The sequence below is a fragment of the Bradyrhizobium sp. MI1.10 genome (assembly GCF_055811035.1).
This window is the reverse complement of sequence record NZ_JBVVPN010000025.1, coordinates 22,718-121,021: the sequence shown is the minus strand read 5'-3', so window position 1 is coordinate 121,021 and position 98,304 is coordinate 22,718. Positions and strand designations below refer to the sequence as shown.

General features: G+C 64.1%; 96 protein-coding genes. 77 read left to right on the top strand and 19 right to left on the bottom strand.

The window, feature by feature from the left end; all coding sequences use genetic code 11:
* Positions 1-175 precede the first annotated feature (175 nt).
* The 4 genes from AC0L3K_RS25360 to AC0L3K_RS25345 form a co-directional block, all read right to left on the bottom strand.
* Positions 176-811 (bottom strand): MarR family winged helix-turn-helix transcriptional regulator, encoded by a 636-nt coding sequence (locus AC0L3K_RS25360; protein ID WP_007595918.1) that lies wholly within the window; start codon positions 809-811, stop codon positions 176-178.
* Between the two features lie 840 nt (positions 812-1,651).
* Entirely contained in the window at positions 1,652-2,977 is a 1,326-nt protein-coding gene (fliI, locus tag AC0L3K_RS25355; RefSeq protein WP_007595917.1) for a flagellar protein export ATPase FliI, read from the bottom strand.
* A gap of 36 nt (positions 2,978-3,013) precedes the next feature.
* Positions 3,014-3,742, bottom strand: a complete 729-nt coding sequence (gene flgF, locus AC0L3K_RS25350; RefSeq protein WP_007595915.1) for a flagellar basal-body rod protein FlgF — start codon at positions 3,740-3,742, stop codon at positions 3,014-3,016.
* A gap of 3 nt (positions 3,743-3,745) precedes the next feature.
* Positions 3,746-4,534 carry a DUF1217 domain-containing protein gene (locus tag AC0L3K_RS25345; protein ID WP_007595912.1) on the bottom strand — a complete coding sequence of 263 codons (789 nt, stop codon included), beginning with the start codon at positions 4,532-4,534 and terminating at the stop codon, positions 3,746-3,748.
* A 142-nt stretch (positions 4,535-4,676) separates the two neighbouring features.
* Here AC0L3K_RS25345 and motA point away from each other — a divergent pair, with 142 nt between their 5' ends.
* From motA to AC0L3K_RS25160, 37 genes are all read left to right on the top strand, one after another.
* Entirely contained in the window at positions 4,677-5,576 is a 900-nt protein-coding gene (gene motA, locus AC0L3K_RS25340; RefSeq protein WP_354160439.1) for a flagellar motor stator protein MotA, read from the top strand.
* Entirely contained in the window at positions 5,573-6,511 is a 939-nt protein-coding gene (locus AC0L3K_RS25335; protein WP_007595903.1) for a flagellar motor switch protein FliM, read from the top strand. The genes motA and AC0L3K_RS25335 overlap by 4 nt, the downstream gene beginning before the upstream one ends.
* Complete coding sequence (locus AC0L3K_RS25330) at positions 6,492-6,806, top strand: hypothetical protein (RefSeq protein WP_007595901.1); 315 nt, start codon at positions 6,492-6,494, stop codon at positions 6,804-6,806. The genes AC0L3K_RS25335 and AC0L3K_RS25330 overlap by 20 nt, the downstream gene beginning before the upstream one ends.
* A 76-nt stretch (positions 6,807-6,882) precedes the next feature.
* Positions 6,883-7,263: a flagellar motor switch protein FliN gene (gene fliN / locus AC0L3K_RS25325; RefSeq protein WP_007595899.1), complete on the top strand. Its 381-nt coding sequence runs from the start codon at positions 6,883-6,885 to the stop codon at positions 7,261-7,263.
* Positions 7,264-7,265: 2 nt separating this feature from the next.
* The gene (locus tag AC0L3K_RS25320) at positions 7,266-8,306 is read left to right on the top strand and encodes a flagellar motor switch protein FliG (protein ID WP_007595897.1); all 1,041 of its coding nucleotides are present in this window, start codon (positions 7,266-7,268) and stop codon (positions 8,304-8,306) included.
* Between the two features lie 13 nt (positions 8,307-8,319).
* A complete protein-coding gene (gene flhB / locus AC0L3K_RS25315) occupies positions 8,320-9,405 on the top strand; it encodes a flagellar biosynthesis protein FlhB (protein WP_473256298.1) in 1,086 nt (361 codons plus the stop codon).
* 85 nt (positions 9,406-9,490) lie between these two features.
* On the top strand, positions 9,491-9,871 hold the full coding sequence (gene flgB, locus AC0L3K_RS25310; protein ID WP_354160444.1) for a flagellar basal body rod protein FlgB: 381 nt from the start codon (positions 9,491-9,493) through the stop codon (positions 9,869-9,871).
* 11 nt (positions 9,872-9,882) lie between these two features.
* Positions 9,883-10,299 (top strand): flagellar basal body rod protein FlgC, encoded by a 417-nt coding sequence (gene flgC / locus AC0L3K_RS25305; RefSeq protein WP_007595894.1) that lies wholly within the window; start codon positions 9,883-9,885, stop codon positions 10,297-10,299.
* A 2-nt stretch (positions 10,300-10,301) separates the two neighbouring features.
* Complete coding sequence (gene fliE / locus AC0L3K_RS25300) at positions 10,302-10,631, top strand: flagellar hook-basal body complex protein FliE (RefSeq protein WP_007595893.1); 330 nt, start codon at positions 10,302-10,304, stop codon at positions 10,629-10,631.
* Between the two features lie 15 nt (positions 10,632-10,646).
* Positions 10,647-11,435 carry a flagellar basal-body rod protein FlgG gene (gene flgG, locus AC0L3K_RS25295; RefSeq protein WP_007595892.1) on the top strand — a complete coding sequence of 263 codons (789 nt, stop codon included), beginning with the start codon at positions 10,647-10,649 and terminating at the stop codon, positions 11,433-11,435.
* A gap of 13 nt (positions 11,436-11,448) precedes the next feature.
* Entirely contained in the window at positions 11,449-11,925 is a 477-nt protein-coding gene (flgA, locus tag AC0L3K_RS25290; protein ID WP_083869858.1) for a flagellar basal body P-ring formation chaperone FlgA, read from the top strand.
* On the top strand, positions 11,922-13,052 hold the full coding sequence (flgI, locus tag AC0L3K_RS25285; protein WP_007595884.1) for a flagellar basal body P-ring protein FlgI: 1,131 nt from the start codon (positions 11,922-11,924) through the stop codon (positions 13,050-13,052). Before flgA ends, flgI begins: the two co-directional genes overlap by 4 nt.
* A 64-nt stretch (positions 13,053-13,116) precedes the next feature.
* Positions 13,117-13,875, top strand: coding sequence for a MotE family protein (locus tag AC0L3K_RS25280; RefSeq protein WP_007595880.1), 759 nt, complete (start codon positions 13,117-13,119; stop codon positions 13,873-13,875).
* A complete protein-coding gene (gene flgH / locus AC0L3K_RS25275) occupies positions 13,876-14,571 on the top strand; it encodes a flagellar basal body L-ring protein FlgH (protein WP_219681280.1) in 696 nt (231 codons plus the stop codon).
* Positions 14,572-14,613: 42 nt separating this feature from the next.
* Complete coding sequence (locus AC0L3K_RS25270) at positions 14,614-15,057, top strand: flagellar basal body-associated FliL family protein (protein ID WP_007595878.1); 444 nt, start codon at positions 14,614-14,616, stop codon at positions 15,055-15,057.
* The gene (gene fliP / locus AC0L3K_RS25265) at positions 15,054-15,794 is read left to right on the top strand and encodes a flagellar type III secretion system pore protein FliP (protein WP_473367084.1); all 741 of its coding nucleotides are present in this window, start codon (positions 15,054-15,056) and stop codon (positions 15,792-15,794) included. Before AC0L3K_RS25270 ends, fliP begins: the two co-directional genes overlap by 4 nt.
* Before the next feature lie 264 nt (positions 15,795-16,058).
* Complete coding sequence (locus AC0L3K_RS25260; RefSeq protein WP_007595876.1) at positions 16,059-16,967, top strand: flagellin N-terminal helical domain-containing protein; 909 nt, start codon at positions 16,059-16,061, stop codon at positions 16,965-16,967.
* Positions 16,968-17,234: 267 nt separating this feature from the next.
* Positions 17,235-18,146, top strand: a complete 912-nt coding sequence (locus tag AC0L3K_RS25255; protein WP_007595875.1) for a flagellin N-terminal helical domain-containing protein — start codon at positions 17,235-17,237, stop codon at positions 18,144-18,146.
* 304 nt (positions 18,147-18,450) lie between these two features.
* The gene (gene fliF / locus AC0L3K_RS25250) at positions 18,451-20,082 is read left to right on the top strand and encodes a flagellar basal-body MS-ring/collar protein FliF (protein WP_007595874.1); all 1,632 of its coding nucleotides are present in this window, start codon (positions 18,451-18,453) and stop codon (positions 20,080-20,082) included.
* Positions 20,079-20,774 carry a hypothetical protein gene (locus tag AC0L3K_RS25245; protein ID WP_219681279.1) on the top strand — a complete coding sequence of 232 codons (696 nt, stop codon included), beginning with the start codon at positions 20,079-20,081 and terminating at the stop codon, positions 20,772-20,774. Before fliF ends, AC0L3K_RS25245 begins: the two co-directional genes overlap by 4 nt.
* A 6-nt stretch (positions 20,775-20,780) precedes the next feature.
* Entirely contained in the window at positions 20,781-22,130 is a 1,350-nt protein-coding gene (locus tag AC0L3K_RS25240) for a MotB family protein (protein WP_219681277.1), read from the top strand.
* A complete protein-coding gene (locus AC0L3K_RS25235) occupies positions 22,127-23,329 on the top strand; it encodes a chemotaxis protein (protein WP_473254997.1) in 1,203 nt (400 codons plus the stop codon). Before AC0L3K_RS25240 ends, AC0L3K_RS25235 begins: the two co-directional genes overlap by 4 nt.
* Positions 23,326-24,657: a flagellar hook-length control protein FliK gene (gene fliK, locus AC0L3K_RS25230; RefSeq protein ID WP_473254999.1), complete on the top strand. Its 1,332-nt coding sequence runs from the start codon at positions 23,326-23,328 to the stop codon at positions 24,655-24,657. Before AC0L3K_RS25235 ends, fliK begins: the two co-directional genes overlap by 4 nt.
* Entirely contained in the window at positions 24,608-25,189 is a 582-nt protein-coding gene (locus tag AC0L3K_RS25225) for a transglycosylase SLT domain-containing protein (protein WP_219681273.1), read from the top strand. The genes fliK and AC0L3K_RS25225 overlap by 50 nt, the downstream gene beginning before the upstream one ends.
* 95 nt (positions 25,190-25,284) lie before the next feature.
* The gene (locus tag AC0L3K_RS25220; protein ID WP_354201319.1) at positions 25,285-26,532 is read left to right on the top strand and encodes a flagellar hook protein FlgE; all 1,248 of its coding nucleotides are present in this window, start codon (positions 25,285-25,287) and stop codon (positions 26,530-26,532) included.
* Positions 26,533-26,566: 34 nt separating this feature from the next.
* On the top strand, positions 26,567-28,045 hold the full coding sequence (gene flgK, locus AC0L3K_RS25215) for a flagellar hook-associated protein FlgK (protein ID WP_473367083.1): 1,479 nt from the start codon (positions 26,567-26,569) through the stop codon (positions 28,043-28,045).
* Positions 28,046-28,048: 3 nt separating this feature from the next.
* Complete coding sequence (locus tag AC0L3K_RS25210) at positions 28,049-29,095, top strand: flagellar hook-associated family protein (RefSeq protein WP_473367082.1); 1,047 nt, start codon at positions 28,049-28,051, stop codon at positions 29,093-29,095.
* Between the two features lie 67 nt (positions 29,096-29,162).
* Positions 29,163-29,507: a flagellar biosynthesis regulator FlaF gene (gene flaF / locus AC0L3K_RS25205; protein WP_007595854.1), complete on the top strand. Its 345-nt coding sequence runs from the start codon at positions 29,163-29,165 to the stop codon at positions 29,505-29,507.
* Entirely contained in the window at positions 29,507-29,917 is a 411-nt protein-coding gene (gene flbT / locus AC0L3K_RS25200) for a flagellar biosynthesis repressor FlbT (RefSeq protein WP_007595853.1), read from the top strand. Before flaF ends, flbT begins: the two co-directional genes overlap by 1 nt.
* Before the next feature lie 12 nt (positions 29,918-29,929).
* Positions 29,930-30,352 carry a flagellar hook assembly protein FlgD gene (gene flgD, locus AC0L3K_RS25195; RefSeq protein ID WP_007595852.1) on the top strand — a complete coding sequence of 141 codons (423 nt, stop codon included), beginning with the start codon at positions 29,930-29,932 and terminating at the stop codon, positions 30,350-30,352.
* Positions 30,349-30,615 carry a flagellar biosynthesis protein FliQ gene (fliQ, locus tag AC0L3K_RS25190; RefSeq protein WP_473367081.1) on the top strand — a complete coding sequence of 89 codons (267 nt, stop codon included), beginning with the start codon at positions 30,349-30,351 and terminating at the stop codon, positions 30,613-30,615. The genes flgD and fliQ overlap by 4 nt, the downstream gene beginning before the upstream one ends.
* Positions 30,616-30,712: 97 nt before the next feature.
* Positions 30,713-32,794 (top strand): flagellar biosynthesis protein FlhA, encoded by a 2,082-nt coding sequence (gene flhA / locus AC0L3K_RS25185; RefSeq protein ID WP_007595850.1) that lies wholly within the window; start codon positions 30,713-30,715, stop codon positions 32,792-32,794.
* Positions 32,791-33,543, top strand: a complete 753-nt coding sequence (gene fliR, locus AC0L3K_RS25180) for a flagellar biosynthesis protein FliR (protein WP_219681265.1) — start codon at positions 32,791-32,793, stop codon at positions 33,541-33,543. Before flhA ends, fliR begins: the two co-directional genes overlap by 4 nt.
* A gap of 5 nt (positions 33,544-33,548) precedes the next feature.
* Positions 33,549-33,968, top strand: coding sequence for a hypothetical protein (locus AC0L3K_RS25175; RefSeq protein ID WP_473255004.1), 420 nt, complete (start codon positions 33,549-33,551; stop codon positions 33,966-33,968).
* Complete coding sequence (locus AC0L3K_RS25170; protein WP_219681263.1) at positions 33,965-34,444, top strand: rod-binding protein; 480 nt, start codon at positions 33,965-33,967, stop codon at positions 34,442-34,444. Before AC0L3K_RS25175 ends, AC0L3K_RS25170 begins: the two co-directional genes overlap by 4 nt.
* Before the next feature lie 42 nt (positions 34,445-34,486).
* Positions 34,487-34,999, top strand: coding sequence for a flagellar biosynthesis protein FlgN (locus tag AC0L3K_RS25165; RefSeq protein WP_088940978.1), 513 nt, complete (start codon positions 34,487-34,489; stop codon positions 34,997-34,999).
* Positions 34,996-35,454, top strand: a complete 459-nt coding sequence (locus AC0L3K_RS25160) for a hypothetical protein (protein ID WP_007595846.1) — start codon at positions 34,996-34,998, stop codon at positions 35,452-35,454. The genes AC0L3K_RS25165 and AC0L3K_RS25160 overlap by 4 nt, the downstream gene beginning before the upstream one ends.
* Positions 35,455-35,629: 175 nt before the next feature.
* Here the strand turns inward: AC0L3K_RS25160 and AC0L3K_RS25155 are convergent, their stop codons facing one another.
* Positions 35,630-36,400 carry a response regulator transcription factor gene (locus tag AC0L3K_RS25155; protein WP_007595845.1) on the bottom strand — a complete coding sequence of 257 codons (771 nt, stop codon included), beginning with the start codon at positions 36,398-36,400 and terminating at the stop codon, positions 35,630-35,632.
* 817 nt (positions 36,401-37,217) lie between these two features.
* Here AC0L3K_RS25155 and AC0L3K_RS25150 point away from each other — a divergent pair.
* On the top strand, positions 37,218-38,222 hold the full coding sequence (locus AC0L3K_RS25150; RefSeq protein ID WP_007595843.1) for a hypothetical protein: 1,005 nt from the start codon (positions 37,218-37,220) through the stop codon (positions 38,220-38,222).
* 14 nt (positions 38,223-38,236) lie between these two features.
* On the opposite strand, the gene AC0L3K_RS25145 is transcribed toward AC0L3K_RS25150, so the two are convergent.
* Positions 38,237-38,815, bottom strand: coding sequence for a MarR family winged helix-turn-helix transcriptional regulator (locus AC0L3K_RS25145; RefSeq protein ID WP_007595842.1), 579 nt, complete (start codon positions 38,813-38,815; stop codon positions 38,237-38,239).
* A gap of 426 nt (positions 38,816-39,241) precedes the next feature.
* On the opposite strand from AC0L3K_RS25145, the gene AC0L3K_RS25140 reads away from it, so the two are divergent.
* Positions 39,242-40,531 carry an MFS transporter gene (locus AC0L3K_RS25140; protein WP_473255019.1) on the top strand — a complete coding sequence of 430 codons (1,290 nt, stop codon included), beginning with the start codon at positions 39,242-39,244 and terminating at the stop codon, positions 40,529-40,531.
* A gap of 113 nt (positions 40,532-40,644) precedes the next feature.
* Positions 40,645-41,532 carry a dienelactone hydrolase family protein gene (locus tag AC0L3K_RS25135; protein ID WP_473255005.1) on the top strand — a complete coding sequence of 296 codons (888 nt, stop codon included), beginning with the start codon at positions 40,645-40,647 and terminating at the stop codon, positions 41,530-41,532.
* Positions 41,533-41,539: 7 nt separating this feature from the next.
* Here the strand turns inward: AC0L3K_RS25135 and AC0L3K_RS25130 are convergent, their stop codons facing one another.
* A complete protein-coding gene (locus tag AC0L3K_RS25130; protein WP_473255006.1) occupies positions 41,540-42,394 on the bottom strand; it encodes an SDR family oxidoreductase in 855 nt (284 codons plus the stop codon).
* Between the two features lie 145 nt (positions 42,395-42,539).
* Between AC0L3K_RS25130 and AC0L3K_RS25125 the strand changes: the two genes are divergently transcribed.
* Positions 42,540-43,256: an HAD family hydrolase gene (locus AC0L3K_RS25125; RefSeq protein ID WP_473255020.1), complete on the top strand. Its 717-nt coding sequence runs from the start codon at positions 42,540-42,542 to the stop codon at positions 43,254-43,256.
* A 66-nt stretch (positions 43,257-43,322) separates the two neighbouring features.
* On the opposite strand, the gene AC0L3K_RS25120 is transcribed toward AC0L3K_RS25125, so the two are convergent.
* Together AC0L3K_RS25120 and AC0L3K_RS25115 are read right to left on the bottom strand one after the other, a co-directional pair.
* Complete coding sequence (locus AC0L3K_RS25120) at positions 43,323-43,730, bottom strand: nuclear transport factor 2 family protein (protein WP_007595837.1); 408 nt, start codon at positions 43,728-43,730, stop codon at positions 43,323-43,325.
* 100 nt (positions 43,731-43,830) lie between these two features.
* Positions 43,831-45,315, bottom strand: coding sequence for a mannitol dehydrogenase family protein (locus AC0L3K_RS25115; protein ID WP_473255007.1), 1,485 nt, complete (start codon positions 45,313-45,315; stop codon positions 43,831-43,833).
* 145 nt (positions 45,316-45,460) lie between these two features.
* Between AC0L3K_RS25115 and AC0L3K_RS25110 the strand changes: the two genes are divergently transcribed.
* The 7 genes from AC0L3K_RS25110 to AC0L3K_RS25080 all read left to right on the top strand — a co-directional run bounded on the left by AC0L3K_RS25110 (position 45,461) and on the right by AC0L3K_RS25080 (position 52,886).
* Complete coding sequence (locus AC0L3K_RS25110; protein ID WP_007595834.1) at positions 45,461-46,270, top strand: FadR/GntR family transcriptional regulator; 810 nt, start codon at positions 45,461-45,463, stop codon at positions 46,268-46,270.
* A 104-nt stretch (positions 46,271-46,374) separates the two neighbouring features.
* On the top strand, positions 46,375-47,334 hold the full coding sequence (locus tag AC0L3K_RS25105) for a sialic acid TRAP transporter substrate-binding protein SiaP (RefSeq protein WP_035969018.1): 960 nt from the start codon (positions 46,375-46,377) through the stop codon (positions 47,332-47,334).
* Between the two features lie 136 nt (positions 47,335-47,470).
* Positions 47,471-48,049 (top strand): TRAP transporter small permease, encoded by a 579-nt coding sequence (locus AC0L3K_RS25100; RefSeq protein WP_007595831.1) that lies wholly within the window; start codon positions 47,471-47,473, stop codon positions 48,047-48,049.
* 4 nt (positions 48,050-48,053) lie between these two features.
* Positions 48,054-49,460: a TRAP transporter large permease gene (locus AC0L3K_RS25095; RefSeq protein ID WP_473255008.1), complete on the top strand. Its 1,407-nt coding sequence runs from the start codon at positions 48,054-48,056 to the stop codon at positions 49,458-49,460.
* Positions 49,457-50,506 (top strand): L-idonate 5-dehydrogenase, encoded by a 1,050-nt coding sequence (locus AC0L3K_RS25090; RefSeq protein ID WP_473255009.1) that lies wholly within the window; start codon positions 49,457-49,459, stop codon positions 50,504-50,506. Before AC0L3K_RS25095 ends, AC0L3K_RS25090 begins: the two co-directional genes overlap by 4 nt.
* Before the next feature lie 18 nt (positions 50,507-50,524).
* Positions 50,525-51,712, top strand: coding sequence for a mannonate dehydratase (gene uxuA / locus AC0L3K_RS25085; protein WP_473255022.1), 1,188 nt, complete (start codon positions 50,525-50,527; stop codon positions 51,710-51,712).
* Between the two features lie 262 nt (positions 51,713-51,974).
* Positions 51,975-52,886 (top strand): lipase family protein, encoded by a 912-nt coding sequence (locus AC0L3K_RS25080; protein WP_219681243.1) that lies wholly within the window; start codon positions 51,975-51,977, stop codon positions 52,884-52,886.
* Positions 52,887-52,947: 61 nt separating this feature from the next.
* Here AC0L3K_RS25080 and AC0L3K_RS25075 read toward each other — a convergent pair whose 3' ends face one another.
* Positions 52,948-53,886 (bottom strand): LysR family transcriptional regulator, encoded by a 939-nt coding sequence (locus tag AC0L3K_RS25075; protein ID WP_219681241.1) that lies wholly within the window; start codon positions 53,884-53,886, stop codon positions 52,948-52,950.
* 213 nt (positions 53,887-54,099) lie between these two features.
* Here AC0L3K_RS25075 and AC0L3K_RS25070 point away from each other — a divergent pair, with 213 nt between their 5' ends.
* The 12 genes from AC0L3K_RS25070 to AC0L3K_RS25015 all read left to right on the top strand — a co-directional run bounded on the left by AC0L3K_RS25070 (position 54,100) and on the right by AC0L3K_RS25015 (position 66,369).
* Positions 54,100-55,182: an ABC transporter ATP-binding protein gene (locus tag AC0L3K_RS25070; RefSeq protein ID WP_354160493.1), complete on the top strand. Its 1,083-nt coding sequence runs from the start codon at positions 54,100-54,102 to the stop codon at positions 55,180-55,182.
* 35 nt (positions 55,183-55,217) lie between these two features.
* On the top strand, positions 55,218-55,934 hold the full coding sequence (locus AC0L3K_RS25065; protein ID WP_473367080.1) for an HAD family hydrolase: 717 nt from the start codon (positions 55,218-55,220) through the stop codon (positions 55,932-55,934).
* A 16-nt stretch (positions 55,935-55,950) separates the two neighbouring features.
* Positions 55,951-57,258: an NAD(P)/FAD-dependent oxidoreductase gene (locus AC0L3K_RS25060; RefSeq protein WP_473367079.1), complete on the top strand. Its 1,308-nt coding sequence runs from the start codon at positions 55,951-55,953 to the stop codon at positions 57,256-57,258.
* Positions 57,259-57,286: 28 nt separating this feature from the next.
* Positions 57,287-58,345, top strand: coding sequence for an ABC transporter substrate-binding protein (locus tag AC0L3K_RS25055; protein ID WP_473367078.1), 1,059 nt, complete (start codon positions 57,287-57,289; stop codon positions 58,343-58,345).
* A 193-nt stretch (positions 58,346-58,538) separates the two neighbouring features.
* A complete protein-coding gene (locus AC0L3K_RS25050; RefSeq protein WP_354127247.1) occupies positions 58,539-59,411 on the top strand; it encodes an ABC transporter permease in 873 nt (290 codons plus the stop codon).
* Positions 59,408-60,193, top strand: coding sequence for an ABC transporter permease (locus AC0L3K_RS25045; RefSeq protein ID WP_219681238.1), 786 nt, complete (start codon positions 59,408-59,410; stop codon positions 60,191-60,193). The genes AC0L3K_RS25050 and AC0L3K_RS25045 overlap by 4 nt, the downstream gene beginning before the upstream one ends.
* Before the next feature lie 197 nt (positions 60,194-60,390).
* On the top strand, positions 60,391-62,052 hold the full coding sequence (locus AC0L3K_RS25040; RefSeq protein WP_354160509.1) for a thiamine pyrophosphate-binding protein: 1,662 nt from the start codon (positions 60,391-60,393) through the stop codon (positions 62,050-62,052).
* Positions 62,053-62,055: 3 nt separating this feature from the next.
* On the top strand, positions 62,056-63,321 hold the full coding sequence (locus AC0L3K_RS25035) for an NAD(P)/FAD-dependent oxidoreductase (protein ID WP_473367077.1): 1,266 nt from the start codon (positions 62,056-62,058) through the stop codon (positions 63,319-63,321).
* A 9-nt stretch (positions 63,322-63,330) separates the two neighbouring features.
* On the top strand, positions 63,331-64,074 hold the full coding sequence (locus AC0L3K_RS25030) for an aspartate/glutamate racemase family protein (RefSeq protein WP_219681232.1): 744 nt from the start codon (positions 63,331-63,333) through the stop codon (positions 64,072-64,074).
* 325 nt (positions 64,075-64,399) lie between these two features.
* Positions 64,400-64,939 carry a thiamine pyrophosphate-binding protein gene (locus tag AC0L3K_RS25025; protein WP_007595796.1) on the top strand — a complete coding sequence of 180 codons (540 nt, stop codon included), beginning with the start codon at positions 64,400-64,402 and terminating at the stop codon, positions 64,937-64,939.
* On the top strand, positions 64,939-65,529 hold the full coding sequence (locus AC0L3K_RS25020; protein WP_219681230.1) for a thiamine pyrophosphate-dependent enzyme: 591 nt from the start codon (positions 64,939-64,941) through the stop codon (positions 65,527-65,529). The genes AC0L3K_RS25025 and AC0L3K_RS25020 overlap by 1 nt, the downstream gene beginning before the upstream one ends.
* Before the next feature lie 57 nt (positions 65,530-65,586).
* Positions 65,587-66,369, top strand: a complete 783-nt coding sequence (locus AC0L3K_RS25015; protein ID WP_007595793.1) for an SDR family NAD(P)-dependent oxidoreductase — start codon at positions 65,587-65,589, stop codon at positions 66,367-66,369.
* A gap of 148 nt (positions 66,370-66,517) precedes the next feature.
* Here AC0L3K_RS25015 and AC0L3K_RS25010 read toward each other — a convergent pair whose 3' ends face one another.
* From AC0L3K_RS25010 to AC0L3K_RS25000, 3 genes are read right to left on the bottom strand one after another with little or no spacing between them, the layout of a single operon-like run.
* On the bottom strand, positions 66,518-67,312 hold the full coding sequence (locus tag AC0L3K_RS25010) for an IclR family transcriptional regulator (protein WP_473367076.1): 795 nt from the start codon (positions 67,310-67,312) through the stop codon (positions 66,518-66,520).
* Positions 67,313-67,329: 17 nt separating this feature from the next.
* Positions 67,330-69,063, bottom strand: a complete 1,734-nt coding sequence (locus AC0L3K_RS25005) for an FAD-dependent oxidoreductase (RefSeq protein WP_473254524.1) — start codon at positions 69,061-69,063, stop codon at positions 67,330-67,332.
* Between the two features lie 7 nt (positions 69,064-69,070).
* Positions 69,071-70,285 (bottom strand): ABC transporter substrate-binding protein, encoded by a 1,215-nt coding sequence (locus tag AC0L3K_RS25000; protein ID WP_354127254.1) that lies wholly within the window; start codon positions 70,283-70,285, stop codon positions 69,071-69,073.
* 367 nt (positions 70,286-70,652) lie between these two features.
* Here AC0L3K_RS25000 and AC0L3K_RS24995 point away from each other — a divergent pair, with 367 nt between their 5' ends.
* The 9 genes from AC0L3K_RS24995 (at position 70,653) to AC0L3K_RS24955 (ending at position 81,782) form a co-directional block, all read left to right on the top strand.
* Positions 70,653-71,954, top strand: a complete 1,302-nt coding sequence (locus tag AC0L3K_RS24995; RefSeq protein ID WP_473254525.1) for an MFS transporter — start codon at positions 70,653-70,655, stop codon at positions 71,952-71,954.
* Between the two features lie 263 nt (positions 71,955-72,217).
* Positions 72,218-73,567, top strand: a complete 1,350-nt coding sequence (locus AC0L3K_RS24990; protein ID WP_007595773.1) for an ABC transporter substrate-binding protein — start codon at positions 72,218-72,220, stop codon at positions 73,565-73,567.
* Between the two features lie 55 nt (positions 73,568-73,622).
* A complete protein-coding gene (locus AC0L3K_RS24985) occupies positions 73,623-74,552 on the top strand; it encodes an ABC transporter permease (RefSeq protein WP_473367075.1) in 930 nt (309 codons plus the stop codon).
* Positions 74,549-75,451: an ABC transporter permease gene (locus AC0L3K_RS24980; protein ID WP_473367074.1), complete on the top strand. Its 903-nt coding sequence runs from the start codon at positions 74,549-74,551 to the stop codon at positions 75,449-75,451. The genes AC0L3K_RS24985 and AC0L3K_RS24980 overlap by 4 nt, the downstream gene beginning before the upstream one ends.
* Positions 75,452-75,458: 7 nt before the next feature.
* Positions 75,459-76,565 (top strand): ABC transporter ATP-binding protein, encoded by a 1,107-nt coding sequence (locus AC0L3K_RS24975; protein WP_007595769.1) that lies wholly within the window; start codon positions 75,459-75,461, stop codon positions 76,563-76,565.
* A gap of 21 nt (positions 76,566-76,586) precedes the next feature.
* Positions 76,587-77,078: a (2Fe-2S)-binding protein gene (locus AC0L3K_RS24970; RefSeq protein ID WP_473367073.1), complete on the top strand. Its 492-nt coding sequence runs from the start codon at positions 76,587-76,589 to the stop codon at positions 77,076-77,078.
* Between the two features lie 2 nt (positions 77,079-77,080).
* The gene (locus AC0L3K_RS24965) at positions 77,081-79,468 is read left to right on the top strand and encodes a xanthine dehydrogenase family protein molybdopterin-binding subunit (RefSeq protein ID WP_219681212.1); all 2,388 of its coding nucleotides are present in this window, start codon (positions 77,081-77,083) and stop codon (positions 79,466-79,468) included.
* Between the two features lie 11 nt (positions 79,469-79,479).
* The gene (locus AC0L3K_RS24960; protein WP_473367072.1) at positions 79,480-80,277 is read left to right on the top strand and encodes an FAD binding domain-containing protein; all 798 of its coding nucleotides are present in this window, start codon (positions 79,480-79,482) and stop codon (positions 80,275-80,277) included.
* A gap of 17 nt (positions 80,278-80,294) precedes the next feature.
* Positions 80,295-81,782 carry an amidase gene (locus tag AC0L3K_RS24955; protein WP_473367071.1) on the top strand — a complete coding sequence of 496 codons (1,488 nt, stop codon included), beginning with the start codon at positions 80,295-80,297 and terminating at the stop codon, positions 81,780-81,782.
* 3 nt (positions 81,783-81,785) lie between these two features.
* Here AC0L3K_RS24955 and AC0L3K_RS24950 read toward each other — a convergent pair whose 3' ends face one another.
* On the bottom strand, positions 81,786-82,685 hold the full coding sequence (locus tag AC0L3K_RS24950) for a LysR substrate-binding domain-containing protein (protein ID WP_027519799.1): 900 nt from the start codon (positions 82,683-82,685) through the stop codon (positions 81,786-81,788).
* 202 nt (positions 82,686-82,887) lie between these two features.
* On the opposite strand from AC0L3K_RS24950, the gene AC0L3K_RS24945 reads away from it, so the two are divergent.
* Positions 82,888-83,685, top strand: coding sequence for a fumarylacetoacetate hydrolase family protein (locus AC0L3K_RS24945; protein WP_473367070.1), 798 nt, complete (start codon positions 82,888-82,890; stop codon positions 83,683-83,685).
* Between the two features lie 193 nt (positions 83,686-83,878).
* Here the strand turns inward: AC0L3K_RS24945 and AC0L3K_RS24940 are convergent, their stop codons facing one another.
* On the bottom strand, positions 83,879-84,730 hold the full coding sequence (locus tag AC0L3K_RS24940; RefSeq protein ID WP_473367069.1) for an HpcH/HpaI aldolase/citrate lyase family protein: 852 nt from the start codon (positions 84,728-84,730) through the stop codon (positions 83,879-83,881).
* On the bottom strand, positions 84,730-85,182 hold the full coding sequence (locus tag AC0L3K_RS24935; RefSeq protein WP_473367068.1) for a MaoC family dehydratase: 453 nt from the start codon (positions 85,180-85,182) through the stop codon (positions 84,730-84,732). Before AC0L3K_RS24935 ends, AC0L3K_RS24940 begins: the two co-directional genes overlap by 1 nt.
* Positions 85,183-85,411: 229 nt before the next feature.
* On the opposite strand from AC0L3K_RS24935, the gene AC0L3K_RS24930 reads away from it, so the two are divergent.
* A complete protein-coding gene (locus AC0L3K_RS24930; RefSeq protein ID WP_007595760.1) occupies positions 85,412-86,578 on the top strand; it encodes an acyl-CoA dehydrogenase family protein in 1,167 nt (388 codons plus the stop codon).
* Between the two features lie 61 nt (positions 86,579-86,639).
* Here the strand turns inward: AC0L3K_RS24930 and AC0L3K_RS24925 are convergent, their stop codons facing one another.
* The 3 genes from AC0L3K_RS24925 to AC0L3K_RS24915 all read right to left on the bottom strand — a co-directional run bounded on the left by AC0L3K_RS24925 (position 86,640) and on the right by AC0L3K_RS24915 (position 89,554).
* Complete coding sequence (locus tag AC0L3K_RS24925) at positions 86,640-88,226, bottom strand: AMP-binding protein (protein WP_473367067.1); 1,587 nt, start codon at positions 88,224-88,226, stop codon at positions 86,640-86,642.
* A gap of 33 nt (positions 88,227-88,259) precedes the next feature.
* Positions 88,260-88,895: a uracil phosphoribosyltransferase gene (gene upp / locus AC0L3K_RS24920; protein ID WP_354127265.1), complete on the bottom strand. Its 636-nt coding sequence runs from the start codon at positions 88,893-88,895 to the stop codon at positions 88,260-88,262.
* A 191-nt stretch (positions 88,896-89,086) separates the two neighbouring features.
* Entirely contained in the window at positions 89,087-89,554 is a 468-nt protein-coding gene (locus tag AC0L3K_RS24915) for a hypothetical protein (protein ID WP_473367066.1), read from the bottom strand.
* 484 nt (positions 89,555-90,038) lie between these two features.
* Here AC0L3K_RS24915 and AC0L3K_RS24910 point away from each other — a divergent pair, with 484 nt between their 5' ends.
* The 6 genes from AC0L3K_RS24910 to AC0L3K_RS24885 all read left to right on the top strand — a co-directional run bounded on the left by AC0L3K_RS24910 (position 90,039) and on the right by AC0L3K_RS24885 (position 98,183).
* A complete protein-coding gene (locus tag AC0L3K_RS24910) occupies positions 90,039-90,128 on the top strand; it encodes a K(+)-transporting ATPase subunit F (protein WP_007595755.1) in 90 nt (29 codons plus the stop codon).
* A 31-nt stretch (positions 90,129-90,159) separates the two neighbouring features.
* Positions 90,160-91,863, top strand: coding sequence for a potassium-transporting ATPase subunit KdpA (gene kdpA / locus AC0L3K_RS24905; RefSeq protein WP_473254533.1), 1,704 nt, complete (start codon positions 90,160-90,162; stop codon positions 91,861-91,863).
* Positions 91,864-91,912: 49 nt separating this feature from the next.
* Positions 91,913-94,027 carry a potassium-transporting ATPase subunit KdpB gene (gene kdpB, locus AC0L3K_RS24900; RefSeq protein ID WP_473367065.1) on the top strand — a complete coding sequence of 705 codons (2,115 nt, stop codon included), beginning with the start codon at positions 91,913-91,915 and terminating at the stop codon, positions 94,025-94,027.
* Between the two features lie 106 nt (positions 94,028-94,133).
* Positions 94,134-94,736: a K(+)-transporting ATPase subunit C gene (locus tag AC0L3K_RS24895; protein ID WP_473367064.1), complete on the top strand. Its 603-nt coding sequence runs from the start codon at positions 94,134-94,136 to the stop codon at positions 94,734-94,736.
* 37 nt (positions 94,737-94,773) lie between these two features.
* On the top strand, positions 94,774-97,497 hold the full coding sequence (locus tag AC0L3K_RS24890) for a DUF4118 domain-containing protein (RefSeq protein ID WP_473367063.1): 2,724 nt from the start codon (positions 94,774-94,776) through the stop codon (positions 97,495-97,497).
* The gene (locus AC0L3K_RS24885; RefSeq protein ID WP_219681184.1) at positions 97,494-98,183 is read left to right on the top strand and encodes a response regulator; all 690 of its coding nucleotides are present in this window, start codon (positions 97,494-97,496) and stop codon (positions 98,181-98,183) included. The genes AC0L3K_RS24890 and AC0L3K_RS24885 overlap by 4 nt, the downstream gene beginning before the upstream one ends.
* Positions 98,184-98,304: the final 121 nt, after the last annotated feature.

The window sequence follows — 98,304 nt, the reverse complement described above, 5'->3', positions numbered from 1 at the left end:
AGTCGGCCGCCGCGGAGGGATTCTGGATTGCTTCCGCCTTCGCTAAAGCTTCGGCGGACACGTCGCTGCGCTCGCAATGACGGTTTGACGGAGTGTGCGCCACATTTCGTTCTCGCCAACGCTGCGCAATCTTCCGCAAGTAGCGCAGAATCCGCGCGCGGAATTTACGCGTGCCTTACCCTTGGTTCGCGACGCGCGCGCGGTCGAGGTGCTCCTCGATCTTGGGACGGTCGCGGGTGCGCTCGAAACTGGTGCAGAGCAGTTCGGTCTCCTCCAGCGAAACCGGCGCGCGATACAGCCGGCACATGAATTCGGCCGTTGCGCGTCCCTTGCCGGTACCCGGCCCGCGTTCGGCGAGAAACATGCAGTCTCGGCAGATGCTGGCATCGAGCCGCTGATGCGCCGCGTCGAGGTGATTGAGGATCTCGCGCAGCGAATCGCGCAGCCTGACGCACTCGTCGGGTCCGAGCGCGGTGACCGCGTTCAGCACGTGATTGATCGGATCGTGCTGGCTCAGGCACTTCTCGCCCTGCGCAGTGACGTGCAGCACGACAGAACGCTTGTCTTCGTGCGACGGCTTTCGCACCAGGAAGGATTTGCCCTCCAGCGTCTTCACGATCTGCGATGCAGTGGCCCTGGTGGCGCCGATGAAGCCGGCCAGCGCGGACGGCGTGCGCGAAAACCTGTTGGCGCGGCCGAGGAAGCGCAGCGCCATCCATTCTCGATCGCGCAACCCATGCTGATTGCCTTCGAAATACCAAGCCCTCGCCGCCTGAACCAGCAGCTCCACGGCTTCTCTTGCCAATGGCATGAATTCCTACCTTGCCCCGGGAAAAACGTTTGCGGCGCCCCGGAGCCGCCTTCGATCGTTGCGCACCAGCCGTTCGCGAGAAGCTGCAGCACCGGCAATGTCCGATACATGCACCGTGCTCTTCTCTCGCATGAAGGCACGGACTGCCCGGGGCCCGACCCGGACCGATGGGCATTGCAAGCTATGGCGCGGGAAGCGGTGTTGCTGATGGTATGCCATTCGCGGCGTCGTCGCACGGGAGCCCGAGTAGCCGTCGCCAGCAGACGATGGATCGGAGTAGTTCAACCGAAGCCCCTAAGGTTCAAGTCACACGCAGACGTTTCTTATCTTCGACGAAACGATGAATGAGCTTCTCAACAAAATCAAGTAGAGACCCTCTCGGAGACAGGATGTCGTCGCAGGCGAATGTAACGTTCAAGACAATCTCGCGCTTCGGGGACACATGATGGTGAACGCAATACGCTGTCCCACCAGCAACATGCACGCGACTATGCGACAGTTTTATTGCACGGCCCATTGTTGGCAGTCGTTGATGCAAGTTGATCGAAGCTTGTGCACGACGACGATGTGCCTCGGCATGTCATCCACAACTTGTGCGTTCTGCCAAGAATTGTCCGAGGGAACTCACAGGAAGTACACGCGGCGGTTGTCCGGGCCGGAGGATGGAGTCGCATTCGGCGCGGCTGCCTCACCCGAACGGTGGAGAAGATCACGGCCGAAACCGGAGACGGTCGCGCAGGCGCATGCGCTGTAAGCGTGGCGGCATGCGCAATCGCCTGTCGAAAACAACGAGCAAGGTGCGATCGCGGGCGCCTCGCGGCCGACCCAAGTTGAGACTTGCTAGTCGCCCTTGAGCATATCCCGCAGTTCGCGAAACGGATCGGCGCTTGGCGCAGCCGAGGCGTCCTGCCTCATCGCGCCGTAGATTCTCGGAACCATGTCGACCGCCTGATCGAGCCCCGAATCACGTCCCGTTTGGTATCCGCCCATCAGGCGAAGGTCGCGCGTGTCCTCGTATTTGGCGATCATGGCGCGCAGCTTGCTCACCAATTCGCGCTCTTCGGGATCCCAGACGTTATGGGCGAGGCGGGAGACCGAACCCAGAACGTCCACCGCCGGGTAGCGCGCCTGGTCGGCGATGTGCCTGGAGAGCACGATGTGTCCATCGAGTGTGCTGCGGATGGTATCGGCGATCGGCTCGTTGTGATCGTCGCCGTCCACCAGCACGGAGAAAATCCCGGTGATCGTCCCGGACCCCTCCTCGCCGGGGCCGGCGCGCTCCAGAAGGCGCGGCAGATCGGTGAAGACGGTGGGTGCGTAGCCGCGTGCGACCGCGGGCTCGCCGGCGGCGAGCGCAACTTCACGGGCTGCGTGGGCGAAGCGGGTGATCGAATCGACCATGAGCAGGACCGATTCGCCGCGGTCGCGGAAATATTCGGCGACCGCCATGGCCGTCTTCGGCGCCAGTCGTCGCATCATCGGGCTCTCGTCTCCCGTCGACACGATCGTGACGGCGCGGTGACGATCGGCGCCCAGCACGTCCTCGATGAACTCGCGCACCTCGCGGCCGCGCTCGCCGACCAGCGCCAGCACGACGGTGTCGAAGCCCTGACTGCGGGCGAGCATCGCAAGTAGCGTCGATTTACCGACGCCGGAACCGGCAAAGATGCCGACGCGCTGGCCGGCGCAGATCGGGGCGAACAGGTCGATGACGCGTACGCCGGTGCGCAGCGGCTTGTGGACCCGCGCGCGCTTCATGGCCGAAGGCGCCTCCGCCTCGGCCGAGACCGGACGCGACCCGGGGGTGAGAGGGCCCTGTCCGTCCAGCGGCGCTCCGAGCGCGTTGATGACGCGGCCCTTCCAGCTCGGATCTGGCGCGAAGGACAACGGGGGCATCCGGTAGGCGACCGAGCCGAGGCCGCCGGCGAACTGCCGGTCGAACGGCTTGGCGATGATGCCTTCGCTGTCGATCCGCACCACCTCGCCGATCTGGGGCTTGCCGCCGGAGTTGACGCCGATCAGTTCGCCGAGCCTGACGAAGCGCGACAGGCCGGAGACGCGGAAATGTGTCGACGCGATCTCGGAGATCGCGCCGCTGACGCTTGCCAGGGGAGTGCTCTGCTGAAGCTCCAGCAGCGCCCACTCAAGTTGCCGAAGAGCGTTCAAGGAAACCGTCCAACCTCATTGCGCGCGGAGCGCAGTCTATTTGCCGGGTTCGCCCAGCGTCCGGATTGCGTTCTGGAGCGAGCTCTCGGTGCCCTCGATCATCGAATTGGTGCCGTCGAAGGCGCGCGAGGCCGCGATCAACTTCGTCAATTCCATCATCGGATTGGCGCCCGAGCCCTCGACATAGCCCTGCTTGAAGCCGTCGCGGGAGAAGTCGGCGATGGCGGTCGCAGGCCGGTTGGGCGTGACGCCCGAATTGCCGTAGCGGTCGAGATTGGCGTCGGCGGGAATGTTGAACAGGCCGATGGTGCCGATCTCGTTGTTGTCCTGGGTGATCGCGCCGCTGCGCGCGATCGAGACCGGTCCGCCGTTCGGATCGAGGGTGATCTGCGCGCCGCCGGAATCGATGACCGGGAAGCCGGACACGGTCTGAAGGTCGCCGTTGGCGGCGATCTGGAGGCGGCCGTCGCGCGTATAGACCGTGCCGTTCGGACCGGCGAAGGCGATCCAGCCCTGTCCGACCACGGCGACGTCGAGCGGGTTGCCGCTCTCGGTGATGCTGCCCATCTCGCGCGAGATGATGTTGTCGCCGGGCGAGGAGAAGGCGACCGGGTTCGCGCCCGCCTTGGACAGCACCGTCTCGAACTTCACCACGTCGGTGCGGAACGCCGCCGTGTTGACGTTGGCGACGTTGTTGGCGATCGTCTGGAGGCGCTTTTCGAGGGCGACCTGCGCCGACAATCCTACATAGAGGGCCGATTGCATGACTTACCTGTTGAACTTGATGTTCTGAAGTGTCGTGAGCACGTTGCTATCCATGCTGATCGACGGTGCGGCGCCGCCGATCAGGACCAGCGCCGGGTTGGTCGAGGTGTCGCTCTGGGCCTGGGTCGCATCCCACATCGCCGCGAAGCGCTGCACGAATTTGGTGACCTTGGCCGGGTCCTGGAAATCGGTGAGCTTGATCTTGCTGGTGATCATCTTGGCCTGGGCATCGATATCAGCCGAACTGATCGTCGACGGCAGCCCGAGCGCCGTCTGGACCACTTGCGTCATCGCCTTGTCCGCGAGGATCTGGTAGGAATTGGTGATCGTGGAGGCCTTGCGCGTGAAATAGAGCGCCAGCCGCAGGCCCTCGTTCTGGTCGCCGGCCTTCTCCTCCATCGTCTGCGTGACGTATTGGGTCGCCGTGCCGGCCGTGGCCGCGGCGGTTTGTGTCGCCTTGTCGCCAAGGGCGGCGAAATTGAACGCGGCGGCGAATTGCCGGTAGCGGGTGTCGGTCAGCTTGTTGGCGAAGGTCTTGTTGTCGGCGATACCCTCGGTCAGCACCTTGCGCATGAACGCCTTGGCGTAGGTCATGTCGCTGAGGCCATATGCCTTCATCGCGTAGGAATAGAGGCGATAGTCCTTCAGGAAGTCGTCGATGGTCTTCACGTTGCCGATGTGGCTGAGGAAGTAATCGGTATCGCGGCTGACATCCGGCTGCGTCGCGACCTGTGTCAGCGACTTGCCCATGTCCTTGGTCAGTCTGGTGTAGTCCGCGATGGTGGATAGCATGACCCGCGCCCCTCTGGCCGCTCTCGCGACGTCGTCCCAAGCTGCCGTGAATCGCTTGCGCGAGGCTGGCGAGGGGGAAGCCAGCCTCGCGCAAGGCTCGCCGACTAGATATTCCCGATGGGATCGGTGATGGAGCGGCGCGTTGGGCAGTTTCGTGGGGATCGTCATCACGGTAGCGGCACTGCTGGGCGGATTCGCCGCCATGGGCGGGCATCTGGGCGTGCTCATGCAGCCGTGGGAGTTCGTGATCATCATGGGCACCGCGGCCGGCACCTTCATCATGGCCAATCCCTGGAAGACGGTCGCGGATACCGGGCTTGCCTGCGTGCAGGCAGTGACGGGGGCGGTGCCCGGCCAGCGCTACTATCTCGATCTGCTCGGCGCGCTGCACGCGCTGATGCGGGAGCTGCGGGGCAAGGGCCGCAACGAGGTCGAGGCGCATATCGACGATCCCGCGTCCTCCGAGATCTTCAAGGCGTTCCCGAGCGTGCTCGGAGATCCGTCGCTGCTCCAGTTTATCTGCGATTACGTCCGTCTCATCATCATGGGTAATGCGCGAACGCACGAGATCGAAGCGCTGATGGACGAGGAGATCCACACCATCGTGAAGAGCAAGCTGGCGCCCTACCACGCGCTGGTGGTGGTCTCGGAAGCTCTGCCTGCGCTCGGCATCGTCGCCGCGGTGCTCGGCGTCATCAAGGCCATGGGCGCACTCGACCAGTCGCCGAAGCTGCTGGGCGGCTTCATCGGCGCCGCCCTCGTCGGCACTTTCGCCGGCATTTTCCTGTCCTACGGCATCATTTCGCCCTTCGCGATGAAGGTGAAGATGACGCGGGAGAAGCGTTGCCGGCCCTACATCATCGTCAAGCAGACGCTGCTGGCGTTCATGAACGGCGCCATGCCGCAGATCGCCGTCGAGCACGGCCGCAAGATGATCGCGAGCCCCGAGCGGCCCTCGATCGACGTCGTCGAGAACGAGACGATCGCGGGCCCCAAGGCGGTCGTGACCGAAGCTGAACCGAAGGCTGCGCGCGCATCATGATGGAAGCCCTCGACGTCGATCAGCGCAAACCGCTGCCGAACTATCTGCTGGACGCCGCCGGCATCTCGATCGAGCGCATGCCGATGCTCAATGTGATCTTCGATCGCATGGCGGCATCGTGCACGGACAGCCTGCAGCCGATGGCTGGAACGCCATGCTATTTTTCGGTCAACGGCATCACCAACGACCGTGTCGGCGACATCGTCAAGGACTACGAGGCCAACGCGGTTGCGGCCGTGCTCTATGCCGAGCAGTGGGACTCCCGCATCATCATCATGCTCGACCGCGACTTCGTGTTCACGATGGTCGAGGCGATGTTCGGCTCCGATGGCGCCGAACCGCCGCTCGACGTCGAGCGCAGCTTCTCGAACATCGAGATCCGCCTGGTCCAGGCGCTGTTCGAGCGGTTCGCCAAGGCGCTGCAATCCGCTTTCGCCGGCACCTCCAACGTCACCTTCCGCGTCGAGCGGGTCGAGACCGCCATGGCGTCGCTGGCGATCGGGCGGAGCGGCAACATGTCGATCTGCGCGAACATCATGCTGCAGGCGCTCTACCGCGGCGGTCAGATGTTCCTCATCATTCCGCACTCCGCGCTCAACCCGCTCAGGCAGAAGCTCGCGACCGTCGTCGTCAGCGACGGCCGCGCGGCCGATCCGCGCTGGCGCGAGCAGATGGAGACCGAGGTTCACCGCACCGAGGTGACGCTGAGCGCCGTGCTGGACGAGAAGATGATTTCGCTCGGCGACGTTGTGAAGTTCCAGGTCGGACAGGTGCTCGAGCTCGAAGCCACGCCGCGCACGCTGGCCCGGCTCGAGAGCAACAACCAGGTGCTGTTCTGGTGTCAGATCGGCCAGCTTGATGGCTATTACGCCATGCAGGTGGCAGATCCCGTCGATCAGAAACGGGAGTTCGTCGATGATATCCTATCTCGTTGATGCCGTGCTGCTGATCGCGCTCGCCTTCACCAGCATGCGGGTGACCCGGATGCATCGTGAGCTGGCGCGGCTGCGCAGCTACCAGGGCGAGTTCTCGACGATCGTCCAGGAGACGGCGGGCACCTTCGACACGGTCATCACCGCGGCGCATGATTCTACCGCAAATCTCGGGCGGCTCGCCAACGTGCTGAGCACGAAGATCGATCAGGCCAACGAGGCGATCGCGGCGCTCGATGCGAGGAGTGGGCTCGGATCCGCGGCGACCGCGGGCGGCGCCGACGTGAACAAGCATTGAAGCCGAAACCGGCGGAATAAATACGGTCGGAACGTCGCGGCGCTCCGGGAGTGGAAATACCAAGAGGCGATACCAGATGGCGCAATCCTTCGATTATGAGTCAGCATCGGCGTCCGACGAGGGGCATACCGAGACATCTCCGCTGGAGCGGCTGGCGGAGATCGCCGCGCGCACTGCGGAGGAGACCGGCAAGTTCGCCAATGTCGATGCCATTCTGCGCATTCCCGTGACCATGCAGGTGGTGCTGGGATCGGCCACCATTCCGGTGGCAAATCTGATGAAGCTCGGCCGCGGCGCGGTGGTTCCGCTCGACCATCGGGTCGGCGAACCCGTCGACGTCGTCGTCAACGGCCGCGTCGTCGCCCGCGGCGAGGTGGTCGTGGTCGAAGAAGACAATTCCCGCTTCGGCGTCTCGCTCACCGAAATTGTCGGGCCGTTGGGACAGGGTGATACCTGACCATGGCGGCACAGGTCGGCATGGCTCCCATCAAGCAGCGAGGCGTTGCCACGCTGGGCGGGACGGAGAAGGTCGCGGCACTCCTGCTCGCCATGGGCCGGCAGGCGGCCGCGAGCGTGCTCGCGCAGTTCGAGCCACAGGATATCCGCACCGTTACAAAGGCCGCGGCCGAGCTGCGGCCGATCACGGCGCAGGAACTCGAAGCGATCGTCGAGGAGTTCGCCCAGCAATTCTCGATGGGCGCCAACATTCTCGGCACCCTCGGCGGCCTGGAAGCCGTGCTCGGCGACGTGCTTCCGGCCGACCAGGTCTCGGCCATCATGTCGGACCTGCTCGGCAATTCGAGCCGGTCCGTGTGGGACCGCGTCTCGTCGGTGTCGGAAAACTCGCTGGCAAGCTACCTGTCCAAGGAGCATCCGCAGACCGCGGCGCTCATCCTGTCCAAGGTCAAGCCGTCCTGCGCCGCCAAGGTCATGAGCCAGCTGCCGTCGAGCCTGCGCAACGAGCTGATGCGGCGCGTGCTCAGCCTCAAGCCGATCGTCGACGACGCCCTGAGGGTCCTCGAGAAGACGCTGCATGAGGATTTGACGCTGAACTTCGCCCGCAACCTCGGAGCGGACACTTATGCCCGCGTCGCCGACATCATCAACAAGATGGAGCGCGGACACATCGAGGACATGCTCAAGAGCCTGTCGGAGAAGCGGCCGAAGTCGGCCGAAGTGCTGAAGGAGCTGCTCTTCACCTTCGACGACGTGACCAACCTGACGCCGAAGGCGCGCACCATGATCTTCGACCAGGTGCCGACCGATCGCATCGTCATCGCGCTGAAGGGCACCGACAAGCACTTCCGCGAGATGATCCTGTCCTCGGTCGCCTCGCGCGTCCGCCGGGTCGTCGAGCACGAACTCGCCATTGGCGAACCGTCGAACCAGCGCGATGTGCTGGAGGCGCGGCGCGTGATCACCGACCTCGCGCTCGACCTCGCGGAAAAGGGCGAAATCGAGCTCAACCCCGAGCAGGAGGATGAGCTGGTCTTCCGCTGACCGCTGAACCGGCATGGCAGAAACAACCGATCAGGAGAGCAAGACAGAAGAGCCGACCGAGAAGAAAGTCCGCGATGCGCTCGAACAGGGCAAAATCCCGGTCTCTCGGGAGGCTTCCATCTTCGCCTCGATGGCCGCGCTGATGGTGATCCAGATGTTTCTGATCGGTCAGGGCGTGCAGCAATTGACGCCGATGCTGACGGGCTTTCTCGATGATCCCGACGGTTTCCCTCTCAGCACCGGGGCCGACGCCCTCAATCTTCTTACCGTGGTAGGCCTTCAGGCATTGCGATTCCTGGTGCCGCTAGTCGTCACTCTGTCGGTGTTCGGGCTGGCAGCGTCGCTGTTGCAAAATGCTCCCAGCCTGGTGCTCCAGCGCATCACGCCGGACCTTTCGCGAATCTCGCCGCTCAGCGGCTGGAGCCGGCTGTTTGGATCGCAGGGCCTTGTCGAGTTCGCCAAGTCGCTGTTCAAGCTCGCCGCGGTGACTATCGTCGTCGTGTTCGTTCTGCGCTCGTCGGAAGCGAAGGCGTTCGAGGCGATGTACACTGATCCGGTCGCGCTGCCGGAGATGATTCTCAATATCGCCATGCGAATCGTCTCGGCGATCTGCATCGCGACCATCGTCCTGGTCGCGGTCGATCTCGCCTGGGCGCGCTTCCACTGGCGGCGCGAGCTGCGCATGACGCGGCAGGAGATCAAGGACGAGCACAAGCAGGCCGAAGGCGATCCGCTGATCAAGGCGCGCCTGCGCTCGCTGGCGCGCGACCGCTCGCGCCAGCGCATGATCGCCTCCGCATCGCGCGCGACGTTGGTGATCGCGAACCCGACGCACTTCGCGATCGCGCTGCGCTACAATCGCGAAGAAAATCCGGCCCCGATCGTCGTGGCGAAGGGCATGGACGTGATTGCGCTGAAGATCCGCGAAGTCGCCGAGCAGACCCGAATTCCGGTGATCGAGAACAAGGCGCTGGCGCGCGCGCTCTACGAGGCGGTTCAGGTCGACCAGGTGATTCCGGCGGAGTTCTTCCGGCCGGTCGCCGAGATCATCTACTTCCTGCAGTCCAAGCAGACGCCGCGATCCGAGAAGGTCCAGTAGAATTCCGAGGACGGCGTCTGTTCCATCAGCCTGACGAAAGCTTGCGACCCTAAGGTTACACCGTCTGAACCAGAATGGTGCTGCCGTGGGACCGCTCTATCTCTTCGAACTCGCATCGTCGCAGGCGCGATACCTCGAGCTCCGCCAATCGACGATCGCCACCAACGTCGCCAACGCCAACACGCCGGGCTTCAAGGCGCGCGACGTCGAGCCCTTCAACAAGGTGCTCGATGGCATGCCGGTGAGGCTCGCGACGACGGCGCCATCCCACATGCAGCTCTCCGCTGCCGAGAGCGACACCCGGGCGACCGCGAAGAAGGACAGCTGGGACGTGGTTCACTCCGGCAACTCCGTCAGTCTCGAGCAGGAAATGATCAAGGGCAGCGACGTCAGTCGCGACTACTCGATGAACTCGGCTATCGTGCGGTCGTTTCACCGCATGCTGCTGTCGAGCGCGAAGACCTGAGGTGAACTGACATGCTGGACTCACTGCAATCCTCGTTGACGGTCGCGAGCTCCGGGCTCGAAGCGCAGTCGACGCGCATGCGCATCGTCTCGGAGAACCTCGCCAACGCGACGTCGACAGGGCGCGCCGCGGGCGCCGATCCCTATCAACGCAAGACGATCACCTTCGATGCCGCGATGGACCGCGCCTCGGGCGCTCAGCTGGCGAAGGTCAAGGAAATCGGGGTCGACACCACGCCGTACCGCGTGGAGTACGAGCCGGGGCATCCCGCTGCCGACAAGGCCGGCTACGTCAAGCTGCCGAACGTCAACATGATGATCGAGATGGCGGACATGCGGGAAGTCAACCGCTCCTATGAAGCCAATCTCCAGGTCGTGAAACAGGTGAGGTCGATGCTGGGCATGACCATCGACCTGCTGAGGAGCTGACAATGCTTGAAGCAATTTCATCCACGGCGATCTCAACTGCGCAGGCGGCGAGCCGCGCGACCGAGGCGCAGGCCATCTCGCCGGCGGCCACGCCCGCGATCCAGTCCGGCGGCGACGTCGGATTCGAATCGGTCATGAAGCAGGTGACGACGGACGCGATCGGGACGCTGAAGGCGGGCGAGGCTGCCTCGATCTCGGCGATGCAGGGCAAGGAATCGACGCGGCGCGTCGTGGAGGCGCTGATGTCGGCCGAGCAGGCCTTGCAGACGGCGGTCGCAGTTCGCGACAAGGTCGTGCAGGCCTATCAAGAAGTCGTTCGGATGTCGATCTGATCAAGGAGTGACGCTGTGAAATCGCTTGCTATCGCGGCCACGGGCATGAACGCCCAACAGACCAACATCGAAGTCATCGCGAACAACATCGCCAACATCAACTCGACGTCGTACAAGCGGGCGCGTGCCGAGTTCACCGATCTGTTCTACCAGATGGACCGCATGCAGGGCGTTGCCAACACCAGCGGCTCCTCGCCGATTCCGGAAGGCGCCAATCTCGGCCTCGGCGTCAAGTCGGCGGCGATCCGCAAGCTGCACATCCAGGGCGCGCTCACGCAGACAGGCAATCCCTACGACATGGCGATCAACGGCCGCGGCTGGTTTCAGGTGCTCGGCCCGAACAACGAGGTGCAGTATACCCGTGCCGGCTCGTTTAACACCAATGCCAACAGCCAGCTCGTCACGACCGACGGCTATCTGCTGGATCCCGCCATCACGGTGCCGCAGGGAACGGTCCAGGTCACGGTCAACCAGACCGGACAGGTGTTTGCCAAGCTGGATACGGAAGTGAACCCGAGGCAAATCGGCCAGCTCAACCTCGCCAATTTCGCCAACGAGGCCGGCCTCGAACCGCTGGGCAGCAATCTCTATCGCGAAACCACGGCGTCCGGCACGCCGGTCGTCGGGCTGCCCGGCGATTCCGGCTACGGCAAGATCAACCAGCAATATCTCGAAGCCTCGAACGTCGACCCGGTCAAGGAAATCACCGAGTTGATCTCTGCCCAGCGTGCCTACGAAATGAATGCCAAGGTCATCCAGGCCTCGGATGAAATGGCCCAGACGGTCTCGAAGGGCATGCGCTAGTTCCGGTGTATCCATGTTGAACAGGATGGGCTCGATCATGCGCGGGTTGGCCGCCGTGCTGCTGGTTCTCGTCTCGGCGCGTCCCGCCGCGGCCGAGGAGAAGCGGCTTCCCGTGCCGGCCGTCTCGATCCGCGCCGGCGAGCTGATCCGGGACGACATGATCACCGAGCGCGCCTTCGCGCCGAACGTGCTCGGCGTGGCCATGTTCATCGAAGGACGCCAGGTCCTGGTCGGCCGTATGGCGCGTCGCGCGCTGCTCCCCGGCCAGCCGATCCCGACCAACTCGGTGGAGGATCCCTGGACGGTCGCCCGCGGCGCGATGGTCAAGGTCGTGGTCGAAGACAGCGGCCTGTCGATCGTGACCTACGGCGCAGCGATGCAGTCGGGTGCGCCCGGCGCGCTCATCCCGATACGAAATACCGATACGGGCGTGATCATCAGGGGCGTCGTCCAGCCGGACGGCACCGTCAAGGTCGTGGACGGGTCATGACCAGAGTCCTGCTTGCGCTCGTCCTGCTCGTTTCCGCCGCCAGCGCCCAGGCCGCCGTCCGCATCAAGGACATCGCGGACATCAAGGGATTGCGCGAAAACCAGATCGTCGGCTACGGCCTCGTCATCGGCCTGAACGGCACCGGCGACACGCTCCGCAATGCGCCGTTCACGGAGCAGTCCCTGCAATCGATGCTCGAGAACATGGGCATCAATGTCCGGAACGAGACCACGAGCACCAACAATCCGCCGCGTCCGACGACGCTGCGCACGCGCAATGTCGCGGCCGTGATGGTGACCGCGGACCTGCAGCCCTCGATCGGTGCGGGCGAGCGCATGGACGTGACCGTGTCGTCGCTCGGCGATGCGACCTCGCTGCTCGGCGGCACCCTGGTGATGACGTCGCTGCGCGCGGCGGACGGTGCGGTCTACGCGGTGGCGCAAGGCGCGGTCACGGTCGCCGGTTACAGCGTGGGCGGTCAGGCCCAGAACGTCAGCCAGGGCACGCCGACCGCGGGCCGCATTCCGAACGGCGCGCTGGTCGAGCGCGAGGTGCAGGGTAGCCTCCACGAAATGGAGTATCTTGTGCTGGAGCTCAAGAACCCCGACTTCGTCACCGCAACGCGAATCCTCGACGCCATCAATCGCTACGCGGGCGGACGCTACCGCGCGCAGATCGCCTTCGAGCGCGACTACCGCACCATCGTGCTGTCGAAGCCGCGCCATATCGGACCGGTCCGCTTCCTCGCCGAAATCGGCGAGCTGACCGTAGAGCCGGACACGCCGGCGCGGGTCGTGATCAACGAACGTACCGGCACCGTGGTGATCGGACGCGACGTACGGATATCGACCGTTGCCGTGACGCACGGCAATCTGACGGTCCGCGTCACCGAGCTTCCCGTGGTGTCGCAACCGGCGCCCTTCTCGAAAGGGCAGACGGTGGTCGTGCCCCAGACCGTGGTCGAGGCCAACGAAGCCGGATCGCAGGTGGCGATCCTGAGCGGCGTCGATCTCCAGCGCCTGGTGCGCGGCCTGAACCAGATCGGCCTGAAACCATCCGGCATCATCGCGATCCTCCAGGCGATCAAGACGGCCGGCGCCCTCCAGGCGGATGTCATCGTGCAATGACGCGTAAGCGCCGTGCAAGCTTGGTCGCTCAATGCTCTCTCGACCGAGAATCGTACGCGGGCCGATGTTGAAGCTGGATCATAAAGCCAAACTCCTCCTCCTGGTCGCGGCCTCCGCGCTCGCGAGCGCTTCGCCCGTCCTGGCGCTGGATGAGGCCAAGCCGTCGAAGCCGCTCAACCTGCTGTCCTTCGCACGCGCCCGCGCGCCTGGCCCGCAGAAGCCGATCTCGTCGATCCCGAGCGACAATGCATCGATGCGAGCGACGGCGTGGGCAGCCGAAGATTCGGGACCCGCGACCACGGGTGCCGTGCCGGCCTCCGAGAAGCCCGCGCCGGCAGCCACAGCCGCGCCGCGACCGGCCAAGCCCGGCAGCGTCACGGCACCGCCGAAGCCGGTGCCGCCCCCGGCCGCTGCAACCGCGGACAACGAAGTCGCCCTGTTCTGCAGCAATGTCGCCGACCCCGCCGTCGATGCAAGGCTGGCCTGGCAGCTCAAGGAGCTGGAGAAGGCCGAGAACCAGCTGCGCGAGCGGATCGCCGAGGTCGAGGCCAAGCGCGCGGAATATGAGAAGTGGATGGCATTGCGCGACGACTTCCTGAAGAAGGCCGAAGCGAGCGTCGTCGAGATCTACTCGCGCATGAAGCCGGATGCCGCCGCAACCCAGATCGCCGGAATGGCAGACGAGACGGCTGCGGCCGTGCTCGCAAAGCTCAGCCCGAGGAGCTCGAGCGCAATCTTCAACGAGATGGAGACGGGGCGCGCGGCGCACCTCGCCGATCTGCTCGGCGGAATGCGTCGCGTGGATGACGGAAAGACCAAATAGATGAAGAACCTGATCCTCATCCTGTCGCTGTTCTCGCTTGCCGGATGCGTCACTGATCCGGCCGAGGTCCTGACTGGCCCGCGATTGTCGCCGGTCGGGAGCGGGCTGAGGACGCAGGCCGATCCGATTCCCGTGACGCCCCGTATGCACTCGCCCGTCAGCTATCGCTCGACCTGGGACGATGGCACCGACCTCTACCGCGATCCCCGCGCCCGGCGCGTTGGCGACGTCGTGACGGTGATCATCTCGATGCAGGACAAGGCCAAGCTGGACAACAAGACCGGCCGCTCGCGAGATTCGCAGATCAAGTTCGGGCTCGACTGGCTGATGGACGTTGCGGGATGGCAAGACAAGGGCTCGACGAGCGCCAACCTCAACACCAACACCCAGATCAAGGGCAACGGCCAGATCGACCGCACAGAGGATATCAAGCTGTCGATCGCGGCCATCGTCACCGACGTGCTGCCGAACGGCAATATGATGATCAGCGGCTCGCAGGAATTCAAGGTCAACACGGAAATGCGCGTGCTCAACGTCGGCGGCATCGTGCGTCCACGTGATATCTCGAGAACCAACACGATCTCCTACGAGAAGATCGCCGAGGCACGCGTGGCCTATGGCGGTCGCGGAAATCTCTCTGACGTGCAGCAGCCTGGATGGGGACACCGGATCTATGACGCCGTGGCACCGTTCTGAGATGCGCGACCGTCGGGCCGCGTCGCGGGGGCAGGGGACGTCATGCGCCTGATTGCAGCCATCCTGGTGTTGACCCTGATCGCGATCGGTGCGGGCGCGCTTGCCGGCCTGCATCTGTTTGCGGCCGCCGAGCGCGTCGCCGATGCGAAGAAAACCGCCACGCCGCCGCCTCTTGCCTCGAGCTACGCCGGCAGCGCGCGGCTCAGGAAGCTGTCCCCGATCGTGACCAATCTTGGCGCGCCGGCCAACAACTGGGCCCGCATCGAAGCCTCCATGGTGACCGAGAGCATGAGCGACGAGGATGCCGGCATCCTGGCGGCCCATGTCAGCGAGGACATCGTCACCTATCTGCGGTCGGCGACGGTGGCGCAGTTCGAGGGATCGCGCGGGCTTCAGCACCTGCGCGACGACCTGACCGAACGCGCCAATATCCGCTCCTCGGGCAAGATCCGCGAATTGATCATTGAGACGTTGGTGATTCAGTGAAACTGAGAGTCCTGCTGCTTGCGTTGCTCCTGGTCGTGCTGCCCGAAGTGGCACTGGCCCAGATTCCGGACCTCAATTCGCTGCTGCCGCCGGCAAACGGCTCGACCAGCGGCCGGATCATCCAGCTGATGGCGGTGATCACGGTGCTGTCCGTGGCGCCGGGACTGCTCATCATGGTGACGAGCTTCACGCGATTTGCGGTGGCGCTGTCGTTCCTGCGGGCCGGTCTCGGCCTCCAGACCACGCCGGCAAATCTGGTGCTGATCAGCCTCGCGCTGTTCATGACCTTCTACGTGATGGCGCCGACCTTCGACCGCGCCTGGGAAACCGGCATCCAGCCGCTGATGAAGAACGAGATATCGGAGGAAGAGGCCTATCTGAAGATCACCGATCCGTTCCGCGAATTCATGCTGGCCCATGTTCGCGACAAGGATCTGCAGACGTTCGAATCGCTGGCCGCGGAGAGCTTCCGCAGGAAGTTCGACGACAAGCGCGTCGACATGCGCGTCATCATTCCGGCCTTCATGATTTCCGAGCTCAGGCGCTCGTTCGAAATCGGATTCCTCATTATCCTGCCGTTCCTCGTCATCGACATGATCGTGGCGACGCTGACCATGTCGATGGGCATGATGATGATGCCGCCGACGATCCTCGCACTTCCGTTCAAGATGCTGTTCTTCGTGCTGATCGACGGCTGGAACCTGCTCGCCTCCGGGCTGGTGCGGTCGTTCTCGTAGCGGCAACGAGCGCCAGAGGGATGGTTATGGTTAGCGAGAAGTACCGCCCTATGGTTAGCAATAGGTACTGTTAACCATCTGATTTTACAGCGTAATTCAAGCCGATCTTAATCTGCGCGCAAGATTCGGCGTGTTAGCAATGCGGCACGGCGGGTTGGACCCCACCCATATCAGTCCAAAGGCATGATGCCGCCCCTCCGTACCGGTGAAAGCCCGGTATGTCCCCTCGTGAAAATGTAACGCGTACATAAAGGGACATTCGCAATGTCAAGCCTGCTTACGAACTCGACCGCCATGACCGCACTCCAGACCTTGCGGTCTGTGAGCTCGCAGCTCTCCACCACGCAGACCCGCATCTCCACCGGCCAGCGCGTCTCGACCGCCTCGGACAACGCTGCCTATTGGTCGATCGCGACGTCTATGCGCGCCGACAACGCCGCGCTCTCGGCGGTCTCCGACTCGCTTGGTCTGTCGGCCGCGACCGTCGACACCGAATATACCGCTCTGACCACGGTCATCGGCGACAAGGACTCCGGGCTGACCAAGCTCCAGTCCCTGCTGGTCGAAGCCAAGACCGCCGGTATCGACCGCAGCAAGATCCAGGCCGACGTCACCCAGATCCAGCAGCAGATGAAGGCGACAGCCAGTGCGGCGACCTTCAACGGCATCAACTGGCTGAGCACGACCGCCACGACGCCGACGACCTTCAGCCTCGTGTCATCGTATTCGCGTATCGGCGGCACGCCCACCATCGGCTCCATCACCGTGACGACCGCCAACTACTCGCTCTACACCTCGGCGCAGGGCGGCATTCTGGACACGGCTGGTTCGACCGCTCCGTCGATCGACACGATGAGCATCTCCGCACTGACCGACTCGGCAGCTGACCAGACCACGCTCGATGGCTACATCGCGCAGGTCACCGCTGGCATCAACTCGGTTGCCTCGGCCGCCGCCAATCTCGGTGCCGTCAAGAACCGCCTCTCGACCAACACGGACTTCGTGAAGTCGCTGATGGACTCGGTGGACCGCGGTATCGGCCAGCTCGTCGACGCCGACATGAACCAGGAGTCCACCCGGCTGTCGGCCCTCCAGGTCCAGCAGCAGCTTGGCGTGCAGGCGCTCTCGATCGCCAATAACAGCAGCCAGAGCATCCTGTCGCTGTTCCGCTAAACCTCGGACCAGCCGGGGAGGGCCGCGCTTCTCGCGAAGCGCGGCCCTTTCGCTTGGCCGTGACGTCGCGCGCCGTAATTTCGGCTGCCCTGTTGCGGTCAAGACACAGGGCCACAAGCCCCGCACAAGCTTCGCGGGCTATCGTCGCCGTTACGACAGGTTGGGCCTTGACGCTTTTGCGCAGCCCAAAGGCATGACGCCGCCCTGCCGTACCGGTGCAAGTCCGGTATGTCCCCAACTCAATCCAATCTCCAAAGGGACATCAAAATGGGTTCTAGCCTCCTCACCAACTCGTCTGCAATGACCGCGCTGCAGACCCTTCGCAACGTCAGCTCGCAGCTCGCGACGACGCAGAACCGGATCTCAACCGGTATGCGTGTTTCGACCGCCTCAGACAACGCCGCCTATTGGTCGATCGCGACGTCGATGCGCTCCGACAACGCCGCGCTTTCCGCGGTTTCCGACTCGCTCGGTCTGTCGGCTGCGACCGTCGACACCGAATATACTGCTCTGACCTCGGTCATCGGCGACAAGGACTCCGGCCTGACCAAGCTCCAGGCGCTGCTGGTCGAAGCCAAGACCGCTGGTATCGACCGCACCAAGATCCAGGCTGACATCACCCAGATCCAGCAGGATATGAAGCTCAAGGCCAACTCGGCGACCTTCAACGGCATCAACTGGCTGAGCACGACCGCCACGACGCCGACGACCTTCAACCTGGTGTCGTCGTACTCGCGCGTCGGCGGTACGCCCACCATCGGCTCCATCACCGTGACGACCGCCAACTACTCGCTCTACACCTCGGCGCAGGGCGGCATTCTGGACACGGCCGGTTCGACCTCTCCGTCGATCGACACGATGAGCATCTCCGTGCTGACCGACTCGGCAGCTGACCAGACCACGCTCGACGGCTACATCGCGCAGGTCACCGCCGGCATCAACTCGGTGGCCTCGGCCGCCGCCAATCTCGGTGCCGTCAAGAACCGCCTCGCGACCAACACTGAGTTCGTCAAGACCCTGATGGACTCCGTGGACCGCGGTGTCGGCCAGCTCGTCGACGCCGACATGAACGCGGAATCGACCCGGCTTCAGGCGCTCCAGACCCAGCAGCAGCTCGGCGTTCAGGCGCTCTCGATCGCGAACCAGAACAGCCAGAGCATCCTGTCGCTGTTCCGCTAGGCCGCGGCTTCGAAAACGACCGTGCTCCTCAGGGAGCACGGTCTCCGCCATGAACGGCGGATCTGACGGCACACGACGTGCTCACATCGACCTCCTGACGCCACCTTCCAGGCAACACGCCGTCGCCGATCGCACCGCGATGCGACCGGCCGTCCGCTTGTTGCCGACGCGCGCGATTGCGTCACTCAGTCTCTTGTAAAATTGCAACGCCTCGCCTGCGAACCGACACATTCGTGGTCTCGCGCAACCTTCAGACAAGGTTGGCAGCAGAGTGTCCTCTACGTTCGCATTGGTATGAGGTCACATGCTGTTCAGTCGTGCGCAGATACAGCAACTGCTCAACAATCTGCTGGAGCTTGGGCCGCGACGCCTGATGGCCTTGGGATTGATCGGTTTCGCCGTTCTCGTCACCGTCGTGGGCGGCGCCTATTATCTGAGCCGGCCTGAATTCGAAACGCTCTATACGGGCCTTTCCCGCGAAGACGTGACGCGCATGGGTGCCGCGCTGCGCGAGCAAAACATTACCTTCGACGTCAACACCGCCGGCGACGCGGTCTCGGTGCGTCCGAGCCAGACCATGCAAGCGCGGATGCTGCTCGCCGAGAAGGGGCTGCCGACCAGCGCAAATTCCGGCTACGAGCTGTTCGACAAGATCGGGTCGCTGGGTTTGACCTCGTTCATGCAGGAGGTCACCAAGCTCCGGGCGCTGGAAGGCGAAATCGCCCGCACGGTGCAGTTGATGAAGGGCGTGAAGGCGGCGCGGGTGCATATCGTGATGCCGGTGCGGGGGTCGTTCCGCGCGACGCAGCAGCCGCCTTCGGCATCGGTCGTGCTGCGCACCGACGGCGCGATCGAGGCACGCACGGCGCAGTCGATCCGTCATCTCGTCGCGGCGGCCATTCCGGGCATGACTCGCGACAAGGTCACGGTGCTGGACGCCGACGGTTCGATGCTGCTTGCCGAAGAGGACGAGGCGACTGCTGCTCCGACCAAGATGGCGAGCCTGCAGAAGACGGTCGGCGGGATGGTGCAGGAGAACATCCGCAAGGCGCTGACGCCGTATCTTGGCCTCGACAATTTCGAAGTGAGCGTTGCATCGCAGCTCTCCACCGACAAGCGGCAGATCAACGAAACCGTCTACGATCCCGAAAGCCGCGCCGAGCGCTCGGTCCGGAATGTCCGCGAGAACGAGAAGTCACAGAACGCGGATCGTTCGCAGCCGACCACGGTGCAGCAGAATCTTCCCGACCAGCAGGTGAACGCCGGCGGCACCAAGAATTCCAGCGAGGACAAGACTCGCCGCGAGGACGTCACCAATTTCGAGGTCTCGTCGAAGACCACGACGACGGTGAGCGACGGCTATTCGGTGAAGAAGCTGTTCATTGCCGTGCTGGTGAACCGCGGACGGCTCATTGCCGACCTCGGCGACAAGAGCAACCAGGCCATCGTCGACAGCAAGCTCGCCGAGATCAGCCAACTCGCGGCCACGGCCGGCGGGCTGGACAAGGCGCGCGGCGACCAGATCCAGGTGACGGCCGTCGATTTCATCGAAGGCTCGCGCGAACTGGCGCCGGTGCCGCCCATCAGCTTCGTCGAGATGATCAACAAGCAGCTCGGCAGCGTCATCAACGCGGTCACGATCCTGGCCGTCGCTTCGATGCTGGTGTGGTTCGGACTTCGTCCTGCAGTCAACGGCATTTTGACCCATCGTGCGGCGCAGGAGCAGACCGAGGCCGCGGAAGCTGCCCAGCTCGAGGCGGCCGCCGGCGCCCTTGCATTGGCAGACAGCGAGGAGAGCGAGCTCAACCTGGTCGAAGACCTCGAAGGCAAGATGCAACGAACGCCGCAGAAGCGGTTGGAGCAGATCGTCCGTCTCGATCAGATGCAGGCGGCAGCGATCCTTAAAGACTGGATGCGACGCGAGGAGGCGGCATGAACGCGGCAATCGGAAAGCTCCTGACGCAGTTCGACGCGAACGGGCGGGTCAAATCGCCTCCGCCTCCACCGCCGCCCAAAATCCAGGATGTGCTGACGAGGCCGAAGGAAGCCCGGCGCGAGCCTCAGCCGCAGCCCCAGACCCATTCGCAGCCGCAGCTTCAGTCGCCGCCTCCGGCGCCGAAGGCGGAAGCCCCGGCGGCCAATCTCCTGGATGATGCCTTTCGGCGCGGGCATGCGGCCGGCGTCGCGGAGGGCGAGTCCAGGATCGCCGAGGAAAGAGTTCGCAGCGCGATCCGGCTCGGCGAAGAGCGGGCCAAGTGGTCCGACCAGCAGGCGGTGGCGGTCGTCAGCGGCTTCGAGACGGCTTGCCGCGAAATCGAGACCAACATCGCGAGCTCCGTTGCGCGGATATTGCTGCCGTTCCTCGCCGATGCGGTCCGCGACAAGGCGATCGGGTCGCTGGTCGAGCAGATTGCGGCGCTGACCGGCAATTCGCCGGTGCCGGTCTTCAAGGTCACCGGCCCGAGCGAACTGCTCGACCTGGTGAGGACGCAGCTCGGGACGGCGCGGCGAACCGGCATCGAGTATGAGGCCGCCGATACTTTCGAGGTTCGCGTCGTGGCCGACCAGACCGTGATCGAGACGCAGATCACAGCCTGGAGCGAGCGCCTGAAAGAGGCGCGCCGGTAGTCCGTCATGAATGAGGTCAAGTCAGAACTCGTCATCATCCGCCGGCGGAGCGCCTTCGACGACGAGAAACCGCACGGCGGCGTCTGGAAGATCGCCTATGCGGACTTCATGACAGCGATGATGGCGTTCTTCCTGGTGATGTGGCTGATCAATGCACTCAACCAGGATCAGAAGCAGGTGGTCGCGAGCTATTTCAATCCGATCAAGCTCGCGGAGAACGCACCTGCCCCGAAGGGACTCAAGGATCTCTCCAAGAAGGAGCCGTCGTCGTTCGACGGCCAGGACGGCAGGCGCCAGCCGGGAGGACCGAGCGAGGAACGTCGCGGTGACTCTCCGACGGCCGAGAAGCCGCCCTTCTACGAGGAGAAGGTCCTGTTCCGCGATCCCTATACGACGCTCGCCGAGATCGCCAGCAGTGCGAACCAGGCCTCGGGCCAGCGGCGCGCCGGCGCCCTGACGTCCGCCGAAGAGGATGGCCTCAAGGGAGGCGACGCCTACCGAGATCCGTTCGATCCCGGCTATTGGAAGCTTGCGCCGCAGGCGACCAAGGATGCCGATCGCATCATCGAGGGCGAACCCAAGCCCAAGCCAGAGCCCGAGTTCAAGTCGAATGCGTCCACGCGCGACACTGCGTCCGGGACAGGCCAGGGCGAGCCGCAGGCACGCCGAGCCAGGCAGGACGATGCCGGCGGAAGCGTGGCTCCGAACGGCGACGCGTCGTCCGGAAGCCTGTCGCCTCTGCTGCCGCCGGGGCCCGCGTCGTCGCTGTTCTCACGCGAAGGGAGCGCGCAGCCGGGTGCCCAAGCTGGTAATCAAGCCAATGCCGCCGCGCAGCCGCGTCCCAACGATGCGACGAAGGAATCCGAGCCGCGCGACGCGGTTCAGGCCCAGCAATTAACGGTCAAACAGCTTCAGTCGGCGATCGCGGATGCGCTGTCGGACGTCAAGGCCGGCGCGGGACCGGTGGCCGAGGTGCGTCAGGTCGAGGAAGGCCTGCTGATCAGCCTAACCGACGATGCGAACTTCGGCATGTTCGCGGTCGGCTCGGCTGAGCCGCGGCCCGAACTCATCCGTGTGATCGACAAAATCGGCCCGCTGCTGACAAAGCGTCCCGGCGTGATCATAGTCCGCGGCCACACCGACAATCGGCCGTACCGTTCGGAGACCTACGACAACTGGCGGCTGTCGACGGCCCGTGCGCAGATGGCCTATTACATGCTGGTCCGCTCCGGCGTCGATGCGCAGCGCATCGAGCATGTCGAGGGTTATGCCGATCGGCGGCCGAAGCTTCAAAACGATCCCGCGGCTGCGCAGAATCGCCGGATCGAGATCATGGTCCGGGAGAAGCGTCCTTGATCTGGCCTCTTCTCCGCGCCGCGCTGCTGATGCTGCTGCCGTTCACGGCGGCAGGCGCGTTCGCCGAGCCGGCACCGACGCCAGCCCCGGCGGCATCGACATCGAGCGAGCCGTATGAGCTCGTTCGGGCGTTGCAGACCGTGCAGGACGGCATCGCCAACGGCGATACCGCGGCGCACGGCAGCCACGGCGCATTGATCCGGCAGATCGGCGAAAAATTTCTCGCCGCCGATCCGGGCGTGTGGAGTAATTCGCAGAACGGCCAGGCCGCCGTCATCTATCTGCTCAGCGGCGGCGCACCGCAAATCATCCGCAAGCTGCCGCGAGACAAGCTGAACGTCGATGGACGGCTGTTCGATGGCGCGCTTGCCTATGTCGAGGGTCGTCAGGACGAAGCGCGCGAACTGCTCAAGGACGTCAAGCCGCGGACGATTCCGTCGGGCCTGGGCGGACAGCTCGCGCTGGTCCAGGGCGCGCTGTTCGCACGCGCCGAGGCATCGCTTGCAATCGAGCGTCTGGATGACGCGCGCCTGCTCTTGCCGGGCACATTGGTGGAGGAGGCAGCCCTGCGGCGAGAGATCTTGCTGGTCGGGCAAGCCGAGGATTTCGACAAGTTCGAGTTCCTGGCGCTGGCTTATATCCGGCACTACCACAACTCGGTCTATGCGGGGGACTTCTGGCAGCGTTTTTCCACGGGTCTGACGCAGTCGAGCCTCGCGCTCGACGAGCGTCGGTTTGCGCGGATCAGCACTTTGCTGGAGCAGATCGACCGCGCGAGCCGCCTCAAGCTCTATCTCGTGATCGCGCGCACCGCGATGGTGCGCGGAGGGCTGGCCGTGACCCGGCTTGCCGGCGAACGCGCGCTGGCACTCAGCGCCGATGCCTCGGCGGAGCGCGAGCGGGCGCATTTGTTTCGCGGCGTGTCGCGGGCGCTCACCGACGAATATGACGGCGGTTTCGCCGAGTTGAAGGCGCTCGACCGGTCGAAGCTGCCGGAGCGCGACATTCCCTTTCTCAATGCAACGGTGCAGCTCGCACTCGACGTTCGCAAGCCGTTCGCTGGCGGATCCGCCGCCGCAGCCGACAAGCCTCCGGTCACGCCGGCGCGTCTCGACCTCGCGTCGTCGACCGCAACGCTTGCTCGCGCGCAGAAGCAGCTCGGCGAGCTCGAACTCCTCACCAGGGATCGCCGTCCATGACGAAGCTCAGTGGAACCTCCGGACAGGTCTTTTCGGGTCTCGCCGAAAGCCTCAACATGCGGGGCACATCGCGCTCCGGCAAGAGCGCCGGGGCGAAAGCGCCGGCGGACTCGTCCTTCAACGATCTGCTGCACACCGTCTCGAATCTCGCGAAGCGGGCGCTCAACGACGGGGGCAGCGACACGGCCGTCAAAGCCGGAACGCTGCGGACGCGCCTGGCGCACCAGAGCGGGAAGGACAACGCGAGCGACGAGGAAGAGCCCGGATCCAGCGAGAATCTCACCGAGAAATCTTCCGACAAAAAGGTCGACAAACCCTCCGGGAAACATGGACTTCTCGATCATACCGAGCACACCGACGTCCAGGGCCGATCGAGCATTGCCGGGATCATCGGGCAGGAGAGCGTCGCCGGGCCGCAGGTCGTGATGCCGCAGATGCAAGCACCGGCCGGCGACAAGAAGGGTGCGTCCGGGCGCGACGAGCGGTCTGCCACGACGAAGCGCGACGTTCAGGCCATGGGCACGTCGAAGGCGACAGCCGAGCTCCCATCTCCGGTGGCTCCAGCCGCCGCGCATTCGCAGGCCGCGACTTCGCACGCCGGAGTTACCGACCAGGCGTCATCGCCGGAAAGCAGTGTGCCGCCGACGGCAACGGCACCCGGCTTCGAGGCCATCGCGGCCAATGTCGAGCGTGCCGCCAAGGCTTCGGCGCGGGATGCATTGCCCGGAACGACCAAGGTCACCGTGGTTCAGCAGGAGACCCATCTGCCGCCGGCGCAGTTCAACGCTCCGCAGCAGGTTGCCAACGCTGTCGTCGCCGAGCTGAAAGAAGCTCCGGCACCGACGGCGTCCGCAGCTCCAGATCTTACCACGTCCCAAGCCAATGCGCCGGATCAGCCGCTCAAGATCCTGACCATCAATCTCGAGCCGGCCGCGCTCGGCAATGTCACCGTGCGCCTTCGTCTCGTCGGCAACGAAGTGTCCGTCCACCTCGCCGCCGAGCGCAAGGACACGAGCCAGATGCTGGACCAGCAGCGCGATTCGATCCGCGACCTGATGCAGTCGGCGGGCTACGTCGCCGATGTTGCACCCGTCCAGCACGGCTCGCTGGATGGTTTCCAGAGCGGCTCCGGCCAGTCGCAGCCGCAGCTTTCGGGCCAGCAACAGCCCTCGTCGCAGTCGCAAGGCACGTTCGACGGTACCAGTAATTCGTCGGGACAAGCGGACGGCGGCGCGAAGCAGGCCCGACAGGAGCGCCAGTCCAACCAGGAGACGCGTCATGACCAAGACGTGGCGCCGCAGACTCGTCGCGGCCCTGTTTATCTGTAACGCCGGCGCTGCGGCTGCAGCAACCGACAATTCGCGCCCGTGCGAGCGCGAGATGGCGCGTGCGTCCCAGCAGCACGGAATCCCGCTCGGCATTCTCTACGCGGTCGGCTTGACCGAGACCGGGCGGCGCGGCGCACTTTATCCTTACGCGCTCGGCGCCGAAGGACAGACCGTATTCGCCAAGGACATGAACGACGCGATCGCTAACTTTGAAGCCATGCGAGCCAAGGGGATCAAGCTGATCGACCTCGGCTGCATGCAGATCAACCATTACTATCACGGCGACAAGTTCGCCTCGGTGCGGGCGATGTTCGATCCCGCAGGGAATGTCGACTACGCCGCGCGCTTCCTGAAGGAGTTGAAGCAGCGCGAGGGCAGCTGGACCATGGCTGTCGCCCGCTACAATGCAGGCCCCAACAACCAGCCGGCACAGAAGCGCTACGTCTGCCACATCGTCGCGCATCTCGTATCGAGCGGCTTCGGCGCGTGGACCGACAAGGCGCGCTCGTTCTGTCAGCCGAAGACGACCTGAAGGGCCGACACCAAGTTGTGCATTGGCCTCCATCATCAGCCCCGCGCAAGCAACAGCCTCCATTGTAACTGCAACCTACCAAAGGAGCCTAATTCATGAGCCTGTATGGTGTTATGCGCACCGGCGTTTCCGGGATGAGCGCGCAGTCCAACAAGCTGTCGACGGTTTCGGACAACATCGCGAACGTCAACACCACCGGCTACAAGCGGGCTTCGACCGAGTTTTCCTCGCTGATCCTGAAGAGCGGCTCGGGCAATTACGATTCCGGCGCGGTCGAGACCACGGTGCGTTACGCGATCTCCGATGCCGGCAATTACCAGTTCACGACCTCGGCGACGGATCTCGCGGTTCAAGGCAACGGCTTCTTCGTGGTGCAGGATCCGAACGGCAACAACTTCCTGACGCGCGCCGGTGCGTTCGTGCCCGACAGCACGGGCAATCTCGTCAACGCCGCCGGCTTCCAGCTGATGGGCTACAACATCCAGAACGGAGCCGTGCCCAATACTGTCGCCAACGGTTTCGGCAACCTGCAGGTCGTCAACGTCAACCAGATGGCGCTCCAGGCGTCGGCTTCGACCAAAGCGACGGTGGCTGCCAACCTGGATCCCAGTGCTGCGGTCGTCGCGTTTCCGGCCACGCCTGCAGGTCCGGGCAACTATACGTCGAAGACGTCAATGGTGACTTACGACAACATCGGCAACCCGATAACTCTCAACGTCTATGCGGCAAAGACAGCGGCCGATACATGGGATATCGAGGTTTACGATCCGACGGGAGCTATGATTTCGACGCCGGGTCCTGCTACGACTTTCACTTTCGACGTCACAGCCGTCGGCAAGGGTGCGCTCGCTGCGGCGAGTACAAAAACGATGCCTCTGACCGTCCCCAGCGGTTCGACGAGTTTCCCTCTCACGATCGACCTCTCGGCGATGACCCAGGTCGCTTCCAGCTTCGACTTCAAGGCCACGGTCGACGGCAACGCTCCGTCCGCGGTGGACAAGGTGAACATCGACAGCAAGGGCGTGGTCACCGCCGTCCTCAAGAACGGCACCACGCTGCCGAGCTTTCAGATCGCGCTCGCGACCGTTCCGAGCCCGGACCATCTGACGCCCGAAGTCGGCAACGTCTATTCGCCGAACCTGGATTCTGGAAACGTGCAGGTCGATGTGTCTGGCAAGAGCGGGCTCGGCACGATCCAGTCCGGTGCTCTGGAAGATTCCAACGTCGATCTCGCGGACGAGTTGACCTCGATGATCGAGGCGCAGCGAGGTTTCACCGCGAATTCGAAATCATTCCAGACCGGCGCCGATCTGCTGGACGTCGTCGTCAACCTGAAGCGCTGAGTCTCTCAGCGCTCGTTCCCGGCAAGAGCAGATCATGAACCTTACCGCCGCTCTCGAATCCGCCCGCTCCTCGCTGATGGCGTCGGGCATCCAGTCGTCGGTCATTTCGCGCAACATAGCCGGTGCCAGCTCCACCGGCTATTCGCGCAAGATTGCCGTGCTGGACAACCTCCCGGGAACCGGCGTCTACGTGGCGGCGATCCAGCGCGCCGCGAGCTCGGGTCTCTACACCAACGTGCTGACCGCAACCTCGACGTCGGCCAAGCAGAGCGCGATCCTTGACGGTCTCCAGAAGATCGCGTCTGCCACGGTGGACGATCCGGAACTCGACCAGTCGCCGACGGCGCAGCTCAATGCGCTGAAGAAGGCGCTCCAGCAATATGCCAACGCCCCGGACAACACCACGCTGGCGCAGGCGGCGGTGACGTCCGCCAAGGACATGGCGATCGCGCTCAACCAGGCGACCCGGACCGTGCAGACGGTCCGTGAGGGCGCGGATGCCGACATGCAAACGTCGGTTCAAAACATCAATCGGTTGCTCTCCCAGTTCCAGACCGTGAATACCGCGATCGTGAAGGGTACGATCTCCGGCGACGACATCACGGACTACCTCGACCAGCGCGACAGCATCGTCTCGCAGATGTCGCAGGAGGTCGGGGTCTCGATGTCGCTCCGTCCCAACGGCGACGCGGCGCTCTATACCGACAGCGGCGTCGTGCTGTTCGACAAGACGGCGCGAACGGTGAGCTTTGCGCCGACGAACGCCTATACGGCCGGCACCACCGGCAATGCCGTCTATATCGACGGTGTTCCGGTGACCGGCGCCAATTCCGTGATGCCGCTCAAGTCCGGCAAGCTTGCTGGCTTGGCGCAGCTGCGCGACAATGACACGGTTACTTACCAGAGCCAGCTCGACGAAATCGCGCGCGGCCTGGTCGACGCCTTCAAGGAAAGTGACCAGTCGGCTGTTCCGACGCTGCCCGATGTCCCCGGTCTCTTCACCTACCCCAGCGCGCCGGCGATGCCGGCGAGCGCCACCGTCTTGGTGGGCCTCGCTGGTACCATTTCGGTCGCTGCATCGGTCGATCCGGCCCGGGGCGGCAATCCCAATCTGCTGCGCGACGGCGCGATCAGCGGCAACGTCGCGTACCAATACAATACCGCCGGCAACGGCGGCTACTCGGCCCGGCTGCAGCAGCTCATCGGCGCCATGGATGCGTCGCAGCCGTTCGATGCGACCACGCAAGGCAAGCCGAGCGGCAGTTTGATCGACTTCGCGTCGTCGTCGACGAGCTGGATCGAAAACCAGCGCAAGACCGCGGACTCCAACGTCACCTACCAGAAAACGCTGCTCGACCGCAGCACCGCGGCGCTGTCGAACGTCAGCGGCGTCAACATGGATGACGAGATGTCGTTGATGCTTCAGGTCGAGCGCACCTATTCGGCCTCGTCGAAGATCATCTCGACCGTCGACGAAATGTTGCAGAGCCTGCTGGCTGCCGTGGGAAATTAAGCCATGATGAGCGCGAATTACATCTCGACCTTGATGCTGTCTTCGTCGTTGAGGTCCTCGATTACAAACAATCAGGCCGCGCTGGCCAAGGCTTCGAAGGAAGCCACCACCGGCCGCTTCGCCGATGTCGGCCTCGAGCTTGGTGCCACGACGGGAGGCGACGTCACCCTGCGGGCGGATTTGAGCTTCGCCGATCAGCTCGTCGATACCAATGGGCTCGTCGCGGGGCGACTGGACATCACGCAGAGCCGGATCACCCAGCTTGGATCGACCGCGACGGACTTCCTCAAGGACCTGATCGCGGCGCGCAGTACCGACGGCGGCGGGCGCATCATCCTGCCACCTGCGTCCTCCAACCTCCAGGATCTGATTGGCGCGCTGAACGTCTCCTATAACGGCTCGTCACTCTTTGCGGGCATCAACACGCAGAACACGCCGATCACGGCCTACACCGCGGGCTCGGCCAGCAAGAACCAGGTCGACGCCGACTTTCTTGCGACCTTCGGCTTCTCGCAATCATCGCCCAGCGTGAGCAGCATTACCCCGGCCCAGATGCAGACCTTCCTCGACACCACCTTCGATGCGGAGTTCGCGAGCCCGGCCTGGAACACCAATTGGTCTTCGGCTACCGACCAGGTCATGCAAAGCCGTATCTCTACGACCGAGATTGCGGATACCTCCGTCAGCGCCAATCAGCCGGGCTTCCGCAAGCTCGCCGAGGCCTACACCATGATGGCGGATCTCGGGAACGCCAACCTGGACCAAGCGACGTTCCAGGTCGTCGTGGACAAGGCCATCGGCCTTGTCGGAAACGCCATCACGGACCTTGCGACCCTCGGCGGCGACATCGGCACGGTCCAGCAGCGGATCACCTCCGCAACCGACAAGCTCAAGACGCAGCAGGATATTCTGAACAATCAGATCGTCGGTATAGAGAAGGTCGATCCGACGGAAGCCTCGGTCAGGGTCAACACCTTGCAGACGCAGATCCAGACGGCGCTTGCGCTCACCTCGCAGCTCCAGAAGATCAGCCTCATCAACTATCTCTGAGTCCAGCTCCTTCGTAAGGCGCGTAACCCTTGTCTTGTTGTTCGGTCTCCTGCGCAGAGTTGTCCTGATGACGTTTGAAGCCTATGAATCGGTCGTCGACGAGAGTGGCTATGAGGCGCGGGGCCGCGAGCGGCAGGCGCTCAGCCTCGGCATCGACCGGCTCGAGCGGATCCAGTCGGACCGCTTCAGCCTCGAGGATCTGGTCGAGAGCCTGCTCTATGTGCGGCGGCTGTGGACGATCTTCATCGAGGATCTCGCGCATCCGGAAAACGGACTTCCGGAAAAGCTGCGCGCCGACATCATCTCGATCGGCCTGTGGGTGGTCAAGGAAGCCGACCGCCTTCGTGAAGAAAAGTCGAACGACGTTATCCAGCTCATCGAAATCAACCGCCTGATCCGAGACGCACTTTGATGAAGATATCCTTGCGTGCGGGCGAACGGGTCTACATCAACGGCGCGGTGCTGCGCGTGGACCGCAAGGTCTCCGTCGAGCTCGTCAACGACGTGATGTTCCTGCTCGAAGGGCAGATCATGCAGGCCTCCGACGCCACCACGGCGCTGCGGCAGCTCTATTTCATCGTCCAGCTCATGCTGATGAATCCGACCGACGTCCGCGATGCTTCGGCTCTCTACGCGCAGCATCACGCCGCCCTGCTCGCGGTGTGCGAGAGCCAGGAGATGCTGGTCGGGCTTGGCACGGTCGACGACCTGGTCGGAGCGACCCGTTACTTCGAGGCGCTCAAGCGGATCCGGGCACTGTTTCCAGTGGAGCAGGCCATCCTGGCCGGCGCCACGATCGATTCCCCATTCGAGGCTGCCTGACAGGAGAACTACATGAACGTCACCAGCGCGACCGATAGCACCAGCAAGTCGTCCAGTTCGACCAGCTCGACGACGCCGAAGTCGAGCACCGGCGTCGACTACAACACGTTTCTTCAGCTCCTCATCGCGGAGATGAAAAACCAGGATCCGACCAATCCGATGGATACCTCGCAATATATGAGCCAGTTTGCGCAGCTCTCGTCGGTCGAGCAGGCGATGCAGACCAATACCAAGCTCGACGCTCTGCTGTCTTCGCAGTCGCTGTCGCAGGCCGACGGGCTGATCGGAAAGACCGTCAGCTTCACGGACGCGACCGGAGCGAGCTTCAGCGGCAAGGTCGCTTCGATCTCCATCAACAGCGACGGCTCCGTCGCGACGCTCGAGAACGGCACGAAAGTCGCGATCGGCCCCGGTCTCACGATCAGCCAGTCATGAACGAACGGGATGCTCTCGACATCGTCCAGGCGGCGATCTGGACCATCATCGTCGCCTCCGGGCCTGCCGTCGGTGCCGCGATGCTGGTCGGCACCATCATCGCGCTGATCCAGGCGCTGACCCAGATCCAGGAGGTGACGCTGACCTTCGTTCCGAAGATCATCGTCATTCTCGTGGTCGTTGCCGTCTCCGGTTCCTTCATCGCAGCCCATCTCTCCACCTTCACCGAGATGGTCTATTCGCACATCGAGCACGGCTTCTGATCCGGACGGTCCCGGCCGCCTCTGCCGCCCCTGCCACCACCACCCCCGCGTAAGCTTTGCACGGCAGATTACGGGCCGGATCCTCTGCCGGTGACCCATGTCCGATACGTTAGCCGCTAGCCTGCCGACCCCGCGACGATTGGGCGCCGATGCCTTTTTCGCAGGCGGCATCGTGGCCATGCTCACGATCCTGTTCCTGCCCATACCGCCGATCCTGATCGATCTCGGCCTCGCGTTCTCGATCGCGCTCTCGGCACTGATCCTGATGGTCGCACTGTGGATCCAGCGGCCGCTTGATTTTTCTGCCTTCCCGACCGTGCTCCTGATCGCGACGATCCTGCGGCTTGCGCTCAACGTCGCAACGACCCGTCTCATCCTGTCGCGCGGCGGGGAGGGGGAAAACGCCGCGGGCCATGTCGTTGCCGGTTTCTCGAAGTTCGTCATGGGCGGCGACTTCGTCATCGGCCTGATCATTTTCGCGATTCTGGTCACGGTGAACTTCGTCGTGATCACCAAGGGCGCGACGCGTATCGCCGAAGTCGGCGCCCGTTTTACTCTGGATGCCATCCCCGGCAAGCAGATGGCGATCGACGCGGATCTGTCCGCGGGCCTGATCGACGACAAGGAAGCCCAGCGCCGGCGCCGCGAGCTGGAAGAGGAGAGCGCGTTCTTCGGCGCCATGGACGGTGCCTCGAAATTCGTTCGCGGCGACGCCGTCGCCGGTTTGATCATCACCGCGATCAACATTTTCGGCGGTATCATCATCGGCGTGACGCATCACGGGTTGACGCTGGCACGCGCCGCCGACGTCTACACCAAGCTGTCCGTGGGCGACGGTCTGGTAACGCAGATGCCGGCGCTGATCGTGTCGCTGTCGGCGGGCCTGCTCGTCTCGAAGGGCGGCACCCGGGGTTCGGCCGAGCAGGCCGTGTTGCGGCAGCTCGGCGGCTATCCGCGCGCGGTGTCGGCCGCCGCGTTGATGATGTTCGTGCTCGCCTTGATGCCGGGGCTGCCGACGGCGCCCTTCCTGCTGCTCGGCGGCGTCATGGCCTTCGTCGGGTATTCGCTGCCGAGGCGGCAGGCAGCCCTGAAGCAGAAGGAAGATGCGCGCAAGGCCGACGAACGCGCCCAGGTCGATGCCAAGGAATCCGTCAAGGAATCGCTCAAGACCGCGGAGATCGAGCTGGCGCTCGGCGGTCACCTCTCGGTGCATCTGCTGGGCTCGCGCAACGAACTGGCGCACCGCGTGGCCAAGATCCGCAAGAAGTTCGCCAAGCAGTACGGCTTCGTGGTTCCCGAGATCAAGCTCACCGACAATCTGTCGATCGATCCCAAGGGATACCAGATCCGGATCCACGACACTCGTGTCGCCCAGGGCGAGCTCCGGCTCGGCGAAGTGCTGGTGCTGGTCGACAAGGACGGCAAGCCCGACGTGCCCGGCGAAGAGGTGATCGAGCCGGCCTTCGGCATGAAGGCGCTGTGGGTGACGGACGCGTTCACCGACGAGGTCAAGCGTCAGGGCTGCAAGCCGGTCGACAATCTGTCGGTGCTGCTCACGCATCTGAGCGAAGTGATCAGGGCCAACCTCGCCCAGCTGCTGTCCTACAAGGACATGCGCGGCCTGCTCGACCGGCTCGATCCCGAATACAAGCGCCTGGTCGAGGATCTCTGCCCGTCGCAGATATCGTATTCGGGGCTGCTGGCGATTCTGAAGATCCTGCTGGCCGAGCGCGTGTCGATCCGCAACCTGCATCTGATCCTCGAAGCCATCGCCGAGATCGCGCCTCATGTGCGGCGCTCCGAGCAGGTGGCAGAGCATGTGCGTACGCGTCTTGCCCAGCAGATTTGCGGCGATCTCTCCGACAACGGCGTGCTCAACGTCGTCCGTCTCGGCAACCGCTGGGATCTCGCGTTCCACCAGAGCTTGAAGCGCGACGCCAAGGGCGACGTCGTCGAATTCGACGCCGATCCGCGCCTTATCGAGCAGTTCGCGACCGAAGCCAGCGCCGCGATCCGCAAGTTCACCGAGAACGGCACCAGCGTGGTGCTGGCCGTGACCCCGGAAGCGCGTCCCTACGTCCGGATGATCCTGGAGCGGGTCTTTCCGACACTGCCGATCCTGTCGCATGTCGAAGTCGCGCGCAGCACCGAAATCAGGGCCCTCGGAGCCATATCGTGATCAGCGGCCTCACCGACAGCGTGCTGGTGACGTTCATCGTGTTCTGCCGCATCGGTGCCTGCCTGATGCTGGTCCCCGGCTATTCCAGCGTCAATGTTCCGGCCCAGGTCCGCTTGTTCGTTGCGCTGGTGACGACGTTCGCACTGACGCCGATCCTGGCCGCCGTCCTGAAACCTCTCACGGACAACGCGGCGCCGCTGACGCTCGCGCTCCTGATCTGCTCCGAACTCGTGGTCGGTGCCGTCATCGGGCTCGGCGGTCGCGTGTTCTTTCTCGCACTCCAGACCATGGCCACCGTGATGGCCAGCGCGATCGGGCTGAGCAACATCCCGGGGACGCCGGTCGGCGACACCGATCCGGCGCCGGCCCTGGTGCCGCTGATCATGACGTCGGTCACGACGCTGTTCTTCATGACCGACCAGCACTGGCAGGTCCTGCGCGGGCTGATGAACTCCTACGACGTCTGGCATCCCGGCGACCGGCTCGGCGGCAGCATGCCGCTCGACCAGCTCGTCGGCCGGCTATCGGAGGCATTCGTGCTGACGCTGCGGATCGCCAGCCCTTTCATCGTCTATTCGGTCGTCGTCAACCTGGCGGTCGGCCTGATCAACAAGCTGACGCCGGCGATTCCGGTCTATTTCATCTCGGTGCCCTTCGTGCTGTTCGGCGGCTTCCTGCTGCTCTACCTCACCAGCGACGAGCTCCTGAGGCAATTCATGCTCGGCGTCTCATCGTGGCTGGCGGAGTAATCGCCATGACGTCGCGCGCGGACAAGCTCGGCCGGATGGTCTCGCTCGTGAAGCTCCAGCTCCGGTTGTCAGAGTGGCAGCTCGCGCAGCTGCGGCAGCAGGAGCGCAGCTTGCAGGACGTACAGGAATGGCTGGTCGGAACTCTCAACGAGGGGAAGCCGCCGGCGGGATCATCGAGCGAATCGATCGCGCGGCGCCTGACCAGAACCAGCGTCGGCGCGCGCGCGATTCAGGCCCAGGCCTCGCAGCAGCTCGACCAGGTTCGCGCGGAGAGCCGCCGTGTGAAGCAGTTCGAGCAGGTCGCGAAGGCGGCGCTCGCGGACAAGCTTCGCGACGTCGAGAAGCGATCGCTCGAGGAGATGACGGGAACAAGCCTCACCGTGCGCGAGTGGACGCCACGGCCAGCCAATCGGACCAAGACATGATCGTGACCGCGACACCCGACCTCGTTCTCGACGTCCTCGACGCCGCCGATCCCGTGACGCAGCGCGCGGCCACAGCGAAGCTCGACGCGCTCAAATCATCGGACACGGATTTCGCCGCCACGATGGATGCGGAGGTCGGCAAGGCCAAGGCGGCGGCTGCCGATCAATCCGCGACGAAGCTTTCGGAACCGCAGTCGGGTGCGGTGAACGGAGCGCCGGTGCAGGTGATCAAGGCGCCGGCATCCGGCGAGGTGTACCGCAAGTTCGAGGCCTTCATCCTCCAGACCTTCGTCGAGACGATGTTGCCGAAGGAGTCGGAGGAGGTCTTTGGAAAAGGCACGGCCGGCGGCGTCTGGAAGTCGATGCTGGCGGAGCAACTTGGTGCTCAGCTGGCAAAGGGCAAGGGCATTGGCATTGCCAAGCAGCTCGCCGCCGCGCATCCGGCGGGGCCGGATGCTACGGGCAAGGCCGGATGACGATCCGGGAATGGATGACAGAAGTTGAAGGGTGACTTTCCTATGCAGGCACAAGAAGGCGCGGCGGCCATGGTGATGGAACAGCCGGCCGTGGACACCGAGGCGACGACGATGGCAGCCGTGTCGGGCGATGGGCTGTTGCCCGTCCTGCTGCCGAATGTCGGTGGTGAGGTGGCGAACGACGGTGCGGACCCGGCGAGATCGGACGAGGTACGCGGCCTGTTAGCCGCGATCCGCCGGCTCGAAGCCATCGTCGAAGAGGAGACGGCAGCGCTCGCGACGGGCAAGAAAATCGACTTCGACGAGTTCAGCGCCCGGAAGAGCCGGAGCATGCTGGAATTCGTCCGCCTGATGCGGGCACGAATGCACCTCGGCGGCGAGGTCGAGATCACTGAGGAGATCCAGCGGCTGCGCGAGAAGCTCGAGCGAAACCGTTCCATCCTCGAAATGCATTACGATGCGGTGCGCGAGGTCGCGACCATCATAGTCAAGGCCATCAAGGACGCCGAGTCGGACGGCACCTATACCGGTCGCGCAGCACAGGACGGAAAATGATCAGACTCGTGCTAGCCGGGCTCTGGGTATGCATCCTCACCGCGGGAACGAGCTACGCCGTGGCCTATTGGAAGGAAAATGGCAGCCTGCTGCCGGCAAAGGACGAATACCTTGACGGGCTGCAGTACCAGAAGACGCGGGCGCTGAGCGTGCCCATGGTCGAGGGTGGCAACGTTCAGGGCTACATCGTCGCGCGCTTTGTCTACACCGTTGAGGCGCGAACCATGCACCAGCTCAACGTGCCGCCCGAGCCGTTCGTCGTCGATGAAGCCTTCCGCAGGATCTATGCCGACGACCGCCTCGATTTCAGAAAACTCGCTCGTTACGACCTCTCCATCCTCACGACGGCCATCAAGCAGCGTGTCAACGAGCGAATGCAGGCCGAAGTCGTCCAGGACGTCCTTGTCGAGGACTTCAATTACGTGTCGAAGGAAGAATTCCAGCAGAAGCCCTAGGGCATTATCGGTTCTGATTGAATCGGAAGCGAGCCTCTAGAATTATACTTAGACGCGAGCCGCAGCGCCGGTACTGCCGCGGCTCTGTTCGCCGTTGACGTCGCCGAAACTATAACGGCCTCTGCGAAGATGGTTCGCAGAGGCCGTTATCGGTTGCGTGGCAGCGCCCTGCCGATCAGTTTCCGGCTGGATACGCCACTGGGGCGGTATGCGCCCTGTTCAGCAGGATGCCGACCTCGTCGAGCTCCTGCATCGGCACGTCGATGGTTTCGCCGGCCGGGATGTCGAGGCGGTACCCGACGTAACGGCGGGCCACGATCGCATCGAAGCCGAGGCGGTCGCGGAGTTTCTTGCGCAGCTTGCTGACGTGGCTCTCGATCACGCTCTCGTCGAACGTCGCTTCGAAGATGCCGTAGACCGCGTTGAAGATCTGCGTCTTGGTGACCCACTTGCCGTGGTTGCTGACCATATATTCGAGAATGCGCAGTTCGCGGCGGGGCAGGGTGAGAGCGTGGCCAGCTATCTCGGGGTCACGTCCGTTGAAGAAGACCTGGATCCTGGTCTCGCAGGGCCGCGGCAGTTCCCCGACCCGGCGGCGCGCAATCGCGGCCGTTCGGGCGAGGATCTCGCGGAGGTGAATCGGCACGTGGACGACGTCGTCGACGCCCGATTCGAAGAGCTCCAGCGTGTTCTTGAGCATCTTCTGGCCGCTCATGGCGATGATGGGAGCCGAGGAGCGCTTGCGCATCGCCCGCGGCAGGCTTCCGCGGGTGTCGCAATCCCCGAGGAGGAAGGCGTCCACCGCGGCCAGATCCGATTCACTCGCAGATTGCAGCCAGTCCCAGAATTCTCCGGAGGAGAAGCCGATCGACGATACACCTTCGCGAACGAGCCCTCCGACATAGCTGTTCGTGACGCTCTCGCGATCATCAACGATAATATACATCAGTTTTTCGCCCCTGTTTCGCACTTGTTACGGCCGGTTGGTTGTTGTGATGCCCGGCTCGGCAACTGTGCTGTTTGACGATATTCCTTCCCGCGAACCGTTATTATGGTTTCGATATTCGCGGGCAGCCCTACGCATTCAGTGCCTGCGTCTCGCAGGCCTGCTACTTCGACTCGATACTGAACGCTTACTGCGTGAGGCTCGGCGGGTGTCTTGCGGATCACCTCGCGGAGCGGATTGAGAAAGCGACCTAGAACAGTTGCGCCAAGTTGCTCATGCGTCCGAACGCCACTGTACTTTGTCGATCTCCTCGCTAACTGGCGAGAATCACTTGAGTAGGACCGTAACAATTGCCGATTTCCGATCAAGCGTGCGCAACTAAGCGTTTGCTACACGTGCTTGATGCTGTTGATTCGTTTCGAGTTGTTTCTTTGTATGTTCAATCGCATCAGTTGATTTGGAATTCGAACTAGTTTTGCACCTTGGCGGTTCTAAAGTTCCGCATCCCCGTATGATTACAGCTATTTTGGGCGGTGCTGCGCTTCATGCAAATTGAGGGATTTCAACCCCGGATTGACTCCCGTCATCGTCTTTCCACGTGCGACAATTCGACTCATGTATGGCGAGGCGACTCCAGCTTGGCGAAATCTTGGCGAGGGTGTGTCTTTCGAGTCGCACTCTCGCCACGTGCGTGACGCGTTTGACTCATGTGACGTCGCACCGCGCGTGATGAAAAGTTTTGGATGCGCACGTTTCAGGCAAGCTTCGGCAAATAACGTCACCGTTCGACAGATCGAACCGAACGGAGCATTCTCGCATGTTGTCCGATGGACAAGCTCGTCCCAACGCGACCGCGGATGTCTCCGCAGCGGCGAAACCGGCTGCGGAGACGCGCGATGCCAAAGACAATGCGGCGCCGACGGCCAAGCCTTCTGCAAATACCAAGCTTTTTGCAAACACCAAGCCTTTTGCAAATACCAATCCTTCCGCGACTACCAAGCCTGCTGCGAACACCAAGCCTGCGCCGGCAGCAGCGAGTGATGAAACTCTGGCGAAAGAGGCGCTCGAGGGTCTGAAGCGTATTCGCGCCAAGGCGCGCCTCGACAAGATGGCAATCCCCAAGCCTACGCCCATCGTGATCAAGCCGGCCGTGATCGTGGCCAAGCCGCCGCCGCCGCGTCCGACATGGGTCGCGCCGCTCGCGACATTGGCGGTCGCTGCGATCCTGGTCGTCTGTGCCTGCACCGGCGTGATCGCCTATTTCGCCATGCAGCCCGCCCAGAACAACGTCGCGGCCAATACTGAGATCAGGAATCTGCGCGAGACGGTGGCACAACTGCGCAGGCAGGTGTCGGGCGTGTCCGACAATCTCGACGGCCTGCGCACCGCGGTCGATCAGTCGAGCAAGGCGACCAATGACCGTTTTGGCCGTTTTGGCGAGAATCTGGATCGCATCGAACGGGTGAGCTCGTCCTCTACGGTGAAGCTCGACAAGCTTGCCCAGGTGCAGGCCCAGGCTCCGGCGCCCGTCGCTTCACAGCCAATGCCGATGATGGCCTCGGCTGCTACGCCCGAGGTCACGGGATCGGTAGCACCGTCCGAGCGCATTTCGGCTCCGCGCAAGACGGTCAAGGGCTGGTCAGTCCGCCAAGCCTATGAGGGGATTGCGATCCTGCAAGGCCCGAACGGCGTCATCGAAGCGGTGCTGGGACAGCAAGTGCCCGGCCTTGGCCGCATCGAGGAGATCAGAAACGAGAACGGACGTCTGGTGGTCGAGTCCAGCGGGGGCGTCATCTATTCGTCACGCAAGGCGACGCCCTGATCGAGGGCCGCCTTCTATTTACGGTGATGCTCGAAACTGGTGCATAGCAGATCGACCTCCGCCTCCGCGATCGGCGCGCGAAACAGGCGGCAGCTGAACTCGGCGGTCGTCCTGCTGTCCGTGGTGCTGCGATCTTCGCGGAGGAAGATGCATCGCTTGCAGACGTCGGTATGGTGCCGCTGTTCGGCTGCGTCCGACTGATCCAGCACGTGGCGGAGCGCGTCGCGGAAGCCGACCTTCGCCTCATCCTCGAGCACGCCGATGGACTCGATGAGGACGTTGACGGGGTCGCGCACCAGGAACTTCTTGCCCTGTTGTGTCACGCTCAGCATCACTGACCGCTTGTCCTGGGCCGAGCGCTTTCGCTCGAGATAGCCGAGCCGCTCCAGCTCGCCAATGATGAACGAGGCGGTGCCGCGCGTGGTGCCGACGTAACTCGCGAGCGCCGACGGCGTCCGGGAAAACCGGTTGGCGCGGGAAAGGAAACGCAGCGCCATCCACTCGCGGTCGCGCAAGCCGTGCTTGGCGCCTTCGAACCACAAGATACGGGCGACCTGTTCCAGCAGTTCGATCGATTCGCGAGCCAAGTTCATTTCAATTCCGGGTCGGATAAATCTTGATTCAATTGAGCTTTTGGTAGCGCAATCCTGGCGGCTGATAATGAAGATCCCGAGGGATGCGGAACCTTCCGACCGTGGAACTAGAGTGTCACGAAGAAAGTTCGAGTAAATCGCCCGGCTCAACTCTTCTGAAAATTTCAGTCAAATGACCGCGGCTTTGCGTGCAAATTCCGCTAGCGCGGGATGTGCGTGCGGCACGATGTGTCGTTGCGACTACCGCAAAGCCCATTTGTTGCGCGATGCGCCTCGAATTGCGCGAGCGGACGGGGCGGCCGCAACTGGGGCAGCGGAAAAGGGGACGGGGGAACCACCGTTTTCGGTTAATGAATGTTGCGTTGCAATGCGGCCAGGCGGTTAAATCGAAATAGGATCGAGCCCGGGAATGCCAGAGTGTCGTCCGTGATCGAGCAAGTGAAGCCGTTCAGCGTCAAGCGCGCAGCATTGGCCGCCACCGTCGGCAACATGCTCGAATTCTACGACTTCATCACCTACAGCTTCTTCGCCATCCAGATCGGCCATACCTTCTTCCCGACGGGAAGCGAGTACGGCAGCCTGATGCTGTCGCTGGCGACCTTCGGCGCCGGCTTCGTAACGCGGCCGATCGGCGGAATCGTGCTCGGGATCTATTCCGACCGGATCGGCCGGCGGCCTGCCATGCTGCTGAGCTTCGCGCTGATGGGGCTATCGATCCTGACCATCGCGCTCACGCCGTCCTATCAATCGATCGGCCTTGCAGCGCCCGTCATCGTGATCGCGGCGCGTATGGCGCAAGGCTTTGCTTTGGGCGGGGAGGTTGGACCGACCACCGCCTATCTGATCGAGATCGCCCCGCCCCAGCATCGCGCGCTGGTGGTGGCCTGGCAGCCGGCGAGCCAGGAGATCGCCGCGACCGCGGGCGCACTCGTCGGCGTCATCCTGAGCAGGACGATGGCGCCAGAGATGCTCGACGCCTATGGCTGGCGGGTGGCGTTTCTGATCGGGGCGGTGTGCCTGCCGTTCGGCGTCTGGATGCGCCGGACGCTGCCCGAGACGATCCCGCAGGCCCAAGCCGGTGTCCGCGCCGTCGAGCACACCAGTCATCTTTCGCAGGCGAGACGGCACCTTGGCGTCATCGGACTTGCACTGATGATCCTGGCAAGCGGCACGATCTCGACCTACGTCACCCAATATATGACGACCTATGCGCAGAACACGCTGCATGTGTCGTCGACACTGGCTTTCGCCGTGTCGCTGGTCAGCAATGGCATCCAGTTTGTCGGTGCGCTGGTCGGGGGCTGGCTGGCAGATCGTCTCGGTCGCAAGCCGGTGATGATCTGGCCGCAGCTCGCAACGCTGCTGCTGACCTACCCGACCTTCCTGTGGATCGTCCATGCGCCCGGCGCGTTGTCGCTCCTGGTTGGTTTCGGTGTCCTGTCCGTCATCGGCTCGCTGCCGTTCACTGCGTTCTACGCGACCTTCACCGAGGCGCTGCCCCAGAACATCCGCGGCGGTGTATTCGCGACCGTCTATGCGGTCGCGATCGCCAGCTTCGGCGGTACGGCGCAGCTCGTAGTCACCTGGCTCCTCCACGTCACCGGCAATCCGCTGGCGCCGGCCTGGTACCTGCTGCTTGCGGCGATCGTCGGACTAGTCGCGATGAGCCTCATGCCCGAGACTGCGCCAGTGAAACAGCGTCAGAACAAGACCTGAAAACAAGGCCTGAAAGCGGCGCGCTCGCAGGCTGGTGATTTGCGTTTCGCTGGCAATTATTGGCGAATGCGTCGCCTGAAGGATCAGGGGCACGCATCAGGAAGGACGAACCGATGAGTATCGAGACCACCATGACATCCGACGTCGTCGGGCTGACCAAGGTCGCCCCTGTCTCGCGCCGCGGGTTCATGAGCGCGACTGCGGCCGTCGCCGCCGGCTACACGCTTGCAGCCGGGCCCGTGCGCGCCGAGGCGATCACGACCGACACCGGCGGCCTCCAGACCGGCGACGCCAAGATCAAGGTCGGCTCCGAGCAGATGCCTGCGTATTTTGCCCGCCCCGCCGGCAACACCAAGGCGCCGGTGATCATCGTGGCGATGGAGATTTTCGGCCTGCACGAATACATCAAGGACGTGACGCGGCGCCTCGCCAAGCTCGGCGCATTCGCGATCGCGCCCGACTATTACTTTCGCAAGGGCGTCGATTTGACCAAGGTCACCGAGATCAAGGACCTGCTGCCGATCGTCAATGCCAAGCCGGACGCCGAGCTGCTGTCCGATCTCGACGCGACCGTGGCGTGGGCGGGATCGCAAGGCGGCGACACCGGTAAGCTCGGCATCATCGGCTTCTGCCGCGGCGGACGCACCGTGTGGGAATATGCCGCCCACAGCGGCACGCTCAAGGCCGGCGTCGCCTTCTACGGTCCGCCCGTCGATCCAGCCAATCCGCTGTGGCCGAAGAGCCCGATGCAGCTCGCGCCCGAGATGAAGGCACCGGTGCTCGGCCTCTATGGCGGCGCCGATACCGGCATTCCCGTCGCCCAGGTCGAGCAGCTCAAGACGGCCTTGCAGCAGAACAAGAAGACGGCCGAGTTCAAGATCTATCCGGAAGCGCCGCACGGCTTCCATGCCGACTACCGCGGCAGCTACCGCAAGGACGCCGCAGAAGATGCCTGGAAGCAGGCCCAGGCCTGGTTCAAGAAGTATGGCGTGTTGAGCTGACGCTTGGTCATGATCCTCGTTCCCCCGCTTGCCACAACGCATCGAGGGCGTGGCGGTAGGTCGGATACGCAAGCGTGACGCCGAGCTTGCGCTTCATTTTCGCGTTGGAAACACGAGCGCTGCTGGCATAGAAGCTGCGGGCCATCGCCGACATCTCGGCGGTCTCGAACGGCTCTTCCGGCGGCGGTGCAACGTTCATCAGCTTCGCCGCGTAAGCGATCACGTCCTGCGGCGGCGCCGGCTCGTCGTCACAGACGTTCCAGATGCCGCCGCTCGGGTGATGAATCGCGGCCATGATCGCGCTTGCGATGTCGTCGACGTGGATGCGGTTGAACACCTGTCCCGGCTTGATGATGCGCCGGGCCGTTCCAGCGCGCAGCGTCACCAGTGCGTTACGGCCGGGGCCATAGATACCCGCAAGCCGCAGGATCGCGGCGTCGCCACCGGTCGTGTCGGTCCATGCCTGTTCCGCCGCGACCCGCATGCGCGTGCGGTCGAGGCCGGCCTGTGGCGGCGTGCTCTCGTCGACCCAGCCGCCGGCGTGATCACCATACACGCCGATCGTGGAGAGATAGATGATCCTGCGGTGGCGGTCCGCCGCCAGCACGTCCGAGAAGGTCGCGATGGCAGGATCGCCGGCGCTGCCGGGCGGGATCGAGACGAGAAGGACATCCGCGTCTCGCATGCGTTCGACTGTCTCGCGTGCCGGACTGCTCCCAGAGAAGGCGTGTACCTCGATGCCGGCGAGGTCGCCCCGCTGCGCGGGATCGCGCACCGTGCCGGCGATATGCGAGAAGCCGCCACCGAACAGGCGGACGAAGTGCCGGGCACTGTAGCCGAGACCCAGGATAAAGAGCCGCATACGTCTTCCTTGCAGGTCGGAGTTCCCGTTCGCGCCGCAGCGCGCCCTCCGCTCATAAGAGATTTTTGGGTCCGGCAAAAGATATTGCGATTTGTCCCGCCCGCCTGTGCAGGCGATGGTCGCTCGTCGGAGGGACGCATCGAACATGCAGGCAGAAGCGCCCGCCATAATGGTATCTGACGCGGCTGAGCTGGTCCGACGCGCCGCCGCGCTGATCTTCGATGTCGACGGCACGTTGGCCGAGACCGAAGAGCTGCATCGGCAGGCCTTCAACCATGCCTTCGCCCGCCACGGTTTCGACTGGCGATGGGACCAGGCGGTCTACAAGGACCTGCTGCGGGTCACCGGCGGCAAGGAACGGATCCGCGCCCATCATGAAAGGCTGAGGATCGCCGCGCCATTATCGGATGTGGACATCGCGGAACTCCACCGCATCAAGACTGCGCATTTTGCCGAACTGGTCGAGACCGGCTGCTGCCCCTTACGGCCCGGGGTGACGGATCTGTTCGCTGCTGCCAAGGCGCGCGGCCAGCGGCTCGCGATCGCGACGACCACGTCACACGGCAATATCGATGCGCTGCTGTCGCGGGCCCTGGGAAAAAGCTGGGCCGCGGATTTTGATGCGATCGTGGCCGGGGATGACGTGCGGCATAAAAAGCCTGCGCCGGATGTCTATTTCGAGATCCTGGCGCGGCTGAAGCTCAACGCGTCCGACTGCATCGCGATCGAGGATTCCGCCAACGGCCTGATCGCGGCCTCACGAGCGAACATTCCCGTGCTCATCACCAGAAGCATGTTCTTCCGGGACGACGATTTTAGCCAGGCGCGGGTCGTGCTGGATGATCTGTCCGGGCTCGGGTGAGGCCAAAACAAAAAAACTGAAAAACAACCCCATGCACAGTAGAATGTGCCCGCGGGCCGGACGCCCTCAATGGACGCGGTGGCTCGCTCTATCGTCCTCAGCTTGCTCGACAATCTGCGCGATCGGGCTCGACTGGTGGTGCACCAGGCGCCAGTCGTTGCCGACGCGCCGGAAATGGTTGGCCGCAGCCAATGCCGTGCCGTCGACGATCTCGATGCAGAGCACGCGCGCGCTGTCGCCATCGACGATGGCCTGCGGTTCCGCGCACACGATCTGCGGCCGTTCCGGGCTCTGCAGGATATCGCGCCAGCTTCCGATCACCGTGGCCCGGCCGATGATGGCCGGCCAGCCGGGATGAATGCAGGAAATGGCGTCATCGTCCGCCCACATCCGCTCCATTTCGTCGAAATCGCCGGTCGAAAAGGCGGCGTAGAACGCTGCGTTCGCCGCGATCACCTTGCTGTCCTTTGCCATGCCTCTCGGGTGGGGCAATGACAGACAAAAATCAAGCAAGACTTCCGTCGACTTTCCGTTCGATCTGGACCGCAATGCAGCATTGCTGCCCGTTTTGTGGTCACGCCGAGACCAGAGTCTCCACCGCACGCCGCGCGCCATCCTGGTAGAGTCGGCCGAGTGCTCCGGTCACGGCCTCGCGCAGGCGCGGCTCCGCGCCCAGCGACCCGAACACTTTTCCGACGCCGAGCAGCGCAGGCGCCAATCGTTCGGCGACGGGACCTGCCTCGCGCGCCAAGCCAGCGAATTCGGCGGCGAGCGGATCGCGCACGTCGATGGTGCGGCCGTTCTCGTCGAGGCCGGTGACGTAGCGCATCCAGCCGGCCACCGCGAGCGCATGCGTCGCGATCGGCAGGTTGCTGGTGAGACGATCCTGGATCGCGCCGAGCAGGCGCTGCGGCAGCTTTTGCGAGCCATCCATCGCGATCTGCCAGGTGCGGTGATGCAGCGCCGGATTGGCGAAGCGCTTGAGCAGCGAGGCGCGATAGGCGGCCAGATCGGTGCCCGCGGGCATCGTCAGCGTCACCGCGGCCTCTTCCATCACCTGCGCGGCGAGGCGCGCGAAATGCGGATCCTGCATGGTGTCGGCGATGGTCTCGTAGCCGGCGAGATAGCCGAGATAGGCCAGCGCCGAATGGCTGGCGTTGAGCAGCCGCAGCTTCATCAACTCGAATGGCTTGACGTCGTTCACCAGTTCGACCCCGGCGGCGGCAAGATCGGGCCGGCCCGCCGTAAAGCGATCCTCGACTACCCATTGCGTGAACGGCTCGGTCATGACGGGCCATGCGTCGCGCAAACCGAGCGCCGACGAAACCGCATCGCGGTCACCATCCGTCGTCTCCGGCACGATGCGGTCGACCATAGTCGAGGGGAAGGCCGCCGTATCCGCGATCCACTTGCCGAGATCCTTCGAGCGCAGCGCGGCGAATTGCGTCACGATCCGCTGCACGGTGTGGCCATTGGCGGCGAGGTTGTCGCAGCTCAGCACGGTGAACGGCGGCGCGCCCAGGGCCCGCCGGCGCGCCAGCGCTGCAACGATGAAGCCGGGAGCCGAGCGCGGCGCGTCGAAATTGTTGAGGTCGTGCACGACATCAGGATGGCGTTCGTCGAGATCGCCGGTCTGCGGCGTGTGGCAATAGCCTTTCTCGGTGACGGTGAGGGAGACGATGCGAATGGCGGGATCGGCCATTCGCTCGACCAATCGTGCCGGGCTTTCGCGCGCGATCACGCTGTCGAGCAGCGCACCGATGATGCGGTGTTCGGTGGCTTCGGCTGCACGGACGGCAACCGTGTAGAGATGATCCTGCGGGGCGAGGGCGTCGCGTGTGTCAGGGCTGCGCAAGCTGGCGCCGACGATGCCCCACGAGGTGGCGCCGGCCGCAAGGCAATCGTCGATGACCACGGCCTGGTGGGCGCGATGAAACGCGCCAAGGCCGAGATGCACGATGCCGGGCGTGACCCGCGAACGGTCGTAGGCCGGGCGGCGGATGCCTTGTGGCAGCCGGTCGAGATTGGCGCGGCCAAGGCGCGTTGGATCAAGGCGCATGGTCGTCTCTCCCCTTGTTTGGCCGCTGCTTGACATGGCGCCTGTCCTCGGTCAATGCTGCGGTCAATTGGTAAGACCAATTTTCCAAAATTGGCGGGCCGCGGGCAGCGAGAGCTGCCGGCATGACCCTTTCGGGAGGACCAGCGTGCCGCTGGAAGCTGTGGAGGCGAGACGGCTTTATCGCCAGGTCGCCGATCAATTGCGAAGCCTGATCGACAGCGGCGAGTACGCGGTCGGCAGCCGCTTGCCGACCGAGCGCGAACTCGCCGAGCAGCTCAAGATATCCAGGCCGACGGTGCGCGAAGCCCTGATCGCGCTCGAAGTCGAGGGCCGCCTCCGCATCCGCGTCGGTTCCGGCATCTATGTGATCGAGCCCGCGGCGGTTGCGGCGACCGCGCCTGCTTCCGTCATCGAGGGCCCGTTCGAGCTGTTGCGTGCCCGCGAGTTCCTGGAAAGTGCCATCGCCGAAGAAGCCGCGCGCGTGGCGACGAAGGACGACGTTGCCCGTATCGATGCGTCCCTTGTCGCGATGGAGAATGTAGAACACCCCGGCGAAGCCTCGATGGTCCACGACCGCGCCTTCCACGTCGCGATCGCCGGAAGCCTCGGCAATGCCGTTCTGGTGCGCGTCGTCGGCGAGCTGTTCGACCAGCGCCTCAACCCCTATTTCGCGCAGCTTGCGCATTATTTCGAAAGCCCGGGCACGTGGCGCACTGCGCTCGACGAGCATCGCGCGGTGCGCGACGCGATCGCGGCGCACGATCCCGGGGCCGCGCGCGATGCGATGCGCGATCATCTCGCGAGATCCCAGGAGCGCTTTGCGCAGAACTTCGGCGCCGAGAAGGTGGCAGGACCGTCGTCCGGGCGGGTGGCGCGATCGACGGCAAAGCCGTCAAGACCGCAACGTGCGCCGAAGAAGAAGCGAGTCACGAGCAGCAGCGCGCGACCGCGATGAGATTGTGCGGCCCGCACCCGCGTCGGGGGCGGGCGGACAAGAAGCAGATTTAAAAGAAGCAGACTTGAAAAATGGAGGAAAAGTCAGTGTTGAAAAAGATGACAATGGTGCTGGCGGTCTCGGCCGCGGCGATGATTGCGACGACTGGCGCCGGCATGGCGCAGACCAAGCTCAAATGGGCCCATGTCTACGAGACCTCGGAGCCCTTCCACACCGCCTCAGTGTGGGCCGCGCAGGAAATCGGCAAGCGCACCAATGGGCGTTATGCGATCGACGTCTATCCGGCGTCGCAGCTCGGCAAGGAAGCCGACATCAACCAGGGCCTCTCGCTTGGCTCGGTCGACATCATCATCTCCGGCTCGAGCTTTGCGGCCAAGAGCTTTCCGCCGATCGGCGTGACCTATTATCCCTACACCTTCCGCGATGCCGATCATCTGCTCGCCTACACCAAGAGCGACATCTTCAAGGAGCTCACCAAGGGTTACGAGGACAAGAGCGGCCACCACATCCTCGCGGTGACCTATTACGGCGTGCGCCAGACTTCGTCGAACAAGCCGATCAAGACCTGTGCCGACCTCAAGGGCCTCAAGATGCGCGTGCCCGACGTGCCCGCTTATCTGGCGATGCCGCGCGCCTGCGGCGCCAACACCGCGCCGATCGCGTTCGCCGAAGTCTATCTGGCGCTCCAGAACGGCACCGTCGAGGCGCAGGAGAATCCGCTCACCACGATCGAGGCCAAGAAGTTCTACGAGGTGCAGAAGCACATCGTGCTGACCGGCCACATTGTTGACCATCTCAACACGGTGGTGGCCGGTGCGCTCTGGAAGAAGCTCAGCGACGAGGACAAGAAGATCTTCACCGACGTCGCGCAGGAAGCCGCCGCCAAGGCGACCGCGGAGATCAAGCAGAATGAGGCCAAGCTGGTTGCCTTCTTCAAGGAGAAGGGCCTGACCGTGACCGAGGTCGACAAGAACGAGTTCCGCGACACCGTTCTGAAGAACGTCGCGTTCGAGACGTTTGGCTATCGCAAGGCCGACTGGGAACGCATTCAGGCGGTGAAATGACGACGTAGTCGTCATCCCGGGGCGGTCCGCAGGACCGAACTACGGTGCGCAATCGCGCACCTGAGAATCTCGAGGTTCCGGGTCTGGTGCTAGCGCACCATCCCGGAACGACGTGACCAGTTTGGAGAGCACACCCATGTCCACCGCCGAAACGCACCGGCAGATCACCGCGGACGAGATCGCCCACACCTTCGAGGAAGAGGCGGCACCCAAGGTCGATCTCGGCATCTACGCTTTCGAGGACTGGGTCGCGCTGGCGATCTTCTGGGTGATGGCGCTCGCCGTCTTCCTGCAGTTCTTTACCCGCTACGTGCTCAACGACAGCTACGCCTGGACCGAGGAGATCGCGACCTACTGCTTGATCGGCGTGGTCTTCATCGGCTCCTCGATGTGCGTGCGGCTGTCGCGGCACATCCAGGTCGATCTGATCTACCGCTATCTGCCGCATGTCGCGGCGCGCGCTTTGTCGACCGTCATTGATCTGATCCGGATCGTCTTCTTCGGCTATGCCATCAAGCTGGTCTGGGTCTACATCCAGATCATCGGCGACGAGTCCATGACCACGATCAATCTTCCCAAGGACTACGTCTATTACGCCGTGCTTGCCGGCTTCGTGCTGATGTTCGTCCGCTCGGTGCAGGTGGCCATCCAACATTTGCGGCAGGGCTACTCGATCCTCGAACGTCCCGGCGCCTACGACGGTTTTGAAGGGTAATCCCATGTTGCTGTTGCTTGGAGGCTTTCTCATCCTGATGCTGCTCGGCGTTCCCGTGGCGATTGCCATGGCGTCGTCGTCGCTGCTCTACATCCTGGTCAGCGGGGTGACGCCCGACGTCACGCTGGCGCAGCGCATGATCGCCGGCGTCGAGAGCTTTCCGCTGCTCGCCGTGCCGTTCTTCATCCTGGCCGGCAATCTCATGAACATTGCCGGCGTCACCGGGCGCATCTACAAATTCGCCGTCGCGCTGGTCGGCTGGATGCGCGGTGGCCTCGGTCACGTCAACATCATCGGCTCGGTGATCTTCTCCGGCATGTCCGGCACCGCGATCGCGGATGCTGCCGGCCTTGGCACCATCGAGATCAAGGCGATGAAGGATCACGGTTACACCACGGAATTCTCCGTCGGCGTCACCGCGGCGTCCGCCACGCTCGGCCCGATCATCCCGCCGTCGCTGCCTTTCGTGATCTACGGCATGATGGCGAACGTCTCGATCGGCGCGCTGTTTCTGGGGGGCGTCATTCCAGGCGTCGTGCTGACGCTGCTCATGATGGCCACCGTCACCTACTTCGCGTACAAGAACAAATGGGGCAGCGATACGCCGTTCTCCTGGCCGCAATTGGGATCGGCGGGGCTCGAGATCCTCGTCGTACTGAGCTTCCCGATGGCCGTCTGGCTTCTGACGGTCGCCGGCCTCTCCACCAATTGGGCCGTTGGGATTGGCCTGGTCGCGCTGCTCGCGCTCGACTGGTACTTCGATTTCTCGGCGGTCATGGCCTTGATGGCGCCGGTGATCCTGATCGGCGGCATGACGCTGGGCTGGTTCACGCCGACGGAGGCTGCCGTCGCCGCCGTGATCTGGTCGCTGTTCCTTGGCCTCGTGCGCTACCGCACCATGACGCTGAAGACGGTGGCGAAGGCGACCTTCGACACCATCGAGACCACGGCCTCGGTGCTGTTCATCGTCACCGCTGCCTCGATCTTTGCCTGGCTGCTCACGGTGTCGCAGGCAGCCCAACTGCTGTCGGACTGGATGCTTAGTATCACCCATAACAAATGGGTGTTCCTGGCGCTCGCCAACGTCCTGATCCTGTTCGTCGGCTGCTTCATCGACACCACGGCCGCGATCACCATCCTGGTGCCGATCCTCTTGCCGATCGTGCTCAAGCTCGGCATCGATCCCATCCATTTCGGCCTGATCATGACGCTGAACCTGATGATCGGCCTGTTGCACCCGCCGCTCGGCATGGTGCTATTCGTGCTGGCACGCGTGGCAAAGCTCTCGGTCGAGCGCACCACGGTCGCGATCCTGCCCTGGCTGGTGCCGCTGATGCTCGCGCTGATCGCGATCACCTACATTCCCGAACTGACCCTCTGGCTGCCAAAATACATGGGACTTTCCAAATGACATCCACAGCTCTCGCCGCAACCCTGTTCGGCCCCGAAGACCTGCGCATGGTCGAGCATCCGCTCGACAAGCTCGCTGAAGGCATGGTGCGCCTCCGTTTCGGCGCCGGCGGCATCTGCGGCTCGGACATGCATTATTTCCGTCATGCTCGCACCGGCGATTTCGTGGTGAAATCGCCGCTGGTGCTCGGTCACGAAATTTCAGGCGAGGTCATGGAGATCGCGGGCTCCGCGGCGAACCTGAAGGTCGGCGACCGCGTTGCCGTCAACCCGTCGCGCTGGTGCGGCCATTGCGGCGCTTGCCGTCAAGGCCGGCAAAACCTCTGCGAAAATATCTACTTCATGGGCTCGGCCTCGAAGACGCCGCACATGCAGGGCGGCTTCGCCAACTACTTCGACGCGATCCCGGCGCAGTGCGTGAAGATCCCCGATCATGTGTCCTATCAGGCCGCGGCGCTGGCCGAGCCGCTCGCGGTCTGCCTGCACGCGGTGGCGCGTGCCGGCAACATCGAAGGCAAGCGCGGCATCATCTTCGGCGCCGGTCCGATCGGGCTTCTGACGATGCTCGCCGCGCGCCGCGCCGGCATGACGGACATCACCGTGGCCGACATCGCGCCGGCCCCGTTGGCCTTTGCGAGCCGGCTCGGCGCCTCTCACGTCGAGAATGTCGCAGCCGGCGAGGAAGGCCTGAAGGCGCAGGCCGCGTCGCGCCCGTACGATGTCGCTTTCGAAGTCTCAGGCACGGCTGCAGGCCTTGCCAGTGCGATCGGTATCGTCAGGCGCGGCGGCGTTGTGGTGCAGATCGGTAATTTGCCGGGTGGCCAGATTCCGGTGCCGGCGAATGCGGTGATGGCCAAGGAGATTGACCTGCGCGGTTCGTTCCGCTTCGGGCTCGAGTTCATGACGGCGGTGGAGCTGATTGCGGACGGCAGCATCGACGTGCTGTCGCTGGTCACCGCCGAGCGGCCGCTGTCCACCGCGCCGGACGCGCTGCGGCTGGCGCTCGACCGCTCGCAGAGCGTCAAGGTCGTGCTGACCGCGAACTGATCCGGGAGAATTTCGATGATGCTGGAGGGATGGCGCTGGTACGGGCCGGACGATCCGGTCTCGCTCGATGATGTCAGGCAGGCCGGGGCGAGCGATATCGTCTCGGCGCTGCATCAGGTGCCGATCGGCGAAGCCTGGACCCGCAAGGCGGTCGAGGAGCGCAAGAACTTCATCGAGAACGGCCAACCCGGCCGTTCGCAGCTGACCTGGTCGGTGGTGGAATCGATTCCGATCCCCGACGACGTCAAGCGTCTCGGCGGCAAGGCGACGAAGTCGATCGAGGCATGGATCGCGAGCCTGGAGGCGGTGGCCGCCTCAGGCATCAAGATCATCTGTTACAATTTCATGCCTGTGGTGGACTGGTGCCGCACCGATCTGGAGTGGGAATTGCCGAACGGCGCCCGCGCGATGCGCTTCGACCAGGATCGGTTCGCGGCGTTCGAGCTGCATATCCTTAAGCGCCCCGCCGCCGTGCAGGACTATTCACCGGAGCAGCAGGCGCGCGCCAAAAAGCTGTTCGACGGGATGAGCCAGGCCGATATCGATTACCTCGTCATGGTGATCGCCAGCGCGCTGCCGGGCTCGACCACCGAGCCGATGACCATTCCGCAATTCCGCGACCGGCTTGAAACATATCGCGACGTCACGCCAAAAATCCTGCGGCAACATCTCGCCGAGTTTTTGGGCCGCGTCACACCCGTCGCCGAGCAGCTCGGGGTCTCATTGACACTGCATCCGGACGACCCGCCGCGCCCGCTGTTCGGGCTGCCGCGCGTCGCGTCCAGCGCCGATGACTATCAGGCGTTGTTTGATGCCGTACCGTCAAAGGCGAATGGTATCTGCCTGTGCACAGGGTCGCTCGGCGTGCGCGCCGAGAACGATCTTGCCGCGATGGCCGAACGCTTCGGTCCGCGCATTGCCTTTGCGCATCTGCGCGCGACCAAGCGCGAAGCGGATGGTCTGTCCTTTTACGAGTCCGATCATCTCGACGGTGACGTCGACATGGTCGCAGTGCTGAAGGCGCTGCTGAAGGAGAACGCGCGGCGTTCGCCCGACCGGCAGATCGTGTTTCGGCCCGACCACGGCCACCGCATGCTGGACGATCTCGCGGCGACCAAGCGCACCAATCCGGGCTACACCGCGATCGGTCGCCTCCGCGGTCTCGCCGAGCTGCGCGGCGCAATCCGCGCGATCGAGCATCAATAGGGGCCAAAGCTCTATCCGCACCGTCATTGCGAGCGCAGCGAAGCAATCCAGAATCCCGCCGCGGAAAGACTCTGGATTGCTTCGCTGCGCTCGCAATGACGTGGAGGAGAGGTGCCTCGTCTCAACCTTGTCCTCTTAAGCGCGACGGCAGAATACGTCCCGGGCACGCGCACAGATTGTCAAAGTTCCAGCCATATGCGAAGGTAGCGCCATTCCGTTTTCGATCGACGCATTGCAGCAATAAGCCATTTAGGAGCTTGATGTGAGCATTCTGGTCGAACTTCCTCCCGATCAATATGACCGACGGGCATTTGCAAAATTCAACGAGACATCAACCGGCTTTGATCTCGACATCGCTCGCGCGATGATGTGGATGTCGCAACTCGCCTACGAGACCCATGTGCCGGACACGATCAACAGGGTCTCTCCGTTCTTTGATCTGTCCGGTGTCAAGCTGCTGAGCCAGCCGGCGCATTCGACGCTGCCGCTGACCGACACGCGCGGGATCATCGCGAGCAAGGGCGACGCAACAATTGTCGCCTTCGCCGGCACCGACCCGCTTCATCTCCTGAACTGGGTCAGCGATTTCACGCTTGGCCGACCGAAGGCGCCCGTGCACCAGGGGTTCGTCGATGCGGCGGCAGCCGTGTGGGACGACGTGAAGAGCGCACTGGCGGCAGCGCTGGCGCGCAAATCACCGATCTTCATCACTGGGCACAGCCTCGGCGCCGCGATCGCGGTGGCAACGGTGGACTTCGCGCGGGAGCAGCTCCAACTCGCGGATGCGCAGATCTATCTTTACGGTTGTCCGCGCGTGGGCCGCGACGATTTCGCCGCACTCTACAACGGTACGTTCGGCAGGATGACCTATCGTCTCGTGCACGGCACCGACATCGTCCCGACCGTGCCTCCGCCCGGGCTTGGCTTTCATCACGTCGGCCGTTATCTCGCCTGTGCACGCGGCGCCAAATTCAGCGCCAGCCAGCTCACGACGAATGTTGGTTCGGATGAGCCAATGGCGAATGCTGGAATTGGTGAGCAGGTCCGCAATCTCCTCAGCGGCGTATCCGAGAACACGCGGTCGGATGTCGTCGGCAGGCTTACGGTGCTGCTCCCGGCGGGCATCGGCGATCACCTGCCCGATCGTTACTGTGCCGCGCTGACACCCGCCTAGACTCCGGTTTTGACGCGTTTTCTTCACGCGAGCCGGTATATCCACTTCGCCCGAAAACGCTCTAGTAGCACGCAGCCATCGCGCCGAGCTTTGGATAGAGCCGGTCGATCGCGGCGATCTCGCCTTGCATCTGTGCGGTGATCCAGTCTCGGATCTCGGCGGCGATGGGGCGCATCGGCCGGTTGCGCGGTGGCAGGAATTCGCAGATGCGGCGCGTGGTGGTAAGCGTGTCGGACGCCGGCACCAGCGCGCCGGTCAGCAGCCAGTGCGAGGCGACCGTCAGCCAACCGAGCGCGATACCCTGGCCGAGCAGGGCGGCCTGCATCACGACGGCATAGTCCGTGAAGCTCAGCGCCTTGGCCGCACCGCGACGCCCGGTGAGAAGCGATGCGTAATCCGCGGCCCAGTCGCCCGGCGTCTCGGCGAGCCTAATGATGGTGTTGCCCTCCGCGGGATCGGTTTCGCCGAGATAGGCAGGGCTGCACATCGGCAGCATGACCTCCTTCATCACCAGCGTGCCGCCGGATGATGGTTCTTCGCGATCGCGGAAGCGCATTCCGAGGTCGACATTCTCCACCGGTCCGCGCAGCGCGCCGGAGATCAGTTGGAAGCGCAAATCGACCTGAGGAAATTGCTTCTGCAGCTTGTCGATGCGCGGCATCAGCCAATGCGTGGTGAAGGCGGAGGAGACCGACAGTGTCACCGTCTCGGTGCCCTTGCGGCGCCGCTCGATCTCGACCAGCCCGCTTTCGATGCTGCGAAAGCCTTCGAGCACGCGGCGATACAAGAGTTCGCCTTCCTCGGTGAGCACCGCGCGTCCCGCCTTGCGGTCGAACAGGCGGACGCCGAGATGGTCCTCGAACTGACCCAGCATCCGGCTCACCGCAGGCTGGGTGACGTTCAGTTCGGCGGCAGCCGCAGTGAAGCTGCCATTGCGTGCCGCTGCGTCGAAGACGAACAGGGCGTTACTTGAGGGCAGCATGCGGCGCAGCTCGGGCATAACCCCATGTTATGAGCCAGGTGAGAATTTGGCAATTGCCGAGTTTTGCCAAGTCTGGTGTCATTGGCGTCACAGCCTAAAGGCAGGGCTTGCGAGCGAAGATGTTGGTGCGGTGCACAGCTTCGACCGTGAGTGTTCAAATTTCCTGTCTATAAAGCAGGCTTATGGCGTGCAGTGAGGCACGCCGTTGCAGGGACATCGCGAGGTCGATCGTTGGACAAACGAGCGGAAAGCGTCGAGATCAGATCCGCGAGCAAGGCCTATGGTGCCGTTCGCGCCCTCGACGACGTGTCCCTCAATGTCGCCGCCGGCGAGTTCGTCTCGCTGCTGGGCCCCTCCGGCTCCGGCAAGACCACGTTGCTCGGCATCCTCGGCGGCTTCATCTTGCCATCGAGCGGAACGATCCTGTTTGGCGGCCGCGACGTCACCTGGATGCCCCCGCACAAGCGCGACATCGGCGTCGTTTTCCAGAATTACGCGCTGTTCCCGCATATGAGCGTCGGCGAGAATGTCGCCTTTCCCTTGCGCGCGCGACGGCTGCCGAAGGCGGTCTGGCCGGACAAGGTGCGCACGGCACTTTCGATGGTTGGCCTTGCCGGCTACGAAGAGCGCGGTATCGCGCAGCTCTCCGGCGGCCAGCGCCAGCGCGTGGCGCTCGCACGCGCCATGATCTTCGAGCCGCGGCTGATCCTGATGGACGAACCGCTGTCCGCGCTCGACAAGCAGCTGCGCGAATCCATGCAGATCGAGCTGCGCGCGCTGCACAAGCGCATCGGCGCCACTATCATCTACGTCACCCACGACCAACGCGAAGCGCTGACCATGAGCGACCGCGTCGCCGTGATGAAAGACGGCAGGCTGATCCAGATCGACGCGCCCGAGCGCCTGCACGATCATCCCGCGGATTCCTTCGTCGCAAGTTTCATTGGCGAAGCCACGATGCTTCCCGTGCGACGCGTCGATGCCTCCGGCGTTGCGCTGGGCAATGTGCTTCTGCGCAGCGCCCGCGCCATTCCCGACGGAGACGCGCTGATGCTCGCCGTGCACAGCGAAAAGCTGCTGATCGACGACGGCGCGCCGGACTCAGCCTGCAACCGGCTCACCGGCACGGTCACCGACATCGTCTATCAGGGCGAAAGCCTGCGCATCTTCCTGGCGCTCGCCGATGGTATCGTGCTCAGCCTGCGCCAAGCCAGTCATCACGAAGCCTACAGCCGCATCCCGCCACTCGGCGGCAGCCTCACCGTGACCCTTCACCCCGAGGACACCATCGTCGTACCCAGGGTGAGGGACTGAACCCAAGCCTTGTCCAACCGAGAGAAGAAGCCAAAATGTCGTCAGCAGCCTCGTTCAGCTATTTCAAGGTTCTCACCTTCGACGTCGTCGGCACCTTGATCGATTTCGAGACCGGCGTGCTCTCCGCGGTGCGCAGGATCTCGGGCAAGTCGCCGGCCGAGCTCAGCGACGACAAGATCTTCGAATCCTACAAGCGTGGCCGCGACAAGCACCATGAGCGTTCGAGCGAGGTGATGTTCCATGTCTATCGCTATCTCGCCAAGGAGCTCGGGCTGAAGGCCGATGACGCCTCCTGCGACGTGTTCCAACTCGCGGTGCTGCGCTGGGGACCGTTCCCGGATTCGGTCGAGGCTCTGAAGCGCCTGAGAACTAAATTCCGCCTGGTCGCGATGACCAACGCCGACCGCGTCGCGCTCTCCTGTTACGCGCATGCGCTCGGCAATCCCTTCGACGATACCGTTTGCGCCGACGAGACTGGCGTCGCCAAGCCGAACCCGGAATTCTTTGCCTACAACAAGGGCCGCCAGTCGGCGTTCGGCTACAAGCAGTCCGACATTCTGCACGTGGCGCAGAGCCAGTATCACGACATCGGGATCGCGCGGAAGCTCGGTTACAAGGTGTGCTGGATCGAGCGGCGTCAGGGCATGGCAGGCTTCGGCGGCACGCCGGCCGTGGAGACGCTGACCAAGCCGGACTTCCATTTCCCGACATTGAAGGCGCTCGCCGACGCGGCGATCGGGCCGGCGGTGTAACTTTGTGAGCGCGGAGATGACGCAGAACTGGGGCGCATTGCCGTCGGCCAACTCGCTGTGGGAAGCCACGGCGGAGCCGGCGCGCGCGTTTCCGGTCCTGTCCGGCGAGAGCCAGGCTGACGTGGTGATCATCGGTGCCGGCTATACCGGCCTGTCCGCGGCCCACCACATCGCCAAGAGCGGGCTCAGCCCCATCGTGCTCGAGGCCAACCGCCCGGGCTGGGGCGCCAGTGGGCGCAATGGCGGCGTGATCACCGCAAAATTCCGTCTCTCGTTCCGCGAGATCGACGCCGTGCACGGCCGCGCCATGGCGCGGCGAATGTACGAGATCGCGCATGAATCCACCGACATGGTCGAGGAGCTGGTCTCCGAATTCGGCATCACCAGCGCTCAGCTTGCCCGCACCGGCCAGGTCAAGGCCGCACACAATGAGACCACGCTGAAGGCCGCGATCGACGAAGCCAACTGGATGACGCGCGAGATGGGCTCCGCCGAGGTCCGTATTCTCGACAAGCGCGGCGTACGCGACGAGACCGGCTCCGACAGCTTCGTTGGCGGCGTGCTCAATCCCGGCTCTGGCGGCATTCATCCGCTGAACTATTTGCGCGGTCTCGCCGACGGCGTCGCGCGCCGCGGGGTGCCGATCTTCCAGGAGTCGCCGGTCGTAAGACTCCGGCGCGACAACGGCGGCATCGTCGCGGAGACGCCGCAAGGCGCGGTGCGGGCGAAGCAGGCGATCATTGCCACCAACAGCTATTCGGACCTGACGGATGCCACCGCGCAGATGCAGCGCACCCTGATTCCCTTCCGCAGCGCCATGGTCGCTACCGAGCAGCTGCCGCGCAATCTCGCGGGCAAGCTGATGCTGACGGGCCGCACCTACACCGAGACCAAGCGCATGATGCGCTGGTTCCGCATGGTCGACAATCGCGTCATCTTCGGCGGCCGCGGCGCCTTCGGCAGGCAGGACTCGGAAGCCGCATTCGATGCGCTGCGCAAGGCGATGGTCGGCATCTTTCCGGACCTGGCCGATGTGCCGCTCGCGTACAAATGGTCGGGCCTCGTTGCCATGACGCTGGATTCGGTGCCGCATATCGGCCGGCTCGACGACCGCACGCTGTTCTCGATGGGCTACAACGGCGCGGGCGTCGCGATGTCGAGCCTGATGGGCCGCTATCTTGCCGCCTTCGTCCGCGGCGAGACACCGGAGGTCGGGCTGCTCGACGCGCGGCGCCTGAGGGCAATTCCGTTGTATCCGCTGCGCGAGCCCGCCGTGCGCATGATCGCCGGCTGGTACCAGTTTCTCGATGCGATCGGACAGTGACATTCAATTGGTGACAGAGGAGGCGAGGATGACGACGAAACGAGATATTCGATTTGGCTACGCATTGTTGGGCGGATCGCTCGGATTGTTCGCAACAACCGGCACCGCCGCCGCTGCCGAACAGATCACCTTTGTCTCGCAAGGCGGCGCCTATCAGCAGGCGCAGACGGTGGCGATCCTCGATCCTTCCGCCAAGAAGCTCGGCATCACCATCAACCAGGATTCCATTCCCGATGCCTGGCCGGCGATCAAGACCCAGGTCGGCAGCGGCAAGCCGATCTGGGACGTCGTGGATACGCCGACCGGCAACTGCCTGCGTGGCGGCGAGCAGGGGCTGATCGAGAAGCTCGACTTCTCAAAGATTCCGAATGGCGCGGCGATGCCGGAATCCTATCGCAGCCCCTATTCGGTTTCCTACGAGTTCTATTCCAGCGTCCTGGCCTACAGTCAGAAGACCTTTCCGAAGGACGCGCCGAACAGCTGGGCCGATTTCTGGGACGTGAAGAAATTTCCCGGGCGCCGCGCACTGCGCAACCACCCGTTCGCCACACTCGAGGCGGCACTGATGGCCGACGGCGTCGCGCCCGATAAGCTCTATCCGCTCGACGTCGACCGCGCCTTCAAGAAGCTCGAAGAGATCAAGCCGAATATCACGGTGTGGTGGACCTCCGGCGCGCAGTCGGCGCAGCTGCTCAATGACGGCGAGGTCGACATGGAGATGGCCTGGAACGGCCGCGTCAGCGCGGTCGCGAAGGAAGGCGCCAAGGTCGCCTTCACCTACAACCAGGGCGTTTTGCAAAGCACCTCGCTCTGCATCCTCAAGAGCGCGCCGAATCTCGAGACGGCCGTCAAGTTTCTCAACGAGGCCGTCGATCCCGTGCACCAGGCCAATCTGCCGCTCCACATCGACTACGGCCCGGGCAACCCGAAGGCGTTCGAGACCAACGTGATTAAGCCCGAGCGCGCCGCGCAATTGCCGAGCGAGCCGGCCAATGCAGCCAAGCAGGCGCTGATGTCCTACGCGTGGTGGTCGTCGCCAGCCGGCGAAGCGGCGGAGAAGCGCTGGGCGTCGTTCATGCAGAAGTAAGCGAAATCGCGATGAGCGCAAGTCGTGCCAGAGCTGACACTGCGCTCCCTCCCCCGCTTGCGGGGGAGGGTTGGGGAGAGGGTATCTCCGCGAGAAAGACTCCCCAAGAGGACAGAACCCTCACCCGGATCGCTTTCGCGATCCGACCTCTCCCGCAAGCGGGAGAGGTGCACCACCCGAGATGAGCGAGCAAATGCTGACGACATCAATGCCAGATCCCTCCCAAAAGCATCAGCGCCGCGAGCATGGGCTGATGCTGGCATTGGTGTCGCCGGCGCTGCTGGTGATCCTGGCTCTGATCGTGCTGCCGGTCGGCTGGCTCGCCTGGCAGTCGATCTACCATGACGGCTTCACGCTGGAGAATTATCGCCGCGTCTTCACCGAAGACATCTACTGGCGAAGTTTTGCGCTGACCTTCGAGATCAGCCTCGCGGTCACGGGGATCGCACTGCTGCTTGGCTATCCCGTGGCCTACCTCGCCAACTCGGTGCCGAAAGGATGGAGTATTCTCATCCTGTCGCTGGTCGTGCTGCCGTTCTGGACCAGTGTGCTGGTGCGGGCCTATGCCTGGCTGGCGCTGCTCCAGCGCACCGGCGTGATCAACCAGCTTTTGCGTTATCTCGACGTGACGAGCGAACCGCTCGCGCTGGTGCACAACACCTTGGGCACGGTGGTTGCGACGGTACACATCCTCCTGCCGTTCATGGTGCTGCCGCTCTATGCCACCATGCAGAAGATCCCGAGCGATCTCATGCAGGCCGGCGCCAGCCTGGGGGCGAGCCCGTCGCTCACCTTCGTTCGCGTCTTTCTGCCGCTGTCTCTGCCCGGCGTGCTCGCAGGCTGCACCATGGTGTTCGTGCTCTGCCTCGGCTTCTACATCACGCCGGAACTGCTCGGCGGCGGCCGCACGGTGATGGTGTCGATGCTGGTGAGCCGCAATGTCGAGCTCTACAACCAGTTCGGTGCTGCGAGCGCGGTCGCCGTCGTGCTGCTCTTAAGCGTGCTCGCGATCTTTTTCGCCGTCAGCCGCTTCATCTCGCTCGATCGCATATTGGGGCAGAAATGACGCGATTGTCGCCCGCCCGGATCGCCCTCTATATGATCAGCGCGCTGGTGCTGGTCTACCTGATCCTGCCGGTGCTGATCATCGCCCCGATCTCCTTCTCCAGCGCGCGCTTTCTGACCTTTCCGCCGCCGTCGTTCTCGCTGCGCTGGTATCAGCAGTATTTCTCCAACTCGGCCTGGATGCAGGCGACGCGGGTGACGCTGACGGTCGCGCTTCTGACCGTGTTTATCGCAACGCCGCTCGGCGTCGCCGCCGCCTATGGCATCAGCCAGTCGAAGCTGCGGATCATGCGGCTGATCCACATGATGCTGCTGTTGCCGCTGGTGGTGCCGATCATCATCACCGCGGTGGGCATCTTCTTCCTCTATGCGAAAGTCGGCTTGGTCGCAACGCTGCCGGGCCTGGTGCTGGCGAATGTCATGTTGGGCCTGCCATACGTCATCATCTCGGTGCTGGCGGGCCTGCAAAGCTTCGATCCGGCGCAGGAGATGGTCGCACGCAGCCTCGGCATGAACCGCCTGCGCAGCTTCTTCGCGGTGACCTTGCCGCAGATCAAGTCCAGCGTGGTCGCAGGCGGCATCTTCGCCTTCATCTCGGCGATGGACGAGACCATCGTCGCGCTGTTCATCTCCGGCGGCCAGTATCAGCCGCTGACCAAGCGTATGTTCACCGCGCTCCGCGACGAGATCGACCCAACCATCGCCGCCATCTCGACACTGATGACGGCGGCCTCGTTCATGCTGGTGCTGCTGGCAAGCGCTCGGCAGCGCAAAGGGGCATGACGGCAAGGGGCCTGCTCCCCGGTCGATGGCCGAGAGAGGCATGGCTGCCGCCGCTATTTTCTGGAGAGGCATGACGAGGCCGTAATGCCGGGCAGCGGTTTCGGCCTTGCACCTTGTTTCCGGCTGTCCTACGCCAGCCCGGAACAAAATTTTCGCGAAGCTGCGAAACGCATCGCCAAAGCCTTGAGGGAGCCGTCATGACCATTCGCAACACCCGCACCGGGGGCCAGATCCTGATCGATCAGCTGGTCGCGCAAGGCGTCGAGCGCGTCACCTGCGTGCCGGGCGAGAGCTACCTTGCGGCGCTCGATGCGCTGCACGACAGCCCGATCGACGTCATGATCTGCCGCGCCGAGGGCGGTGCCGCGATGATGGCGGAGGCCTATGGCAAGCTCACCGGCCGTCCCGGTATCTGCTTCGTCACCCGCGGCCCCGGCGCCACCAATGCCAGCCACGGCGTGCACATCGCGATGCAGGATTCCACGCCGATGATCCTGTTCGTCGGTCAGGTCGACACCGGCATGCGCGAGCGCGAGGCGTTCCAGGAGCTCGACTACAAGGCGGTGTTCGGCACCATGGCGAAATGGGCGGTCGAGATCGATCGTCCCGACCGCATTCCGGAGCTGGTCGCGCGCGCCTTCCGCGTCGCCATGCAGGGCCGTCCCGGTCCCGTGGTGATCTCGCTGCCCGAGAACATGCTGACCGAGACCGCAGCCGTTGCGGACGCCATGCGGATCGAGCCGGCGATGAGCTGGCCGGCGCCCACCGATATCGAGCGTGTCGGCGCCATGCTTGCGAGCGCCAAAGCACCGCTCGTCATTCTCGGCGGCTCGCGCTGGACCGATGAGGCGACCAGGAGCATCGCGCGCTTTGCCGAGCGGTTCGACCTGCCGGTCGCGACCTCGTTCCGCCGCGCGTCGCTGATCGACGCCGATCACTCGCATTATGCCGGCGACCTCGGCATCGGCCCGAGCCCGGGCCTGAAGGCGCGGATCGACGGCGCCGATGTCATTCTTCTCATCGGCGGCCGCATGTCGGAGATGCCGTCCTCATCCTACACGCTGCTCGACATTCCGACCCCGCGGCAGAAGCTGATCCACGTTCATCCCGGCTCCGAAGAGCTCGGCCGCATCTATCAGCCTGAGCTCGCGATCCAGGCCACGCCCGCTGCGTTCGCGGCCGCGGTCGAGACGCTGAAGCCGGCAGGCGCCGTTGCCTGGAAGGGCGAGGCCGCCAAGGCGCATGCCGATTATCTCGCCTGGACCGACAAGGCGCGCGAGCTGCCCGGCACGTTCCAGTATGGCCAGGTCATGACCTGGCTGCGCGATCGCCTGCCTGAGGACGCGATCGTCTGCAACGGTGCGGGCAATTATGCCGGCTGGATTCATCGGCATCATCGCTTTCACAGCTTTGCCTCGCAGCTCGCGCCGACGTCGGGCTCGATGGGCTACGGTGTGCCGGCCGCGGTGCTCGCGAAGCGACAATATCCGGACCGTACTGTTATCGCCTTTGCCGGTGACGGCTGCTTCCTGATGAACGGGCAGGAATTCGCGACCGCCGTGCAGTACGACGCAGCCCTCGTCGTCATCGTCGTCGACAATGCGCAATACGGCACCATCCGCATGCACCAGGAGCGCGACTATCCCGGACGCGTGGTCGGCACCCAGCTCAAGAACCCGGATTTCGCGATGTACGCAAAAGCATTCGGCGGCCATGGCGAGCGCGTCGAGCGCACCGAAGAGTTCGCGCCGGCGTTCGAGCGTGCGCTCGCCTCGGGCAAGCCGTCGATCCTCCACTGCATCATCGATCCGCGTGCGATGTCGGTCGGCAAGGACTTTGCCCCTGCGGTGAAGGCATAGCCGATGCCGCAAGGCCGCCACGTCGCCATCATCGGTGCCGGCGCGGTCGGCGTGATCAGCGCGATCGAGGCGCTGCGCGAGGGCCATCGCGTCACGCTGATCGATCCGGGCGAGCCCGGTGGCGAACAGGCGGCGAGCTACGGCAATGCCGGCTGGCTCTCCTCGCATTCGGTGATCCCGCCGGCCGAGCCCGGTGTCTGGAAGAAGGTGCCGGGTTATCTGATGGATCCGCTCGGGCCACTCGCGATCCGCTGGTCTTATCTGCCGAAGGCGCTGCCCTGGTTGATCAAATATCTGCTCTCGGGCTGGACCGAGGCGCGGGTCGAGAAGACGGCATTTGCGCTGCGCGATCTCCTGAAGGACGCGCCGCTATTGCACAGGAAGCTCGCGGAGGAGGCGGGCGTCCCTGAATTGATCGAGCGTAACGGCGTGATGCATGTCTTCCCGTCACGCGGCAATTTCGACAATGATCTCGGCTGGCGCCTGCGCAAGCGCGTCGGTGTCGAATGGCTGGAGCTTTCGGCCGACGAGATGCGTCAGCGCGAGCCCGATCTGCATCCGCGCTACACGTTTGGCGTGGTGGTGGAGGAAGCCGGTCGCTGCCGGGACCCCGGAGCCTATGTCGCAGCCCTCGCGCAACACGCGCTGGCAAGCGGCGCCAAGCTTGTGCGGGCCAAGGCAATTGGGCTGAAACTATCCGGCAACAAGCTGGTGGCTGTCCTGACCGAGACCGGCGAGATTGCGTGCGATGCCGCGGTGATTGCCGCCGGTGCGCATTCGAAGCGGCTCACCGCATCCATTGGTGATCCGCTGCCGCTGGAGACCGAGCGCGGCTATCACGTCATGATCGAGAATCCGGAAGCAGGCCCGCGCAGCTCGATGATGGCCTCGGATGCGAAGATGGTGGTGAACTGGACCGACAAGGGTTTGCGCGCCGCCGGCACGGTCGAGATCGCAGGCATCGAGGCCGCACCGAACTGGAAGCGTGCCGAGATCCTGCGCAACCATCTCGTCAGCATGTTCCCAAAACTGCCCAAGGACATTCCGGCCTCCCGCATCAAGACCTGGTTCGGTCATCGGCCGAGCATGCCAGACGGACGTCCCTGCATCGGCTACGCGCGGGCATCGCGCGACATCGTCTATGCCTTCGGCCACGGCCATATCGGCCTGGTCGGTTCGGCCCGCACCGGCCGTCTCGTCGCCCAGCTTCTGAGCGGCAAGCCGCCGGAAATTCCGCTTGCACCGTTTTCGCCCGATCGTTTTCTCTGAGATCGCATCATGACCGCTCCAGCCAACTCGTCCCCCCGAATCGCCCGCGGCGGCAAGGCCGTCTATGGAGCACCGCTCGGCATCCTGATGTTGGAGGCGCGCTTTCCCCGCATTCCCGGCGACATGGGCAACGGCACCACCTGGCCTTTCCCCGTGCTCTATCGCGTGGTGAGCGGTGCCTCGCCCGAGAAAGTGGTGCTGAACGGTGCGGCCGGTCTGCTGCCTGATTTCATCGATGCGGCGAAGGATCTGGTGCGGCTCGGGGCGGAAGCCATCACCACCAATTGCGGCTTCCTCTCGCTGTTCCAGAAGGAGATCGCAGCCGCGGTCGGCGTTCCCGTCGCGACCTCGTCACTGATGCAGGTGCCGTGGGTGCAGGCGACCTTGCCGCCGGGCAAGCGCGTCGGCCTCGTCACGGTCTCAGGTTCATCCTTGACGCCGGCTCATCTCGAAGGTGCCGGCGTGCCGCTCGATACGCCGCTGGTCGGCACCGAGCACGGCAAGGAATTCTTCCGCGTCCTGATCAAGGCCGAGAAGGAGGACATGGATATCGCGCAGGCCGAACGTGACGTGGTCGAGGCCGGCAAGGAGCTGGTCGCCAGCAACCCGGATGTCGGCGCGATCGTGCTGGAATGCACTAACATGCCGCCTTATGCGGCGGCGCTTCAGGCCGAAGTCGGATTGCCCGTCTATGATATCTATTCCATGATCACCTGGTTTCATGCAGGACTGCGGCCGCGCCAGTTTGGCTAGAGGTCGAGAAGTTGCCTATGGCTCCTCTTCCTTCTACCCTTGTGGGAGAAGGTGGCGCGAAGCGCCGGATGAGGGGTATCTCTCCGCGCATATAGATGCGGATGAGTGCACGGAGAGATACCCCTCATCCAAATGAGTTTGTATCTGTCAGCGGTGATGCCCTCTCCCGCAAGGGGAGAGGGCGCAGCCATGCGCATCGTGCGCTGTCCCACCGGCAGCGGAAGAGGCAGCTATACAATCCCTCGATACCTGATCGCGCCAGACGGTCAGAGCTTTCGCGCCTGAACATCGTTAGAGTGCCGCTCGAAATCCACGGAGACATGCGGTGCACAGCCTTCAATCCAATCCCGACACGCGCGCAGACAATTGGCCGTCCGAGCTCTACCGCATCCTGAAAGCCGCCGACGTGCGGCAGATGTCATACGTCCCCGATGCCGGCCACAGCCAGCTCATCAGCCTGTTCTCGGCCGATCGCGACGTCACCACCAACGTGCTGACGACGGAAGAGGAGGGCGTCGCCATCGCCGCCGGCGCCTGGCTCGGCGGCCAGCGCAGCGTGCTCTTGATGCAGTCGAGCGGGGTCGGCAATTGCATCAACATGCTGTCGCTGTCGGCGATCGGACGATTTCCACTGCTGATGCTGGTGACGATGCGCGGCGAATGGGCCGAGTTCAATCCCTGGCAGGTGCCGATGAGCCGGGCGACGCAGCCCTCGCTGGAAGCGATTGGTTTGAAGGTGATGCGGGCGGAGACGGCGGAGGATCTGGTCGAGACGGTCGAATCGGCCGCAGCGCTCGCCTACGATTCCGATCAGCAGATCGCGGTCCTGATCGGGCAGCGCCTGATCGGCAAGAAGAAGTGGTGATGCCAATGCAAGCCCAACTCGACCGCCGCGCCGCCGTCGCCGCTCTCCTGAAGAATCGCAACGACACTCTGGTCGTCTCCGGCCTCGGCTCGCCGACCTATGACCTTCATTCGGTCGGCGACCACGACGGCAATCTCTATCTCTGGGGCGCCATGGGCGGCGCCGCGCTGATCGGGCTTGGCCTCGCGCAAGCCCAGCCGGGAAAACGTGTCCTCGCCTTGACCGGGGATGGCGAGCAATTGATGGGCCTCGGCGGCATCGCCACCATCGGAGTCGCGCGCCCGCGCAATCTCGACATCGTCGTGATCGACAACCAGCATTTTGGCGAGACCGGGATGCAGGCCAGCCACACCGGGCGCGGCGTCGATCTCACCGCAATCGCCGTGGCTTGCGGCTTTGCCGCTGCCGGAACCGTGCGGACGATCGAGGAGGTGCAGCGCCTCGCAACCCAAATCGCCGAGCCGGCCGATGGCCCGCGGCTGTTTGTCATCAAGGTTCTGGCGGAAAATCCACCGCGCTCGCTGCCCTCGCGCGATGCTGTCTTTATCAAGAACCGGTTCCGTGCTCATCTCGGCTTCGCGGCGGCCTGAGCCGGGTTTCTCACCCGGCGACAGTCTGCTGTGAAGCAGCTATCCTGGAGTGAGACCATGAAATTATCCGGCAAGGTCGCCGCCATCACCGGCGCGGCGCGCGGTATCGGCAAGGCTTGCGCAAAGCGATTTCTGGATGACGGCGTCAAGGTCGTCATTTCGGACGTCGATGCCGAGGGTTTGGCCGCGACGGCCGCCGAACTCGCGCGGCCGGATGCCTTGCGCACTGTCGTCGGCAATGTCGCCAAGCGTGTCGATGTCGACCAGCTGGTCGCAACGGCTGCAAGAGAGTTCGGCCGGCTCGACATCATGGTCAACAATGCCGGCGTCGCCCGCAACCGGGACCTCCTGGAGATATCCGAAGAAGAATTCGACGAGATCATCGGCATCAACCTGAAGGGCGCCTTCTTCGGCGTGCAGGCGGCGGCCAAGCAGATGATTGCGCAAGGTAGCGGCGGCGGGGTCATCATCAACATGTCGTCGGTCAATGCACTGCTGGCAATCCCGGCACTTGCGACCTACGCCATGTCCAAGGGCGGCATGAAGCAGCTCACATCAGTGGCCGCCGTCGCGCTCGCGCCGCACAACATTCGCGTCGTCGCGGTCGGGCCGGGCACGATCCTGACCGACATGGTGGCGTCGTCCATCTACACCTCGGAGGATGCCCGCAAAACCGTGATGTCACGCACGCCGGCCGGCCGTGGCGGCGAGCCGAGCGAGGTTGCCTCCGTCGTCGCGTTCCTGGCGAGCGACGATGCGTCCTATATCACGGGGCAGACGATCTATCCGGATGGCGGGCGGTTGATCCTGAACTACACGGTGCCGGTGAAGGAGAAGTAGGACTCGGAAGGTTGTCCCACACTCGCTGTCATCGCCCGGCTTGACCGGGCGATCCAGTACTCCGAGATAGCAGCGACAGGGCCGATGGGCCGCGGCGTACTGGATGCCCCGCCTTCGCGGGGCATGACAGCGGTGGTTGCAGGCAACCTCACTCCGCCGCAACCGTCATCCCGTAACCGAGCCGCTTCGAGATCCCGCCGGCGCAGTCGCGTAGCGCGTGGGCGATCGCGCTGTCCCAGCGGGCATCGAACGTGCCTTCCGGCCCCATCGCGGTGATCACCAGTGCGACATGGCCGGAATGGTCGAACACCGGCGCGGCGAACGCATTGACGCCGGGCAGGGGGTCGCCGAGCGCGCGGGCGAGGCCGTGCTTGCGCACTTCGGTGAGCATGTCAGCGAGCTTCACGCCCTTGATCGGCCGCTTCGGGTTATAGCCGACACCGTGACGATCGAGACCGCTTGCGAGTGCGGCGTCGATGGTCTTCTCCGGCAGGAAGGCGGCAAAGGCGCGGCCGGTCGCGGTCTCCAGCAGGGCCATCACCGAGCCGGCCCGCATCACGATGTGCACGGGCTGGCCGGGTTCTTCGAGCTGCACCACGGTCGGGCCATGCGTGCCCCAGACCGCCAGCGAGACCGCGTGCCCAATCTGGCTCGCAAGCGCCGCGATCTTCGGTCCGGCGATACGCACGCCGGAGAGGCGGCGCAGGCTGATCAGGCCGAGCTCCAGTGCCAGTGCGCCGATCTCGTAGCGGCCGGTGGCCTCGTCCTGCTCGATCAGGCCGATGCGGGAGAAGCTGGCGAGATAGGGATGCGCTTTGGCCGGCGTCATGCCGGCCTCGCGGGCAAGATCGCGCAGCATCATCGGCTCGCCGCTGCGGGCGAGCGCGCGGAGCAATTCGCCGCCGACCTCGATCGACTGGATGCCGCGGCTTTCTCTCTTCATGCGCCTCCTGGCGTGGCTTACGCCGCGTTGCGCTTGGCGGCGCTGTCGGCGAGATGACGGCCGGCAATGTAGCCGAAGGTCAGCGCCGGCCCAAGCGTGATGCCGGCACCGGGATAATTGCCGCCCATGATGCTCGCCATGTCGTTGCCGGCGGCATAGAGCCCCGGAATGACCCGTCCTTCTGCATCCAGCGCCCGCGCGTTCTCGTCGGTGACGATGCCGGCATAGGTGCCGAGATCGCCGACCACCATCTTGATGGCGTAGAACGGACCGTTCTCGATGGGCGCGACGCACGGGTTCGGGCCGTGCAGCGCATCGCCCTGGTAGCGGTTATAGGCCTTTGAGCCCTTGCCGAAGGCCGCATCATGCCCCTGTGGTGCGGTCGCATTGAACTGCTTGACGGTCTCGACGAACGCCATGCTGTCGATGCCCGCCTTTGCCGCGAGCGCCTCCAGCGTCTCGCCGCGCATGAGATAGCCGGTCTTGAGGTGATGACCTAGCGGCATCGGGAATGGCGGCACGCAGCCGAGGCCGTACTTCCGAAGCGTCTGGTGATCGCAGACGAGATAGGCCGCGATCTCCTCGCCGGGCTTCGCAGCCTTCACCATGGCCTGGACGAAGTCGTGATAGGAATTGCCCTCGTTGGCAAAGCGCTTGCCGTCACGCATCACCGCGATCACGCCGGGTTTGGCGCGGTCGATGAAATGCGGCATCACACCGCTTGAGCCGTCCTTGCGCTTGGTGACCGAGACCGGGACCCAGGCTGCCGCGTTCGGCAGCCGGTCCTCGACCTGTCCGCCGGCGCTTTCCGCAAGGCGCAGGCCGTCGCCGGTATTGCCGGTCGGTCCCGGCGAAAAATGCTCGTTCCCAGTCGGCGCGTGCGGGAACAGCTTTTTGCGCCGTTCGACATCATGCGGGAAACCGCCGCAGGCGAGCACGACGCCTTGTCTGGCACGAATGCGGACGTCGCGTCCCTCGCGGGCGACGATGGCGCCGGTGACGGTGCCGTTCTCGACCGTCAGCTCGCGTACCGGCGCGGACAGCCACATCGGAATCTTAAAATCCTGTGCGGATTTCGCGAGGCGCCCGGCCAATGCGTTGCCATTGGTCAGCGTCATGCCGCGGCCATAGCGCAGCACGTCCATCAGATGCCGCGACAGGCGCTTTGCGACATAGACCGCCGAATTCAGCGACTTCGTCGCGCGCATGAAATGGACGATGTCCTTGCCGGATCCAAGCATCATTCCGAATACGGTCAGCTCGGGCAGGGGCATGCCGAGGGTCTTAATCTGGTCGCCGAGCTCGCGGCCGTCGAACGGGCGTGCCACCATCGAACGGCCACCCTGGGCGCCGCCGGGCGCCTCGGCGTGGTAGTCCGGGAACACCAGCGGCATGTCGAAACGGAGCGCGGTCTTGCTGGTGAAAAAATCGACCGCCTCGGGCCCGGCGCTCAGGAATGCATCGACGCGCGCGGCGTCAAAGTTGTTGCCGGCTTCGTGCCGCAGATAGGTGCGGGCCTGCTCAGGCGTCTCCTCGATGCCGTAGGCCTTTGCCAGCGAGGTGCCGGGAATCCACAACCAGCCGCCGGAGCGGGCGGTGGTGCCGCCGAAGCGCGGCTCCTTCTCGACGATCAGGACGTCGAGACCGCGATAGCGCGCGGTGATCGCGGCCGACATGCCGGAGCAGCCAGATCCGGCCACGAGCACATCGCACTCGTAAATCTCAATTGCGTTGCGCTCGTTGCCGGTCATGCAGGCCTCACTTCTTCAGCAGCGGACATTTGGATTCGGAGACCGGGCGGAAGGCGTCCTCGCCCTTCACCGTCTTGATGATCTCCAAATAATCCCAGGGTTCTTTGGACTGCTCTGGCGTTTTCACCTTGGCGAGATACATGTCGCGAATGACGCGGCCGTCCTCGCGCAAGCGTCCGCCATGAACGAATGTATCCTCGATTGGCAGCTCGCGCATCTTGGCCATCGCCTTGGCGGGATCATCGGTGCCGGCGGCCTTGATGGCCTTGAGATAATGCAGCACCGAGCCGTAGACGCCGGTCTGGATCATGGTCGGCATCACCTTGGTGCGCTCGTAGAATTTCCGCGACCATGCGCGGGTCGCCTCGTCCATGTTCCAGTACGACGCAGTGGTCATGTAGGTGCCCTGCGCGGATTTGAGCCCGATCGCGTGCACGTCGGTGTCGAACATCAAGAGGCCGACCAGCTTCTGGCCGCCTTGGACCAGGCCGAACTCGCCCGACTGCTTGATCGCATTGTCGGTGTCCTGGCCTGCATTGGCGAAGGCGACGACGTCCGATTTCGAGCTTTGCGCCTGGAGTGCAAAGGAGGAGAAATCGGCCGTATTGGTCGGGTGCTTCACGCCACCCAAAACCTTGCCGCCCATCTCGTTGATGAAGCGCGTGGCGTCCTTCTCGAGCTGCTGGCCGAAGGCGTAGTCGGCGGTGATGAAGTACCAGGATTTGCCGCCTTCCTTGATCACGGCGGAGGCCGTCACCTTCGACAGCGCGTAGGTATCATAGGTGAAGTGCACGGTGTTCGGGCTGCAAAGCTCGTCGGTCAACGAACTCGCGCCGGGGCCTGACAGCAGCGCGATCTTGTTGCGCTCGCGCACCATGTTGTGGACGGCGATCGCGATGCCGGAATTGGGAATGTCGACGACGGCATCGACCTTGCCGTTGTCGAACCAGCCGCGCACGATCTGCACGCCGACGTCGGTCTTCATCTGATGGTCGGCGCTGATGATCTCGATCGGCTTGCCGAGCACGGTGGGCCCGAACTCCTCCACCGCCATTTTCGCGGCCTCCACAGAGCCTGGCCCGCTGTTGTCGCGGCCCCAGCTCGACAGATCCGTCAGCACGCCGATCCGCACAGCGTCGTCGGAGATTTGCGCGTTCGCAACGGTGGTTATGGCAGCCGAAGTCATGGCCCCGAGCATAGCGCAGGCCAAAAGCCCTCTCATCGTCGTTCCCTCTCGTTTATGGGCCGCTTGGCGCGGCTGGTTATTGTGAGAGCAAGTTAGATAATGTTGAATAAGTTTGTCAATGGCGAATAAAGGGATGCAGGTTCCGTGAAGGCCGCGAAGAGGTTGCGGAGCGGCGCACGCGACTGTTTCAACAACGTCATTGCGAGCGAAGCGAAGCAATCCAGGTTCTTTCCGCGGCGGGATTCTGGATTGCTTCGTCGCAAGGGCTCCTCGCAATGACGGTGCTGAAGCAGTAGCGCGCAATTGTCACCCACTGTGATCCTCGTCGACGACTATGCCCGGACAAGTTGCAACCGCCATCGCGATTGGCCATGATGGCGCCCAGGAATCTTGGGGCGCGGCAATGACGGCAGCATCGGGGGTCTCCACTGCGGCGGAGAAATCGACGACGGCGCATGTGGTGTGGGCGAGCGCGCTCGGCACGGCTATCGAGTGGTACGACTTCCTGATCTACGGCACGGCGGCGGCGCTGGTGCTGAACAAGCTGTTCTTCCCGAGCTTCGATCCCTTCGTCGGCACGCTGGCGGCGTTCTCGACCTATGCGGTCGGCTTTGTCGCGCGGCCGATTGGCGGTGCCATCATCGGGCATTATGGTGACCGGGTCGGCCGCAAGAAGATGCTGGTCGCGACCATGATCGCGATGGGACTGGGCACGTTCCTGATCGGTTGCCTGCCGACCTACAGTCAGATCGGCGTCTGGGCGCCGATCTTCCTCGTCATTTTGCGCTTCGTCCAGGGCATCGGGCTCGGTGGCGAGTGGAGCGGGGCGGTGGTCATGGTGGCCGAGCACGCCGGCAACCGCCGGGGCTTCTACGGCAGTCTGGTGCAGATCGGCTTCCCGGTCGGAGTCGCCGCGTCCACCGGCATTTTCGGTCTGATGACGCAGCTGCCCGAAGCGGACTTCTTGAGCTGGGGCTGGCGCGTGCCGTTTCTGATCAGCATCCTGCTCGTCGGCGTCGGCTTCATCGTAAGGCTGAAACTCGCGGAGACGCCGCACTTCAAGGAGGTGCTCGAGCGCAAGGAGGTCCTGGCGCAGCCGGCGCTGGAAGTCCTGCGCCGCGACTGGCGCAGCTTCCTGCTCGCGATCGGCATCACGGTGTCCGAAGTCGGGCTTGCTTATCTCCTCACTGTTTTCACCGTGGTCTATACCACGACGCAGCTCGGCCTGCCGCGGCAGGTGATCCTCAATGCGGTGGTCTATGCCGCGCTCGTCGAGCTCGCGACGTTGCCCCTCGCAGGCTGGCTGTCCGACATCTTCGGCCGCAAGGCGCTGTATCTCGCCGGCGGTGTGTTCTCGGTGGCGCTGGCGTTTCCGTTGTTCTGGTTCCTCGACACCAGGGATCCGGCGCTGATCACGCTCGCGCTCGTCGTCACGATGACATTGACGCATGCGCTGCTGTTCGGGCCGAAGGCGGCCTTCATGCCGGAGCTGTTCCGCACCCAGGTGCGCTACAGCGGCGCATCGCTGGGAGCCAACGTTGCCGCCGCGCTGAGCGGCGGCTTTTCGCCGCTGATTGCGACAGCACTGCTGGCATGGGCGGGTTCTTATTGGGCCGTGTCGGTCTACATCATCGCGCTGTCGATCGTCACCATCATCGCCACACTGGTGGCGCCGGAAACGGCGCGGGACCAGCTCAGGTCCTGAGGGCCGCCTTCATCACGTCTGCCGCGCGAACGGGCCCGCACGTTCGAAGCCATCGTTTTGTATGCACGTCTTGACGCCTTCTTATGCGCGCTGCCAAAAGCCGGTGCAGCGGGGCGAACCATTAGCCGCGTTTATGCAGCGAATTTTTACTTCCAATTTTACTTCACAACATCCCGCCCATAGCCTCCTGCGCAATTGGTCACATCCGCAGCCGGTCAATGGCGACCGGTGCGCAGCGTTCATCGTAGCCAACGAGGGTTGCCATGCTTGACAGGGACAAGGGGACATCCACTGCCAATCCGGCGGGGACGAGCGACAGGTCTGCGAAAAAGCTGAGCCGACGCACGCTGTTGAAGGGCGCTGCGGCGGTGGCCGGCGCTGCCGCAGGATCGGACGCGATCCGCGGATTCCCAACCATCTGGGCGCAGGAGATCAAGGACATCGAGCTGCGCCATGTCGGCGTGTCCTATTCGGTGGTGAAGGCGATCGGCGACCAGGCGGCCAAGGATCTCGGCTTCAAGGTGACGATGCAGAACCTCGACACCTCCGCTGCCATCAACCGCTTCATAAGCCAGCCTAATACGGTCGATATCGCCGATCTCGAGGGCTGGCAGGCCAAGCTCGCCGCCAAGCGCGGCGTGATCCAGGGCATCGAGGTCAAGAAGATCAAGGAGTTCGACAACATCCTGCCGATCTTCACCAAGGGGGAGATCGACGGTCACAAGATCCCGCGCCAGGGCATCTCGCCCTACGAGGCCATGTATATCGCCAAGCCCGATTCGACCGATCTGAACGACGGCGTGACCGAATGGGCGACCTTCCTGCCGCAGGTCTACAACGCCGACTCCATCGGTTACCGCCCCGACCTCGTCGGCCATGAAGTCACGGAATGGAAGGATCTGATCGATCCGAAATTCAAAGGCAAGGCCGCGATCCTCGACGTGCCCGCGATCGGCATCATGGACGCCGCGCTCTGCTTCGAAAGCGCCGGGCTGATCAAGTACGGCAACAAGGGCAACATGACCAAGGAGGAGATCGACTTCACCTGCAACAAGCTGATCGAGCTCAAGAAGCAGGGCCAGTTCCGCGCGACCTGGACTACCTTCGACCAGTCGGTGCAGCTGATGGCGGCGGGCGAAGTGGTCATCCAGTCGATGTGGTCGCCGGCGGTTGCCGCGGTGCGCGTGAAAGAAATCCCCTGCGTCTACGCGCCGGTCAACATCAAGAACGGCAAGGAAGGCTATCGCGGCTGGTGCAACGGCATGGGCCTGATGAAGCATCTCTCCGGCAAGAAGCTGGACGCGGCCTACGAATATCTCAACTGGTATCTGTCGGGCTGGCAGGGCGGCTTCGTCGCGCGCTACGGCTATTACAGCCCGGTGCCTTCGACTGCGAAGAAATTCCTCACGCCGGCCGAATGGGCGTTCTGGTACGAGGGCCAGCCCGCGCCGGAGGTGGTCAACGATCCCTATGGCGTTGCGATGGAGAAGGCGGGCACCAAGCGCGACGGCGGTTCGTTCCTCGACCGCGTCAAGAACATCTCCTGCTGGAATACGCTGATGGACGAAGCCGCCTACATGAACAAGCGCTGGAACGACTTCAAGGTGGCCTGAAACCTGCTTTTCCTGACGTGAACGAAGCGCCGGCGTGGCGATGCGCCGGTGCCAAATGACCGAGTTCGAGGCGTTTGCCGACATGCAGCCAAGCCTTAGTCCAGCTCTTAGTCCAGCTCAAACCTCACCACGCGCAAATCTCGCCGGCTGGCTCTACGTGTCTCCGCTCGTGCTGGTGCTCGTGCCGTTCTTCGTGGCGCCGATCCTGGTCGTGCTGGCCGCGAGCTTCTTTGCCACCGACGGCTTTGGCGGGCTGACGCCGGGCCTCACGCTCGCAAGCTATGTCGAGGTGCTGCATTCGGCGCTGACGCTGAAGCTGTATCTCGCGACCATCAAATTCACGGTGCTGACCTGGATCTTCACACTGATCATCGGCTTCTTCGTCGCCTACTTCCTGGTTTTCCACGTCCGCAACCAGTTGCTGGCGATTGGCCTGTTCCTGCTCTGCACGGTGCCGTTCTGGACCTCGAACATCATCCGGATGATTTCCTGGATTCCGCTGCTCGGCAAGGAAGGCCTGATCAACCAGGCGCTGCTGGGGCTTGGCGTGATCCGCCAGCCGCTGGAAGTGCTGCTGTTCTCGGACCTAGCGGTCGTCATCGCCTATGTCCACCAGCTCACCATTTTCATGATCGTGCCGATCTTCAATTCCATGGCGCGGATCGACAAGAAGCTGATCGAGGCCGCGATTGATGCAGGCGCCAGCCGTTTCGACATCATGCGCCTGATCGTGGTGCCGATGTCCAAGAGCGGCATCGCCCTCGGCACCATCTTCGTCGTCTCGATCGTGATGGGCGATTTCTTCGTGGTCAAGGTGATGTCCGGCGGCGGCTCGGCTTCGGTGGTGAGCGCGTTCTACGAGGACGTCGGCGTGCTGCAATATCCGACCGCGGCGGCCAGCGCAGTGTTGCTGACGCTGGTGCTGGTCGCGATCGTCTCGCTGATCCTGCGCACCGTCGACATCAGGCAGGAGATCACGCGATGAGCGCGGTTCTCGCCGACATGCCCGAAACCGATGTGTCAAAGACGATCGCGCCGGCGACAAAGGCGATTGCGCCGAGCAAGGGCGGCCGGCCGTGGACGTTCTACGTCCTGGCAACGCTGTTTGCGTTCTATGTGATCGCGCTCTACGGCCCGATGTTCTGCATCTACGTCCTGTCGTTCCAGGACATCCGCGGCGGCCTCGTGTTCCCGATGAAGGGCACTTCGCTGCACTGGTTCGTCGATCTCTTCACCCAGGTGCGGACCGGTGACGTCAAGGGCTCGTTCGACCGCTCGATCAAGCTCGCCGTCATTGTCACTGTTATCACGGTGGTGGTCTCGTTCCTCGCCGGGCTCGGTTTTCGCAAGCGCTTTCGCGGCGACACCGTCGTGTTCTACATGATGATCGGCAGCCTGGTCGCGCCGGGTCTCGTGCTCGGCCTCGGCACCGGTCTGTTGTTCCAGGCGCTCGGGCTCAATGCGAGCTGGTACACCTCGGCGCTCGGCGCGCAACTGTCCTGGACGCTGCCGTTCGGCGTGCTCGTGATGTTCGCGGTGATGTCGCGCTTCAACCATGTCTGGGAGGAGGCGGCCTACGACCTCGGCGCCAGCCGCTGGCAATCGATCCGGCTGGTGATGATTCCGGTGCTGGCGCCCGGCCTCGTCGCGGTCGCGCTGTTCGGCTTCACGCTCTCCTACGACGAGTTTGCGCGCAGCCTCCAGACCGCGGGCTCACTGAACACGCTGCCGCTGGAGATCTGGAGCATGACGCTGAACGTCACGTCCCCCTCACTCTATGCGCTCGGGACGGTGACGACGATCGTCTCCTTCATCGTGATCGGCGCAAGCCTGGGCAGCATCGTGCTGATCCAGAAAAAGCGCGGCAGCAGCACAAAGGGTTGAGCTGAGAATGAAGAGTGATCGCGGCGATATCGAACTGGCGGGCGTCTGCAAGAGCTTTGACGGCGTCACCAATGTGGTGGACGGTGTCAATCTCAAGATCGCCGACGGCGCCTATTGCTGCTTCATCGGTCCCTCCGGCTGCGGCAAGACCACGATTTTGCGCATGATCGCCGGCCACGAGGACCCGACCGCCGGCGAGATCGTGATCGGCGGGCAGAACGTCGTCGGTCTTGCGCCGGTGCAGCGGCGCACCGCGATGATGTTCCAGTCCTACGCGCTGTTCCCGCATCTCACCGTGCGCGACAACATCGCGTTCGCCTTGCGCGTGCGCGGCATGTCGAAGGCTGATCGCCTGCGCGCTGCGGATGCCATGATCGAGAAGGTGCGGCTGACGCAATTCGCCGACCGCCTACCGGCGCAGCTCTCCGGCGGCCAGCAGCAGCGTGTGGCGCTGGCGCGCGCCGCGATCACCGAGCCGAGGGTACTCTTGCTCGACGAACCGCTGTCCGCCCTGGACGAGCAGCTCCGCGTGCAGATGCGCCAGGAGCTCAGGCGGATGCAGCAGGAGCTCGGTATCACCTTCATCCACGTCACCCATACCCAGCTCGAGGCGATCGCGCTCGCCGATCTGGTGGTGGTGATGGAGCAGGGCAGGATCAAGCAGGCGGGCGCGGCCCGCGACGTCTATGCCCATCCGCACGATCGTTACGTCGCTGAGTTCATGGGCGGGCAGAACGTGCTGTCGGGGCGGGTCGAGAAGGTCAACGGTTCGACCTTTACGCTCGCGCAGGCCGCGCCTGATGGCATCGAGGTCCCGCTTCAGGCGCGGTCCACGGTGAGCGTCGGTGACAAGATCGATATCGCCGTGCGCCGCGACGATGTCGCGCTGGTCCGGCCGGGCAGGGAACTACCGCCGGGCTGCACCACGTTGCTGCCGAGTCGTGTGCTCGCGATCGAATACCAGGGCTATTTCGTCAAGGTCATGCTGGACACCGTGCCGGACGACGCGTTCGTCGCCTACGTGCCGGAAAAGACTTTCTTCGCGGATCCGTTCACCGTCGGCGACGTCGTGATGGCCACATGGGCCACCGGCAGCGCGCTTCCACTCGCCTAAAGACCCGTCGCGCACAGGAGTATGATCGTGCAGATATCCTTCACACTCAACGGACGGCCAACCACTGTCGATGTCGAACCGGCGATGCTAGTCGCCGAGCTGCTGCGCGAGCGGCTCAACCTCACCGGTACCCATATCGGCTGCGACACCAGCCAGTGCGGCGCCTGCGTGGTGCACCTCGACGGCCTGCCGGTGAAGAGCTGCACACTGCTCGCGCCCGCGCTCGACGGTGCGACGCTGCTCACCATTGAAGGGCTCCAGGGCGAACCTGGTTCGAACCGGCTGCATCCGATGCAGGAAGCGTTTCGCGAGCATCACGGCCTGCAATGCGGCTTTTGCACGCCCGGTATGCTGATGACAGCGGTGGCGCTCGCGACCGAGAAGCCGGACCTGACGGAAGCCGACGTCCGTCACGGCCTCGAAGGCAATATCTGCCGCTGCACCGGCTATCAGAACATCGTCGTCTCGGTCATGGCTGGCGCTGCCGCCATGAACACCGCGAGGGGAGAGTGACCATGGGCAATGTGATCGGGATCGGCGCTTCACCCAAACGGAAAGAGGACCAGCGCTTCCTCACCGGCCGCGGCAATTACGTCTCCGACATCAAGCGTCCCGGCATGACGGCGGGTGTGTTCGTGCGCTCGCCGCACGGACACGCGATCCTGCGCGGCATCGACAAGAGTGCGGCGCTCGCATCGCCCGGCGTCATCGCGGTCCTGACCGGCGAGGATGCCGCCGCCGACAAGCTGGGCTCGCTGCCCTGCGGCTGGGGTATCTCGGATGCCAAGGGCGTGCCGATGAAGGAGCCGCCATTCCCGATGCTGGCGCAGGGCAAGGTGCGCTTCGTCGGCGACATGGTGGCCTTCGTCGTCGCGGAGACGCCGGCGCAGGCCAGCGCGGCGGCCGAACTGCTCACGGTCGATTACGAGGTGCTGCCCTCAGTGGTCGGCGTGCTCGAAGCCGTGCGGCCCGGCGCGCCGCAATTGTTCGACGACGTGCCGAACAACCTCTGTTGCGATTGGGAGCTCGGCGACAAGGCCGCGGTCGAGACTGCGTTCCGGAAAGCGGCGCATGTCGCAAAGCTCAGCCTCGTCAACAACAGGCTGATCGGCAACCCGATGGAGCCGCGCGCGGCGATCGCCGAATACGAGCCCGGCACCGATCGCTTCACGCTGTGGACCACCAGCCAGTTCCCGCATGTCGTACGCTTCCTGATGGGCGCGCTGGTGCTGAACATTCCGCAGCACAAGCTGCGCGTGGTCGCGCCCGATGTCGGCGGCGGCTTTGGAGTCAAGCAGTTCCACTACGGCGAGGAGGCCGTGATCACCTGGGCCGCCAAGCGCGTGATGCGGCCGATCAAATGGGTTGCGAGCCGCTCCGAAGGCTACGTCTCCGATCGCCACGGCCGCGATCACGTCACCGAGGCCGAACTCGCGCTGGACGAGACCGGGAAGTTTCTGGCCTTCCGTGTCAACACGCTCGCCAATATGGGCGGCTATCTCTCGACCTTCGGGCCGAACATCCCGACCAATCTCTACGGGCCGCTGCTCGGCGGCGTCTACACCACGCCAGCAATCTACTGCAACGTGAAGGTGGTGTTCACCAACACCGTTCCGGTCGACGCCTATCGCGGCGCCGGCCGTCCCGAGGCGACCTTCGTGCTGGAGCGAATCGTCGACGTCGCAGCCAGCGAGATGGGGATCGACCGCGTCGAGATTCGCCGACGCAACATGATTCCGAAGGAGGCCTACCCGTATCAGACGCCGGTGCTGGTGCAATACGATTCCGGCGATCCGATGGGGTGTCTCGATGGCGCCCTTGTCGCGGCCGACGTCAAGAACTTCGGTATCCGCAAGGCGGAGTCGGCGCGCAGGGGCAAATTCCGCGGGCTCGGCTACTCGACCTATGTCGAGGCCTGCGGCCTCGCACCGTCGCGCTTCGCGGGACGATTGGGCGCGCGCGGCGGGCTCTATGAGAGCGCCACGGTGCGGGTGCATCCGACCGGCCAGGTCACGGTCATGATCGGCACCCACAATCACGGCCAGGGCCACGAGACGACGTTCGCGCAGATCGTCTCGGAAAAGCTCGGCGTCGCGTTTGACAATGTCGACATCGTGTTTGGCGATACCGATCGCGTGCAGTTCGGCATGGGTACCTATGGCTCGCGTTCGCTGGTGGTTGGCGGCGCGGCGCTGTCGAAGGCGACCGACAAGGTGGTCGCGAAAGGCAAGAAGATCGCGGCGCATCTGCTTGAAGCGGCCGAGATGGATATCCAGTTCGAGGCCGGAAAATTCTCGGTCGCAGGCACCGACCGCATGAAGACGTTCGAGGAGATCGCGGGCGCCGCCTACGTGCCGCACGACTATCCGCTCGAAGTGCTGGAGCCGGGACTCGAGGAGCAGGCTTATTACGATCCCGTCAACTTCACCTATCCCGGCGGCTGTCACATTGCCGAGGTCGAGGTCGATCCGGAAACCGGCACGGTGACGCTGGTCAATTACACCGCGGTCGACGACGTCGGCACGGTCATCAACCCGATGATCGTCGAGGGCCAGTTGCACGGCGGCATCGTGCAGGGCGTCGGTCAGGCGCTGTACGAGAACGCGGTCTATGACGAGGGCTCGGGCCAGCTGCTATCGGGCTCGCTGATGGACTACTGCATGCCGCGCGCCGACCACATGCCGATGATGAACATCTCGACCCATTCGACGCTGTGCACGCACACGCCGATGGGCGTGAAGGGTTGCGGCGAGGTCGGCACCATCGGTTCGCCGGCTGCGGTCATCAACGCGGTGGTCGATGCGCTGTCGCATCTCGGCGTCACCCATGTCGACATGCCGGCGACGCCGAACCGGATTTGGCGCCTGCTTCAGAATGCATCGCTGCCGGTCGCTGCGGAATAGGGAGGACAATCATGAAACCGTTTGCCTATCACCAGCCGGACCGGATTCCCGACGCTGCCAAACTGCTGACCTCGATCGAGGACAGCAAGCTCGTCGCCGGCGGCATGACGCTGATCCCGACGCTGAAGCAGCGGCTGGCCAGCCCGCCTGCCTTGATCGACCTGTCGAAGCTCGGGAATCTGAAGGGCATCACCGACGGCGGCGCCACCATCACCATCGGTGCGATGACGCCACACGCGGTGGTGGCCGCCTCGAAGCTGGTGCAGGGAAAGATTCCCGGTCTCGCCGCGCTGGCGTCGATGATCGGCGATCCCGCCGTGCGCATCCGCGGCACGATCGGCGGTTCGGTCGCGAACAACGATCCGGCGGCCGATTATCCGGCAGGTGTGCTGGGCCTTGGCGCGACCGTCGTCACCAGCACGCGCGAGATCGCGGCCGACGGGTTCTTCCGCGGCCTGTTCGAGACCGCGCTCGAACCTGGCGAGATCATCACCGCGATCCGCTTTCCCGTACCGCTCAAGGCGGGCTACGCCAAGTTCAAGGCGCCGGCGTCGCGCTATGCGCTGGTCGGCGTGTTCGTGGCGAAATTCGCCGATGGCGTTCGCGTGGCCGTGACCGGAGCGGGCTCCGGCGTATTCCGCGTTCCCCCGATGGAAGAAGCGCTGTCTCGAAGTTTCGATCCGTCCGCGATCGCGGCGATCAAGATCGACACCGAGGGCCTCACTTCGGACATCCATGCCGAAGCCGACTACCGTGCGCATCTCGTCACGGTCATGGCCAAGCGCGCCGTCGACGCGGCGCTCAGCTAGCTCTTTTAGGGTTGATGATGACTGATGGTTCCGGCCGAACGGCCATCCCGCCGGCGCCGACTGGTCTTGGCTCGCTTTCCGCAACCGAGATCCTGGCCGGCTACCGGCGCAAGGCGTTCACTCCGCGCGATGTCGTCGACGACACCATTGCCGCGCTGGAGGCGACGAACGAGGCCTGCAACGCGGTGGTGACGCCGATGTACGAGCAGGCGAGGGCGGAGGCCGATCGTCTCACCAGGGAGATGCGTGCCGGCGAGGCCAAGGGGCCGCTCGCCGGTATACCTGTGACGATCAAGGACCTGGTCTTTGTCGCAGGCGTGCCGGCCTATGGCGGCTCGCCGACGAACAAGGCATTCGTGCCCGATGCCGATGCGGCCGTTGTCTCGGCGCTGAAGGAGGCGGGTGCAATCGTCACCTGCAAGACCACGACCTGCGAGTCCGGTTACAAGTTGACGGCGGACAGCCCGGTCACCGGCACCACGCGCAATCCCTGGAACCCCGGTCGCACCAGTGGCGGATCGAGCGGCGGCGCGGCGGCGGGCGTTGCCGCCGGCTGCGGTCCGATCGCGATCGGAACGGACGGCGTGGGCTCGATCCGCGTGCCTTCGTCTTTTTGCGGAGTGTTCGGCCTCAAGCCGACCTTTGGCCTGGTGCCGCGTTCACCCGGCTTCTCGCCACCGTCCTGGGGCTCGCTCGCGCATACCGGGCCGATCACGCGCACGGTCGCGGATGCCGCGCTGACGCTGGAGATCATCGCCGGCTACGATCTGCGCGATCCCGCGAGCCTGCCGGTGGCGGCGCGGCGGTTTGATACGAAGGCGGCGCCGTTGAACGGCATTCGTATCGGCGCCAGCGTCGATCTCGGCTACGCCGCCGTCAGCCCCGATGTGCGCGCGGCGTTCGGCAAGGCGTTGGCCATTCTCGATGCCTGCGGCGCGCAGGTCACCATGGATGGTCCGGGCCTCGATCCCGGCATCCTCGAGCACACGCTGAAGCCGATCGCCTTTACCGAACAGGCGGCGGCTGTCGCGAGCAAGACCACGGCCGATCTCGCCAGCTCCGAAGCAGATTATCTTGACGTCATCAGTGCCGGTCGGCGCTACAGCGGCACGGACTATATCGAAGCGGGGTATCGCCGCGGCCAGGCTCGCAGCGGCTTCCTGAAGCTTTTCGAGCGCGTCGATGCGCTGGTGACGCCGACCGTCGCGGTGACTGCGTTCGAGGCCGGCCGTCTCGGCGTCGAGACGATCGACGGCGGGAAGGTCGATCCGCATCTCGGCTGGTCGCCCTTCACCTGGCCGATCAATCTCGCCGGCCTACCGGCCGCGACGCTGCCCTGCGGCTTCGATCGCGAGGGAATGCCGATCGGCTTGCAGATCGTCGCTGCCTGGCTCGACGAGCCCACGATCTTCCGCATCGCCGCTGCGTTCGAAGCGGCGCAGCCCTGGGCAGCGTTCTGGCCGTCACTGGCGCTCCGCGAAAAGCCGGCGCGCGCGAAGGCATGAAGCTCAGGACAGCTCGATCGGGTCGCCGCGGCCGCTGAGCTCCTCGTCGAGCCGCAGATAGTGCGCGAGATAGTCGTGCAGCGCGGTCGCCGCCTTCGAGGTCGCGCCGCTCGACTTGTAGAGCAGCAGCTCGATCTTCGGCAGCGGCGGCAGGCCCTCGTTCGGGCCGATCTCGCGCATCGCCGGGACCAGCGCGCTGCGGCCGAGTACGGTCACGGCCATGCCGGCGAAGGCCGCCGCCTGAAGGCCGCCGACGCTTTCGCTGACGCAGGCGATGCGCCAGCGCAAATTCGCACGTTCCAGCGTGTCGATCGCGTAGTCGCGATAGATGTTGCCCGGAGGCAGCAATGCCAGCGGAATGGGCCGCTCCTGGTGCGCGGCGGACTGCTCGCCGGTCATCCAGACCAGTTGCTCGCGTCGCACTACCTGGCCGCCCGTAAAATCGTTCATGCGGGTGACGAGCGCGATGTCGACATCGCCGCGCTTGACCAGGCCCACCAGCGGCGTCGAGAGCGCGCAATTGAGCTCGACCTGGACGCGCGGGAAGGATTTTCGGAACACGCTGAGGATCTGCGGCAGCATGAAGGCCGCATAGAGGTCGGGCGTGCCGAGCACGACCTGACCCTCGATCTCCTGCGACGCCAGTTGCGAAATCAATTCGTCATGCAACCGCAGGATGGATTTGGCGTAGGTGAGAACCGTGGTGCCGTCCTCGCTCAGCGTCAGCCGGCGCCCGGCATGCTCGAACAATTGCTTGCCGGTGAGCTCCTCCAGCCGCTGCAATTGCAGGGTGATCGCCGGCTGGGTGCGGCCCAGCCGCCGCGCGGTCTCGGTAATGCTGCCGGTCTCGACCACGGAGATCAGCGACCGGAGCATGCGGATATCGAGGCTGATGAGGTTCATGCGGCATCCATGTCGCCCAGAATTTATGCAAGTTCCATGCTAGTGGCGAAAGGGAGCCGGTTTGGAAGGCGCGGCTGCAGGTGGCCTGTTCTCGTCGATCAGAGGACGTGCCGGTGCAGCATTGGTGGCATACTGAATATTGATTATCAGGCGGGTCGGCGCGCATGATGCGCCCAACGAACATAAAAAGGGAGCACAAAACATGAAAGAGATCTCACCAACGCGACGAGAGCTGCTCGCAATTGCCGCGGCCGCAGGTGCTGTCTCGATCGCGGAAGTTGCGCCGGCTGCGGCGCAGACCGGGCCGAAGCCGATCTTTCCAGTGCCGATGGTCACCATCCCGATCGTCGGCGAAACCCAGGTGTTCCAGGTCCGACGCATCTACTGCATCGGGCGCAACTACGCGGCGCATGCGATCGAGCGCGGCTCGGACCCGAACCGCGAGCCGCCGTTCTTCTTCCAGAAGCCGACCGACGCAATCCAGAACGTCGCGATCGGCGAGGTCGCCGATCATCCCTATCCGTCGCTGACCAAGAACTATCACCACGAGGTCGAGCTGGTCGCCGCGCTGAAATCCGGCGGCAGCAACATCCCGGCCGAGAAGGCGCTCGACCACGTCTATGGTTACGCGCTCGGCCTCGACATGACCCGGCGCGATCTCCAGAACGGCATGGCCGCGGAGAAGAAGCCCTGGGAGATCGGCAAGAGCTTCGACCACGCCGCGGTGCTCGGCCCGATCCACCCGGCCAGCAAGACCGGCCATTTCGACAAGGGTGCCATCTCGCTCGCGATCAACGGCACAGTGAAGCAGAGCTCGGATCTCAGCAAGATGATCTGGAGCGTGGCCGAGCAGATCGCAAAGCTGTCGGAAGCATTCGAGCTCAAGGCCGGCGACATCATCTATTCCGGCACGCCCGAGAATGTCGGCCCGGTCATGAAGGGCGACGTGCTCTTGTGCAAGCTCGACGGCTTGCCGGACATGTCGATCAAGATCGTCTAGCGGCGGGCTTCCGCTCTCCCCAACTGCGTAACCTGAGGGGCGAGACGTTTTCGCTTCGTCATGCCCGGGCTTGTCCCGGGCATCCACGTTCTTGGGCGCCGGTTGTGTGGAAGCCCGTGAATGGCCGGGACAAGCCCGGTCACGACGACGCTGAGAGTGGCCTCGATCCCTTGTCGCAGCGCGGCGTCCTGCTCTAGCTCTGGCCGAGAATCTTCATCGCAGCACGAAGATGCGGCTTGTCGATCATCTGTCCGTCGAGGCGCAGTGTGCCGGAGTTCGGATTGTTCGCGAACGCCGCGATCACCTTCTCCGCCCAATTGCGCTCGGCCTCGGTCGGCTCGAACGCCGCGTTGACCACGTCGACGTGCTTGGGATGGATCAGCGCTTTCGCCGAAAAACCGTCACGCCGCGCCGCGCGCGTTTCTTGTTCGAGCCCCGCCAGATTGTCGATGTCGGTGTAGACGGTGTCGATCGGCGCGACCTCGGCCGCGGCGGCCGCCATCAGGCAGAGATCGCGCGCCAAGCGATAGGGGCTGTGGAACACGCCGCCTGAGGCCTTTTCAGTAGCGCCGAGCGAGGCCGAGAGATCCTCCGCGCCCCACATCAGGCCCGCGAGGCGAGGAGAGCAGCCCTTGTAGCTGCCGAGCCCGAAGATCGATCCTGCGGTTTCGGTCGCGACGCAGACGATGCGCGTTGCGCCGATGGCGATGCCAGCCGCAGCCTCCAAAGCTTCGAGCCAGGTCGCGACCTGCCGAACGTCGTCGCCGCCCTGCGATTTCGGCAGCACGATGCCGTCGGGCTTGCCTGGAATCACCGCGGCGAGGTCGGCGAGCGTCATGCCGGTGTCGAGCGCGTTGACGCGGACATAGAGCTGATGGGGTTTGTTGCGGCCCTTCAGCATCGCCAACGTCAACCCGCGCGCCTCCGGCTTCTTGTCGGTGACGACCGAATCCTCGAGGTCGATGATCAGCGCGTCGGCGTTGCCTTCGCTGGCCTTCTCGAATTTGCGCGGGGAGTCGCCCGGCACGAACAGCATCGAACGCATCAGACCGGCCTCTTGTGCATCATCGCCATGCGGCGGCATTTGCCGACGATTTCGTCGTTCTGGTTGAGAGCGTGGTGCTCGAACTCGACGATGCCCGCCTTGGGGCGCGATTTGGATTCCCGCAACGAAAGCACCTTCGTCGTCGCCCGCAAAGTGTCGCCATGGAAGACCGGTTTCGGAAAAGTGACGTCGGTCATGCCCAGGTTGGCAATGGTGGTTCCCATGGTCGTATCATAGACCGTCATGCCGATCATGATGCCGAGGGTGTAAAGGCTGTTGAAAATGCGCTGGCCGAACTCGGTCTGGGCCGAAAAATGCGCGTCGATGTGCAGCGGCTGCGGGTTGAGCGTCAGCAGACTGAACATGGTGTTGTCCATCTCCGTGACGGTCCGGGTCAGGGGATGCCTGAACTCCTGGCCCACGGAAAAGTCTTCGAAATAAAGTCCCGCCATTGCGGTCTTCCTCCCTGCGAAATAACGGCGCGCCCGCACGGTCGCGCCGCATGATCCCATGCATGGTACACACAGTTGGCAGGCAAATTCACGTATCTGTACCCGGTTTTTCAAGCTAAAGAACGCAAGCGAGGGCACGTCCGGGTACGGTCATCGGCCACGGCCCTCGCATGGGAAACGCGAAGAGGCGGGAGATTGCGCGGGCGCGGCTCCCAGCAAGGAGACCATCATGGATTTCGCGCTCACGGATCAGCAGGAGGCCATTCGCGACGCTATCGCGAAGATCTGCGAAGACTTTCCCGACGCCTATTGGCTGAAGAAGGACCACGACGGCGGTTTTCCGCACGACTTCCATAAGGCGCTCGCCGACGCGGGCTGGCTCGGCATCTGCGTGCCGGAGGCCTACGGCGGCTCCGGCCTCGGCATCACCGAGGCCGCGATCATGATGCGCGCCATCGCGGAATCCGGCGCCGGCATGTCCGGCGCATCCGCGGTGCACATCAACGTGTTCGGCCTCAATCCCGTGGTCGTGTTCGGCACCGAAGAGCAGCGCAAGCGCATGCTGCCGCCAATGGTCGAGGGCCGCGAGAAGGCGTGCTTTGCCGTGACCGAGCCCAACACCGGCCTCAACACCACCCAGCTCAAGACCCGCGCGGTGGCCAAGAACGACCGCTACATCGTCAACGGCCAGAAGGTGTGGATCTCGACCGCGCAGGTCGCGCACAAGATCCTGCTGCTGGCGCGCACCACGCCGTTGGAGGAGGTGCGCTCGCCGACGCATGGGTTGAGCCTGTTCTATACGGACTTCGATCGCAACAGGATCAAGGTCCACGAGATCGAGAAGATGGGCCGCAAGGTCGTCGATTCCAACGAGCTGTTCTTCGAGGATTTCGAGATCCCCATGGAAGACCGCATCGGCGAAGAAGGCAAAGGCTTCCAGTATATCCTCGAGGGCATGAACCCGGAGCGCATTCTGATCGCAGCGGAAGCCGTCGGTCTCGGCAAGCTCGCACTGTCGCGCGCGACCGAATACGCCAAGACCCGCGTGGTGTTCAACCGGCCCATCGGCAAGAACCAGGGCATTCAGCATCCGCTGGCCGTCAACTGGGTGGAGCTCGAGGCGGCCTGGCTGATGGTGATGTCGGCGGCCTGGCAATACGACAAGGGCATGCCTTGCGGCGGCGCCGCCAATGCCGCGAAATACATTGCGGGTGAGGCCGGATATCATGCCTGCGAGCAGGCGGTGATGACCCATGGCGGCTTCGGCTATGCCAAGGAGTTCCACGTCGAGCGCTATTTGCGCGAGGTGCTGATCCCGCGCATCGCGCCGGTCAGTCCGCAGCTTGCGCTCAGCTTCATTGCGGAAAAGGTGCTGGGGCTGGCCAAGTCATACTAGGCTTGAGCGCGCACCATTGTGGGGCGCTGCGATGGTCGCCTCCAAGCGAAGCCCATAGACGTTATTCGGCAGCGATCCGCTCCATCGCCACGGCTCGAAGCCGGGCGCGCTGGATCTTGACGCCGTTGGCACTGTCGGTGACGGGGAAAGCTTCCACGACATAGATCCGCGCCGGGACCTTGTAGCCGGCCAGCCGCTCGCGCAGACGCGCGATCAACGCGTCCTGCTGCGGCGGCTCGTGGTGGGGTTCCCGGGCGGGGATCACGAAGGCAACGCAGCGGGCGTTTCCCTTCAGATCGACCGCGACGACCTGGGCGTCGGCCACACCAGCGCACGATTTGAGTTCGTCTTCGATCTCGCCGGGCGCGACCAGGAAGCCGCCGAGCCGCATGGCATCGCCCGCGCGGGTTTCGTAGACGAAGGAGCCGTCGCCGCGCAGCCGGCCGATATCGCCGGTGCGGAAGAAGCCATCCGCGGTGATGGCGTCGCGCGTCGCGTCGGGATTGTTGTAGTAGCCCAGGAAGCGCGACGGCGCGTTGATCTCGATCTCGCCTGAGAGACCTGAAGCCGCGAGCTCGCCGGTCTCGGTGTCGCGCACACGGACCTTGGCCTCCGGCGACATCGGCCAGCCGCCGCCCTCGATGCGATCTGTGAAGGCGTCACTCGAGCGTGCGATCGAGAACAGCGCCTGCACCTCGCTCGAACCGTAGAGGCCGTGCAACGGCATGCCGCGCGCCTCGGCCTCGGCAGCGAGCTCGCGCCAGCCGGGCTGGAACGCGGCAAAGCCGCAGAGTTCGAGATGCGGAAACGGATGCGGCGCCTCGGTGAGGGCGAGGATGCGGCGGAACATCTCGTCCGAGCCAAAGGCATGCGTGATCCCGCACTGGCGGAGAAGCTTCAGCGCCGGCGCGGCCTCGAAGGCGTCGAGCACATGGACGGTCGCGCCCGCTGCGACGAAGCCGAGCAGGCTCGTCATGCCAAATGTGCCGCAGAACGGCAGCATGGCCAGCAGCGCATGGCGCTGTGGCGAGAGTTTGAGCGCCTTGGCAACGGAGGCGGCGTGCGTGGCCAACGTTCGCTGCGAATGCGCGACAAGCTTCGGTCCCTTGGTGGTGCCCGATGTCGTGTAGAGCAGAACCGGCAGATCGAAATCATCCTGAGCAGGCGGGGCAGGCGGATAGCGCTTCTCGAAGGCATCGAGGCGCACGCAGGGCCATTGGGCGGGAATCTCATCCGCGCCGACCACCGCGATCTCTCGCAGCGCAGGCACCTCGTCCTTCGCAATGTCGGCGAGAATAGCGACAAAGTCGATCGAGCGGAACGCGGCTTCGATCACCATCAGACGGGCGCCGGACAGCTTCAGGAGATGCGCGACCTCCGCGCTGCGGTAGCGCGTATTGACGGCGGCGACGATTGCCCCAAGCCGGGCGGCCGCGAACAGCAGCGGGATCCATTCGATCCGGTTGACCAGCCAGACCGCGACGACATCGCCCTTGCCGATACCGCGCGCGGCAAGCCAGGCGGCGGTCTGCTCGATCTTTTCCGAGAATTCCGCGCGCGAGACCGGCGTGCCGTCGAACACGAAGGCCGGGTCGGCGGCGGCTTCGGTCCGGATCAGCGATTGCAGCGAAAATTCGTTAGCGCTCATGGCAACCGGACTAACCCGATCGCGCGAACCTGTCTACTTGGTGCCGAACATCCGGTCGCCGGCGTCGCCCAGCCCCGGCACGATGTAGCCGTGGTCGTTGAGCCGCTCGTCGATCGCGGCGGTCCAGACCGGCACGTCGGGATGCTCACTCTGGAACTGCGCGATGCCTTCAGGCGCGGCCAGAAGGCAGACGAAGCGGATGTCGCGGGCGCCGCGCGCCTTCAGCAGCGAGGCGCCGGCGCAGGCCGAGTTACCGGTCGCCAGCATGGGATCCATCAGGATCACGGTGCGGTCCGACAGGTCCTGCGGCGCCTTGAAGTAATATTCCACGGCCTGCAACGTCTCGGGATCGCGGTAGAGCCCGATATGGGCGATGCGCGCCGAGGGCATCAACGCCAGCATGCCGTCGAGGAAGCCGACGCCGGCGCGCAGGATCGGCGCCAGCGTGAGCTTCTTGCCGGCGATCTTGGGCGCCCGCATTGGCGAAATCGGCGTCTCGATATCGACCAGCTCCAGCGGCAGGTCGCGCGTCACCTCGTAGCCGAGCAGCATCCCGATCTCGTTCAGGATCTCGCGAAAGCTCTTGGTCGAGCGGTCCTTCTCCCGCATCAGGGAGAGCTTGTGCTGGACCAGGGGATGGGCGACCACGTTGACGTTGCTGATGCTCATGAAACCGATCTACACGGTTCCGTGAAACTGCGCCAGATCGGCCGAGTGTTTTTGGCCACGCCTTTTAGCGTGCCTCTTGGCCACGGAGCCGGTTGCTCGCCCCGTAGGCAGCCATGGTCAATTCGCGGTCGATGCGCCTGAGGGCTTATGCTCCGAGGCTGCGCGCCACGACTGTGATGACAAGCGGCGGACTAGCCGAAATTTTCGCAGCCGACCGGCTCATAGAGCGGGTCAGACGCGGGACGAACAGTGGGAACGCTCGGACGCGAAACTTCCAGGGCCAATGCCTCGACCTCGATGAAAGCCGACAGCAGCGCCAGCGAAAGATCGACGTGGCTGGCCTCGACCGCGGCGTCGAGCCAGTCCGGCAACTCACGTTCGCGCGAGAGCGCACAGTGCCATTCGCCCTCGTCATAGGCGATGCGGCGGACCTGCCATAGCGGCAGCTCCAGCTCTACCAGCGCCAGCGTGGCATCGGCCCAGGCCTCGACATCGATCAGGCGCATGATGCGTGCGGTGCGTTCGCTTGGTCCAAGCGAAGGGAAGCGGCGGCAGACGTGCGCGATGATGTCGAGCATCAACGGCCGCGTCATCGCCTGCGTGTTGCGCAAGCGGTCGCTGAGTGACGGCAGTTCGTGGTGTCGGCGTGCGGCGGTCATGTCAGGCCTCCTGGAATTGGCGTCGGTCAGTCGGCCGGCCTCTCCAAGATGGCGAAAAGGGCATTTGAAAACGAGATGGGGACGGGGCGGGAGATATAGGGATTTCATAAGTGTGGGATGGGGCGGTGGCGCGCCATTCTTCGCCGGGACGACGATGTGATGTGCCTCGCGAGCGTTGTCCGACCACGCCGTCAGCCCCGGCCCTTTATGAGATTCCTATAACTTCGCCACGGCCTTCGTCTCGAAAACCTATGACCGCGATGGCACTTCAGCCCGGTCAAAAGTCCCGGTAGGCGCCGTGGAATGCACCGGCATTTCCTTTCACGCGCCGACCGGGTCTCCCGAGAAACGGTTGCGCCGAAATCAAGGGCGCAACGAGGAGTATCTCCATGATGGACATTCTGATGCTGGCGCTCGGCTTCGCCTTCTTCGCGCTCGCGATCGGTTACACCTACGCCTGCGAACGGCTTTGAGGGAGCGGACCATGATCTTCGATTATTCGCTCGCTGGCGTCGTCTCGCTCGGCCTCCTGTTCTACCTCACTTACGCGCTGCTGCGGCCCGAGCGATTCTGACCGTGCTCACGAAGCCTGAAGGGTTGATTCCATGACTATGATCGGTTGGCTCCAGATCATTCTCTTTTGCGTCATTATCGTCGCGCTCGTAAAGCCGCTCGGCTGGTACATGACGAGCGTGTTCAACGGCGAGCGGACCTTCCTGTCGCCGGTGCTGCGTCCGATCGAGGCCGGCATCTACTGGTTCTCCGGCGTCGACGAGAAGCGCGAGCAGCATTGGCTGACCTATACGGTCGCCATGCTGCTGTTCCATGTCGGTGGCTTCCTCATCATCTACGGCGTGATGCGTTTGCAGGCGATCCTGCCCTTCAATCCAGCAGGCCAGGCCGCGGTCGCCGAGGATCTCTCCTTCAACACCGCGATCTCCTTTATCACCAACACCAACTGGCAGAACTACGGCGGCGAGAGCACGCTGTCCTATCTCGTGCAGATGCTCGGCCTGACGCACCAGAATTTCTTGTCGGCGGCGACCGGCATCGCGCTGGCGGTGGCGCTGATCCGTGGCTTCTCGCGTGCGTCGGCACGCACCGTCGGGAATTTCTGGGTCGATGTCACCCGCTGCACATTGTACGTCCTGCTGCCGATCTGCATCGTCTACACGCTGTTTCTGGTTTGGCAGGGCATACCGCAGACGCTTGGCGATTATGTCGATGCGACAACGCTCGAAGGCGCCAAGCAGACCATTGCGGTCGGCCCGGTCGCCTCGCAGGTCGCGATCAAGATGCTCGGCACCAATGGCGGCGGCTTCTTCAATGCCAACGCCGCGCACCCCTTCGAGAACCCGACCGCGCTGTCGAACTTCGTGCAAATGCTGTCGATCTTCGCGCTCGGCGCGGCGCTGACCAACGTGTTCGGCCGCATGGTCGGCAACCAGCGCCAGGGCTGGGCAATCCTGTCCGTGATGGGCGTGCTGTTCGTCGCTGGGGTCGCCGTCACCTATTGGGCGGAAGCCAGCGGCACTTCGACCATGCACGTGCTCGGGCTGACCGGCGGCAATATGGAGGGCAAGGAGGTCCGCTTCGGCATCGTCGCGTCCTCGCTGTTCGCCGTGATCACGACGGCCGCCTCCTGCGGCGCGGTCAACGCCATGCATGACAGCTTCACCGCACTCGGCGGCATGATTCCGCTGATCAACATCGAGCTCGGCGAAGTCATTGTCGGCGGCGTCGGCGCCGGCATGTACGGCATGCTGCTGTTCGTCATCCTCGCGATCTTCGTGGCGGGCCTGATGGTCGGCCGCACGCCGGAATATGTCGGCAAGAAGATCGAGGCGCGCGAGGTCAAGATGGCGATGCTCGCGATCCTGGTGCTGCCGCTGATGATCCTCGGCTGGACCGCGGTCGGCGTGGTCTATCCGGCGGCGGTCGCCTCAATGGCGAATGCCGGGCCGCACGGCTTCACCGAGGTGCTCTACGCCTTCACCTCGGCGACCGGCAACAACGGCTCGGCCTTCGCAGGCCTCACCGGCAACACTTTCTTCTACAACCTCACGCTGGCAAGCGCGATGTTCGTCGGCCGCTTCTTCATGATCATCCCGGCGATGGCGATTGCGGGTTCGCTGGCCGCCAAGAAATCGATCCCGCCGTCCGCGGGCACCCTCCCGACCACGGGCGGGCTGTTCGTCGGCCTCGTTGTCGGCGTGATTCTGATCATCGGCGGCCTGACCTTCTTCCCGGCCCTCGCTCTCGGTCCCATCGTCGAGCATCTCGCGATGAACGCCGGCCAAGTGTTCTGACCAGCGAGTGTTCTGATCGACCGCCTTCTGACTGTTCGGAGTGACCTCCATGGATACCATGAAACTGCAAAAACGCGCGTCCGTCTCGGCGATGCTCGATCCCAAGATCGTCGTGCCTGCGATCCGCGCGTCCTTCGCCAAGCTCGATCCGCGCTTGATGATCAAGAATCCCGTGATGTTCGTGGTCGAGATCGTGGCCGCGCTCACCACTGTGATCTTCCTGCGCGATCTCGTCACGGGCGGTGGGAATCTCGGCTTTACCTTCCAGATCATCGTCTGGCTCTGGTTCACGGTGCTGTTCGCCAACTTCGCCGAAGCGGTGGCCGAAGGCCGTGGCAAGGCGCAGGCGGAATCGCTGCGCAAGACCCGCACCGAGAGCCAGGCCAAGCTGCTGACCGGCGCCGGCCTGGCCTTCAATCTCGTGCCGGGGACCAGCCTCAAGGTTGGTGACATCGTGCTGGTCGAGGCCGGCGATACCATCCCCTCCGATGGCGAGGTGATCGAGGGCGTTGCTTCCGTCAACGAAGCCGCCATCACCGGCGAGTCCGCACCCGTGATCCGCGAATCCGGCGGCGACCGTTCGGCGGTGACCGGCGGCACCCAGGTGCTGTCCGACTGGATTCGCGTGCGGATCACGGCAGCGCAAGGTTCGACCTTCATCGACCGCATGATCAAGCTGGTCGAGGGCGCTGAACGAGCAAAGACCCCGAACGAGATCGCGCTCAACATCCTGCTGGCCGGCCTCACCATCATCTTCGTGTTCGCAACCGTCACCATCCCGAGCTACGCGGCGTATGCCGGCGGCTCGATCTCGGTGGTTGTGCTGGTCGCGCTGTTCGTGACGCTGATCCCGACCACGATCGGCGCGCTGCTGTCGGCAATCGGCATCGCCGGCATGGACCGCCTGGTCCGCTTCAACGTGCTGGCGATGTCCGGCCGCGCCGTCGAGGCCGCCGGAGACGTCGACACGCTGCTGCTCGACAAGACCGGAACGATTACACTCGGCAACCGCCAGGCGACCTCCTTCCGCCCGGTGCGCGGCGTCACCGAGCAGGAGCTCGCGGACGCGGCCCAGCTCGCCTCGCTTGCCGACGAGACCCCGGAGGGCCGTTCGATCGTGGTGCTGGCCAAGGAGAAATACGGCATCCGTGGCCGCGACATGGCCGAGTTGGGAGCCACCTTCATCCCGTTCACGGCGCAGACCCGCATGAGCGGCGTCGACGCCGGCGGCTCGTCAGTGCGCAAGGGCGCGGTCGATGCCATCCTCAACTATGTCGGTGGTGGTGCACCGCTGGTGGTCGCCTCAGGCAACACGGCTCGTTCCATCCAGCCCGCCGGGCTCTCGGACATCGGTCGCGAGATCCAGACCATTGCCGACGACATTTCGAAGGCCGGCGGCACGCCGCTGGCGGTCGCCAGGGACGGTAGGCTGCTCGGCGTCATCCAGCTCAAGGACATCGTCAAGGGCGGCATCCGCGAGCGCTTTGCCGAGCTGCGGCGCATGGGCATCCGCACCGTCATGATTACCGGCGACAATCCCATGACGGCCGCCGCGATTGCAGCGGAAGCCGGCGTCGACGACTTCCTGGCGCAGGCAACTCCCGAGGACAAGCTCAAGCTGATCCGCGACGAGCAGGCCAAGGGCAAGCTGGTAGCGATGTGCGGCGATGGCACCAACGATGCGCCGGCGCTCGCGCAAGCAGACGTCGGCGTCGCCATGAACACCGGCACCCAGGCGGCCCGCGAGGCCGGCAACATGGTCGACCTCGATTCCAATCCGACCAAGCTGATCGAGGTGGTCGAGATCGGCAAGCAGCTGCTGATGACGCGCGGCGCGCTGACCACCTTCTCGATCGCCAACGACGTCGCGAAATATTTCGCGATCATCCCGGCGATGTTCCTGGCGTTCTACCCCCAGCTCAACGTGCTCAACGTCATGAACCTGTCGAGCCCGCAGAGCGCCATCCTGTCGGCGATCATCTTCAACGCGCTTGTTATCATCGCGTTGATCCCGCTGGCGCTCAAGGGCGTCGCTTATCGCGCGGTCGGGGCGGGCGCATTGCTCCGGCGCAACCTGCTGATCTACGGCCTCGGCGGCATCGTCATTCCCTTCATCGGCATCAAGGCGATCGATCTCTTGGTCGTTGCCTTGCACCTGGCTTAACCCGTCATTGCGAGGAGCGAAGCGACGAAGCAATCCAGACTGCCTCTGCGGAAAGATACTGGATTGCTTCGCTTCGCTCGCAATGACGGAGAAATAGGAGAAACACATGCTCAGAGAAATCCGCCCCGCCATCGTCCTGCTGCTGGTGCTTACCGCCATCACCGGACTTGCCTATCCGCTCGCGATGACCGCTATTGCCGGCGCGATCTTCCCCGCGCAGGCGCAGGGCAGCCTGATCGAGAAGGACGGCAAGGTGGTCGGCTCCGCCCTGATCGGGCAGGAGTTCAAGGACGACAAATATTTCCACGGTCGCCTCTCGGCGACAGTGGCGTCGGACCCGAACGATTCGACCAAGACGGTACCGGCGCCCTACAACGCCGCCAATTCGGGTGGCTCCAATCTCGCTCCCACCAGCAAGGCGCTGGCCGACCGGCTGAAGGAAGATGTGGACAAGCTCAAGGGCGAGAACCCCAATGTCGCCGTGCCGGTCGACCTCGTGACGACCTCGGCCAGCGGCCTTGATCCGGATATCTCGCCGGAAGCGGCGGAATTCCAGGTGCCGCGCGTAGCGAAGGCGCGAAACGTGCCGGAGGATCAGGTCAAGCAAATGGTGGCTTCCAACATCCAGGGCCGCCTGCTCGGCCTGATCGGCGAGCCCCGGGTCAACGTGCTGGCTCTCAATCTCGCGCTCGATCGTGCCACGAAGTAGTCTAGGCTAGGTCCGCGCGGATGATTATATTGACCTGATGGTCCGAGAGCGCCGCGATCCCGAACAACGTCCTTCGCCCGAGGCGCTGCTGGAAGCCGCGCGCCGGGAGGAGGGCGTGAGCGGCAAGCTGAAGATCTTCGTCGGCGCCGCTCCCGGCGTCGGCAAGACCTACGAGATGCTGCAAAGCGCCCACGCCAGGCGCAAGTCAGGCATCGACGTCGTGGTCGGCTTCGTCGAGACCCATGGCCGGGCCGAGACTGAGGCGCTGGTGCGCGGGCTGGAAGTGATCCCGCGCAAGAAGCTCGATTATCGCGGCCAGACTGTCGAGGAAATGGACCTCGACGCCGTGATCGCGCGCCGGCCGAAAATCGCGCTGGTCGACGAGCTCGCCCACACCAATGCCGCCGGCAGCCGCCATCCAAAACGCTATCTCGATGTCCAAGAACTGCTGTCCCATGGCATCGACGTCTACACCGCCGTCAATATTCAGCACATCGAGAGCCTGAACGACGTCGTTGCGCAGATCACCCATGTGCGGGTGCGGGAGACCGTGCCGGATTCGGTGTTCGACCGCGCAGACGCCATCGAACTGATCGATCTCACGCCGGACGACCTGATCCAGCGGCTGAAAGAGGGCAAGGTCTATGTCTCCAGGCAGGCCGAGCGGGCGCTGGAGCATTATTTCTCGCCGGGCAACCTGACCGCGCTGCGCGAACTCGCGCTGCGGCGCACGGCCGAGCGGGTCGACGAGCAGCTGCTCACCCACATGCAGGCGAATGCGATCGCGGGTCCCTGGGCCGCAGGCGAGCGCATCCTCGTCTGCGTCAGCGAAGATCCGCGTGCGGCCAGCCTTGTGCGCTACACCAAGCGGCTGGCCGACCGGCTGCACGCGCCGTTCATCGCGGTCTCGATCGAGACGCGGCGCTCGCTCCAGCTCTCCGACGAGCAGCGCGACCGACTGGCCGATACGCTGCGGCTCGCGGAATCGCTTGGCGGTGAGGCGCTGACGATTCCGGGCGTCGGCCGCCGCCTCGCCGACGACGTCGTCAACTTCGCGCAGGGCAACAACGTCACCCAAATCGTGATCGGCAAGTCGACGCGCTCGCTCTGGTTCGAGATGACGCGCGGCTCCGTCGTGCACGATCTGGTGCGCCGCGCCGGGAACATCAGCGTGCATGTCATCCCTGGCGATGAGCTCACGAGCGAGCCGGCGCCAAAGACGGCGGTGCAGACTGCAACGCGATCGGAGCCGTTCGATGCGCGGCCCTATCTGAAGGCTCTCGGGATCACCGCACTTGGCCTCGCTGCTGCCGTGGCCATCAAGCCGTATTTCGGCATTGAGAACGTCGACCTGATGTTCCTGACCGCCGTGGTGACCGTTGCCGTGCGCTACGGATTGTGGCCGTCGTTACTTGCGAGTGTCGCGGCATCACTCGCCTACAATTTCTTCTTTCTGCCGCCGGTCTATACCTTCACCATCACCGATCCGACCAATGTCGCGGCGTTCTTTTTCTTCATGCTGATTGCGTTCGTGGTGTCGAACGTCGCGGGGCGGGTCCGCACCCAGGCCGATGCTGCGATCGGTCGCATCCGGACCACCGAGCAACTCTATGCATTCAGCCGCAAGCTCGCCGGTACCGGCACGCTCGACGACGTGCTGTGGGCGACCGCCTACCAGATCGCGCTGATGCTGAAAGTCCGCGTGGTGCTGCTGTTGCCGGAGGACGGCCTGCTCACGGTGAAGTCGGGCTATCCCCCCGAAGACGATCTCGATCAGGCCGACCTTGCCGCCGCCAACTGGGCCTGGAGCAACGACCGCCCTGCAGGCCGCGGCTCGGACACGCTGCCGGGTGCAAAACGGCTGTTCCTGCCGATGCGCACCGGGCGCGGCCCGATCGGGGTCATCGGCATCGACGACGACCGCACCGGTCCCTTGCTGACGCCGGACCAGCGCCGGCTGCTCGATGCGCTGGTCGACCAGGGCGCGCTGGCGATCGAGCGCGTGCTGCTGGTCGAGGACGTCGATCGCGTCAAGCGCTCCGTCGAATCCGAGCGGCTGCGTTCCGCATTGTTGACGTCGATTTCACACGACCTGAAGACGCCGCTCGCATCCGTGCTGGGTGCAGCCTCGACCATGCGCGATCTCGCCAGCGCGCTCTCCGACACCGAGAAGCGCGACCTGCTCGCGACGGTCATCGACGAATCCGAACGGCTCAACCGCTTCATCGCCAATCTGCTCGACATGACCAAGCTCGAATCCGGGGCCATCGTGCCCAACACTGCGTTGCACGATCTCGGAGAGATCGTCGGCAGCGCGCTCCGGCGGGCAGCCAAGATCCTCACCGCCCACAAGGTGGAGCTGGAGTTGGCCGCAGACCTGCCTATGCTCCAGCTCGATGCGGTGCTGTTCGAGCAGGTGCTGTTCAACCTGCTCGACAACGCCGCCAAATATTCGCAGCCCCACGCGGTGGTCTCGATCCGCAGCCGGCGCGACAGCGATCATGTGGTGCTCCAGATTGTCGACGAGGGCGACGGCATTCCGTCGGAGGAGCTCGAGAGCGTGTTCGACAAGTTTTATCGCGCGCAGAAGGGCGACCATGTCCGTCCCGGCACCGGGCTCGGGCTCGCCATCTCCCGCGGCTTCGTCGAGGCGATGCATGGCACGATCTCGGCCGCGAATCGCAGCGACCGGAGCGGCGCGGTTCTGACCATCCGCCTGCCCATTCCGGCCCCGACCCACGCATTGGATACCGCCGCATGAGCGCAGCCCCGATCAAGGTGCTGGTCATCGACGACGAGCCGCCGATCCGCAAATTGCTGCGGATGGGGCTCTCGACGCAAGGCTATGAGATACTGGAGGCGTCGAACGGCAAGACCGCGCTGGAGAAGCTCAGCGAGGGCCCCGCGCTGATCATCCTCGATCTCGGCCTTCCCGACATCCAGGGCCATGAGCTGCTGCGCACCATCCGCGCCCGCAATGACGCGGTGCCGATCGTGGTGTTGTCGAGCCGTGGCGACGAGGCCGGCAAGGTGGAGGCGCTCGATCTCGGGGCCGACGATTACCTGACAAAGCCGTTCGGCATGGACGAGCTGCTGGCGCGCCTGCGCGCGGCGCTGCGGCACCAGCTTCAGATCCAGGGCGAACGCCCGGTGTTTCGTGCCGGCGATCTCTCGGTCGATCTGGTGCGCCGGATCGTGAAGGTCGGCGAGCGCGACGTCAAACTGTCGCCGAAGGAATATGACCTCCTGCGTGTGTTGGTGCAGCACGCCGGCAAGGTGCTCACTCACCGCTTCCTGCTGAGGGAGCTCTGGGACGAGTTGACCGACGCGCAATATCTGCGCGTCTATGTCCGCCAGCTCCGGCAGAAGATCGAGGCCGATCCGGAACGGCCGCAATATGTGCTGACGGAGACGGGGATTGGGTACAGGCTGAAGGCGGGGGATTAGGCTGCCCACGTGCGACGGGCGGCGCAAGCCTGCATCAGCATCGTCATTTGGGGCGCCCCGGAGCCAAGCCCCCGGGCGGCCCGGGAAAATAAAGGGTTTGTGGTGGGCGGGGGGCCGAAGG

Excerpts from the sequence above, each read along its gene's own strand:
- AC0L3K_RS25360 (WP_007595918.1), bottom strand. The coding sequence starts at position 811 with ATGCCATTGGCAAGAGAAGCCGTGGAGCTGCTGGTTCAGGCGGCGAGG.
- flgF (WP_007595915.1), bottom strand. The coding sequence starts at position 3,742 with ATGCAATCGGCCCTCTATGTAGGATTGTCGGCGCAGGTCGCCCTCGAA.
- AC0L3K_RS25345 (WP_007595912.1), bottom strand. The coding sequence starts at position 4,534 with ATGCTATCCACCATCGCGGACTACACCAGACTGACCAAGGACATGGGC.
- AC0L3K_RS25335 (WP_007595903.1), top strand. The coding sequence starts at position 5,573 with ATGATGGAAGCCCTCGACGTCGATCAGCGCAAACCGCTGCCGAACTAT.
- AC0L3K_RS25330 (WP_007595901.1), top strand. The coding sequence starts at position 6,492 with ATGATATCCTATCTCGTTGATGCCGTGCTGCTGATCGCGCTCGCCTTC.
- fliN (WP_007595899.1), top strand. The coding sequence starts at position 6,883 with ATGGCGCAATCCTTCGATTATGAGTCAGCATCGGCGTCCGACGAGGGG.
- AC0L3K_RS25320 (WP_007595897.1), top strand. The coding sequence starts at position 7,266 with ATGGCGGCACAGGTCGGCATGGCTCCCATCAAGCAGCGAGGCGTTGCC.
- flhB (WP_473256298.1), top strand. The coding sequence starts at position 8,320 with ATGGCAGAAACAACCGATCAGGAGAGCAAGACAGAAGAGCCGACCGAG.
- flgC (WP_007595894.1), top strand. The coding sequence starts at position 9,883 with ATGCTGGACTCACTGCAATCCTCGTTGACGGTCGCGAGCTCCGGGCTC.
- fliE (WP_007595893.1), top strand. The coding sequence starts at position 10,302 with ATGCTTGAAGCAATTTCATCCACGGCGATCTCAACTGCGCAGGCGGCG.
- flgA (WP_083869858.1), top strand. The coding sequence starts at position 11,449 with ATGTTGAACAGGATGGGCTCGATCATGCGCGGGTTGGCCGCCGTGCTG.
- flgI (WP_007595884.1), top strand. The coding sequence starts at position 11,922 with ATGACCAGAGTCCTGCTTGCGCTCGTCCTGCTCGTTTCCGCCGCCAGC.
- AC0L3K_RS25280 (WP_007595880.1), top strand. The coding sequence starts at position 13,117 with ATGTTGAAGCTGGATCATAAAGCCAAACTCCTCCTCCTGGTCGCGGCC.
- flgH (WP_219681280.1), top strand. The coding sequence starts at position 13,876 with ATGAAGAACCTGATCCTCATCCTGTCGCTGTTCTCGCTTGCCGGATGC.
- AC0L3K_RS25270 (WP_007595878.1), top strand. The coding sequence starts at position 14,614 with ATGCGCCTGATTGCAGCCATCCTGGTGTTGACCCTGATCGCGATCGGT.
- AC0L3K_RS25260 (WP_007595876.1), top strand. The coding sequence starts at position 16,059 with ATGTCAAGCCTGCTTACGAACTCGACCGCCATGACCGCACTCCAGACC.
- AC0L3K_RS25255 (WP_007595875.1), top strand. The coding sequence starts at position 17,235 with ATGGGTTCTAGCCTCCTCACCAACTCGTCTGCAATGACCGCGCTGCAG.
- fliF (WP_007595874.1), top strand. The coding sequence starts at position 18,451 with ATGCTGTTCAGTCGTGCGCAGATACAGCAACTGCTCAACAATCTGCTG.
- AC0L3K_RS25245 (WP_219681279.1), top strand. The coding sequence starts at position 20,079 with ATGAACGCGGCAATCGGAAAGCTCCTGACGCAGTTCGACGCGAACGGG.
- AC0L3K_RS25240 (WP_219681277.1), top strand. The coding sequence starts at position 20,781 with ATGAATGAGGTCAAGTCAGAACTCGTCATCATCCGCCGGCGGAGCGCC.
- fliK (WP_473254999.1), top strand. The coding sequence starts at position 23,326 with ATGACGAAGCTCAGTGGAACCTCCGGACAGGTCTTTTCGGGTCTCGCC.
- AC0L3K_RS25225 (WP_219681273.1), top strand. The coding sequence starts at position 24,608 with ATGACCAAGACGTGGCGCCGCAGACTCGTCGCGGCCCTGTTTATCTGT.
- AC0L3K_RS25220 (WP_354201319.1), top strand. The coding sequence starts at position 25,285 with ATGAGCCTGTATGGTGTTATGCGCACCGGCGTTTCCGGGATGAGCGCG.
- flgK (WP_473367083.1), top strand. The coding sequence starts at position 26,567 with ATGAACCTTACCGCCGCTCTCGAATCCGCCCGCTCCTCGCTGATGGCG.
- AC0L3K_RS25210 (WP_473367082.1), top strand. The coding sequence starts at position 28,049 with ATGATGAGCGCGAATTACATCTCGACCTTGATGCTGTCTTCGTCGTTG.
- flaF (WP_007595854.1), top strand. The coding sequence starts at position 29,163 with ATGACGTTTGAAGCCTATGAATCGGTCGTCGACGAGAGTGGCTATGAG.
- flbT (WP_007595853.1), top strand. The coding sequence starts at position 29,507 with ATGAAGATATCCTTGCGTGCGGGCGAACGGGTCTACATCAACGGCGCG.
- flgD (WP_007595852.1), top strand. The coding sequence starts at position 29,930 with ATGAACGTCACCAGCGCGACCGATAGCACCAGCAAGTCGTCCAGTTCG.
- fliQ (WP_473367081.1), top strand. The coding sequence starts at position 30,349 with ATGAACGAACGGGATGCTCTCGACATCGTCCAGGCGGCGATCTGGACC.
- flhA (WP_007595850.1), top strand. The coding sequence starts at position 30,713 with ATGTCCGATACGTTAGCCGCTAGCCTGCCGACCCCGCGACGATTGGGC.
- AC0L3K_RS25175 (WP_473255004.1), top strand. The coding sequence starts at position 33,549 with ATGACGTCGCGCGCGGACAAGCTCGGCCGGATGGTCTCGCTCGTGAAG.
- AC0L3K_RS25170 (WP_219681263.1), top strand. The coding sequence starts at position 33,965 with ATGATCGTGACCGCGACACCCGACCTCGTTCTCGACGTCCTCGACGCC.
- AC0L3K_RS25165 (WP_088940978.1), top strand. The coding sequence starts at position 34,487 with ATGCAGGCACAAGAAGGCGCGGCGGCCATGGTGATGGAACAGCCGGCC.
- AC0L3K_RS25160 (WP_007595846.1), top strand. The coding sequence starts at position 34,996 with ATGATCAGACTCGTGCTAGCCGGGCTCTGGGTATGCATCCTCACCGCG.
- AC0L3K_RS25155 (WP_007595845.1), bottom strand. The coding sequence starts at position 36,400 with ATGTATATTATCGTTGATGATCGCGAGAGCGTCACGAACAGCTATGTC.
- AC0L3K_RS25150 (WP_007595843.1), top strand. The coding sequence starts at position 37,218 with ATGTTGTCCGATGGACAAGCTCGTCCCAACGCGACCGCGGATGTCTCC.
- AC0L3K_RS25145 (WP_007595842.1), bottom strand. The coding sequence starts at position 38,815 with ATGAACTTGGCTCGCGAATCGATCGAACTGCTGGAACAGGTCGCCCGT.
- AC0L3K_RS25135 (WP_473255005.1), top strand. The coding sequence starts at position 40,645 with ATGAGTATCGAGACCACCATGACATCCGACGTCGTCGGGCTGACCAAG.
- AC0L3K_RS25130 (WP_473255006.1), bottom strand. The coding sequence starts at position 42,394 with ATGCGGCTCTTTATCCTGGGTCTCGGCTACAGTGCCCGGCACTTCGTC.
- AC0L3K_RS25125 (WP_473255020.1), top strand. The coding sequence starts at position 42,540 with ATGCAGGCAGAAGCGCCCGCCATAATGGTATCTGACGCGGCTGAGCTG.
- AC0L3K_RS25120 (WP_007595837.1), bottom strand. The coding sequence starts at position 43,730 with ATGGCAAAGGACAGCAAGGTGATCGCGGCGAACGCAGCGTTCTACGCC.
- AC0L3K_RS25115 (WP_473255007.1), bottom strand. The coding sequence starts at position 45,315 with ATGCGCCTTGATCCAACGCGCCTTGGCCGCGCCAATCTCGACCGGCTG.
- AC0L3K_RS25105 (WP_035969018.1), top strand. The coding sequence starts at position 46,375 with ATGGTGCTGGCGGTCTCGGCCGCGGCGATGATTGCGACGACTGGCGCC.
- AC0L3K_RS25100 (WP_007595831.1), top strand. The coding sequence starts at position 47,471 with ATGTCCACCGCCGAAACGCACCGGCAGATCACCGCGGACGAGATCGCC.
- AC0L3K_RS25095 (WP_473255008.1), top strand. The coding sequence starts at position 48,054 with ATGTTGCTGTTGCTTGGAGGCTTTCTCATCCTGATGCTGCTCGGCGTT.
- AC0L3K_RS25090 (WP_473255009.1), top strand. The coding sequence starts at position 49,457 with ATGACATCCACAGCTCTCGCCGCAACCCTGTTCGGCCCCGAAGACCTG.
- uxuA (WP_473255022.1), top strand. The coding sequence starts at position 50,525 with ATGCTGGAGGGATGGCGCTGGTACGGGCCGGACGATCCGGTCTCGCTC.
- AC0L3K_RS25075 (WP_219681241.1), bottom strand. The coding sequence starts at position 53,886 with ATGCCCGAGCTGCGCCGCATGCTGCCCTCAAGTAACGCCCTGTTCGTC.
- AC0L3K_RS25065 (WP_473367080.1), top strand. The coding sequence starts at position 55,218 with ATGTCGTCAGCAGCCTCGTTCAGCTATTTCAAGGTTCTCACCTTCGAC.
- AC0L3K_RS25060 (WP_473367079.1), top strand. The coding sequence starts at position 55,951 with ATGACGCAGAACTGGGGCGCATTGCCGTCGGCCAACTCGCTGTGGGAA.
- AC0L3K_RS25055 (WP_473367078.1), top strand. The coding sequence starts at position 57,287 with ATGACGACGAAACGAGATATTCGATTTGGCTACGCATTGTTGGGCGGA.
- AC0L3K_RS25050 (WP_354127247.1), top strand. The coding sequence starts at position 58,539 with ATGCTGACGACATCAATGCCAGATCCCTCCCAAAAGCATCAGCGCCGC.
- AC0L3K_RS25045 (WP_219681238.1), top strand. The coding sequence starts at position 59,408 with ATGACGCGATTGTCGCCCGCCCGGATCGCCCTCTATATGATCAGCGCG.
- AC0L3K_RS25040 (WP_354160509.1), top strand. The coding sequence starts at position 60,391 with ATGACCATTCGCAACACCCGCACCGGGGGCCAGATCCTGATCGATCAG.
- AC0L3K_RS25035 (WP_473367077.1), top strand. The coding sequence starts at position 62,056 with ATGCCGCAAGGCCGCCACGTCGCCATCATCGGTGCCGGCGCGGTCGGC.
- AC0L3K_RS25030 (WP_219681232.1), top strand. The coding sequence starts at position 63,331 with ATGACCGCTCCAGCCAACTCGTCCCCCCGAATCGCCCGCGGCGGCAAG.
- AC0L3K_RS25020 (WP_219681230.1), top strand. The coding sequence starts at position 64,939 with ATGCCAATGCAAGCCCAACTCGACCGCCGCGCCGCCGTCGCCGCTCTC.
- AC0L3K_RS25015 (WP_007595793.1), top strand. The coding sequence starts at position 65,587 with ATGAAATTATCCGGCAAGGTCGCCGCCATCACCGGCGCGGCGCGCGGT.
- AC0L3K_RS25010 (WP_473367076.1), bottom strand. The coding sequence starts at position 67,312 with ATGAAGAGAGAAAGCCGCGGCATCCAGTCGATCGAGGTCGGCGGCGAA.
- AC0L3K_RS25005 (WP_473254524.1), bottom strand. The coding sequence starts at position 69,063 with ATGACCGGCAACGAGCGCAACGCAATTGAGATTTACGAGTGCGATGTG.
- AC0L3K_RS25000 (WP_354127254.1), bottom strand. The coding sequence starts at position 70,285 with ATGAGAGGGCTTTTGGCCTGCGCTATGCTCGGGGCCATGACTTCGGCT.
- AC0L3K_RS24995 (WP_473254525.1), top strand. The coding sequence starts at position 70,653 with ATGACGGCAGCATCGGGGGTCTCCACTGCGGCGGAGAAATCGACGACG.
- AC0L3K_RS24990 (WP_007595773.1), top strand. The coding sequence starts at position 72,218 with ATGCTTGACAGGGACAAGGGGACATCCACTGCCAATCCGGCGGGGACG.
- AC0L3K_RS24985 (WP_473367075.1), top strand. The coding sequence starts at position 73,623 with ATGACCGAGTTCGAGGCGTTTGCCGACATGCAGCCAAGCCTTAGTCCA.
- AC0L3K_RS24980 (WP_473367074.1), top strand. The coding sequence starts at position 74,549 with ATGAGCGCGGTTCTCGCCGACATGCCCGAAACCGATGTGTCAAAGACG.
- AC0L3K_RS24975 (WP_007595769.1), top strand. The coding sequence starts at position 75,459 with ATGAAGAGTGATCGCGGCGATATCGAACTGGCGGGCGTCTGCAAGAGC.
- AC0L3K_RS24970 (WP_473367073.1), top strand. The coding sequence starts at position 76,587 with ATGATCGTGCAGATATCCTTCACACTCAACGGACGGCCAACCACTGTC.
- AC0L3K_RS24965 (WP_219681212.1), top strand. The coding sequence starts at position 77,081 with ATGGGCAATGTGATCGGGATCGGCGCTTCACCCAAACGGAAAGAGGAC.
- AC0L3K_RS24960 (WP_473367072.1), top strand. The coding sequence starts at position 79,480 with ATGAAACCGTTTGCCTATCACCAGCCGGACCGGATTCCCGACGCTGCC.
- AC0L3K_RS24955 (WP_473367071.1), top strand. The coding sequence starts at position 80,295 with ATGACTGATGGTTCCGGCCGAACGGCCATCCCGCCGGCGCCGACTGGT.
- AC0L3K_RS24950 (WP_027519799.1), bottom strand. The coding sequence starts at position 82,685 with ATGAACCTCATCAGCCTCGATATCCGCATGCTCCGGTCGCTGATCTCC.
- AC0L3K_RS24945 (WP_473367070.1), top strand. The coding sequence starts at position 82,888 with ATGAAAGAGATCTCACCAACGCGACGAGAGCTGCTCGCAATTGCCGCG.
- AC0L3K_RS24940 (WP_473367069.1), bottom strand. The coding sequence starts at position 84,730 with ATGCGTTCGATGCTGTTCGTGCCGGGCGACTCCCCGCGCAAATTCGAG.
- AC0L3K_RS24935 (WP_473367068.1), bottom strand. The coding sequence starts at position 85,182 with ATGGCGGGACTTTATTTCGAAGACTTTTCCGTGGGCCAGGAGTTCAGG.
- AC0L3K_RS24930 (WP_007595760.1), top strand. The coding sequence starts at position 85,412 with ATGGATTTCGCGCTCACGGATCAGCAGGAGGCCATTCGCGACGCTATC.
- AC0L3K_RS24925 (WP_473367067.1), bottom strand. The coding sequence starts at position 88,226 with ATGAGCGCTAACGAATTTTCGCTGCAATCGCTGATCCGGACCGAAGCC.
- upp (WP_354127265.1), bottom strand. The coding sequence starts at position 88,895 with ATGAGCATCAGCAACGTCAACGTGGTCGCCCATCCCCTGGTCCAGCAC.
- AC0L3K_RS24915 (WP_473367066.1), bottom strand. The coding sequence starts at position 89,554 with ATGACCGCCGCACGCCGACACCACGAACTGCCGTCACTCAGCGACCGC.
- AC0L3K_RS24910 (WP_007595755.1), top strand. The coding sequence starts at position 90,039 with ATGATCTTCGATTATTCGCTCGCTGGCGTCGTCTCGCTCGGCCTCCTG.
- kdpA (WP_473254533.1), top strand. The coding sequence starts at position 90,160 with ATGACTATGATCGGTTGGCTCCAGATCATTCTCTTTTGCGTCATTATC.
- kdpB (WP_473367065.1), top strand. The coding sequence starts at position 91,913 with ATGGATACCATGAAACTGCAAAAACGCGCGTCCGTCTCGGCGATGCTC.
- AC0L3K_RS24895 (WP_473367064.1), top strand. The coding sequence starts at position 94,134 with ATGCTCAGAGAAATCCGCCCCGCCATCGTCCTGCTGCTGGTGCTTACC.
- AC0L3K_RS24890 (WP_473367063.1), top strand. The coding sequence starts at position 94,774 with ATGGTCCGAGAGCGCCGCGATCCCGAACAACGTCCTTCGCCCGAGGCG.
- AC0L3K_RS24885 (WP_219681184.1), top strand. The coding sequence starts at position 97,494 with ATGAGCGCAGCCCCGATCAAGGTGCTGGTCATCGACGACGAGCCGCCG.